General features: G+C 42.5%; 114 protein-coding genes and 1 riboswitch (1 of these 115 running past the window's edge). Of the genes, 71 read left to right on the top strand and 43 right to left on the bottom strand.

All coding sequences use genetic code 11. The features are described from left to right. Positions 1–1,351, top strand: partial view of a leucyl aminopeptidase gene (locus tag ACIQXU_RS13225; protein WP_402954320.1) — the 3' portion only. Its footprint begins 155 nt before the window's first position; only the last 1,351 of its 1,506 coding nucleotides appear in the window; its start codon lies beyond the left edge, outside the window; it ends in the stop codon at positions 1,349–1,351. A gap of 36 nt (positions 1,352–1,387) precedes the next feature. On the opposite strand, the gene ACIQXU_RS13220 is transcribed toward ACIQXU_RS13225, so the two are convergent. After that, complete coding sequence (locus tag ACIQXU_RS13220) at positions 1,388–1,786, bottom strand: YuzC family spore coat inner layer protein (RefSeq protein ID WP_402871049.1); 399 nt, start codon at positions 1,784–1,786, stop codon at positions 1,388–1,390. A 241-nt stretch (positions 1,787–2,027) separates the two neighbouring features. Between ACIQXU_RS13220 and ACIQXU_RS13215 the strand changes: the two genes are divergently transcribed. From ACIQXU_RS13215 to ACIQXU_RS13195, 5 genes are all read left to right on the top strand, one after another. Next, on the top strand, positions 2,028–2,777 hold the full coding sequence (locus tag ACIQXU_RS13215; RefSeq protein WP_402954312.1) for a GTP cyclohydrolase II: 750 nt from the start codon (positions 2,028–2,030) through the stop codon (positions 2,775–2,777). Between the two features lie 15 nt (positions 2,778–2,792). Further along, positions 2,793–3,887, top strand: coding sequence for a bifunctional diaminohydroxyphosphoribosylaminopyrimidine deaminase/5-amino-6-(5-phosphoribosylamino)uracil reductase RibD (gene ribD / locus ACIQXU_RS13210; protein ID WP_402989990.1), 1,095 nt, complete (start codon positions 2,793–2,795; stop codon positions 3,885–3,887). 21 nt (positions 3,888–3,908) lie between these two features. Then, entirely contained in the window at positions 3,909–5,003 is a 1,095-nt protein-coding gene (locus ACIQXU_RS13205; RefSeq protein WP_402989987.1) for an FAD-dependent monooxygenase, read from the top strand. Between the two features lie 16 nt (positions 5,004–5,019). After that, the gene (locus ACIQXU_RS13200; protein ID WP_402871341.1) at positions 5,020–5,586 is read left to right on the top strand and encodes a 5' nucleotidase, NT5C type; all 567 of its coding nucleotides are present in this window, start codon (positions 5,020–5,022) and stop codon (positions 5,584–5,586) included. A gap of 162 nt (positions 5,587–5,748) precedes the next feature. After that, positions 5,749–6,141 (top strand): hotdog fold thioesterase, encoded by a 393-nt coding sequence (locus ACIQXU_RS13195; protein ID WP_402871057.1) that lies wholly within the window; start codon positions 5,749–5,751, stop codon positions 6,139–6,141. 52 nt (positions 6,142–6,193) lie between these two features. Here ACIQXU_RS13195 and mnhG read toward each other — a convergent pair whose 3' ends face one another. The 7 genes from mnhG to ACIQXU_RS13160 are packed head-to-tail and all read right to left on the bottom strand — an operon-like array spanning position 6,194 to position 11,916. After that, on the bottom strand, positions 6,194–6,532 hold the full coding sequence (mnhG, locus tag ACIQXU_RS13190) for a monovalent cation/H(+) antiporter subunit G (protein ID WP_402954303.1): 339 nt from the start codon (positions 6,530–6,532) through the stop codon (positions 6,194–6,196). Next, positions 6,516–6,752: a Na(+)/H(+) antiporter subunit F1 gene (locus ACIQXU_RS13185; protein ID WP_402871344.1), complete on the bottom strand. Its 237-nt coding sequence runs from the start codon at positions 6,750–6,752 to the stop codon at positions 6,516–6,518. Before ACIQXU_RS13185 ends, mnhG begins: the two co-directional genes overlap by 17 nt. 47 nt (positions 6,753–6,799) lie before the next feature. Continuing rightward, complete coding sequence (locus ACIQXU_RS13180; protein ID WP_402871061.1) at positions 6,800–7,276, bottom strand: Na+/H+ antiporter subunit E; 477 nt, start codon at positions 7,274–7,276, stop codon at positions 6,800–6,802. 6 nt (positions 7,277–7,282) lie between these two features. After that, the gene (locus tag ACIQXU_RS13175) at positions 7,283–8,764 is read right to left on the bottom strand and encodes a Na+/H+ antiporter subunit D (RefSeq protein ID WP_402989984.1); all 1,482 of its coding nucleotides are present in this window, start codon (positions 8,762–8,764) and stop codon (positions 7,283–7,285) included. Then, entirely contained in the window at positions 8,757–9,098 is a 342-nt protein-coding gene (locus ACIQXU_RS13170; protein ID WP_402871066.1) for a Na(+)/H(+) antiporter subunit C, read from the bottom strand. Before ACIQXU_RS13170 ends, ACIQXU_RS13175 begins: the two co-directional genes overlap by 8 nt. Continuing rightward, positions 9,098–9,520 carry a Na(+)/H(+) antiporter subunit B gene (locus ACIQXU_RS13165; RefSeq protein ID WP_402871069.1) on the bottom strand — a complete coding sequence of 141 codons (423 nt, stop codon included), beginning with the start codon at positions 9,518–9,520 and terminating at the stop codon, positions 9,098–9,100. Before ACIQXU_RS13165 ends, ACIQXU_RS13170 begins: the two co-directional genes overlap by 1 nt. Next, positions 9,517–11,916, bottom strand: coding sequence for a Na+/H+ antiporter subunit A (locus ACIQXU_RS13160; RefSeq protein WP_402989981.1), 2,400 nt, complete (start codon positions 11,914–11,916; stop codon positions 9,517–9,519). Before ACIQXU_RS13160 ends, ACIQXU_RS13165 begins: the two co-directional genes overlap by 4 nt. A 316-nt stretch (positions 11,917–12,232) precedes the next feature. Here ACIQXU_RS13160 and ACIQXU_RS13155 point away from each other — a divergent pair, with 316 nt between their 5' ends. Continuing rightward, the gene (locus ACIQXU_RS13155) at positions 12,233–12,805 is read left to right on the top strand and encodes a DUF5366 family protein (protein ID WP_402871073.1); all 573 of its coding nucleotides are present in this window, start codon (positions 12,233–12,235) and stop codon (positions 12,803–12,805) included. Positions 12,806–12,882: 77 nt separating this feature from the next. On the opposite strand, the gene ACIQXU_RS13150 is transcribed toward ACIQXU_RS13155, so the two are convergent. Together ACIQXU_RS13150 and ACIQXU_RS13145 are read right to left on the bottom strand one after the other, a co-directional pair. Beyond that, entirely contained in the window at positions 12,883–13,140 is a 258-nt protein-coding gene (locus ACIQXU_RS13150) for a SunI/YnzG family protein (protein WP_402989979.1), read from the bottom strand. Positions 13,141–13,174: 34 nt separating this feature from the next. Beyond that, on the bottom strand, positions 13,175–15,037 hold the full coding sequence (locus ACIQXU_RS13145) for a transglycosylase domain-containing protein (protein WP_402989976.1): 1,863 nt from the start codon (positions 15,035–15,037) through the stop codon (positions 13,175–13,177). Positions 15,038–15,326: 289 nt separating this feature from the next. Between ACIQXU_RS13145 and kapD the strand changes: the two genes are divergently transcribed. Beyond that, on the top strand, positions 15,327–15,950 hold the full coding sequence (gene kapD / locus ACIQXU_RS13140) for a 3'-5' exonuclease KapD (RefSeq protein ID WP_402871079.1): 624 nt from the start codon (positions 15,327–15,329) through the stop codon (positions 15,948–15,950). Positions 15,951–15,990: 40 nt separating this feature from the next. On the opposite strand, the gene kapB is transcribed toward kapD, so the two are convergent. Continuing rightward, the gene (gene kapB, locus ACIQXU_RS13135) at positions 15,991–16,377 is read right to left on the bottom strand and encodes a kinase-associated lipoprotein KapB (protein ID WP_402871080.1); all 387 of its coding nucleotides are present in this window, start codon (positions 16,375–16,377) and stop codon (positions 15,991–15,993) included. A 179-nt stretch (positions 16,378–16,556) separates the two neighbouring features. On the opposite strand from kapB, the gene ACIQXU_RS13130 reads away from it, so the two are divergent. The 4 genes from ACIQXU_RS13130 (at position 16,557) to ACIQXU_RS13115 (ending at position 18,743) form a co-directional block, all read left to right on the top strand. Further along, entirely contained in the window at positions 16,557–17,147 is a 591-nt protein-coding gene (locus tag ACIQXU_RS13130; RefSeq protein WP_402989971.1) for a peptidylprolyl isomerase, read from the top strand. A gap of 131 nt (positions 17,148–17,278) precedes the next feature. Continuing rightward, positions 17,279–17,503, top strand: a complete 225-nt coding sequence (locus ACIQXU_RS13125; RefSeq protein WP_402871085.1) for a hypothetical protein — start codon at positions 17,279–17,281, stop codon at positions 17,501–17,503. 133 nt (positions 17,504–17,636) lie between these two features. Further along, complete coding sequence (locus ACIQXU_RS13120; protein WP_402989966.1) at positions 17,637–18,113, top strand: GNAT family N-acetyltransferase; 477 nt, start codon at positions 17,637–17,639, stop codon at positions 18,111–18,113. Positions 18,114–18,128: 15 nt separating this feature from the next. Further along, the gene (locus ACIQXU_RS13115) at positions 18,129–18,743 is read left to right on the top strand and encodes a PH domain-containing protein (RefSeq protein WP_402989964.1); all 615 of its coding nucleotides are present in this window, start codon (positions 18,129–18,131) and stop codon (positions 18,741–18,743) included. A 50-nt stretch (positions 18,744–18,793) separates the two neighbouring features. On the opposite strand, the gene ACIQXU_RS13110 is transcribed toward ACIQXU_RS13115, so the two are convergent. Then, positions 18,794–19,651, bottom strand: coding sequence for a manganese catalase family protein (locus ACIQXU_RS13110; RefSeq protein WP_402989963.1), 858 nt, complete (start codon positions 19,649–19,651; stop codon positions 18,794–18,796). A gap of 143 nt (positions 19,652–19,794) precedes the next feature. Between ACIQXU_RS13110 and ACIQXU_RS13105 the strand changes: the two genes are divergently transcribed. Further along, entirely contained in the window at positions 19,795–20,547 is a 753-nt protein-coding gene (locus ACIQXU_RS13105; protein WP_402989960.1) for a TraR/DksA C4-type zinc finger protein, read from the top strand. A 44-nt stretch (positions 20,548–20,591) separates the two neighbouring features. On the opposite strand, the gene ACIQXU_RS13100 is transcribed toward ACIQXU_RS13105, so the two are convergent. Then, positions 20,592–21,797: a MalY/PatB family protein gene (locus tag ACIQXU_RS13100; RefSeq protein WP_402989958.1), complete on the bottom strand. Its 1,206-nt coding sequence runs from the start codon at positions 21,795–21,797 to the stop codon at positions 20,592–20,594. Positions 21,798–21,882: 85 nt separating this feature from the next. Between ACIQXU_RS13100 and ACIQXU_RS13095 the strand changes: the two genes are divergently transcribed. Continuing rightward, the gene (locus tag ACIQXU_RS13095) at positions 21,883–22,143 is read left to right on the top strand and encodes a DUF1871 family protein (RefSeq protein WP_402954276.1); all 261 of its coding nucleotides are present in this window, start codon (positions 21,883–21,885) and stop codon (positions 22,141–22,143) included. A gap of 50 nt (positions 22,144–22,193) precedes the next feature. Here ACIQXU_RS13095 and ACIQXU_RS13090 read toward each other — a convergent pair whose 3' ends face one another. Next, entirely contained in the window at positions 22,194–23,024 is an 831-nt protein-coding gene (locus ACIQXU_RS13090) for an alpha/beta fold hydrolase (protein WP_402989955.1), read from the bottom strand. Between the two features lie 319 nt (positions 23,025–23,343). On the opposite strand from ACIQXU_RS13090, the gene ACIQXU_RS13085 reads away from it, so the two are divergent. Together ACIQXU_RS13085 and ACIQXU_RS13080 are read left to right on the top strand one after the other, a co-directional pair. Beyond that, complete coding sequence (locus ACIQXU_RS13085) at positions 23,344–23,844, top strand: Lrp/AsnC family transcriptional regulator (protein ID WP_402871106.1); 501 nt, start codon at positions 23,344–23,346, stop codon at positions 23,842–23,844. Beyond that, complete coding sequence (locus ACIQXU_RS13080) at positions 23,841–25,013, top strand: aminotransferase (protein ID WP_402989952.1); 1,173 nt, start codon at positions 23,841–23,843, stop codon at positions 25,011–25,013. The genes ACIQXU_RS13085 and ACIQXU_RS13080 overlap by 4 nt, the downstream gene beginning before the upstream one ends. Before the next feature lie 160 nt (positions 25,014–25,173). Here the strand turns inward: ACIQXU_RS13080 and ACIQXU_RS13075 are convergent, their stop codons facing one another. Further along, positions 25,174–25,533, bottom strand: a complete 360-nt coding sequence (locus ACIQXU_RS13075) for a helix-turn-helix domain-containing protein (RefSeq protein ID WP_402954270.1) — start codon at positions 25,531–25,533, stop codon at positions 25,174–25,176. Between the two features lie 143 nt (positions 25,534–25,676). Next, positions 25,677–27,026, bottom strand: a complete 1,350-nt coding sequence (locus ACIQXU_RS13070; RefSeq protein WP_402989949.1) for a sodium-dependent transporter — start codon at positions 27,024–27,026, stop codon at positions 25,677–25,679. A gap of 332 nt (positions 27,027–27,358) precedes the next feature. On the opposite strand from ACIQXU_RS13070, the gene yugI reads away from it, so the two are divergent. After that, complete coding sequence (gene yugI / locus ACIQXU_RS13065; protein ID WP_402871118.1) at positions 27,359–27,763, top strand: S1 domain-containing post-transcriptional regulator GSP13; 405 nt, start codon at positions 27,359–27,361, stop codon at positions 27,761–27,763. A 118-nt stretch (positions 27,764–27,881) separates the two neighbouring features. Here the strand turns inward: yugI and ACIQXU_RS13060 are convergent, their stop codons facing one another. Further along, positions 27,882–28,115, bottom strand: a complete 234-nt coding sequence (locus ACIQXU_RS13060; protein WP_402871121.1) for a DUF378 domain-containing protein — start codon at positions 28,113–28,115, stop codon at positions 27,882–27,884. A gap of 200 nt (positions 28,116–28,315) precedes the next feature. On the opposite strand from ACIQXU_RS13060, the gene ACIQXU_RS13055 reads away from it, so the two are divergent. From ACIQXU_RS13055 to ACIQXU_RS13040, 4 genes are all read left to right on the top strand, one after another. Continuing rightward, a complete protein-coding gene (locus ACIQXU_RS13055; protein ID WP_402954264.1) occupies positions 28,316–29,479 on the top strand; it encodes an iron-containing alcohol dehydrogenase in 1,164 nt (387 codons plus the stop codon). A 127-nt stretch (positions 29,480–29,606) separates the two neighbouring features. Beyond that, positions 29,607–30,953, top strand: coding sequence for a glucose-6-phosphate isomerase (locus tag ACIQXU_RS13050; RefSeq protein ID WP_402989946.1), 1,347 nt, complete (start codon positions 29,607–29,609; stop codon positions 30,951–30,953). 126 nt (positions 30,954–31,079) lie between these two features. After that, complete coding sequence (locus ACIQXU_RS13045) at positions 31,080–31,277, top strand: hypothetical protein (RefSeq protein WP_402989943.1); 198 nt, start codon at positions 31,080–31,082, stop codon at positions 31,275–31,277. Between the two features lie 60 nt (positions 31,278–31,337). After that, a complete protein-coding gene (locus ACIQXU_RS13040; protein ID WP_402871129.1) occupies positions 31,338–31,742 on the top strand; it encodes a YugN-like family protein in 405 nt (134 codons plus the stop codon). Here the strand turns inward: ACIQXU_RS13040 and ACIQXU_RS13035 are convergent. After that, complete coding sequence (locus ACIQXU_RS13035) at positions 31,739–32,734, bottom strand: potassium channel family protein (RefSeq protein ID WP_402954255.1); 996 nt, start codon at positions 32,732–32,734, stop codon at positions 31,739–31,741. The genes ACIQXU_RS13040 and ACIQXU_RS13035 overlap by 4 nt on opposite strands. A 239-nt stretch (positions 32,735–32,973) precedes the next feature. Next, positions 32,974–34,260: a glycoside hydrolase family 18 protein gene (locus tag ACIQXU_RS13030; protein ID WP_402989940.1), complete on the bottom strand. Its 1,287-nt coding sequence runs from the start codon at positions 34,258–34,260 to the stop codon at positions 32,974–32,976. A gap of 167 nt (positions 34,261–34,427) precedes the next feature. Between ACIQXU_RS13030 and ACIQXU_RS13025 the strand changes: the two genes are divergently transcribed. Beyond that, complete coding sequence (locus tag ACIQXU_RS13025) at positions 34,428–34,631, top strand: alpha/beta-type small acid-soluble spore protein (RefSeq protein WP_402871137.1); 204 nt, start codon at positions 34,428–34,430, stop codon at positions 34,629–34,631. A 57-nt stretch (positions 34,632–34,688) separates the two neighbouring features. Here the strand turns inward: ACIQXU_RS13025 and ACIQXU_RS13020 are convergent, their stop codons facing one another. After that, positions 34,689–35,429 (bottom strand): glycerophosphodiester phosphodiesterase, encoded by a 741-nt coding sequence (locus tag ACIQXU_RS13020; RefSeq protein ID WP_402989937.1) that lies wholly within the window; start codon positions 35,427–35,429, stop codon positions 34,689–34,691. A 155-nt stretch (positions 35,430–35,584) separates the two neighbouring features. On the opposite strand from ACIQXU_RS13020, the gene ACIQXU_RS13015 reads away from it, so the two are divergent. From ACIQXU_RS13015 to ACIQXU_RS12995, 5 genes are all read left to right on the top strand, one after another. Continuing rightward, positions 35,585–36,412 carry an undecaprenyl-diphosphate phosphatase gene (locus tag ACIQXU_RS13015; protein WP_402871142.1) on the top strand — a complete coding sequence of 276 codons (828 nt, stop codon included), beginning with the start codon at positions 35,585–35,587 and terminating at the stop codon, positions 36,410–36,412. Positions 36,413–36,942: 530 nt separating this feature from the next. Beyond that, a complete protein-coding gene (locus ACIQXU_RS13010; RefSeq protein ID WP_402871145.1) occupies positions 36,943–38,262 on the top strand; it encodes an APC family permease in 1,320 nt (439 codons plus the stop codon). A 143-nt stretch (positions 38,263–38,405) separates the two neighbouring features. Beyond that, entirely contained in the window at positions 38,406–39,590 is a 1,185-nt protein-coding gene (locus ACIQXU_RS13005; protein ID WP_402989934.1) for an MFS transporter, read from the top strand. 110 nt (positions 39,591–39,700) lie between these two features. Next, positions 39,701–40,030 (top strand): hypothetical protein, encoded by a 330-nt coding sequence (locus tag ACIQXU_RS13000; protein ID WP_402871149.1) that lies wholly within the window; start codon positions 39,701–39,703, stop codon positions 40,028–40,030. Between the two features lie 185 nt (positions 40,031–40,215). Further along, positions 40,216–41,469: a methyl-accepting chemotaxis protein gene (locus ACIQXU_RS12995; protein ID WP_402989931.1), complete on the top strand. Its 1,254-nt coding sequence runs from the start codon at positions 40,216–40,218 to the stop codon at positions 41,467–41,469. A gap of 43 nt (positions 41,470–41,512) precedes the next feature. Here the strand turns inward: ACIQXU_RS12995 and ACIQXU_RS12990 are convergent, their stop codons facing one another. Further along, on the bottom strand, positions 41,513–41,662 hold the full coding sequence (locus ACIQXU_RS12990) for a hypothetical protein (protein ID WP_402871155.1): 150 nt from the start codon (positions 41,660–41,662) through the stop codon (positions 41,513–41,515). Between the two features lie 168 nt (positions 41,663–41,830). Between ACIQXU_RS12990 and ACIQXU_RS12985 the strand changes: the two genes are divergently transcribed. The 3 genes from ACIQXU_RS12985 to ACIQXU_RS12975 all read left to right on the top strand — a co-directional run bounded on the left by ACIQXU_RS12985 (position 41,831) and on the right by ACIQXU_RS12975 (position 45,908). Then, positions 41,831–42,697: an STAS domain-containing protein gene (locus tag ACIQXU_RS12985; RefSeq protein WP_402871157.1), complete on the top strand. Its 867-nt coding sequence runs from the start codon at positions 41,831–41,833 to the stop codon at positions 42,695–42,697. Positions 42,698–42,895: 198 nt separating this feature from the next. Then, entirely contained in the window at positions 42,896–43,333 is a 438-nt protein-coding gene (locus tag ACIQXU_RS12980; RefSeq protein ID WP_402989929.1) for a hypothetical protein, read from the top strand. 202 nt (positions 43,334–43,535) lie between these two features. Then, on the top strand, positions 43,536–45,908 hold the full coding sequence (locus tag ACIQXU_RS12975; RefSeq protein WP_402989926.1) for a penicillin acylase family protein: 2,373 nt from the start codon (positions 43,536–43,538) through the stop codon (positions 45,906–45,908). Positions 45,909–46,024: 116 nt separating this feature from the next. Here the strand turns inward: ACIQXU_RS12975 and ACIQXU_RS12970 are convergent, their stop codons facing one another. Beyond that, positions 46,025–46,243: a hypothetical protein gene (locus ACIQXU_RS12970; protein ID WP_402871166.1), complete on the bottom strand. Its 219-nt coding sequence runs from the start codon at positions 46,241–46,243 to the stop codon at positions 46,025–46,027. Beyond that, positions 46,236–46,856 carry a sigma-70 family RNA polymerase sigma factor gene (locus ACIQXU_RS12965; protein ID WP_402871169.1) on the bottom strand — a complete coding sequence of 207 codons (621 nt, stop codon included), beginning with the start codon at positions 46,854–46,856 and terminating at the stop codon, positions 46,236–46,238. The genes ACIQXU_RS12970 and ACIQXU_RS12965 overlap by 8 nt, the downstream gene beginning before the upstream one ends. A 157-nt stretch (positions 46,857–47,013) precedes the next feature. Here ACIQXU_RS12965 and ACIQXU_RS12960 point away from each other — a divergent pair, with 157 nt between their 5' ends. From ACIQXU_RS12960 to ACIQXU_RS12940, 5 genes are all read left to right on the top strand, one after another. Continuing rightward, positions 47,014–47,175: a YvrJ family protein gene (locus ACIQXU_RS12960; RefSeq protein WP_402871171.1), complete on the top strand. Its 162-nt coding sequence runs from the start codon at positions 47,014–47,016 to the stop codon at positions 47,173–47,175. 398 nt (positions 47,176–47,573) lie between these two features. Next, entirely contained in the window at positions 47,574–48,422 is an 849-nt protein-coding gene (locus tag ACIQXU_RS12955; protein ID WP_402989923.1) for a GNAT family N-acetyltransferase, read from the top strand. Positions 48,423–48,471: 49 nt separating this feature from the next. Then, positions 48,472–48,930 (top strand): DinB family protein, encoded by a 459-nt coding sequence (locus ACIQXU_RS12950; RefSeq protein WP_402990077.1) that lies wholly within the window; start codon positions 48,472–48,474, stop codon positions 48,928–48,930. Positions 48,931–49,302: 372 nt separating this feature from the next. After that, positions 49,303–50,847, top strand: coding sequence for a BCCT family transporter (locus ACIQXU_RS12945; protein ID WP_402989918.1), 1,545 nt, complete (start codon positions 49,303–49,305; stop codon positions 50,845–50,847). A 222-nt stretch (positions 50,848–51,069) separates the two neighbouring features. Then, complete coding sequence (locus ACIQXU_RS12940) at positions 51,070–54,867, top strand: bifunctional 2',3'-cyclic-nucleotide 2'-phosphodiesterase/3'-nucleotidase (protein ID WP_402989913.1); 3,798 nt, start codon at positions 51,070–51,072, stop codon at positions 54,865–54,867. 129 nt (positions 54,868–54,996) lie between these two features. Here the strand turns inward: ACIQXU_RS12940 and ACIQXU_RS12935 are convergent, their stop codons facing one another. Beyond that, positions 54,997–55,455, bottom strand: a complete 459-nt coding sequence (locus ACIQXU_RS12935) for a TspO/MBR family protein (RefSeq protein ID WP_402989910.1) — start codon at positions 55,453–55,455, stop codon at positions 54,997–54,999. A gap of 156 nt (positions 55,456–55,611) precedes the next feature. Here ACIQXU_RS12935 and ACIQXU_RS12930 point away from each other — a divergent pair, with 156 nt between their 5' ends. Next, positions 55,612–56,127, top strand: a complete 516-nt coding sequence (locus ACIQXU_RS12930; protein WP_402989907.1) for a GNAT family N-acetyltransferase — start codon at positions 55,612–55,614, stop codon at positions 56,125–56,127. A 104-nt stretch (positions 56,128–56,231) separates the two neighbouring features. Here ACIQXU_RS12930 and ACIQXU_RS12925 read toward each other — a convergent pair whose 3' ends face one another. The 3 genes from ACIQXU_RS12925 to ACIQXU_RS12915 all read right to left on the bottom strand — a co-directional run bounded on the left by ACIQXU_RS12925 (position 56,232) and on the right by ACIQXU_RS12915 (position 59,598). Then, a complete protein-coding gene (locus tag ACIQXU_RS12925; protein WP_402871185.1) occupies positions 56,232–57,599 on the bottom strand; it encodes an amino acid permease in 1,368 nt (455 codons plus the stop codon). Between the two features lie 303 nt (positions 57,600–57,902). Continuing rightward, positions 57,903–59,048 carry an endonuclease gene (locus ACIQXU_RS12920; RefSeq protein WP_402989904.1) on the bottom strand — a complete coding sequence of 382 codons (1,146 nt, stop codon included), beginning with the start codon at positions 59,046–59,048 and terminating at the stop codon, positions 57,903–57,905. A gap of 217 nt (positions 59,049–59,265) precedes the next feature. Further along, positions 59,266–59,598: a phage holin family protein gene (locus tag ACIQXU_RS12915; RefSeq protein WP_402871190.1), complete on the bottom strand. Its 333-nt coding sequence runs from the start codon at positions 59,596–59,598 to the stop codon at positions 59,266–59,268. 528 nt (positions 59,599–60,126) lie between these two features. Between ACIQXU_RS12915 and katA the strand changes: the two genes are divergently transcribed. Together katA and purT are read left to right on the top strand one after the other, a co-directional pair. Continuing rightward, positions 60,127–61,581 carry a catalase KatA gene (katA, locus tag ACIQXU_RS12910; protein WP_402871193.1) on the top strand — a complete coding sequence of 485 codons (1,455 nt, stop codon included), beginning with the start codon at positions 60,127–60,129 and terminating at the stop codon, positions 61,579–61,581. Between the two features lie 820 nt (positions 61,582–62,401). Further along, on the top strand, positions 62,402–63,559 hold the full coding sequence (gene purT / locus ACIQXU_RS12905) for a phosphoribosylglycinamide formyltransferase 2 (protein ID WP_402989901.1): 1,158 nt from the start codon (positions 62,402–62,404) through the stop codon (positions 63,557–63,559). A gap of 82 nt (positions 63,560–63,641) precedes the next feature. On the opposite strand, the gene ACIQXU_RS12900 is transcribed toward purT, so the two are convergent. Then, positions 63,642–64,973 (bottom strand): CitMHS family transporter, encoded by a 1,332-nt coding sequence (locus tag ACIQXU_RS12900; RefSeq protein WP_402989898.1) that lies wholly within the window; start codon positions 64,971–64,973, stop codon positions 63,642–63,644. 403 nt (positions 64,974–65,376) lie between these two features. Between ACIQXU_RS12900 and ACIQXU_RS12895 the strand changes: the two genes are divergently transcribed. The 11 genes from ACIQXU_RS12895 to ACIQXU_RS12845 all read left to right on the top strand — a co-directional run bounded on the left by ACIQXU_RS12895 (position 65,377) and on the right by ACIQXU_RS12845 (position 76,422). After that, positions 65,377–66,234, top strand: coding sequence for a LysR family transcriptional regulator (locus ACIQXU_RS12895; protein WP_402871202.1), 858 nt, complete (start codon positions 65,377–65,379; stop codon positions 66,232–66,234). Positions 66,235–66,392: 158 nt separating this feature from the next. Further along, positions 66,393–67,901 (top strand): FAD-dependent tricarballylate dehydrogenase TcuA, encoded by a 1,509-nt coding sequence (tcuA, locus tag ACIQXU_RS12890; RefSeq protein WP_402871205.1) that lies wholly within the window; start codon positions 66,393–66,395, stop codon positions 67,899–67,901. Between the two features lie 96 nt (positions 67,902–67,997). Then, positions 67,998–68,768, top strand: coding sequence for a class I SAM-dependent methyltransferase (locus ACIQXU_RS12885; protein WP_402989896.1), 771 nt, complete (start codon positions 67,998–68,000; stop codon positions 68,766–68,768). Between the two features lie 66 nt (positions 68,769–68,834). After that, on the top strand, positions 68,835–69,962 hold the full coding sequence (locus tag ACIQXU_RS12880) for an AbrB family transcriptional regulator (RefSeq protein ID WP_402989894.1): 1,128 nt from the start codon (positions 68,835–68,837) through the stop codon (positions 69,960–69,962). Between the two features lie 327 nt (positions 69,963–70,289). Beyond that, entirely contained in the window at positions 70,290–71,666 is a 1,377-nt protein-coding gene (locus ACIQXU_RS12875) for an alkaline phosphatase (protein WP_402989891.1), read from the top strand. Between the two features lie 18 nt (positions 71,667–71,684). Beyond that, entirely contained in the window at positions 71,685–72,332 is a 648-nt protein-coding gene (locus tag ACIQXU_RS12870; RefSeq protein WP_402954204.1) for a DUF4352 domain-containing protein, read from the top strand. A 107-nt stretch (positions 72,333–72,439) separates the two neighbouring features. After that, positions 72,440–72,592, top strand: a complete 153-nt coding sequence (locus ACIQXU_RS12865; protein WP_402871217.1) for a YpzG family protein — start codon at positions 72,440–72,442, stop codon at positions 72,590–72,592. Between the two features lie 279 nt (positions 72,593–72,871). Beyond that, complete coding sequence (locus ACIQXU_RS12860) at positions 72,872–73,246, top strand: nucleotide excision repair endonuclease (RefSeq protein WP_402871219.1); 375 nt, start codon at positions 72,872–72,874, stop codon at positions 73,244–73,246. Positions 73,247–73,437: 191 nt separating this feature from the next. Continuing rightward, positions 73,438–74,685, top strand: a complete 1,248-nt coding sequence (locus ACIQXU_RS12855) for a flavin-dependent oxidoreductase (RefSeq protein ID WP_402989890.1) — start codon at positions 73,438–73,440, stop codon at positions 74,683–74,685. An 11-nt stretch (positions 74,686–74,696) separates the two neighbouring features. After that, complete coding sequence (locus ACIQXU_RS12850) at positions 74,697–74,993, top strand: Dabb family protein (RefSeq protein ID WP_402989887.1); 297 nt, start codon at positions 74,697–74,699, stop codon at positions 74,991–74,993. Positions 74,994–75,075: 82 nt separating this feature from the next. Then, entirely contained in the window at positions 75,076–76,422 is a 1,347-nt protein-coding gene (locus ACIQXU_RS12845; RefSeq protein WP_402989884.1) for an MFS transporter, read from the top strand. Positions 76,423–76,579: 157 nt separating this feature from the next. Here the strand turns inward: ACIQXU_RS12845 and ACIQXU_RS12840 are convergent, their stop codons facing one another. Then, positions 76,580–77,839 carry an amidohydrolase family protein gene (locus ACIQXU_RS12840; protein ID WP_402989881.1) on the bottom strand — a complete coding sequence of 420 codons (1,260 nt, stop codon included), beginning with the start codon at positions 77,837–77,839 and terminating at the stop codon, positions 76,580–76,582. A gap of 214 nt (positions 77,840–78,053) precedes the next feature. Between ACIQXU_RS12840 and ACIQXU_RS12835 the strand changes: the two genes are divergently transcribed. From ACIQXU_RS12835 to ACIQXU_RS12815, 5 genes are all read left to right on the top strand, one after another. Beyond that, entirely contained in the window at positions 78,054–79,745 is a 1,692-nt protein-coding gene (locus tag ACIQXU_RS12835; protein ID WP_402989878.1) for a methyl-accepting chemotaxis protein, read from the top strand. Positions 79,746–79,968: 223 nt separating this feature from the next. Beyond that, positions 79,969–80,118 (top strand): 50S ribosomal protein L33, encoded by a 150-nt coding sequence (rpmG, locus tag ACIQXU_RS12830; RefSeq protein WP_402871234.1) that lies wholly within the window; start codon positions 79,969–79,971, stop codon positions 80,116–80,118. A 45-nt stretch (positions 80,119–80,163) separates the two neighbouring features. Further along, the gene (gene rpsN / locus ACIQXU_RS12825) at positions 80,164–80,433 is read left to right on the top strand and encodes a 30S ribosomal protein S14 (protein WP_402989875.1); all 270 of its coding nucleotides are present in this window, start codon (positions 80,164–80,166) and stop codon (positions 80,431–80,433) included. A gap of 423 nt (positions 80,434–80,856) precedes the next feature. Then, positions 80,857–81,210: a hypothetical protein gene (locus tag ACIQXU_RS12820; RefSeq protein WP_402871239.1), complete on the top strand. Its 354-nt coding sequence runs from the start codon at positions 80,857–80,859 to the stop codon at positions 81,208–81,210. A gap of 119 nt (positions 81,211–81,329) precedes the next feature. Next, positions 81,330–82,016, top strand: coding sequence for a hypothetical protein (locus ACIQXU_RS12815; RefSeq protein WP_402989872.1), 687 nt, complete (start codon positions 81,330–81,332; stop codon positions 82,014–82,016). A gap of 62 nt (positions 82,017–82,078) precedes the next feature. On the opposite strand, the gene ACIQXU_RS12810 is transcribed toward ACIQXU_RS12815, so the two are convergent. Beyond that, positions 82,079–82,459: a VOC family protein gene (locus ACIQXU_RS12810; protein WP_402955105.1), complete on the bottom strand. Its 381-nt coding sequence runs from the start codon at positions 82,457–82,459 to the stop codon at positions 82,079–82,081. 252 nt (positions 82,460–82,711) lie between these two features. Here ACIQXU_RS12810 and ACIQXU_RS12805 point away from each other — a divergent pair, with 252 nt between their 5' ends. Beyond that, the gene (locus ACIQXU_RS12805) at positions 82,712–82,981 is read left to right on the top strand and encodes a DUF1292 domain-containing protein (RefSeq protein WP_402871248.1); all 270 of its coding nucleotides are present in this window, start codon (positions 82,712–82,714) and stop codon (positions 82,979–82,981) included. Between the two features lie 289 nt (positions 82,982–83,270). Further along, the gene (locus ACIQXU_RS12800) at positions 83,271–84,737 is read left to right on the top strand and encodes a PAS domain-containing sensor histidine kinase (protein ID WP_402871251.1); all 1,467 of its coding nucleotides are present in this window, start codon (positions 83,271–83,273) and stop codon (positions 84,735–84,737) included. Between the two features lie 32 nt (positions 84,738–84,769). Here the strand turns inward: ACIQXU_RS12800 and ACIQXU_RS12795 are convergent, their stop codons facing one another. Further along, a complete protein-coding gene (locus tag ACIQXU_RS12795) occupies positions 84,770–85,762 on the bottom strand; it encodes an NADPH:quinone oxidoreductase family protein (protein WP_402871253.1) in 993 nt (330 codons plus the stop codon). Positions 85,763–85,922: 160 nt separating this feature from the next. On the opposite strand from ACIQXU_RS12795, the gene ACIQXU_RS12790 reads away from it, so the two are divergent. After that, positions 85,923–86,363 (top strand): peptidylprolyl isomerase, encoded by a 441-nt coding sequence (locus ACIQXU_RS12790; protein WP_251540275.1) that lies wholly within the window; start codon positions 85,923–85,925, stop codon positions 86,361–86,363. Positions 86,364–86,405: 42 nt separating this feature from the next. Here ACIQXU_RS12790 and ACIQXU_RS12785 read toward each other — a convergent pair whose 3' ends face one another. The 8 genes from ACIQXU_RS12785 to ACIQXU_RS12750 all read right to left on the bottom strand — a co-directional run bounded on the left by ACIQXU_RS12785 (position 86,406) and on the right by ACIQXU_RS12750 (position 94,298). Continuing rightward, the gene (locus ACIQXU_RS12785) at positions 86,406–86,618 is read right to left on the bottom strand and encodes a hypothetical protein (RefSeq protein ID WP_402990074.1); all 213 of its coding nucleotides are present in this window, start codon (positions 86,616–86,618) and stop codon (positions 86,406–86,408) included. Between the two features lie 9 nt (positions 86,619–86,627). Further along, the gene (locus tag ACIQXU_RS12780) at positions 86,628–87,833 is read right to left on the bottom strand and encodes a Ger(x)C family spore germination protein (RefSeq protein ID WP_402954188.1); all 1,206 of its coding nucleotides are present in this window, start codon (positions 87,831–87,833) and stop codon (positions 86,628–86,630) included. Continuing rightward, positions 87,830–89,335: a spore germination protein gene (locus ACIQXU_RS12775; RefSeq protein WP_402989869.1), complete on the bottom strand. Its 1,506-nt coding sequence runs from the start codon at positions 89,333–89,335 to the stop codon at positions 87,830–87,832. Before ACIQXU_RS12775 ends, ACIQXU_RS12780 begins: the two co-directional genes overlap by 4 nt. Before the next feature lie 25 nt (positions 89,336–89,360). Further along, entirely contained in the window at positions 89,361–90,491 is a 1,131-nt protein-coding gene (locus ACIQXU_RS12770) for a GerAB/ArcD/ProY family transporter (RefSeq protein WP_402954184.1), read from the bottom strand. Positions 90,492–90,604: 113 nt separating this feature from the next. After that, positions 90,605–91,546, bottom strand: a complete 942-nt coding sequence (locus ACIQXU_RS12765; RefSeq protein WP_402954182.1) for an oxidoreductase — start codon at positions 91,544–91,546, stop codon at positions 90,605–90,607. A 124-nt stretch (positions 91,547–91,670) separates the two neighbouring features. Next, positions 91,671–92,036, bottom strand: coding sequence for a hypothetical protein (locus tag ACIQXU_RS12760; RefSeq protein WP_402989866.1), 366 nt, complete (start codon positions 92,034–92,036; stop codon positions 91,671–91,673). Between the two features lie 102 nt (positions 92,037–92,138). Then, the gene (locus ACIQXU_RS12755; protein ID WP_402989863.1) at positions 92,139–93,779 is read right to left on the bottom strand and encodes a zinc ribbon domain-containing protein; all 1,641 of its coding nucleotides are present in this window, start codon (positions 93,777–93,779) and stop codon (positions 92,139–92,141) included. Between the two features lie 27 nt (positions 93,780–93,806). Then, positions 93,807–94,298 (bottom strand): zinc ribbon domain-containing protein, encoded by a 492-nt coding sequence (locus ACIQXU_RS12750; RefSeq protein WP_402989860.1) that lies wholly within the window; start codon positions 94,296–94,298, stop codon positions 93,807–93,809. Positions 94,299–94,488: 190 nt separating this feature from the next. Between ACIQXU_RS12750 and ACIQXU_RS12745 the strand changes: the two genes are divergently transcribed. The 4 genes from ACIQXU_RS12745 to ACIQXU_RS12730 all read left to right on the top strand — a co-directional run bounded on the left by ACIQXU_RS12745 (position 94,489) and on the right by ACIQXU_RS12730 (position 100,054). After that, positions 94,489–95,865, top strand: a complete 1,377-nt coding sequence (locus ACIQXU_RS12745) for a zinc ribbon domain-containing protein (RefSeq protein ID WP_402989857.1) — start codon at positions 94,489–94,491, stop codon at positions 95,863–95,865. After that, positions 95,862–97,187, top strand: a complete 1,326-nt coding sequence (gene nagZ / locus ACIQXU_RS12740; RefSeq protein WP_402989854.1) for a beta-N-acetylhexosaminidase — start codon at positions 95,862–95,864, stop codon at positions 97,185–97,187. Before ACIQXU_RS12745 ends, nagZ begins: the two co-directional genes overlap by 4 nt. Before the next feature lie 164 nt (positions 97,188–97,351). Further along, complete coding sequence (locus ACIQXU_RS12735; protein ID WP_402989851.1) at positions 97,352–99,781, top strand: bifunctional diguanylate cyclase/phosphodiesterase; 2,430 nt, start codon at positions 97,352–97,354, stop codon at positions 99,779–99,781. Between the two features lie 84 nt (positions 99,782–99,865). Then, on the top strand, positions 99,866–100,054 hold the full coding sequence (locus ACIQXU_RS12730; protein WP_402871278.1) for a hypothetical protein: 189 nt from the start codon (positions 99,866–99,868) through the stop codon (positions 100,052–100,054). A gap of 139 nt (positions 100,055–100,193) precedes the next feature. Here the strand turns inward: ACIQXU_RS12730 and ACIQXU_RS12725 are convergent, their stop codons facing one another. Continuing rightward, positions 100,194–100,592 (bottom strand): SET domain-containing protein, encoded by a 399-nt coding sequence (locus tag ACIQXU_RS12725; protein ID WP_402871281.1) that lies wholly within the window; start codon positions 100,590–100,592, stop codon positions 100,194–100,196. 352 nt (positions 100,593–100,944) lie between these two features. On the opposite strand from ACIQXU_RS12725, the gene ACIQXU_RS12720 reads away from it, so the two are divergent. The 3 genes from ACIQXU_RS12720 to ACIQXU_RS12710 all read left to right on the top strand — a co-directional run bounded on the left by ACIQXU_RS12720 (position 100,945) and on the right by ACIQXU_RS12710 (position 104,443). Further along, on the top strand, positions 100,945–102,435 hold the full coding sequence (locus ACIQXU_RS12720; protein ID WP_402989848.1) for an amino acid permease: 1,491 nt from the start codon (positions 100,945–100,947) through the stop codon (positions 102,433–102,435). Between the two features lie 203 nt (positions 102,436–102,638). Further along, on the top strand, positions 102,639–103,745 hold the full coding sequence (locus ACIQXU_RS12715; RefSeq protein ID WP_402989846.1) for a CaiB/BaiF CoA transferase family protein: 1,107 nt from the start codon (positions 102,639–102,641) through the stop codon (positions 103,743–103,745). 173 nt (positions 103,746–103,918) lie between these two features. Continuing rightward, positions 103,919–104,443 (top strand): hypothetical protein, encoded by a 525-nt coding sequence (locus tag ACIQXU_RS12710; protein ID WP_402876034.1) that lies wholly within the window; start codon positions 103,919–103,921, stop codon positions 104,441–104,443. Positions 104,444–104,479: 36 nt separating this feature from the next. On the opposite strand, the gene ACIQXU_RS12705 is transcribed toward ACIQXU_RS12710, so the two are convergent. Continuing rightward, positions 104,480–105,583, bottom strand: a complete 1,104-nt coding sequence (locus ACIQXU_RS12705) for a 5-methyltetrahydropteroyltriglutamate--homocysteine S-methyltransferase (RefSeq protein WP_402989843.1) — start codon at positions 105,581–105,583, stop codon at positions 104,480–104,482. An 84-nt stretch (positions 105,584–105,667) separates the two neighbouring features. Then, positions 105,668–105,767: riboswitch (SAM riboswitch) on the bottom strand. A 216-nt stretch (positions 105,768–105,983) separates the two neighbouring features. Here ACIQXU_RS12705 and ACIQXU_RS12700 point away from each other — a divergent pair. Beyond that, a complete protein-coding gene (locus ACIQXU_RS12700; RefSeq protein WP_402876037.1) occupies positions 105,984–107,021 on the top strand; it encodes a PTS sugar transporter subunit IIC in 1,038 nt (345 codons plus the stop codon). A gap of 283 nt (positions 107,022–107,304) precedes the next feature. On the opposite strand, the gene ACIQXU_RS12695 is transcribed toward ACIQXU_RS12700, so the two are convergent. After that, entirely contained in the window at positions 107,305–108,342 is a 1,038-nt protein-coding gene (locus tag ACIQXU_RS12695; RefSeq protein ID WP_402876039.1) for an outer membrane protein assembly factor BamD, read from the bottom strand. Positions 108,343–108,607: 265 nt separating this feature from the next. Here ACIQXU_RS12695 and ACIQXU_RS12690 point away from each other — a divergent pair, with 265 nt between their 5' ends. The 6 genes from ACIQXU_RS12690 (at position 108,608) to ACIQXU_RS12665 (ending at position 115,152) form a co-directional block, all read left to right on the top strand. Next, positions 108,608–109,345: an SH3 domain-containing protein gene (locus tag ACIQXU_RS12690; RefSeq protein WP_402876041.1), complete on the top strand. Its 738-nt coding sequence runs from the start codon at positions 108,608–108,610 to the stop codon at positions 109,343–109,345. A gap of 180 nt (positions 109,346–109,525) precedes the next feature. Further along, entirely contained in the window at positions 109,526–109,972 is a 447-nt protein-coding gene (locus ACIQXU_RS12685) for a hypothetical protein (RefSeq protein ID WP_402876043.1), read from the top strand. A gap of 189 nt (positions 109,973–110,161) precedes the next feature. Then, complete coding sequence (locus tag ACIQXU_RS12680) at positions 110,162–110,707, top strand: glycerol-3-phosphate responsive antiterminator (RefSeq protein ID WP_402876044.1); 546 nt, start codon at positions 110,162–110,164, stop codon at positions 110,705–110,707. A 207-nt stretch (positions 110,708–110,914) separates the two neighbouring features. Then, on the top strand, positions 110,915–111,739 hold the full coding sequence (locus ACIQXU_RS12675; protein WP_402876046.1) for an MIP/aquaporin family protein: 825 nt from the start codon (positions 110,915–110,917) through the stop codon (positions 111,737–111,739). A 25-nt stretch (positions 111,740–111,764) separates the two neighbouring features. Then, positions 111,765–113,261, top strand: coding sequence for a glycerol kinase GlpK (gene glpK, locus ACIQXU_RS12670; RefSeq protein ID WP_402989840.1), 1,497 nt, complete (start codon positions 111,765–111,767; stop codon positions 113,259–113,261). Positions 113,262–113,499: 238 nt separating this feature from the next. Further along, the gene (locus ACIQXU_RS12665; RefSeq protein ID WP_402989837.1) at positions 113,500–115,152 is read left to right on the top strand and encodes a glycerol-3-phosphate dehydrogenase/oxidase; all 1,653 of its coding nucleotides are present in this window, start codon (positions 113,500–113,502) and stop codon (positions 115,150–115,152) included. On the opposite strand, the gene ACIQXU_RS12660 is transcribed toward ACIQXU_RS12665, so the two are convergent. Continuing rightward, positions 115,136–115,343, bottom strand: a 208-nt coding sequence (locus tag ACIQXU_RS12660) for a hypothetical protein (RefSeq protein WP_402989834.1), incomplete at its 5' end; no start/stop codon positions are given. The two genes, ACIQXU_RS12665 and ACIQXU_RS12660, sit on opposite strands and share 17 nt — an antisense overlap.

Raw genomic sequence — 115,343 nt, 5'->3', positions numbered from 1 at the left:
CTCTTCCAAGAAGAAGTCCATCACTAAAATACATACTTTAGGAAAATTAGGCGTAAAGAGGCTGATTTTTGTCGGTCTAGGGAAAGAAAAAGAACTATCTTTTGAGACTTTAAGGGAAGCTTTAGGGAAGGCCCGCAAAGTGGTGGCTGAATCAAGGCTTACCACAATCAGCATCGCTTTGGACACCTTCACGACTGAACAGTTGGACGCACTGGATGCGGCGCATGCATTCTCCGAGGCATTTGAGCTGGCAGGCTATAAATTTGCCGGGTATAAACAGAAATCGAACCAGATAGAAAAAAGTTTGGAAGCCATCACGGTTTATAGTGAGTGCCAAACGGATGAAGTGGGAGCGGCCCTACATGTCGGCCGTGTGTTTGGGAAAGCGACGAATTCAGCGAGGACGCTAGTTAATACACCTGGGAACTTACTGACTTCCACGGATTTAGCGAACTATTCCATGGAATTGGGGGACCGGTATGGATTCGAGGTTGAAATCCTCGAGAAGGAAGACATGCTCAAGCTTGGAATGGGTGCTCTTCTAGCGGTCAATCAAGGATCGGTCGAACCACCGAAAATGATCGTCCTCAAATATCAGGGAAAAGAAGAATGGACGGATGTAATCGGGTTGGTCGGAAAAGGAATTACCTTTGATACAGGAGGTTACTCATTAAAAACGAAGGCTGGAATCGTTGGAATGAAAACGGATATGGGCGGTGCAGCGGCCGTCTTGGGTGCGATGGAAATCATCGGGGAATTGGGCCCGGATCAAAATGTCGTTGCCGTCATTCCTTCTACCGATAACATGATCAGTGGAAATGCATTTAAACCGGATGATGTGATTACCGCCATGAGTGGTAAAACCATCGAGGTGCTGAATACGGATGCCGAGGGACGGCTTGTATTGGCGGATGCCGTGACATATGCGAAACACCATGGTGCGGAATACCTTGTCGATGTTGCCACCTTAACGGGTGGTGTTATAACGGCCTTGGGCAATGATATGACAGGTGCCATGACCAATAACGTGGAATTCTATGAACAAGTTCAAAAGGCCTCTGAGGAAGCCGGTGAGCCAATGTGGCGCCTGCCGATTACCGAAAAGGATAAAGAGCGTGTGCGTAATAGTAAGATTGCGGATTTGAATAATTCGCCGGGAGGAGCCGGGCATGCCATCATGGGTGGTGCCTTTGTCGGTGAATTTGCCGAATCGACCCCATGGGTCCATCTCGATATTGCGGGAACATCCACGACAGCGAGCGCAAATGAACTGGGTACGGCCGGGGCGACTGGAGTCATGACCCGTACCCTTGCCCTTCTTGTGGAAACATTCAATCCGGGCAAGAACTAGGATCGATGCCGAAGCCGGAAAGAGGCTTCGGTTTTTTCATATGTTGCTCCACTTCAAACTGATGATGACATGGCAATTTATCTCTCCTTTTTTCGGATAAAAATCAAAACGGATGCCATCGGGATTGTACTTGATATCTGGTTCGTTTTTAATACCTGTCTTTTTGATCATGTCGGTGACGGCAGCCGTTTTCGATTCTTGGGCGGCGGACATGAGCCGTGTCGAAAATGGTTTGGACGAGGCAATCATATCCACTACTTTTTTTGCATCATCCATTAACGATTGCGAAGATTTAGCCGATTGAATCAAGAGGTCGGGGTTTCCGGCGGAGAAAGGGCGAAGCAGCGGATCTACCTGATTGCGATAAGGCATTCCCCAATCACGGTTTCTCTGGAAAAAATCTTGGTCGAAAAAAAAATAAGGGATATCAGCCAAAGGTTTGCCTCCCTTTCCTATGTCTTTCCATAGACAGGTTTATTATATAGGTTAAAATATGAGTGGATGTAGAAGATTATGATAGTGTTTTAGAAAGCCGTTTTTCTTACTTGGAAAATAGAAAGAAGTGTACACTATTATTTGTAAAAATCCTCGCTTGGTAGTATACTTAAAATACTTGCTTACCTTAAGTAAGTAGCGAGACCGTACTATATAAAACTAAAAAATAGGTGATTTTACTATGAAAATAACAAAGCAAATAAAAGACCTTTTAATAGATAAAATGAACATCCTGAAAACACCGGGTAAAGATGATCTATGCCTGGTCGGTCCCGTGAATCTCCCTGTTAAGCAAGGTGACTTTTCGGCTGTCTTCCAATGGTACACCTGGCTTCAGCTTGATGGCGAGGATAATGTTGAAGAAGCAGTGCTCGAATCGCTTTCGACTGCCAACTTGGCTTTTGGCCAGCAATCTTCGGTATTGGTGTATGGTGATTTTGAGAAAGCGGAGGATGCACTCGTCCGTATGCACAGCATCTGCCATACGGGGGATATATTCGGCAGTCAACGTTGTGATTGCGGATACCAGCTTCACCAATCGATGAGGATGATTGCCGACGCCGGAACCGGCGCCATTTTTTACCTTGCGGATCATGAGGGAAGAGGTATTGGCTTATTTACAAAATCATTGGCTTACTTGCTTCAGCAAGAAGGATTTGACACCGTTGAAGCGAACCATGCTTTGGGATTCGAAGATGATACAAGATCTTATGAAGGAGCGATCACGGTGTTGAAAGCTCTGCGTCATAAACCCGTAACGCTGATTACGAATAATCCTAAAAAGCTGGCAGCGCTTAAGGAGCATGGCTTGACGGCGAAGAATCATATCCCGCTTTGGGGTGGTTTGACTGAAACGAATAGTTTCTATCTGGATACAAAAATCAAGAAATCCGGGCATATCCCACTAGAGGATCCCACTGTAATTGTGTGAAGGGGAGCTGTGATGATGAATAATGATCAATATTACATGAAACTGGCTTTGGACCTAGCGGGCAGTGCTAAAGGGAAGACGAACCCGAACCCCATCGTCGGGGCTGTTATTGTGAAAGACGGCGTGATTGCCGGAACAGGGATTCACCGCAAAGCCGGTGAACCGCATGCCGAGGTCCATGCATTCAAAATGGCGGGAGAGTATGCCAAAGGTGGAACTTTATATGTGACGCTTGAACCTTGTTCCCATTATGGGAAAACACCACCATGTGCGAACTTGGTGAAGGAATCGGGAATTAAACGGGTCGTAGTGGCCATGGAAGATCCCAACCCGGAAGTTGCAGGGAGAGGAATCGCGCTTCTTAAAGAGGCAGGCATTGAAGTGGAAGTGGGCATTTTGGAAAAAGAAGCACGAAGGCTGAATGAACGCTTTATCCATAATATGACGACAGGGCGGCCTTTTGTCCTGTCCAAATTTGCGATGACGCTCGATGGGAAGCTGGCGACCCACACTGGACATTCGAAATGGATTACAGGGGAAGAATCCCGTCACTCGGTCCACTTGCTACGTAATGAGGTCGATGCAATTTTAGTCGGCATCGGAACGGTCCTGGCCGATAATCCATCCTTGACGACCCGGCTTCCTGAAGGCGGGGGAAAAAATCCGGTCCGCATCATTTTGGATAGTGAACTCCGCGTACCTCTAGATTCCCATGTCTTACAGGTAGAAGAAGCGAGAACGGTCATTGTCACGCATGAAAATGCCTCGTTGGAAAAAATCGCCTCCCTAAGCGAAAGAGGAGTCGAATTCATCATGGTCCCCAAAACAGAAGCAGGGTTGGATTTGGAGATCCTGATGGCCGAACTATATAAAAAGGGGATAACGGATGTCTTGCTTGAAGGCGGAAGCGAGGTAAATGCTTCATTCTTAAGGGCAGGACTCATCGATAAATATCTAATCTATGTAGCTCCTAAACTATTGGGTGGAAGAAACTCACTTACTCCTTTTTCAGGGGACGATGTAGATCAAATGGATGAAGCCTTGGATGTTTCCATCTCTCATGTTGATACGTTTGGGGAAGACATCCGCATAACGGCTTATCCAAAATAAAATAGACAACAGGTGAGAAGCATGATGGGTAAAACGGATGTTTGCATTGTTGGTTCAGGACCTGGAGGGGCGCTTTTAGCCTATTTATTGGCCAAACAGAACATTTCGGTCATCCTCCTTGAGCGAAATCAGGCAGTCGCACAGGAATTTCGAGGGGAATTCTTAAACGATGAAGGGGAGAGCATCCTTAAAAAGCTTGGCTTATTTGCGAAAGTGGAGAATCTGGGCCTGCTTAGAATGGAACAGATTGAATATTGGCAGGAGGGGCGACTGGTAAAAGAGATTTATCCGGACGCCCATCAAGATAATCTGGGCATTCATGTTCCGCAGAAGCATCTGTTGAAGGTGATCTTGGATGAAGCTGAAAAGTTAGATTCCTTCCACTTGATGCTGAACACGAGGGTGACAGATCTCGTCCAGGACAAAGAGGGGCGGTTCTGTGGAGTGAAAGCCGTTAAGGATGGGAGTGAATTCACCATTCAAAGCCGATTGATTGTCGGGGCGGATGGAAGGTTTTCAACGGTCCGGAAAAAAGCGAAAATCCCGGTTGAGGTCAAGAACCACGGCTATGATTTACTCTGGGCTAAAATACCGGCCCCTTACGGATGGAAGCCATCGATCAAGAATGCATTGGTCAATGGTTCCCAGTTGGCACTCTTCACTCAGGCGGGGGGTTTCATCCAAATCGGATGGAATATAGAACATGGTTCGTTCCCTCAGCTTCGGAAACAGCCTTTTGAACCTTTTATTGAAAAGTTGATCATGAATTTCCCAGAGTTACGGAGTGTGGTCCGTGAAAATATCCAATCCTGGCAGGACTTCATTTTATTGGACGTTCATAGTTGCTCATGTGAAACGTGGACCAAAGATGGTGTTCTGCTAGTGGGGGACGCGGCCCATACCATGACCCCCACTGGTGCTTTCGGACTCAATTGTGCCCTTGGGGACGCTGAGCTAGTGGCCCAACAAATTTATGAACACATCCTTCTGGGAGATAGCGGATTAACGGGACTCAAAAGGGCGGAGCCAAAAAGAAGAGCTTATATTGAAAAGCTACAGGCCTTGCAGGTGGACATGGAGAAATCTTTTGAATCCTTGTTTACCGCGTATGTTTAAATGGAGAGTGAAGAAGATGAGATTCGGTTTTGATATAGATGATACTTTGATTAATTTAAGGGAATATGCATTCCAGTTATATAATGAAAAGCTCAATAAAAATGTAGAGTTAACAAAATTCAAAGCCTTGAAAACCTTGGAGATTCATGAATTGTTCGAGATGAGTAAAGAAGAAGGCGGAAAAATGTGGAATAGCCTTGCCGAAGAAATCTATTATTCCTCGTGCCCGGCGTTTGAGGGGGCAGTGGAAGCATTACAGACCCTTGAAAACGAAGGACATGAAATCTTTTATATTACGGCAAGAAAAGCCGAGCATGGTGAACGGACGAAACAATGGATGATCGAGAATGGATTCCCTGTAAAGGACGACCATTTTTATTGCGGCATGAAAGACCATGAAAAAATTGAAACGATCAAGAAATTGGAGCTGGACTATTATTTCGATGATAAACCGGCCGTTTTGGAAACGTTGGTGGGCATTCAAACGAAGGTATATGCCATCGATAATTCCTATAACCGTGAGATAGAGTCCATCCCAAGACTGACAAACTGGTCGGAGCTGAAGCAGGTTATATCCAAGTAAGACAAGCATGTATATGAGATGGAGGATGACTGGAAGGTACCCGGATCATCCTCTTTTTTCATCAATAATGAATGGTTATTCATTTATATCTGTTATAACTCACCCAGACAAGGTAGAATGGTTTTAATGATAGAATTCTAAAATGAAAGGGATGGGTCTAAGATGGATATCAATGTGGAAGGTTCGTTGATTGGCGCACTTGGGATAGAAATGAAGGAATTGAGTAATGGGAAAGTCATTGCGACCATGCCCGTCGATGAACGGACAAAACAGCCATTTGGTCTATTGCATGGAGGTGCATCGGTCGCCCTGGCCGAGTCGGTTGCGAGCATCGGTGGTTTCCAGCTGGTCGACGGCACGAAACAAGCGGTCGTCGGGCTTGAAATCAACGCAAATCATGTAAGGGGTGTACGTTCGGGCCTTGTCACTGCAGAAGGGAACATCCTTCATCATGGGAGAACAACCATGATATGGGATGTGAAGATCCGGGATGAAGAAGGAAACCTGGTCTGCGTTTCCAGATGTACGCTGGCAGTCATCGACCTGCCAAAGTGAGAGTGAACAAAAAGGAGCTGCCGTTGGGTAAAACGGCAGCTCCTTTTTTGCTTCATCGGCTTTTCTTCAAATCATCCTGGACACTTTGATCCCACATTTTAACGCCAGAATGGTAGGCGGAGCGGTTGATCAAATGTCCGGCTACTGGACTGGTCATGAAGATGAAGATGATGGCTAGTACGACACGGAAATCGAAATGACTGTGCTTGTAATAAAAGTATAAGAGTGTCCCAATCAGGATGAACATGATCCCGAGGGTGGAACTTTTGGATACGGCATGATTTCGTGTATAAACATCAGGCAACCGGATAATGCCGAAGGCGGATACCAAGAATAGAAAGACACCGATCAAAATAAAGCCTGCAGAAAGAATTTCAGCGATTTCGGTCATTTTCGATGATCTCCCCTTTCTCAAGGAACTTGGCGAAAGCGACCGTTCCGATAAATGACAGGATGCCGAGCAACAGGATGGCTTCTAAATAAGCATTCGTATCCATGACGATGGATGCGAGCGCCACGAGAGCGATGAGGTTGATGCCCATCGCATCCAGGGCAATGACCCGGTCAGGAACAGAAGGTCCTTTAATTAACCGGTATAGAAACCCGAGCATGGATAGTGAGACACCGAGCAAAGCGATTTTAAGTAAAAGATCGAACATTATTTGCTCACCTCCATGATTGCTTTTTCAAATGTGTATTTAATGCTGTCGACGGCTTCTTCTTTATCAGCGATATCCATCGCGTGGATATAAAGGATGCGATTGTCTTCCGAAACCTCCACAACCAGGGTGCCTGGGGTCAGCGTGATTAAATTGGATAGGACGGTAATCTCCCAATCCTTCGTAAGCACGGTCTCGTATGCGAAGATACCCGGTTTCATATCGAGCCTTGGCTTAAGTATGACCTTAAGTACGCTAATATTGGATAACAGGAGCTCCCTGGCGAAAATGAAGAACAGCCGGATGACTGCATACACTCGGTTAAGATAAAAACGGCTGGTGAAAAAATGACGGAAGATAAACAGGATGCCAAGTCCTAAAACATAGCCAATGATGAAGGTGCTTCCGTTGAATTCATTTTTCAAAAACATCCAGATGATAGCCAGGAATACATTCAGTAAAATTTGAAAGGACATCAGGCATTACTCCTTTAAAACCGCATCGATATAAATATCGGGATTCATTAATGTGTCAACGGCTTGTGAAATATAGGGGTAAACCGCTTCTGTTCCCACTCCGTATAAGACGGAAATGGCGACAAGCAGGACCGCAGGGACAAGCATTGTGTTGACCGTTGCCTTACCTAGGGTATACGCGACTTTCGGGGTTCCCCAAAAACCGTGTATGAAAATTTTCATCACAGAATATAGGACCATCAAACTTGATAGCAAGACCATCGCCAAGCCAATATAGGCTCCTTTATCGGCTGCCCCTTGAAGAATCATCAGCTTGCCGGCAAATCCGCTGAATGGAGGGATTCCGGCCAGTGATATGGCTGCGATGAAGAAGGTCCAGGCAAGGCCAGGATATTGCTTGATCAATCCGCCCATATTCCGTAAATCATCAGAGCCACTGATCTTAATCATGATGCCCACCAATAAAAACAGTGCGGCTTTGATTAACATGTCATGAATGATGTATAAGATCGATCCGGATAAGGCTGGTTCATTCATCAACGAAATTCCGAAGATGATGACGCCGACGGCAATGATGATATTATAAATGATGATCTTTTTAACATCCCAATTGGCGATTGCACCGATGACTCCCATGATGATGGTTAAAATCGCCAGGACTTGGAGAAACATATGGGTGAAATCTTGGTCATGATGAAACATGAGTGTATAGGTCCTGAAAATGGAATAGACCCCGACTTTGGTCAGCAAGGCTCCAAATAAGGCCATCACGGGGATAGGCGGTGCATAGTAAGAACCCGGAAGCCACTGGAATAGCGGAAAAATGGCTCCCTTCAAGCCAAAGACGATCAAGAAGCCGATCGCGATGACCGATAGGATGGCAGGTTGTCCTGCCTCTGCTATCCGCTGACTCAGGTGTGCCATATTCAACGTGCCGAGCACCGAATACAGATAAGCGACCATGATGACGAAAAAGGAGGAAGAAAGAACATTGACGATGATGTACTTCAATGATTCCCTCAGCTGAATTTTCGTTCCTCCCAAGACAAGGAGTACGTAGGAGGCCATCAGCATGACTTCAAAAAAGACGAATAGGTTGAACAGGTCACCGGTAAGGAATGCCCCATTCACGCCAATCAGTAAAAATTGAAAGACAGGATAGTAATAATGGGCCTCACGTTCTTTCCCTATGGAGTAAAACGAGTAAACCAGTATCGCCAATCCAATGATATTCGTGGTCAGAACGAGTAAGGAGGCAAGCATGTCAGCGACAATCACAATACCGAAAGGCGCATCCCAGCTGCCGACTCCCAGTGTCAAGATCCCTTCATTATGAACGGAAAGGACCAAATAGATAGCAATCCCGATTCCGATGAGGGATGAAATGAAAGAAATCCCTCGTTGAAGCTTGATTTTTTTTGAAAAGAAAATAAGGATGATGCCTGTAAAAAGCGGTAATAAAACAGGCAAGAATGGTAGATTAATCATTTGTGTCGGTACCTCTCATTTCTTCCATATCGTCCGTCCCCAGTTCCTGGTAGGTCCGGTAGGCAAGTACTAATAAAAAGGAAGTGACACCGAAGCTGATGACGATCGCCGTTAAGATGAGAGCTTGTGGAAGCGGGTCAACATAAGACGTCGCCACATCCCCAAGCAATGGGACGGAACCTCCTTTTAAACCACCCATCGTTAAAATCAAAAGATGGGCCCCATGACTAAGCAACCCTGTACCGATGATGATCCGCAAAATGCTCTTGGATAGCATCAAGTAGGTTGCACACATAAATAGAATTCCTATGACAATGGCCATTAAAAGTTCCATTATTCACTCTCCCCTATCGTTTGAATAATGGTCATCGTTACACCAACAACCACGAGGTAAACGCCTAAATCAAAAAGTACCGCTGTATGAAGCGAGATGTGACCAAGGATGGGAAAATCGATATAACGGTACACATGAGTCATGAGCGGAACCCCGAACAGGAGCGAACCGGCTACAGTCAGGGCAGAGATGAATAAACCTGCACCTATCATCAGTTTATAGTCAATCGGCAAGATCTCCGCGACGGTTTTAATGTCATAGGCGAGTAAAAGAAGGACAATCGCCGCTGATGTCATCAATCCGCCGACAAACCCGCCCCCCGGTGAGTAGTGGCCGCCTAAAAAGATGGAAACGGAAAAAAGTAGGATAACAAAGGCCGCAACCTTTGTCACCGTTTGAAGAATCAAGTCATTTTGTTTCATGATTTATCTTTCCTCCCAGTCAGTCGCAATTTAATCATCGCGAAGATCCCGAGTGCTGCGATGGAAAGAACACTTATTTCAAACATCGTATCAAGTCCGCGGAAGTCAACGAGAATGACATTGACCACGTTTTTTCCTCCTGCTTCCTTATACGCATTTTCAAGGTAATAACTTGAAATGGAAGCAAATAGCTTATTGCTATGCGCTGATAAAGCAATCAATGTGACGATCACGCCAACGCCAATTGAAATCAAGGCATTATTCAACCTGAATGTCATCCGCTCTTCCTTCCTGCTTGCAAGTAATGGTAAATGGAAGAAACAGAGCAGGAAAAGCGCGACGGAGATGGTTTCAATGACAAGTTGCGTCAATGCCAAATCCGGTGCTCTAAGCAAGACGAAAAATAGGGAAATGGTATAGCCGACCGCCCCTAAGAGGATGATCGATGTTAAACGGGATTTCGCAAATAGAATGGCAATCGATCCAATCACGATGATAGCCGCCAAAACGACTTCATAGACGCCGAATGGAGCAAAGTTTCCTGTATCGAGTACAAAGGCATCTTTCCAGTAAAGGGAAAAGCCTAAGGAAAGGATGAAGAAAAGGAAAATCGAGAGCAGATAGTTTCGAATCGACCCTGTCATGAGAAACTTCATGATGGTAGATGCCGAGCGTTCCATCCCCTTTAATCCATGATCATAAAGGGAGTTCAATGAAAAACGGTCTGGCACTATCCGATAGATGCCGTTCCATTTGGATAACGTTTTGTATAAAATGATCCCTACCACAATGATTCCGATCGTCATCCATACTTCCGGATGGAAACCATGCCAGAATGCGATATGAACATGATAATCCGGGTCTGCCAAGCTTGGCTGTATACTCGCCACAGCCGGCTCGATGATTGACGAAGATAGTAGATTAGGGAAAATCCCGAATACAAGGACCAAAGACGCAAGGATAATCGGTGAAATCAACATGCCAATCGGTGCTTCATGCGGTTTCTTATCCAAATGTCGAAGTTTCCCTGTAAAAGGCTTAAGAACGACAATCATGCTGTAAATGAAAGTGAAAACACTAGCAACCCAAGCCACTACCGGGAATAACACGCCCCATGTCTCCATATTGAATATATCCAGTTCCAATACATTCACCATGGCAGCCAGGAACATTTCCTTACTTAAGAACCCATTGAACGGAGGAAGCCCGGCCATGGAAAAGGCACCGATGATGGCCACCGTAAAGGTGATGGGCATCAGCTGCATCAAGCCACCAAGCTTGCGGATGTCCCTTGTACCAGTTTCGTGGTCAATAATACCTGCCACCATGAATAGACTTCCTTTGAAGGTTGCATGGTTAATCAAGTGGAAGACGGCGGCCACTGTTGCGGCCAGGTATATATTGTCTCCCAGCGTGTCATAGTGAAGGGCAGCGGCTCCGATTCCCAATAGAGACATGATCAAACCAAGCTGACTGACGGTGGAAAAGGCAAGAATCCCCTTTAAGTCCGTTTGTTTCACAGCTGAGAATGAACCCCAGAATAAGGTGACCAACCCGGCAATCGAAACGAGCCAGAACCAGACACCGGATTCCGCAAACACCGGGCTTAGACGGGCAACCAGATAAATGCCAGCCTTGACCATTGTCGCGGAATGGAGATAGGCACTGACTGGTGTCGGTGCTTCCATGGCATCAGGTAGCCAGATGTGAAATGGGAACTGTGCCGATTTAGTGAAGGCACCCAGTAAAATGAGTAGAAGAGCAGGGATGAAAAGCGGATGATCCAACAGTTCGCTGCTTTGAGCTATCAGTTCCCTTATGCTGTAGGTGTTTCCCATGATGGAAAGGAGCACGATTCCCCCAAGCATGCTTAATCCGCCAAAGACGGTGATCAGCAGGGATTTTTGAGCTCCATAACGTGAGCGTTCCCTTTCGTTCCAATACCCAATGAGTAAAAAGGATGACAAACTTGTAAATTCCCAAAATGAATAGAGAACGATTAAATTGTCGGAAAGGACCACACCAAGCATGGCGCCCATGAATAGTAAGAGAAAGACATAAAACTGGTTCAGTTTTTCTTTTTCTTTTGATAGATAAAAGATGGAATACAAAATAACGAGTGAACCAATCCCCGTTATGAGCAGAGCGAACAAAAGACCTAGTCCGTCTACATAAAAGTCAATATGTATTCCTAGTGAAGGAATCCAAGTAGCCCGTTCAGTTATGGTCTCCCCTTGTTTGGTTGAAGAAATGAACCGGGAAAAATAGCTAAATAGAAGAACGGGTAAAATCAGTACAAACCAGCCAGTATGTATTCGACGTAAATACTTGTATAAAAACGGTATTAAGATGGCCAAAAGAAATGGTGATAATACCGCCCAATGAAGCAAAGACATAAACTCCCCCCTTATAAACGAAGTCATCGCCTTATTATGCATTTTTTTACACAATCCTAGACGGTAAAGTATCTTCGTTGAATGTGTTTTTTTTATATGTGTTACGTGTCATTCCTAAAAGTATAACCCAATTTTTGAGGGTTTGCATGACATAAGGAGCGAGGAATACTGATTGATATCGAGTTTTATATATAGGTAGAAAAGGAGCGTGAAACGGCTCAAAAAATATTTTCAGAGGGGTGCAAAGAGAGGAATATATGTAAAAATCCATTGTGAAATCCTTTTATATCTTGCATAATAATAGGATAAAAGATACATGGATGGAGAAAAAATGAAAAACACGTATTTACTTAGTTATTTCCCAATCATTGCGATACTACTGTTTAGTCTGTCCTTTGCGATTTATGGGGAAATGCAGGTGCTTATCTTATTCGGGAATTTAGGAATCTATCAAGGGATGTTGGAGTTCTTTTCCGAGACAGGAATTAAGCTTGCCTTGATGATTGTGTTGTTGTTGGTCATGTTCATGGTGTTTGCAGCGCTGAAGTTAATCTCGGACACGGTCATTGAGCTTTCCCTTCTATTCTTTTCCAAAGATTCGGATGGGAAAGCATTGACGAGCATCAGGATGGGGTCGGTCATTTATGTGATCGGCGGAGCTTGTTCATTGTTCAGCGTCCAATTCCTCCCGGGGCTCATTTCCATCTTCCTTATCACGAATGTCGTGGCCCTGATTTACTTTGTGTTTAAGTTAAGCTCCAGTGTGAATGTATCTGGGCTGGTCGGACTCATCTTCTTTCCCATCTTCGTATGGACCGCGTTAGTCGCCATCGTCGCTTATTCAGGGTTGAAGTTGTATAACAGCGTGATTGCCAGCCTACCGATATAGCGAATACTCATCCATATACGGAGAAAAGAGCTGCCGGGAACATCCGGCAGCTCTTTTCTCATCGTGTACTTGGTTCCTTATATGAGTGCGTTGATCTTGTTTTGTATGGAAGTGGCATTCGTTGTGAACAAGATATACGTATCAGATACAGTATGAAGCACGATACGATCCGTTGTAGCATATGGCGTGCCAATTCTGATCGCACGTTTATCTTCACCCGCATATGTATCATCTTGAGTCACCTTTATGATTTCGGAAATGGGTATTTCTATTGTGGATAGTTGCCATTTAATGAGTAAATGATCCTGTGATTTTTCAATTGCGATTCCTAGCATCATAATCCCTCCGTCGTCTTATCATGACTTGCTTTTACCATTCAGCGGCTTGGCTGATTGCCTTCCATATCTCTATCTGGGGCTGTCGCGAATAGACGGCTTGCAGGTTGGCTGGCTTATCTTTCCCAACCCAGACGCCGGTTGTATAGTTTCCTGTCAGGCCGACGAACCAAATGTCTTTGGCATCATTGGTTGTGCCTGTTTTCCCCCCGATATATTCAGACGGGAAATAGGCTGAGCGTGCCGTCCCATTCATGGTGACTTCGTGAAGAAGCTGCCTCATTTTGCTGACGGTTTCTTTATTCCACACCTTTTTCGATTGATTTTTCCATTTATAAAGAACGTTTCCTTCTTGGTCCGTGACCTTCGTGATTGCCCGTGCAGGCTGGTAGCGGCCATCATTGAATGATGTAAAGGCATTGGTCATTTCGAGAGGGCTCATCCCGTATTCAAATCCGCCGATGGCCGAACTGATGTGGTGATCTTGGATGGACACCTTTTTGAATTGAAAGGCATTAAGATAGCTGAAGCTCTTTTCTATGCCGGTCTTTTCAAAAAGCCTGATGGCCGGCGTATTATAGGATTGTGCAAAAGCATTCCTTATCGTGACCATGCCGTAGCTCGCCCCATTGTAATTTTGTGGACAGTAGCTGTTGCTACAATAGTTTGCGCCGCTAACAAGCTGATCGATTTCCGCTCCCGTTTCTTCTATATAAGGTGCATAATCCAGAAGAGGCTTTATGGTCGAACCAGGTTGCCTATAACTTTGGTATGCCCGGTTGAAAGAATTTTTTTTATAATCCTTTCCCCCAATCAAAGAGACAAGCTGGTGCGTATGATGCTGTATAACCACTGACGCACCTTCGATATCATTAAATCCGATTTTCGATTGCATGGCCGACTTGGCCTGGGTCTGTAAATTGATATCGAGTGCCGTGTGAATGGTCACGCCAGATTTCAGAAGCTTTGTGACCTGTTCATTCAGTTTGGCTTCCGCTTGATTGCGTGTGACTTCATCCGAGCTTTTCAATGGTTTTGTCAGACCTTCCGCCGAAGCGACCAGGTTTTTCAACTCTTGATGGACATATGTCACATAATCAGGGTATAAATCGATGTTGGTGGACAAGTCCAACCTGATTTCCTTTTTAATGAGTTTATCGAATTCCTTCTGCTCAAGTTTACCTTGGACAACCATTTGTTTTAGTATCCGCTCCTGACGCTTTTTCGTGTTATCAAAGTGTTTAAGAGGGTTATAGAGTTCGGGATTATTAGGAATGGCTGCAAGAAAGGCCACTTCGGCCTTTGATAGATCCTTGATCGATCGGCTGAAGTAGAGTTGGGAAGCCGCCTCGATTCCGTAAGCCCCGTTGTTGAAGTAAATGGCATTCATATAGAGCTCGATGATTTCGGACTTGGACCGTTTCCGTTCTAGCTGGTAGGCGTAAAAGAGTTCACTTAGCTTTCGGTTATACGTCTTGTCATGGGTAAGGAAAACATTCCTGGCCAATTGCTGGGTGATGGTACTCCCGCCTTGTTTGATTGCACTCTTCTGTGAATTGACAAGCAAGGCCCTACTGATTGCGGTTATATCAATTCCCCTATGCTCATAAAATTTCTGATCTTCCGTGACAATGAACAGGTCTTCTAGAAACACGGGGATATCGTCAAGCTTCAAATAGATCCGGTTTTCTCCATTGGAAATTTCACTAATCACTTTCCCATTTGCGGCCGTCATGTAACTGGTCTGAGCCAGATCAATCTGATCGAAGGGGATGCGTTCATCCAAGACATGATGGGGAGTTTCAGCTAAAGACCACTCCTGATAGGAAAGAAAGATGAAGATGGATAAGACAGGAACTAAGAAGAAAATCGTGATATAGCCAAGGTACACGCGCATAGTTCAACTTCCTAACTAATATATTTTTAGTAACTTAATGGAAAAGATGTGGGTAAAAAAGAGTGGTCCTTTCGCTTCGTTTCATCCATCATAATCCAATTAAGGAAGATGATAAAGGGTTTCTTCTGAAGTTGCTTAACGCAATGGGGAAAAACTGGCTGGGTAAATGGCTCTGGCTTAATGAAAATCAAATAAAAACTTATTTCAATCTTCTGTTATAATATTCTTACGGAAAAAATAACCATATTTAGTCGGTGGAAAGATGTCATGAATAAGGAGGGTTCGGAAAATGGATGGACAACAGCAGTATGTATTCATTGATTTTGAATTTACAATGCCCGAAGGAAAGGCAAATCCAGTTGGTTTCTACCCGGAAATCATTGAGGTCGGTTTAATCGCAGTCGTAAACGATACAGTCCAAGAACAGTTTTCTTCCTACGTTAATCCGTCAAGGTTTCCAGAATTGACGAATCGATGCAAGAAATTCCTGAATATCACCCAAAACCAGGTGGATCGTGGAATTTCATTTGAAGAATTGGTTTCCTTTTTAGCAAAATTGGATGAGAAGCATCCAACGACCATCGTCACCTGGGGTAACATGGATATGAAGGTGCTTCGTCAGAACTGTCAAAAAGCAGGTCTGAATTTCCCTTTCACGGGGAAACAGAGCGATCTTTGCCTGGAATACAAGCGTTTCTTCGGAGATCAAAATCAAACCGGATTATGGAAAGCCGTACAGGCCTATGGAAAAGAGGGGACAGGTAAGCATCATAGGGCCCTTGATGATGCCATTACCACGTATAATATCTTTAAACTGGTGGAGAAAGACAAGAGTTATATGAAAAATCATGAACCGACGACAATCGGTGACCGTATCGATTTATCCAAAGTATTGAATCATTTAGCGTTATAAAAGCCAAATCAATTTCTATTGATTTGGCTTTTATTATATGTTATTTAAAATAATCCGCTGCTAGGTCTTCAAGCAGCTCCAAACTTTTGTTGTTCCATTCTGTTTGGCTTTCGGTTAAAGTGCGGGCCATCTTCTCAACAGATACCCGTAAGGATTCCTTATAATCTGGAATGTCCCCATCGTATACCCTCACCATATTCATCGGGACATTGGTTTGTTCCCGGAATGCCAGGGCACGTCGTTGATGAAACATGGATACTTCCGTTTGCTTCGGATTATGAAGGTCTCCCTGCATAGGATGTTTCATGACTGCCAATACTTTTACAAGATATGCAGAAGGACGGATATCGGTGATTTCCCCGATATATTTCCCTGTTTTATAAATGGCGGTTACCTTATCGCCAACCTTGAATTCATGCTCGGACATTCCTTCATCCACCTTTCTTGTTCACTCCCTACATGATACATAAGTACGATGATTTTATACAATGAATTTGTTTACTGTATCAAAGATGCATTTTTTTCCGAAGTCGTGTAAAGTGTAGAAATGAAGGTTAAAGAATGGAGTATGAGCCATTTATTTAAAAACGAAAGAGGTAATGAACCATGACAACATTTCCACAATTAACAACCGAAATAGCGGAAAATGAAAAAGCGGTGATCATGCAGACGACGCTTGGTGATATTAAAATCAAGCTGTTTCCCAAGCATGCTCCTAAAACAGTAGAAAACTTCTTAACACATGCCGAGAATGGATATTACGATGGAATCATCTTCCACCGTGTCATAAAGGATTTCATGCTACAAGGCGGAGATCCGACAGGTACAGGAATGGGTGGGGAAAGCATCTGGGGCACGAATTTTGAAGATGAATTCTCCATGGAACTGTTCAATCTGCGCGGAGCCCTTTCCATGGCGAATGCGGGTCCAGGAACGAACGGAAGCCAATTCTTCATCGTTCAGGCACAGCATGTAGACAGCAGAATGGGTGAACAAATGAAGCAAGCCGGATATCCGGAAGAAATCATCAGTGCGTATATGGAAAATGGCGGAACACCATGGTTAGACCACAAACATTCCGTTTTTGGCCAAGTTATCGAGGGCATGGATGTTGTCGATACGATCGCCAATGTAGAGACGGTTGCGGGAGACAAGCCAGCTGTGGATGTAGTCATTAAAGGCATTACGATTTTATAAACGAAGGTACGTGAAGCGGGGGGCATAGGGCCTCTCGCTTTTTAGTTTCTAGGGGAGGAACTTGACTAGTGGATTGATTCAATAATTGTTATAATGAGGAAAAAGATCATTTTTCAGGAAGGATGAAATAGATGGACGTTCTATACTCCGCACTATTAGGTATGTTTCTTTATTTTCCGGAAGACAAAAGTGAATATATTCCCGCAGGCATTACCTGTGTCATCTTTTTGATTGCAGCTGGGTTTACGATGAGGGCCATCATCAGATACTCGAAGAAAGAAGAATTGAAGACGAAGAAGTTCGAGGAGGAAGTGACGAAAAGAAACCGGCATCTACAAGATGATTCCCTTTCTTGAATGGCCATTGTGCTCCTGACTACCTTGTTTTAGCAAAACAGGAAAACATGGAACAAATAAACTAGTTCCCATTTTGGCATAAGCATTTTATACTATAAGCTATAGAGAGAGAGTTTTGGGGGCGGAAAGTGTTATGCAAATCATAGCGAAGAGAATGATTGCGACAGATACGGTCAAGAGCTTCTTCATGGAACATTGGGAGACGACTCAAGTCGTCTTTTCAATCGGCATGTTCCATTATGCGGAACTCGATGGATTTGCGGTAATGGATGGGGATGAGAAAATCATGGGGATGGTCACGTATAAAGTGCTGAATCAACAATGTGAAATCATTTCCCTGAACAGTGAGCATGAGAATCAGGGCGTGGGCTCATCCTTACTTTATGTGATTGAGAATATCGCCAAGGAAAAGAATTGCCACTCCATTAAAGCCATTACCACGAATGATAATTTACAGGCTTTGAAGTTCTTTCAAAAACGTGGATATGTCATTTCCGAGATTGTGAGGAATGCCGTGGAAGAATCAAGAAAGACAAAACCGGAAATCCCGTTTTACAGCTCCGATGGCATTCCAATACGGGATGAAATCATTCTCGAAAAACTAGTTTAAATAGGAGGAATGGATATGTTTAAGAAAATGGCAGCAGATGCTCTGGGTCTCAGTGATATAGGAAGTGTGATTAAGCCTGCTGATTATGATAAGGTCGATGCTGATGATTACATCATGCATGAAGATGACGAGAAAATTTATTTCCTGATTAAATCGAAAACGGATGAATATTGCTTCACGAACCAAGCGTTCATCCATCTCGACGGAACAAGTGCCATCAGCAAGAAACGGATGCTGACCAGATATAGCTATAGCCAGTATGAGTTTTCGCATGTGACATTAGAAACCGCTGGTACCGTCGATTTAGATGCTGAGATTAAATTCTCGATCGGTGCTAAAACCTTCTCGATTGACGTGCATAAGAAATTCATCGAGGAATTGAAGGATCTATTTAAATCACTCGTTAAAATTTCGGAAATTTGCCATGAGAATGCCTATGCCCTTCAATTTGCGCAACAAAGCGTAAACTTGGCCTCATCGACATTGAATCAAGTCCGTACAGATGGCAGCCAAATGGTGTCCAGCTTCAAGGATATCAATGCCGTTGCGTTTGACTGGTTGATGGATAGCCGCAAGAAGTACCATGTGAAAGATTTCGGGTATGTGTTCGAAAAATATATCAATAATTAATATCCATAATCCATACAAAAGCGGACACAGCGATGTGTCCGCTTTTTCGTTTAGTTATTGAGGTCATTCAAACCTGGAGCATGTTCACTAGGCATGTCCGGCATCTCTGGAACTGGAAATCCTTTAGGTGGTTCCATGACAGAAAGATTGCCGCCATTACGGCTTGGTGTCTCCCCTTGGAATACTTCGCCGATCCGGGTTTGGTCAAGCCTGAAGTTGAATTGGGCATTATGGTAGCCCAAATCTACATATTTCCGGCATTCCGGATATTTATTCAGGTCATAATTTGGGACAGGGAAGATTTTACCCCAATCCACTCCCAGTGTTTCTAAAGCCTTTGCAAACGCATTTTGATGGGCGTTGTCACGTACCATGAGGAACGCAATGGTTTCACGCAAGGTTTTATTGGAGCTCATTTCATAAATTCTCGATTTTTGAAGGACCCCCGTCGATTCAAGCATCACATTGTTTAAAAGGTTGGCAATTAAGTTTCCATGATCGTATACCCATGACCCATTCCAAGGGTTGCCTCCTGCATCTACGGGAAGGGAAGCTTTGGCACCGATGATAAAATGATGAGGGTTCGCACCAGACTGGATCACTTCCTCAAGCGGGGCACCATTTGGACCTGAATTTCCCGGCAGGTTCCCACCTGCTTCATTAAGTAACTGATTGATTGTGGTCTGAACAAGCTCCACATGGCTCAGTTCCTCAAGGAACACCCCTCGGATTAAATCCCGATATTTTTTTTCCTTGCCGCGGAAGTTGGCGCTTTGAAACGAAAACTGCATCAATGTACGCATTTCTCCGAATTGGCCACCGAGCGCTTCTTGAAGAACTTTTGCAGCATTGGGATCGGGTTTGTCCGGTACGATCATATTAATTAGATCCTCTTTATAAAAATACAATGAGATAGCCTCCTTTAAGATTTGGTATCATTAGTTAGTTTTTGCAGGATTGTTCAATTTATTCTCGAGGGAAAAAATACCTTTATGGAATGCGCCAAAGAGAGAAATACTAGGGAAAGGTTGATTATGAAAGGGTGTTGCATATGCTATCCAATCAGCAACTAAATAGCTTCCAACAGCAACTTCAGCAAACGAAGCACCGGTTGGGAGAGCAATTAGAGGAATCTTACGCACTTGGCTTAAGAAAGAACGTACGAAATTGGACAGGGGAACTATCCGTGTATGATAACCATCCGGCGGATCAAGGAACGGAATTATTCGAACGTGAAAAAGATTTGGCACTTGGGGAGCATTATCGTGATGAAATCAGGGATATCGATCGAGCGCTTAAGGCCATTGATGAAGGGAATTATGGAAAATGCGAGGTTTGTTCGAAGGAGATTCCGCTTGAAAGGCTGAATATTGTTCCGACCACGACTTTTTGTGTGGAGCATAGCCCATCTCAAGAGACTTCCCATAATCGTCCGGTCGAAGAGGAGGTGCTTGGTCCAAGCTTCGCCACATATGATTGCGATGGGACGAGCTCTGTCGGATATGATGCGGAAGATAGCTGGCAAGACGTAGCTAGATATGGTACATCGGAGACGCCTTCCGACTTTGCCTATCCACCAAGTGATTATGAGGATACGTATATCGATTCGTCTGAAAATGTAGGATTCGTCGAGAACTATGAGAATATAGCCGGTGTGGATCTATATGGGGAAAACTTAACGGTTTATCATAACGTCCAATACCAGGAAATAGAAGATGACTTAATAGAAGAGGATACTCAGACTCCCTTTGGAGATTTGCCGCGTTATGAAAAAGATCCGTATGTCGAGGAAGAAAACCAATAGCCAAAAGCAAAGAACCAGGCAATTCGCCTGGTTCTTTGTCTGTTTTATGAAAAAGCCAGTTTGAGACGAGTTAATCCATCTTGCAGCAGGCTGCGTGAACAGCCGATATTCATCCGGACAAATCCTTCTCCGCCTGCACCATATTTTGTTCCAGGCTCTAAGGCGATTTTTCCTTTATGGATCAGTCGTTCTTGTATTTCCTTATCGGAAAGACCGAGTTCGCGACAGTCAATCCATAGGAGGTAAGAGGCATCAGGATGCATGACGCGAAGGGAAGGAATTTCAGTAGAAATGAACGCCTCGGCCACTTTAACATTTTCTTCAATATACTCAATCAAATCGGTGAGCCAACTAAGCCCATCCCGGTAGGCGGCTTCCATGGCCGTTAAGGCAAAAATATTCAAACCGTGAAAGGCCTGTCTTGTTTGGGCATTCTGCAGTTTGACCTGGAGCTCTTTATTGCTGGTAATCAAGAACGAGGCCTGGAGACCAGCGATATTGAACGTTTTGCTTGGTGCCATTAACGTGACCGTGATATCGGCTAACTTGTCCGCCAATGAAGCGATAGGATGATGCATGGCTGTTGAGTGAAAGAGGTCTGCGTGGATCTCATCGCTGACAATGGTGACATGATGGGCCAAGCAAAGCTCCCCGATGCGCAATAACTCCTCCTTTGTCCAAATGCGACCGCCAGGATTATGGGGACTGCAAAGGAGGAATAGCTTAACGCCGGTCTTCAACTTTTCCTCAAAATCTTCAAAGTCGATGGCAAATCCGTTAGCTTCCAAGAGAAGGGGACTATTGACCACTTCCCGTCCATTGTTTTTAATCATGTCGAAGAAAGGGGTATAGACAGGAGATTGCACCAGAATCTTATCCCCAGGTTCCGTAAAGGCCTGAATGGTTGAACCGATGGCTGAAACGACGCCAGAACTGAATGTGATCATGTCTTTTGTGATGGACCATTGATGGCGGTCTTTCACCCATTTTTGAATCTCGCCGTACACCGACTCTGAAGGGACGGTATATCCGAAGACCGGATGATTCGCTCGTTCGATTAATGCTTTTTGAATAGGTTCAGGAGAAGGGAAATCCATATCGGCCACCCACATAGGCAGGACGTCTTCCCTGCCATACAATGATGTAAGGGCCATTTTGTCCCACTTAACAGAACCGGTATGTTCCCTACTGATGTGTTCATCAAAAATAGATCTGTTCAATATATTCACCGCCAAATCATTTTTTTTCATGCCCTGTTAACGTCTTAACGAAAAGATACTTGTTATGATACTATGATAACATGTTCTTTCCGAAATTATGGAGCAGGTGATTATAATGGATACACAACAAATGAATATAGCGTTTGTGGCTACTTTGCAAGAATGGGATCCGTATGGGATTGGCGGGGAACTATATGAACCGGAGATTGCCGACACGGTCGTGGCCTTACGCGATATAGATGACCTTCAGGAACTGGCGGAAAAAATCAAGTCCATCTACGAATTTGCATTTGATGAACCCGTCCAGTTGGAACGGTGTCTACAGGTTGCACAAAAACTGCTGATCATCAAAAATGATGCCAGCTGCTCGATTTAAAGAAAAGGGATGACTCCGAATTCGGGTCATCCCTCTTTATATGGTTTCGTCTATTCTTCTAAAAACTCCTTGATTAACTGATACACTTCTTCGGGTTTCTCCTCCGGAAGTAAATGGCCCGTGTTTTCCATGACAATGAGCTTGGAATTGGGGAGGTCTTCATGTAGTCTTCTTCCAATGTCGAGCGGAACCACTCGATCATACCGCCCCCAAACAAGCAGGCAGGGCGTATCGATTGAATGAAGTTGTTCGGATGATAAATCGCTTTCCTTATCACGTAACATCCTTCCTAAGGCACGAAATATATCATGCTTCTTCATGAAAGGATCGAGATAGCCCTGGCGCATTTCATCATCGATCATCGTCTGATTATGGACGACATTCCTTAGATTCTTTTCGATGCCGGACCTTTGGAGATATCCCTTTACCCCAAATGAAAAGAAAGGGAAGTAGCTGAGCATCTTCATCTTTCTCGGGAAGCTTGGCTCGTACCCGGATCCGGCAAGAAGGACGGCGCGCTCGACCAGGCCAGGATAAGCTTTGATGAGTTGCAAGGAAACCTGTCCACCCATGGAATGCGCAATGATGCTGAACTTCTTGATGTTCTTTTCTTCCAAAAGCTGTACGACGGAACCTGCGATGTTCCGGAAAGAGTATGTATAGCGATTAGTTTTCCCACTTTGACCGAATGGAGGCAAGTCTATCGAGATGACATTATAGTCTTTCGTTAAATGGGGTATCAGTTTCCGGAAGCTAAAGCTTGATGATAAAAACCCATGGATTAATACCAGGGTGGGGAAAGAGTCATGAACATGAATGTGTTCATAATACATATCGATATCCCCGATCTGCTCAATGTCTTTCTTTACGTAACTTTCCATATTCGTGTTCTCCTCTACCATTCCTAAGCAAAATAAGAAGCTACTGCTGTTGCTTATCTTCCTTAGTTTTAAATAATTTCCTCTTTATCCTGTTACATAACAATACCAGAAATTATCCCCATTAAAAAATACAATTACTATAACAGATATTACGTGAACTTTGGTATAATAGTGTAAGTTTATCCTGACAGAATAGAACTTATTAATTTAATCGTGTCATACATGCCTTTAAACAAGGCTTTAAAAGGAAATTGATCGGGCTTTCTGCCAGCCAAACCATCATGTCTACATTTATGAATTCTAATAGGGAGGTTTTCCAATGCATTTGAATGAAGGGGAATTGGAAGTCTTAAGAATCATTGAAAATAACAGCCGGATCGATCAGAAGGATTTGGCTAAAATGACCGAGTTATCTGAAGCGGACATTGAAGCAACGTTGAAGAAATTGGAAGATATGCGTGTGATTGTACGTTACTTGACCGTGATTAACTGGGCAAAAGTAGATGAATATCACGGTGTGACAGCCATGATCGATGTTAAAGTAACCCCAAAACGCGGAGTTGGTTTCGATGAAGTCGCCAAACGTATATATCGATTCAAAGAAGTGGAGTCCGTTTATTTGATGTCCGGTGCGTATGACCTTTCCGTCATCGTGGAAGGTCGTTCAATGAATGAAGTGGCAAGGTTTGTATCGGAAAAACTTTCGACGCTCGATTCTGTCATTTCCACGACAACTCACTTTATTATGAAGAAATATAAGCATGATGGGACAATTTTTGAACAAACAGAAGAAGACAGAAGGATAGTGGTATCACCATGATTAAAACGAGTTTCGTGTCAAAAACGGTTTCAGAGCTAAAACCATCGGGTATCCGTCGATTTTTCGACTTGGCTGCCAATCTAGAAGGAGTCGTTTCACTTGGAGTGGGAGAACCGGACTTCGTTACATCCTGGGCAGTCCGGGAAGCGGCAATCAACTCATTGGAAGAAGGATACACCTCTTATACAGCTAATGCCGGCTTGATGGAATTGAGGCAGGAAATCAGTGGATATATGAAAAAGCAGTTTGAGGTTTCGTATGATCCCGAGAATCAAATCATTGTTACGGTGGGTGCAAGTCAGGCCCTCGACATTGCCCTTAGGACAATCTTGAATCATGGTGAGGAAGTCATCGTCGTCGAACCTTGTTTCGTTGCCTATGCACCATTGGTAACGATGGCAGGAGGGGTGCCGGTCACTGTCCAAACTTCCAGGGAGCATGACTTTAAGTTAATGCCGGAGCAACTCGAAGCGGTCATCACACCAAGGACGAAGGCAATCTTGATTTGTTCGCCGAATAACCCGACTGGAACTCAGTTAGAGAAATCGGAGTTGGCAGCACTTGCTGAAATCATCAAAAAGCATGATTTATTAGTCCTTTCCGATGAGATTTATGCGGAGCTTGCATATGATGAGAAATATACGTCATTTGCCGCCATCGACGGCATGCTTGAGCGTACGATTGTCATCAACGGGTTCTCTAAAGCGTTTGCGATGACTGGATGGCGTCTTGGATTTGTATGTGCGCCTCCGGAAATTTCCGCAGCGATGCTCAAAGTCCATCAATACGCGATGATGTGCGCTCCGACCATGGCACAGTTTGCAGCATTGGAAGCTTTGAAGAATGGAATGCAAGATGTGGAAGATATGCGCCGCAGCTACAGAGGAAGACGCAACTATATCGTAAAGTCATTTAACGAAATCGGTCTGGACTGCCATAATCCAGGCGGAGCTTTTTATGCCTTCCCATCCATTGAGAAAACGGGCATGACTTCCATGGAGTTCGCAGAAAAACTGCTGACTGAAGAACTTGTGGCCGTGGTACCGGGAGATGTTTTCGGGGAAAGTGGTGAGGGGCATATCCGTTGTTCTTATGCTTCTTCCATGGAACAGCTTCAGGAAGCCATTAAAAGAATGGATCGGTTCATGCAGAAATATAGCAAGTACTAAAACCCCATACGCAAAAAAATAGGGATTCGCCGTAATATACGGCGAATCCCTATCCATAGGGGGAATTAGAAAAAAGAGTTAATCTTAATGGATTAACATAGAAAGTGTTAATCATAGTATATCCAGTTTATAGAAAATAATACGCCTGATATGGATATTTTTACAATTTAGTTTGTGTGTTATATAAATGATGCATGATATTTAAAATTTGTTCTTCACTGAAATCTTTCGCGGTACGGAGGATGAGCTTAGCCTGTTTGAGTCCAATTTCCTGAATGAGTTCTTCCATTTCTTCATCCAAACCTGAAGCATTCGCAACGGGGCCATTTTGGATTAGCTCCGAGGCAGGGATATCAAGAACGGTGGAAAGCCGTAAAATGGTCTGGGTATCAGGCGTGACTTCCCCTGATTCATACATTTCAATTTTTTTGGTGCCCATACGTAGTTTCAAAGCCAGTTCTTGTTGAGTGAGATTATGATCTTCCCGGTATTGCCGAATATTCTTTGCGATATTTGACATGTCAATCACTCCTTTTTCAGGAAATAGTAGTAATAAGGTCATTTTACCATATTTTAACTTGTTCGCAGTGGGAATGATATGGATATTTTGTGAAAAGAAAACGCCGTATCGATTACCGATGCGGCGTTTTGAATGAAGAAACATTACTTGTCAAATAGACCGATTGAACTCAAAAAGACGACGAGTATCGCTACCGGAACGATATAGCGAATGAGAAAGTACCAAAGTTTAAAGAAAGAGAATCCTGGGCTTGCCCCCATTTCGAACTCATTCTGAACTTGGAGCCTTTTCATCTGATAGCCAATGAAAAGAGAAATGAATAAGGCTCCGATAGGCAAGGCGATGTTGCTTGTCACATAATCAGCGAGGTCGAAGAAGGTCAAGTTGAAAATCTTCACATCAGAGAGTACGCCAAATGATAATGCGCTTGGAATCCCGATCACGAAAACAACAAGGCCGGCTATCCATGAAGATTTCCGGCGCTTCCGAGCATCGCCCTTTATCATGGATGCTACGATGATTTCCAGAATGGAGAACGCTGAAGTAAGCGTAGCGAATAATAATAATACGAAGAAAATCGCCATGAAAATGCCACCGAAGGTAATTTCATTAAAGACCGCAGGCAACACGACGAAGACGAGTCCTGGTCCACTTGAAGGATCGAAACCAAGGGCAAATACGGCCGGGAAAATGACCAAGCCCGCCAATAAGGAAATGAAAATATTCAACCCGACTACGGATAATGCCGATTTTGTAATATCATCATTCTTACTTAAGTACGAAGCATAGGTGACCATCACGGAAATACCTACACTCAATGCAAAGAAGGATTGTCCTAGCGCTAATAAAATCGTCTGCTCCGTCAAGGAGGAGAAATCCGGTTTCAAAAAGAAACGGACACCTTCCATCGCACCTTCAAGTGTCATGGAACGAACGAGAAGGACAAGAAAAAGGACGAACAGGGAAGGCATCATGTACTTATTGGCCTTTTCAATCCCTTTGGATACGCCACCTTGAACGACCCAAATCGTCAAGACCATGAAAAGAAGCTGCGCAATGACCGTTTCATAAGGACTGCTGATAACGGTATTGAAAAGGCCACTGTATTCCGATTGGGTTAAATTTGATAGGGACCCGGTAAAGCTTCTCCATAAATAGGAAAGGATCCAGCCACCAACAACACTATAGAAGGAAAGTAAAATGATGGATGCTAGAACTCCGCCATATCCTAGTAACACCCAGGGTTTACCTGGTGAAATGTGCTTGTAGGCCCGAATGGCATCTTTTTGTGCATTCCGGCCGATGGTGAATTCGGCGATGAGTAAGGGTGTGCCGATCATGAGGGTGAAAATCACGAAAAAAAGGAAAAAAGCGCCGCCTCCATTTGTCCCTGTCATATATGGAAACTTCCAGATGGCACCCAAACCAATAGCGGACCCAGCCGCTGCTAGAATGAATCCGATTTTGGAAGACCATTGCTCTTGTTTTGCCATGGTGAAAAACTCCTTTAGAGGTATAGAAATACGTGAATGTAGAGATAAACATTTTCTCATCTTACTACGATTAATCTCAATTTGGTAGTTTTTTGTTATGCTAATTTTTTGAAAAATTAATGATCGAAAAAATGGGGACAAAGAATTAAATGAAAACTTTTAGGATAAGTTATAAATAATAGCCATATATCGAAATGGATACTCAATTACAAAATTTTTACGTTTTAGCGGAAAAAGTATGGTATACTTAACTTTGATTATTTCCAGCTCTGTGATATAATTTTGTATTGCGTGAAAAGCCGAAAAAATATATATAAAATAGGAGTGTTACCATGTCTGAAAAATTCGAAATTGGTGCAGTAGTTACTGGTAAGGTAACTGGTATTCAACCTTACGGTGCATTTGTTGCTTTAGATGATTCAACTCAAGGATTAGTTCATATTTCTGAAATCACTCACGGGTTCGTAAAAGATATTAACGAACATTTAAAAGTGGGCGATGAAGTGAAAGTTAAAGTACTTTCAATCGATTCAAAAGCTGGAAAAATCGGCTTATCAATCCGCGCAACAGAAGAAGCTCCTGAGCGTACTGAAGCTCCTAAGAAAGCTCCAAAAAAACGCCAAGCATCTGTTAAAGCAACATCACACATCGAGTCTACTGAAGGATTCAACTCTTTAAAAGATAAACTTCAAGCGTGGATCGATCAATCTGAACGCGAAGACTTAATCAAAAAATAATTTTTTTAACCGGATGGTCTTAGGACCATCCGGTTTTTTTATTATTCTTCAATAATTGATAAAGCCGGGACATGTTTCATGGACCGGCTTTATTTTATACGTATTTTCTTTTAGCGATTCATTGAGTTGGTTTTGTTTCAGTTTCACGAGACGTTTGGGGACTTGGCTTGAAGAGAAGACCAAGATTGATAAGCCCGGCGATTCCCACTAAGCCATAAACGATGCGAGCCAAAGCAGCATCTTGTCCGCCGAATATCGCTGCGACTAGATCGAACTGAAAAAATCCAATTAGTCCCCAGTTGATGGCTCCGATGATTGTTAAAACAAGGGCCGTTTTTTGTAATCCACTCATTGTATAGCCTCCTTTTTTATAAGCATCTTTCTTTACTTATCATGCTTTTTGAAGATAATTATATACACCCCAGAAAAAACTTCTAAACGGATATTTTGTATTTATATGGAATGTTCGTCATAATGAAGGGATAAAATATCCATTGCTGCAGTGGCATGGGGCCGCTGAAAAAAAGGCAATGCAAAAGGAGATTATATATATTGGAAAATTACACGTATAAGAATCCTACTAAGATCATCTTTGGTAGAAACCAATTGAAAAGCATAAAAGAGGAAATTCCTGCCTACGGAAAGAAAGTGTTGCTCGTCTACGGTGGCGGAAGCATCAAGAAAAACGGGCTGTATGATAAAGTGATGGAGGAATTGAAAGAAATCCAGGTGGAAGTATATGAACTAGCAGGAGTTGAACCAAACCCAAGGATCACGACTGTCCGTAAAGGTGTGGAGTTGTGTAAGGAACATCAAATCGACTTCGTGCTAGCGGTAGGTGGCGGAAGTGTTATCGATGCAACAAAAGGCATCGTTGCGGGTGCGAAGTATGAAGGAGACGCTTGGGATCTTGTCACCAAAAAGGCTCCCGTCAAAGAAGCCCTTCCTTTTGGGACAATCCTTACGATTGCTGCAACCGGTTCTGAAGCGAATTCGGGTTCGGTCATTACGAATTGGGAAACGAAAGAGAAATACGGATGGGGAAGTCCTTTGTTATTTCCTAAATTCTCGGTCCTTGATCCTGAAAATACTTTTTCACTTCCAAAAAATCAAACCGTCTATGGCATGGTCGATATGATGTCACATGTTTTCGAAACGTATTTCCATCAAGAAACGCATGCTCCGCTTCAGGACCGCTTTTGTGAATCACTTCTGGTGACGGTCATGGAAACGGCTCCAAAGTTATTGGAAGATCTCGAGGATTATGAAAACCGTGCTACGATTTTGTATGCGGGCAATGTGGCGTTAAATGGTTCACTGGGAGTAGGATATCTTGGCGATTGGGCCACTCATAATATTGAACATGCCGTCTCTGCGGTCTATGATATTCCCCATGCGGGAGGCCTGGCAATATTATTCCCTAATTGGATGAAACATGTGCTCCATGAAAATGTCGAGCGGTTCAAACAAGTTGCCGTCCGTGTCTTTCAGGTCGACCCAGAGGGCAAATCCAGTGAAGAGGTTGCGCTTGAGGGGATTGAACGCCTTCAGTCATTCTGGAGCAGCTTAGGGGCCCCATCGCGTCTTGCAGATTACGATATCGACGATTCACAACTTGAAGTCATTGCCGATAAAGCGATGAGCAATGGAGAATTTGGTCGGTTTAAAGTATTGAATCGCGAAGATGTCCTTGCGATTCTACGTGCTTCATTATAAGAACCTTACGATAGGCTCCCACTATTCGATAGTGGGAGTTTTTTCTAAAAGACTTAGCGATTTCTTGATTCTGCTAAATACATCAGATAAAGTAAAAGGGTAACCAAAGAATAAAGGAGGAATTGGCATGTCCCATCTACATTTCGATTATTCAAAAGCTCTACCGTTTTTCGGAAAGCACGAAATGACCTATTTACAGGATGCTGTAAAAGTGGCACATCATTCTCTACACGAACAGACCGGTGCGGGCAATGAATTTCTGGGCTGGGTTGATTTACCGAAGGATTATGATAAAGAAGAGTTCTCCAGGATCAAGAAAGCTGCCGCCAAAATAAAAGAAGATTCGGACGTCCTGTTGGTCATCGGAATCGGTGGTTCGTATTTAGGAGCACGTGCAGCCATCGAAATGCTGCAACATAGTTTCTATAACCTTTTGCCTTCTGATAAGAGAAACACTCCGCAAATCATATTCGTTGGTAACAACATAAGTTCTACATATATGCAAGATGTCATGGACGTATTGGTCGACAAGGACTTTTCAATCAATGTGATTTCCAAATCGGGCACAACGACGGAGCCTGCCCTTGCGTTCCGGATTTTCCGTAAGCTTCTCGAGCAAAAGTATGGTCCAGAAGCAGCGAAAGGCCGTATCTTCGCGACTACCGATAAAGAAAAGGGCGCATTAAAGACAGTGGCCACGGAAGAGGGATTTGAAACGTTCGTCATTCCGGATGATGTCGGTGGAAGGTATTCTGTACTTACTGCAGTGGGCTTGCTTCCGATTGCTGTAAGTGGTGCGGATATAGATCAAGTGATGGAAGGGGCGGAGAGCGCTAGAGCGGACTTCAGTTCATCGGAGCTTTCCGAGAACCAGGCTTATCAATACGCGGCCGTCCGTAACGTCCTTTATAATAAGGGGAAAACCATTGAAATGTTGATCAACTATGAACCTGGTCTGCAATATTTCTCAGAGTGGTGGAAGCAGTTGTTCGGCGAAAGTGAAGGGAAGGACCAGAAAGGGATTTTCCCGGCAGCCGCCAACTTCTCTACGGACCTGCATTCGATGGGGCAGTATGTACAGGAAGGGCGACGCGACCTTTTCGAAACGGTCATCAAAGTGGAAGAGGCACGTCATGAAATCTCGATTGAAGCAGCAGAAAATGATTTAGATGGTTTGAATTATCTGGCTGGTGAAACCGTACAATTCGTCAATAACAAGGCATTTGAAGGTACCTTATTGGCTCATACGGATGGCGGTGTTCCTAACCTGATTGTTTCCGTACCAAAACTGGATGCCTTCACATTCGGCTACCTTGTTTATTTCTTCGAGAAGGCTTGCGCGATGAGCGGCTATCTGTTGGGGGTCAATCCGTTTGATCAGCCTGGGGTCGAAGCCTACAAGGTGAATATGTTTGCCCTGCTAGGAAAACCAGGGTATGAAGAGAAAAAGGCGGAACTCGAACAGCGTTTATAAAATAAAGTGAAGAAGGCATCATGCTGGACTAGATTGTCCACGCATGATGCCTTTTTTTATCGGATTAAGAAAAAGTTAAGGTTGATAATGCTATGTAATCCGATACCTAGAAAAGAGGGAATGTGCATGCAACTATCTTCGACAACGAATAGTTACGCTGGAACGATAAGTACCCCTTCAACTACGGGCAATCAAAACGCTATGAAAGATCTGGAAAAACAGAAAACAGAGCAGCAGGCAGATATCCAGGAAGCTTATCAATCAGAAGGTACAGCCGAAGCCAATTTGCTTTTTACCCAATCGAAAGAGGATAGTGATCAATAGGGGTTATTTTAAGACTTTTGGGTAAGCTAATTATTAAAATTAGCAAAAGAGGTTTTTAACATGATTGAAATATCTTCTAAGTTGGAAGGGAAAACCTTTGGATTATTCGATTTGGAAACGAAGCTTAAACCAGAAGGGTATATGATTGGTGGTGGTTGGGATTATGACCACGGCACCTTCGATTTTAAAATGGACGACAAAGATGGCTATCAGTTTTTGCGTGTTCCCTTCAAAGCTGTGGATGGGTCACTTGATACGGACGGGGCCATGGTTGAAATCATGACGCCGTATTTATTATCTCATAAGTATGAAGATGGCATCGACCGCGAGGGAAATATCGGGAATCTCTCCGCTTCATTTAATCAATTTGCCGAGCCGGAAGACCCCGATGCTGAATTTCCTCAGGAATATATTGCGTATGGGAAATCTCTCGTTCGGGACCTTGAAAAAATCTTATTGGATTAACGATCGATGATGAGCAAGATATCATTTTGATGGATGATTGCATCTGCAGGAGGCTTGATACGTGTCTCGCCTCCTGAAATGATGCCAACCAAGAGAATATCCTTATCTAATAATGTAATCCCCAATTGTTTGAATGTTTGCCCGTTCCAATCGAATTGGACGGGCATCTGTTCAATCTTTAAACCATTTTCGGTGGCCGAATTTTCTTCTTCCCGCTTTTCCATTCCTCTCCATAAACATTCCTGCATATAATCACTCGCAAACTTATTCGTTTCGATAATGGCATCTGCTCCCGCACGTAATGCATTTTCCTTCTGTTCCTGCGTTAAAATTTCAACAAGACAATATACATGAGGGTTCAGTCCTTTTATAGCCAGTAAAGCCAACACGGTGAACATGTCGGTCTGCAGTTCGTTTTGTTGGAGATCGGCAGTGATGAGGACCCGTGCCGCCTGTTTAATATTGGCCTGTTGCAAAACGGAATCCAAACTGGCTTTCCCTTGGACAAAATGTATATTCGTCCGTGGCAAAGGGTGCTTGGTCAATGTGTCGTCAATCAAGACAATATATTGGTTATGCATGCGTTCATGAATGTTCTTGATGATTCGTTTTGAACGTCCATTCCAGCCGATGATAATAAAGTGACCGGTGCCGCTAAACTCCTTTCTTCCGGAAAGGAATTGTTGGTCGCTTGAGATGGACATTTTGGCGATGTAGGCAAAATAAGAAGTGATGAGCCCGACACCCGATAAGATGAGAAGCATCCCGAGGATTCTCCCAAACTTCGTAAGTGGGGTGAAATCCCCATATCCAACGGTCGATATCGTGACGATTGCCCACCAAATTCCCTCGAATATGGAAGGGAAATTATCAGGCTCGACTAGATGAATCAGCCAACCGAATACAAGTAAAAATAGGATGATGGTCAAAAATAGTTTGAGTAAACGTGGAGACCTTTTAAAAGTGTTGCTGAACGGATTGATTCGGATCATGTTATCCCCCCTACGACAGTCCTTTTAGTATGGACAAAATGGACTGAACTCATAAGGATTTAACGGATATATATAGAAGTTCTAGTAAGAACATGAGATCAAATACATGATAAAAACCTTCCGTGACCTGACGGAAGGTTTTTATCATGTGGAGTCACGTATCCAGAAAAGGACTTCATGCTCAATACTTGATGATATGCGAGGACCACATGGTTTATGCAAAAAAATATGAAAATCCCTCAGACCCGTCGTCGGACATTGAAGTTCTCACTGATGAGCAACCAGTTTTGCGGGAAGGCAAGGCCTAGCTTCCAGTAACTCATTCCTCTAAGGTTCAATTCTTTGATCAAATCGAACTTTGCTTGAATGGACCGGGCATCTTCAAACCAGACCTCATGCTCCTTCCCATCTGCATCCGTGTAATTGAAATGGGGCGCCTGCGCTTTCTCATCGTATTCTATGGATACATTGTTCGCGGCAGCAATCTGGATGGCCTGCTGAGGGCTGATCGCTTTGGCGATGGAGCCCTGGACAAAAGGCAATGTCCAATCATATCCGTATAGGTTCTGGCCCATCAGAATCTTATTGGCCGGCATTTCGGTGATGGCATATTCCAGTACGTCCCGAACCGGTCCTATCGGGGATACCGCCTGTGCTGGACCGCCGCTGTATCCCCATTCGTACGTCATGATGATCACGAAGTCGACAATTTCACCATGTGCCTTATAGTCATGTGCCTCATACCAGCCACCTTTTTGCTCTGCACTGGTTTTCGGTGCAAGTGCCGTCGAGATGAACCAACCTTCTTTTTTGAAACGATCCCTTGCTTTACGTAAGAATTGGTTATAGGCATTTTTATCGGACGGGCGGAGAAACTCAAAGTCAAAGTGAATATCCCTGAATCCATATTTCTTGGCTGTGGTCACAATGTTGTTTAGGAACTTATTCTGCACGGAGGTGTTCGTCAGGATGATCCGACCAAGTTCATCACTGAATTGATCGTTTTCCTGATTGGTGATGACCATCATGAGGACATTCTTGTTTTCTTTTGCAATGGTGGGAAAGTTATTGAGCAACGGTTCCTTTAAGGTGCCATCTCGCAGTGCCTGAAAGCTGAATGGCGCTAAGTATGTCAAATAAGGCGCGGCTTCCTGAGCAGCTGTTTCAAGGGCAGGAGCGACTGTTGTACCACGGGGCTCGACATAGCCGTTGAATTCAGCAGTCCGTTTTTTTCGGGCAGGAATATATAGGCGGTACCCCACGGATAAGGAGTCCTGATCGGAAATGCCATTGATCCTCGCTAATTCTTGATAGGGTACATCCACTTTTTGAGCAATCGAAAATAAAGTGTCACCAGGCTGGACAAAATAATAGCTGCCGACGATTGGAATGACAATGGCCTGCCCGATGACAAGATTATTTGGGTTAGGAATTTTATTTGATTCAACGAGCCGGTCAACGCTCACGCTATATGTTTGGGCGATGCCAAATAACGTTTGGCCAGGCCTAACCACATGAATTTGCACGTCTTTTCCCCCTTACTGAAAGTTTCCTAACAGTTTATGAGCATAGGAAGAAATTCATGATAGCGAGCGAAGAAGTTATCTTCATAAAGTTACGATTATTCAATAAATTGGAAAACATAATTGGAGGGGGAGATGTAAATAAATATATATAAGGAGGTGAGAAACACATGGCAAACAACAATAGCAGCAATCAACTAGTAGTAGCTGGTGCAGAACAAGCTCTAGAGCAAATGAAGTATGAAATTGCTTCTGAATTCGGTGTAAACCTTGGTGCAGACACAACATCACGTGCTAATGGATCAGTTGGTGGAGAAATTACAAAACGTTTAGTGCAAATGGCTGAACAACAATTAGGCGGATCGACTCGTTAATAACTGAATAAACATGGATTGAAAGAGGAGGGGAATGTTCCCCTTCTCTTTCACATTTTATTTAGCTGACATGCCTTTCAGAGTCGTGATGGCTTTCTCAGGAAAATCGGTCATGATGACATCGACTCCCCATTTGACTAGCCGCTCGATATCTTCTGGTTTATTGGCCACCCAAGGGCGGACTTTGTATCCAAGTTTCTTCGCAGTGGCATGAATGGATGGGGTCAGGCTATTTTTGTCAGGATGAAAGCCAGCTTCTTTTTTCTCGGCTAAAATTTCCTCGACGTTTGCTGGCAGTCCCTCGAATAATAAAGCCCGCTCCAGTTCCGGGGCCAGCGTCTTTACGTTTTCAATCGATTGATGATTGAAAGAAGAAAGAATCACTCGATTTTCCATGTGATGCTGCCGGATTACATCCACAACTTTTTTTTCGATGCCTTCGTAAGAGAGCTTATCTGTTTTAAGCTCAATATTCATCCACAATGTATGTTCCTTCGCCCATTGGAAAATTTCACCTAAGAATGGAATCTTCTCACCATGGAATTCCTCGGAAAATTTGCTTCCCGCATCCGCTGATTTTAACTCTTCTGCGGAGAAATCCTTTACATACCCGGAAAGAGTGGTCGTCCGGTCAAGTGTTTCATCATGGATGATTACCAATTCCCCATCCGAACTGAGGTGGACATCGAACTCGATGCCATCCGCCCCGACTCGTAGGGCTTCTTTGAATGCAATCATCGTATTTTCAGGATGCGTTCCTTTGGATCCACGGTGGGCATAGATTTGGGTGTTTTTCACATGCATCACTCCTTTTTCTGAAAAAAAGAACCTTGAATCTATGATACATGTATCTCTTCTTTCTTTCAGCAATGATTAATAGACAATATTTTAAACAACGAGTAAAATACAATGGTATTTCCATTTACAAGCGGAGAAATAATGAGGTGAAAACAATGAATATATGGGAAATTTTTGTGGCCGTTATCCTTGGCCTTGTGGAAGGCCTGACGGAGTTTGCACCAGTATCTTCTACGGGGCATATGATCATAGTGGATGATCTATGGCTGAAATCTACCGAAATATTTGGTAGTGAAGTAGCGAATGCATTCAAGGTCGTCATTCAGCTGGGATCGATACTGGCTGTTGTTGTGCTCTTTTGGGGGCGGTTCATGGACTTGCTCGGATTACGAAAGATGAAGAACCCCTCTGCAGTGGCAGGGAAAAAGTTGAATTTGCTTCAAATCATCGTAGGGTTGCTGCCTGCGGCCGTATTAGGTTTATTGTTCGAAGATTATATTGATGACCATTTATTCACTGTAAAGACGGTAATCGTCGGATTATTCCTCGGTGCTTTGCTGATGATTGCAGCGGATAGGTTCCGACCGAAATTGACAGCCGAAACGGTTGATCAAATTACTTATAAACAAGCCTTAGGTGTCGGGTTGATACAATGTCTAGCCCTTTGGCCAGGCTTCTCCCGTTCGGGTTCCACCATATCAGGCGGCGTACTGCTGGGGATGAGTTACCGTGCAGCTTCCGATTTCACGTTTATCATGGCTGTGCCTATCATGGCAGGAGCCAGTTTGCTGAAAATCGTAAAATACTGGGAGTACTTTACGCCTGACGTGTTACCATTCTTTATCGCAGGGTTTATCAGTGCCTTCATATTTGCGTTATTCTGCATACGTTTCTTCCTATTATTGATTAATAAAGTGAAGTTGACGCCATTTGCTATTTATCGTATGGTCTTAGCCATTATCCTGTTATTTATTGTTTGGTAAGAAGCAGGGTTTAACAAAATGAAAAGAAAAAGGCAGAAATGTTGCGACATCAACATTTCTGCCTTTTTTCGTATAAAGGATAGAGCTTCATTAAAAGAGTGAGGCTTAGCGAGCACAAAAGAATGTTAATGTTATATTCATATTGGATTAAATCTCTATATAAGGATAAAGATATGAATCTGATAGACCTTACGTGCATCATTCGATTCACATTGTGACGATAAATGAAATAAAATGAAATAATGAAGGTGGAATCACCAAATACGAATGATTACACTTTTTAATAACTATATAATTCGTTTTAAATCCTTTTAAAACATAATAAATTCAATTAAATAAAAAATAATTCGGATTTTAAGAAGAAAAAGGAAAACATTAATTTATTATGAAAACGGATACAATATAGAGGTAACAACATCTAAAATAGTAAATTGACTATTTAGATTATTCGATAAACTATTCTTGTATATTTTTCGTGGTATAATTTTTCTGAGAAAATAGAAGGTGTGTACACGGAAGGAGGACATTATGTGAATGATCAATTGAAAAAAACGATTGGCTTTTGGGTTGGAACATCTATAGTAGTGGGTACAGTCATAGGCTCTGGTATTTTCATGAAGCCGGGAGTGGTACTTGAGTTAAGTGGTAATTCAACGATGTCCTTATTGGCTTGGCTGATTGGTGGCTTGATTACGCTGGCAAGTGGATTGACAATCGCCGAAGTGAGTACACGAATTCCTAAAACGGGCGGTTTATATGCGTATTTAGAAGAAGTGTATGGAAAGTTGTGGGGCTTTCTTTGCGGTTGGGTTCAAACGCTAGTTTATGGACCTGCAGTAATGGGCGCACTTTGTTTATACTTTGGTGCGTTGGTGGCCGGTTTATTTAATATATCCATGGATTATACAATGGGTATTGGAATAATCACGATTGTCTTTTTGACGGCCATGAACTTGTTGGGGACGAAATATGGCGGGTTGATTCAAACCGTTTCAACGGTTGCCAAATTGATTCCAATCGTCTTCATAGCTGTGTTCGGTATGGCTCAAGGTGAGATGCCCGTTTTCAACATGGATGTTGAAACGACGGTGAAGGTGAGTATGGCAGGGGCCATTCTTGCAACACTTTGGGCGTATGATGGCTGGATCAATGTCGGCTTTATGGCTGGTGAGATGAAGAATCCACAGAAGACATTACCTCGGGCCATCATCACGGGGATAGTCGTGGTCATGGTTGCCTATTTAGCTGTAAACCTGGCCATGCTACACGTTCTGGGTCCTGATGGAATCATTGCGAATGGAACGAATTCCGCTAATGTTGCAGCCACCGTTCTTTTTGGTGAGCTAGGCGGAAAATTAATTGCAATCGGAATCTTGATTTCAATCTTCGGTTGCCTGAACGGCAAGCTTCTAACCTTCCCAAGGATTACACTTGCGATGGCTGAGGATAAGATGGTTCCTGGTCATAAACAGATAAGAAAGATATCACCTAGATTCAGGACACCTGTCAATGCCACAATTCTACAAGTGGTCATTGCGATCATCATGATGATTGTGACAGATCCGGATAAGCTATCGAATATGGCGATATTCTCTGTCTTTTCTTTTTATGGGCTAGCCTTCTTTGCAGTCTTCATTCTACGTAAAAAAGATCCGGATGCAAAAACGTATAAAGTGCCGCTTTATCCGTTCATCCCTATCCTGGCAATTATCGGTGCGGTATACATAGTGCTTAGCACATTAATCGATACACCGATGGATGCCCTCTACTCCATAATTATTTTGATAATCGGCTTACCTGTATATTGGCTGATGGTCAAGAGTGAGCGGAAGGATAGACAAGTTCATTAACGATTTTCCATCCCTTCACGGTATCTGTGAAGGGACTTTTTTATGCCTGGCAATCCAATGGGCCTGCTCCTTATTCGTAAAATAGACAATTGAGTCCAGACGTATTAACATAAGAAATAAGGAATTGAAAGGTCTGAGCAGAATTGAATTATATTGAACCTGCGGGTAAATCATTTCGGAAAACGATTTTGGCTTTATTTCTTGGAAGCTTTGTAACATTTGCAGATCTATATAGTACGCAACCGGTCATACCGGTTTTTGCGAAGCAGTTTGGGGTTTCTCCACCAATGGCAAGTCTTACGTTGTCTTTTGCAACCGGGACGCTCTCCATATGCCTATTGCTGGTTTCTTTTTTTTCGGAAAGCATTGATCGAAAGAAGATAATGGGTGTAGCCCTGACCATGTCTGCTTTGCTGTCGATCAGTGTCAGTTTCGTCCAGAATGACATCTACCTGTTGATTGCTATCCGGGCGGTTCAAGGGGCAGTCCTTGCAGGGTTCCCGGCAATCGCCATGGCTTATATCAATGAAGAATTCCATCCGAAAAGCCTGGGGTATGTGATGGGCATCTACGTTAGTGGGTCGTCAATTGGAGGGCTGGCAGGGAGATTGATTGTCGGGGTGTTGACGGATCACTACTCATGGAATGTAGCGATTGGAAGTCTTGGCGTTTTAAGCTTACTTATCAGCTTGTTCTTTTGGTGGATGCTGCCTTCCTCTCAGCATGTCACGCACACGAACATGTCTGTGAAGAGAATGATAGAATCCTTACGACATAACATGAAGAATCCACAATTATTATGGCTATTTGGCATGGCTTTCTTATTAATGGGTTCCTTTGTCACCGTTTATAACTTCGTGGGGATTCCCTTGATGGAACCGCCTTATCAATTATCACAAACACTGATCGGTTTCATTTTCCTTATCTATCTCGTCGGGACCTTCAGCTCGACTTGGATGGGGAAGCTCGCTGACCGCTATAGCCGGGGACGCGTGTTACTAACCGGGATTCTGATCATGCTAGCAGGGGCCCTCCTGACCTTGGCAGTTCCTCTATCGATGAAAATATTGGGATTGGCTCTTTTCACCTTTGGTTTTTTTGGGGCCCATTCGATTGCGAGTGGCTGGGTCGGAAGGTTGGCGGATAAAAACGAGAAGGCCCAAGCGTCGGCTCTGTACCTTTTCTTCTATTATGGAGGATCCAGTATAGTGGGGGCCACGGGCGGTATATTCTTAATCCGGTTCGGCTGGGGAGGAGTCATTTCCGTTGTATCCATCTTGATCATTTTGGCGGCCATTTGTATATGGATGGTGAAAAAGGTAAAATAAAAGAGGAAAACAAAGTCTCTTTTCTATCATATTTACTAGGTTTCTGAATATAATCTATTGAAAAAGGATAGTAAGTAATAGATTGATAAAAAGAAGGGGTAATAGATAGAGTGAAACGAAAAACAGTAATCCTAGGTGGTTTAATAGCCGTTTTAATCATATTATTGGTTGTATATTTAACAGGTCCAGGCCGGTTGGACAAAGTGGTGATCGTCGAGAAGTACTACCCTCATTTTTCCGATGGCAAGGCGATTGGCTTTAAGACGAATGAAGTCATTAACGTGAGCAAAACAGAAGAGGGTTCGAATTGCGCAATGAAATTCGATAACGGAAAGATATTGGAAATAGATTGTGACCGGTATTTATCCTATAAAGTAGATGAAACGGTCTATATCTCTTCGGACGGTGATGAAGTCAAGACTATCCAAAGGAAAAGATAGCGCCGTTCTTAAATAAGTGAATAGTAGAATAGAAAGCTGATTTTGTCCTTGCTAAACAAAATCGGCTTTTTTTATTTGTGATAAATAAGTACTATTTAAGGATAAATGTGGAAAATATAATAGGAAAATAGTATGATAATTCTGTGAACATTTTAAAAAATTTAAAATCATAGGAGTGGATACTAATGAGACTAATTCAATATATCATTCGGACGAGCTTGGTTGTGGTACCAGGTACCTTCATGATTGGGCTGTTCGTTTGTCTCGCAAATGGTATTTCGGGAATGCCCATGCTATGGAATCTGGTCTTCATTACAATTTGCGGTGTGGTTGTCGGAATTATTTCCTCCGTGATCAACCATCGAAGGTTCATTCGTCCGATTGGATTGATTAATCGTTATCTAGAGAAAATTGCGGACGGTGACCTTAAACAAAGGATAAGTGAAGATCAGTTAGGTTTTTTGAAAACGATTGCACTTCATATCAATCACACTGTGGAATCTTGGAGCGACGTATTGAAAAAGGTTCAGGATGCATCGAAGAATATGAACGCCTATTCCAATGAATTGGCGGAAGGAGCGCATCAGACAAGCAGCGCGACGGAAGAAATCTCCTGCTCGATAGAAGATGTCGCACAAGGAGCCAGAAACCAGGCAAAGGGAGTGAACGAGACTACTGAGGTGATTTATCAGATGTCATCCAGCCTTTCAAGGGTAACAATCGGGGCGGAGAAGGTATCTGGCTCCATCCATAAGTCCTTGGAGAAAGCGAATGCAGGAAAAAACTCAATCGAACAGGCGGGCCAACAAATGGAGTCCATTTATTCGAATGTGAATGAATTGGCAAGGGTCGTCAATGGATTGGGGGAACGTTCCGTCGAGATAGGGAAAATAGTTGAAGTGATTACAGGGATAGCTGCTCAGACGAATCTATTGGCCTTGAATGCTTCCATAGAGGCGGCACGGGCTGGTGATCAAGGAAAAGGGTTTGCCGTGGTGGCCAATGAAGTGAGGAACCTTGCAGAGCAATCAAGCCATGCAACTCAGCAAATCAGTGAAATCATCAACCATATCCAAAAAGAAACAAAGCAGGTGGCCGAGCAAATGGGGTCTGTCAATCGCGAGGTAAGCGAAGGAATCAACGTGATGACCGGAGCTGGAGATACATTTATAGAAATTCACCACTCCATAAACGATCTTTCTGATCAAGTGGGGCAAGTGGGGGAGACGATTGAAAAAATGGAAGCGGGAACGAGGATGGCTGTACAGTCGATGGAGATGATATCCACTGCAGCGGCGGGTTCAGAGGCGGCGACACTAAATGTCTTGACGGCTACGGGGGAACAATCCGCCGCAATAGAAGAAATCAGCGCCTTTGCTGAACACTTGCGGAAATTAGCCGGAGAAATGGATGGCATCATCCATACTTTCAAAATTTAAGCCTCATCGGAAATGAAGACCCAGACCTTTTTGGTCTGGGTTTTCATTTGCCTTTTTCATCTCTATTTTCTTTTTTGTCTTTTTTATTACGACGAAGTACATCTAAGATTCTCCGGCTATTATTTTTACTATTGATCAGTTCAACTAAGTCACTCATATTTTCTGCTTCAAAGTCTTGTTGTTCTTTTTTCATTAGGAATCCCTCCTCCAAGTTATCGTAATACCCTTATTTTAATAAAATGAAACTTCCTTTATCTTATTGGTAATATAAGGTTTTTATATCGCTTTTAAATAAAAATTTGCTAAAATTAAAAAAAGGCTTGATATTTAAATCAAGAGCTGAATGGAGGCTGTTGCCGTTTTGGAGGAAGAATTGGTATTGATTGGAGAAAAAATCGAAAAATTCAAATATATATTGGTCCAACATCTCGAACTTTTCGAAGAAGATTCGCCATATGATTTGGAAACCAGCAAGGTGATTCGGGCACAAATCATTCAAATCCATGCTGATGCCTTGATCCATGGTAAAGCCCAGGCGATGGAAAGCATGAGTGAAATCGGGATGAGAGTTGGGAATCGAATTGTGGAGATGGGCGTTTCGTTAGATAAAATCATTGGGGAGATTCAGCTGGCGCGTAACCTTTTCTGGAGCTTCATTGAAGAGGAAGTCAGCAATCGACACTATTCTATCGAAGTCTTGTTGAAAGCTAGTTCAATCATTGATGCCGTATTGGACGAGTTCCTCTATTGCATGAGTGTGAGTTTTGTGAATTATTATAAGAAAATTGCCAAATCGGCAAACGAGTCTTTAAAGAAAGTAAAAGAAAATCAAGAAGTCATGGAGGAGTTGGCGACGCCAATCGTCCAAACCATGTTAAGCGATGTGTTGCTCGTACCGTTAATCGGACGTATCGACGAATGGCGAATGGGGTCCTTGCAGTCGACGGTCCTGCAAAAGTGTAACGATTCCCATGCTGAAGTAATGATTTTGGATTTCTCCGGCATCACTTATACGCAGGATGATAACATGTTTTCCCTGCTCGACCAGTTGGTTGGCGCGTTAGCATTGATGGGTACAGAAACGATGTTTGTCGGGTTTACACCGGCCGTAGTCAGGCAAATTATCAAGCTTGATTTCTCCCACCAGGTTAAATCATTCTTATCATTCGCCCAAGCCATGGAGTATATCGTTAAACAAAGAGGAATTACAATCCAGTATTCGAATTGAAGGAATCCTTATGAATGAGGTTCCTTTTTTTATAGCATGTAGAGGGATGATGTTTTTGACCAAAAGTGACCGGTATTTCTTTACTTTGAAGAATCATGATAAGATCAAAAGAAAAGCATAAGAAACGGGGTGCCTGCTATCTTCAATCATATATATGGAAAACATGACTTACATAGACGAAAGGTTGATGAATGAATAGTGGCTTTCAAACAAAAAAACACCCTCGATCCACAAGTAAAATGGTTCAGTGTGGGGATCATGACGGATAACGGCCTCGAATATGAAGCGTATGAGGCGCTATCAAAGCGTATCCTTGATTCAGTCGATAATGTAGGGGCCATATCGGACCTAGTCAGGGTCGAATGGGATAAAGCAAAATTGATTACCTTAAACGAACGATTCAATCATCCGGTTCTTTCGGATCCTTGCTTTATCATTAATGAAGTGATTCCGGAAGATATTGAAAGGGAAAAGAGACTTTTGCAGGAAAAACATAAGTGGAAAAGATACTTGAATCTAATTTCCCGATATGACTACCTCGAAGCGGAGACGAAAGCCGTCCATGATTTTGATAAGTCCCTTTTGTATACGGATGAAGTGGAGAAAGTGATTGAATATCTTAACCTTAACGCCTAAATGAAACGCATCGGTTCATCGATGCGTTTCATTTGCGTTCAAAAGGAATTTTTCCTTAATCGTACATAGGAAAAAGGAGAGGCATATATCCAATCCTTTCAGAATAAGTAGAAAAATATTGAAGGATTGGTAGGGAAGTCGGATATGAAAGCGAATACTTTAAAGTAGAAAGAGAGAGTTATTAGAAAAGGGAGATGAAACAATGGAAGCAGTCCTACCTCAGTCAAAGCCAAAACCAAAAAGAAAATGGAAAAGACGTGTCCTTTGGGTTTTTGTATCGCTGCTCTTGCTTATAGTGATAGCCGTGATTGCGGCAAATGTATTCTTATCCAGGTCGCTTCCTGAAACGAAGGGGGATTTATTATTGCCCGGTCTTTTGAAACCGGTTACAGTGATACGTGATTCGAGTGGGGTTCCACATATTACGGCTGATAATGAACATGATCTGTATTTGGCTCAAGGGTATATTCAGGCGCAGGACCGTTTGTTTCAGATGGACCTAAGCAGGCGTCAGGCATCCGGGGAATTAAGTGAAGTGATTGGTGAGAAGACCGTGAAAAATGATAAATACTTTCGAACGCTTGGGTTAAGGCGGGCTGCCGAATCTTCTTACGCTGGCTACTCAAGTGAGGGGAAAGCAGCATTGGATGTATTCGCTGAAGGTGTGAATCTCTATATCGACGAATTGAAGGATAATGGAAAATGGCCGGTCGAGTTCACTTTGCTTGGCTATGAGCCGAAACCCTGGACACCTGTGGATTCATTGACGATTGGGAAGTATATGGCGTTCGATCTAGGCGGGAACTGGGAAGATCAGGCATTCAGACAGTACTTACTCCAAACGTTCCCAAAGGAAAAGGCCTATGACTTATTCCCGGATTATCCAAAGGATGCACCTTATATCATCGGCAAGGAAGAGCTGGACATTGAGAAGAGCTTTGCTGGTGCCGTCATACCCTACGAATTCAATGGCAGTAATAACTGGGTGGTCTCCGGTGAAAAGACGGATACGGGAAAGCCGCTTTTAGCCGACGATCCCCATCTTGGACTCGCCACTCCCTCGGTTTGGTACCAAATGCATCTGAAGGCACCGACCGTCAATGTGAGTGGGGTCATTTTTGCAGGAATTCCTGGCATCATATTGGGTCATAACGAAAACGTTGCCTGGGGTGTGACGAATACGGGTCCGGATGTTCAGGATCTGTATATTGAGAAGAGGAACCCAAAGAGCGAGAATGAATTTGCTTATAAGGAGAAATGGGAAAAGGCCAAAATAATCGATGAACCGATCAAGGTGAAAGACGGTAAGACGATTGATTACCAGGTGACCATTACACGTCATGGCCCGGTCGTTTCTGAATTCGCCGGTAAAAGTGGGAAAGATACGGTCCTGGCATTAAGGTGGACGGCACTAGATCCGTCAGCAGAACTGGAAGCGGTTTTGAATATGAATAAGGCAAAGAATTGGAATGAATTCGAAAAGGCGCTTTTGAAATTCGAAACGCCTGCACAGAATTTCGTTTTCGCCTCCAACGATGGGACGATAGCGTATAAGGCGAACGGGAAGATTCCAATCCGTAAAAAAGGCGATAGCATGTTGCCGGTGCCAGGGTGGACGGATGAATATGAATGGAAAAGTTATATTCCTTTCGATGAACTGCCAAAAACGATCAATCCAAAAGAGGGATTCATCTCGACCGCGAATAACAAGGTCATTTCAGATGATTATCCGTACCACATCAGTAATAACTGGGCACAGCCCTATCGTCAGATGAGGATTCAGGAGTTCTTGGAAGCGAATAAGAAACTGACTGCAGGGGATATGCAAAGTCTGCAGATGGATCAGGTGAATTTGCAGGCGAGAGAATTTGTCCCGCAATTTTTAACGATCTTAAACGGGCCATCTGGAAAGCAGGAACAAAAGGCATTAGAAATTCTACAAAAATGGAATCAAATAGATTCTGCAGATGCCGCTGCACCGATGATCTTCAATGTGTGGATGAAAAAAATCGGGGATGTCCTGTTGACGGATGAAATTCCAGAGGAAACCCTTAAGCTTTTTAATGGAAGGAAATCGGCGATTGATGAATTGCTGCGGGAGGCCCTGAGCGGAAAGCCAGGTCCATGGATCGAGGAAGCAGGAGGACTTGAGCAGGTATTGGCGAAGTCATTACAGGAGACATTGAAAGAATTGGAGAAAACGCAAGGAGGCGACCTAACCGATTGGGAGTGGGGAGAGTACCACCAAGTCCGCTTCGATCATCCGCTTTCAAGCGTTTCCCCATTGAACTATTTGTTTAACGGAGAAGGAGGGATTCCCGTTGGCGGAAGCAGTGTCACTGTCCAGGCCGCTGCATTTCTTGACGACGGTACCGTCAATCATGGCGGCTCCTGGAGGTTTGTCATGGATCTTTCCGATATGAATCAAGCTTATCACCTCGTCGGTCCTGGGCAATCCGGACATGTCAAAAGTAAATGGTATCATGACCAGCTCGAAGATTGGGCGGAAGGGACGTATCACAAAACCAGGCTAGATAAACCAAAAGGCGATACGCTGACATTGAAGCCTGAATAGGAGAAGGGACCTCACTTTCTAAAAAGTGAGGTCCTTTTTGTCCTTGAAAAAGGCTTGGACGGAAAGCCACATAAAAAAAGAGCCCCAAGCCCAGCAAGAGCTGAACTTGGCACTCCTTACCGTTTCTGTTTGTTCAAGAATTCTGTCAGGAATTCCTCGAAGTTGGGAGCTTCGATGGCTGCAATTTTTTCATAGGATTCTATGATTTTGAGCTTTATCTCTTGTTCCAGGTCTTTTCTGTCCTGATGGTGTGTATTCTTTAAGGACTTTTTTATTTTGGGGTCTAAAGAATCAATCATTTCCATCAATTCTTTCTTTGATAGTTTGTTATCCACAGTACCTGTTCTCCTTCCTAACATAAATCTCATTCAAATAGTGTTTTCGTAGTTTTTCGAGTCCCTGTTTGCGAATGCTCGAAATATTCTGGGGTGATTCTTTGAAATAAGCTGCGATTTCTTTGTTGGTTAGGCCGTAGGAATAGACCATCGTAAGTACCCTATTTTGTTTGGGCGTTAGTTTTTGCAGCGCATTCACCAGTTGTTCATCACTAATGTGGGAAGAAAGGTCGCCGGTTTCCCCCATCTTTTCAAGTTGAACATCTACATTTCCGATTCGGTCGATGATACCGCCGCTATCCGAGGTCATGTCGAGATCCATTCGATAGCGTTCCCGTTGCTTTCGCGCCCTTTTATCATAATCAACTGAGAAAAAGTAAATTAAAGAGCATAAGTATTTGTACACCTTGGCCCTGTAATAGAAAATTTGGAATGTCTCGTTGAGATGACAAAGATTGTTGGTAGAAGGGGATTCAAGCGTATCCGTGAAAATCTTCAAATGTTCAGGATTTTGTAAAAAAACCTGGATGATGGGTTGATCAAAGAATGAAGCATATCTCTGATGTAACACATCAAGTGAATAAGAAAAGAAATGGGCCGTTAACTTGTTCATTTATTATCCCTCCTTAAGTTCTAAAGTGATGGACAAGGGGAATAAATCAATTATATACGAACATTTGTTCTTTTTACTATAAACCGATAGTGCTAGATTGATTTTGCTCGGACATTATTCACTTTACTTAATAGATACAAGAAAAGGGGTGAAGAGGATGATGATTGAGGATGCTACTGTGTGGGTATCATTAGTTAGCGATTTTGGCTATCCATTCGTCGTTTCAATGTTTTTGCTCTTCCGCTTCGGAAAAAAACTAAACGAACTAACTGTAGAAGTAGAAAACCTAAAGAAAACTGGCCATAAAAAGAGAAGTTGACATAAGGGTAACGAGGGACTAGGTTGAAAAATGGATTTTGGATCCTATATTCAATCGGATCCAAAATCTGATTGAACATGAGGTGACGAAGCCTATTTCCTTCTATTCATATTTTGCCCGAATAGGATATTATGTTCCCCTAGCTTGGAATATAACACAAAAAATGGAAAAAAATAATCCTCAAATAGAATCATTTTATTGATATAATGCATCGGTCCTTAGAATTAGTGGAAATCCCCCTCCCATACGTTTTTAGTTTTATAGAGTAAAGTGAAAATACTTTTGAAAAAACAACATTTTTATAAGATATGAAAAAAAATGCAGCAATCCATTTGAGGATGCTGTATTTTTTATTGAATAGGAATAAAATGGAATGAAGGATGGGGGGGCGAACTATTTTGAATAAAAAACAACTAAGGGACCTTGAATGCTTACAACAAGAAAGTGAACAAGGAGATTTTACATTGAAGCTGAATTGGGATACACTCCGGAGCCGGAATGGCATCATGCAAAATGATTTTCTTCATTACGAAAAAGGACAGCTTGTCGGGTTTGTGGGGTTATATGACTTCGGAAGTAAATTGGAGATGTGTGGCATGGTTCACCCGGAGTTCCGGAGGAGGAGGATTTTCACTAAGCTGGTGAATGAAGCATTGGATGCTGCGTTGGGAAGGGAGGCCAGAGAGATCATCCTGAACACTCCAGGACCATCACAATCGGGGAAGGAGTTTTTGAAACGGCTTCCTTGTGAATTTTCTTTCTCGGAGTACCAAATGAAATGGACGCCTACCGAACTGTCAGACTATGAAGATATTGTCATTCGCCCTTCACGAGAAATGGATGCAGAAACGGAGATTCAGTTGGACATTCAGTGTTTTCAATTTCTGGAGAAGGAAGCGAGGGAATATTATCAGCGCATTCAGTTTGAACATACATTGAAGACCTTGATGATCGAGGCAGATGGGAAGACCGTCGGCAAGATCCGTGTCGATCATAGTGAAGGGGAAGCGTGGATTTACGGGTTTTCTATTTTTCCGGAATACCAGGGGAAAGGCATTGGCAAAAAGGTGTTGAAAAAGATAGTGGCAAAACAGCATGGTCTGGGCTATGAAATCTTTTTGGAAGTGGAAGCGACGAACGCCCATGCCCTCAGGCTCTATGAATCATGTGGGTTCAAGACGATACAGCGGCAGGATTATTATCGGTATAAGGAAGAGAACAGGGAGGCTCGATCCGCTCATCTATGAGTTCTCTAAATAGGAGGCGTTCGAGCTTTTAGGTAAAGGAGATGATGGTCTGCTTACACTTTTTAGCTATAACTGGCAAGTAAGAAGTGAGTGGTTTCATTGGTGTCACGAACTCCATTCTGATGAACTACTAAGGAAGAGAAACGGGGGGATGGGCCAAATATTGAAGACGCTCGCCCATGTCATCGATGTCGAAAATAGTTGGATCAGGGCCATGCAGGGAAAGCCGGATCTCGAGATAGATTTGGATTCCTTTCATACAGTTGAAGCGATTCAGGACTTATCCGCAAGGTATCATCCGGAAGTGAAAGAGTTCTTGGAGACGTGGTCACCTGCCATGGAGTTTGAATGTATAGAGGCACCATGGATGGAAGGGAGTTATGAAAAGGGCAAGGTATTAAGGCACCTGATTGCCCACGAAATCCATCATATCGGTCAGCTGTCGATTTGGTCGAGGGAGATGGGCATCCAACCGGTCTCCGCCAGTTTGATTGACCGTCATTTATAAGGATAAAGGGGGAACTGGTGAATGTACCCACATTTCCAGTTCCTTTTTTGTATGGCCAAATTTTATGATTATCATGTGAAAAATGGGGTATATAGAAATTTAGACTGATATGTTTTCAAAAAGCCGGTTAGAAATGGTAGCTATATTAAAGAATTGATTTTGTTAAAGGGACGTAGAAGATTTTTGGATTCCAGCATTCCGTGATTTAAAGAAAATGAAATAAGCAGCACAGGTTAGCGTTTATTCATGAATAGGCAAGCTCCTTTTTTATCTTCTTGTTTTTATCTAATTCAATTCTTTCCCCTCGAATGACCATTCGTATAACATAACCCATTTCAATAAAAAACCATGCACCTTAGAAAGGAAGAATCGATGCGTTTAAAATTAAACAGCGTTTTTTGGATTTCTGCTATGATTGTATCGTTAGTTGTCATTATAGGAGCGATGGTTCCTAACACTTTTGCGAAAGGGGCCAATGCCGCTCTAGCATTTACTACATCTTCTTTTGGCTGGCTATTTTTGGCCGCTGTCTTCTTATTTGTCGTTTTCCTGATTTATCTCGTTTTTAGCAAATACGGAAAAATTCGTTTGGGCGGGGATGATGAACGTCCGGAATTCCCTATGTTCACATGGATTGGCATGTTATTTTCCTGTGGGTTTGGCATTGCTTTAGTATTCTACGGGATAGGAGAACCGATGACCCACTTCTTTACGCCACCATACAAAGACGTCGAACCATTAACGACAGAAAGCGCCCGATTGGCAATGGGGTATTCCTTCTTTCATTATGGCGTCAGTCAATGGTCCATATTCGCAATCGTGGGACTTGCCATGGCTTATTTTCAGTTCCGGAAAAAGGAAAACGGTCTGGTTTCAACCACGCTTTCTCCTGTAATCGGGAAGGGACGGCATGTGAAACCAACAAAAAAAATCATTGATATCCTTGCCATCACCGCAACGATCATGGGTGTTGCCACTTCATTGGGATTAGGCATCATGCAGATAGATGGTGGTTTGCGATTCGCCTATAATGTGCCGGATGCAAACTGGATCAAGATTATCATCGTAATCGCGATGACAGCCCTTTTTTTAACCTCTGCCATCACGGGTTTGAACAAAGGGATGAAATGGTTAAGTAACTATAACTTATTTGCAGTATTCGTGATCATGCTGTTCATCTTCATTACAGGGCCGACCCAATTTATCCTGGATACTTTCATTGTGGGGATTAGTGATTATATCTCTAATTTCGTACCGTATAGTCTAAGGTTGAATCCATATACGGGAAATCCTTGGGTCTATCAATGGACAATCTTCTACTGGGCTTGGGCGATTGCCTGGTCGCCGTTCGTCGGATCATTCATCGCCCGCGTTTCGAGGGGGCGCACCATCCGTGAATTTATCATAGGTGTGATGGTCGCACCACCAGTCATCGCGTTAGTCTGGATTGCCATATTTGGTGGTACAGCCCTTCATATGGACTTGTTTGAAGGGACGCAAATTGCAACAGCTGTGAATAATGATATAACGAGTGCCCTTTTTACCATGCTTAAAGGACTTCCCTTCACAGGTGTCGTCACGGTTTTCGTCTTGATTTTAATCCTGACTTTCCTTGTGACATCAGTCGATTCAGCCGTTTTTATCTTAAGCTCGATGTCGACGAATGGTAGCTTGAACCCTCCAGTGCTCGTCAGAGTGATTTGGGGCGTCCTGATGGGGGCAATTGCCTTGGTCCTTCTCTTATCGAGTGGATTGACCGGATTACAGTCTGCATCAGTCGTTTCGGCCTTGCCATTCACGATCATACTGATACTCATCATGGCTGCCTTTTATAAAACGCTGCGTAAGGACTTTAGAAAGGCGCCTAAACCTGCAACAGTGAAAAAAACACCGTTAAGGGAAGAGGAAAGCACATGATAATCAAATAGATTAGTAGGCCGGTTCATATAATGAGCCGGTCTTTTTTTGCGAGTATATAAGAAAAATAAAATGGTATATTCTCCCTTGTTGTCAATAAATAAATGATGCAAAAGAAGTATTTTATCAAAAAATGTAAGATCATAATAAAATGTGTAAAAATTCTGATAAGAATATGTTATATTATTCTAGAATTTGATAAAATCTGAGAGGTTGTGAAGTATGTCGTTCAAGTCCAAAATGCTAGTCCCTATCCTTGCTGTAAGTTTAATTACAGCACCATTTGCCCTTCCGGTGGATGCATCCGCTAAAGGAGAGGCAAAAGCGAAACCGTTTGCCATATCCGCTCCTTCGGTAAGTTACACAAATGGGGCAAAAGCCACTGTGACCGTTACGCCCAAAAAGGGCAATAAGGGGAAGGAAGCCGTTGTCTTTCAATTAATGAATGGGACAAAGGTCGTTTCGCAATCAGCAGTAGAGACGGACATCAAGACAGCACAAAAGTTTTCTGCTCACTTCAACACGTACAAGTCAGGATATTGGATCAAGGTATCCGTCGTTTCCAACTATAATGGAAAAACGAGTAATTTCGGAACAAGCTTGGCCACTTCGGTTTCCGACGCGCCATTTGAACTGAGAATCATGGAAACGACAGACATACACACCAATCTAGTAAGTTATGATTATTACAAAAATGCCGTATCGGATTCAGTAGGGTTTTCCCGCACGGCAACCTTGATCAAACAGGCAAGAAAAGAAGTGAAAAATAGTGTCTTAGTAGATAATGGGGACCTCATTCAAGGCACGCCGCTTGGTACATACAAAGCGAATATAGCCCCGCTTAAAAAGGGAGAAGTGCACCCTGTCTATAAAGCGATGAATCTACTAGACTATGATGTGGCTACATTCGGTAACCACGAATTCAACTATGGCTTATCTTATTTGGATGAAGCCATCAATGATGCGAAATTCCCCTATGTAAATGCAAACGTTTATAAAATAGACAAAGACAAAAATCCAAATAACGATAAAAATAAATACACGCCTTACAAGATCGTAACGAAGAAAGTGAAAGATATAAATGGTAATGAAAAGTCCGTGAAAATCGGCTATATCGGATTTGCCCCTCCACAAATCATGGATTGGGATAAAACAAATCTTGAAGGGAAAGTCGTAACAAAGGAAATCATTGCGACAGCCAAAAAATATGTCCCTGAAATGAAGAAAAAGGGTGCAGATGTCATCGTGGCGCTTACGCATTCCGGTTTTAGCGGCGACGCCAAAAATACCGAGGATGTTATCTATTCATTAAGTAAAGTGGCCAATATCGATGCCATCACGTTCTCACATACTCATAAAGTCTTCCCGGCCCAAGATGAGGCATCATTGGACAACCTGTTCAAAGACAGTCAAGGCAAAGTCCTTGCGGGCGTTGATAATAAAAAGGGAACGATCAATGGGGTACCAGCCGTCCAAGCAGGATATGGTGGAAGTAATCTTGGCATCATCGACCTTGATATTCAGAATATCAAGGGAAAATGGAAAGTCATCAACTCAGATTCTTCAACCCGGGCAATCAATGACAAAGTAACCGGTAAGAAAGCGGCGGAAGATGCGGCTGTTGTGAAGGCGGTCAAAAAAGACCACGAGGCAACGGTTAAGTATGTTAACACGCCAATCGGTAAAACAACAGCGCCAATCCACAGTTATTTTGCCCTTGTGCAGGATGATCCTTCTGTACAGGTCGTAACAAGTGCACAAAAGTGGTATGTTGAAAATTACCTTAAGAACAATCGTCCTGAATATAAGGACTTACCAATCCTTTCTGTAGGGGCACCATTCAAGGCTGGCCGCAATGGAGTCGAGGAATACACCGATATAAAAACGGGTGATTTGACAATCCGCAGCGCTGGCGACCTATATTTGTACGATAATACATTAAAAGCCATCAAAATCAAGGGGTCTGTGGTCAAAGAATGGCTTGAAATGTCCGCAGGGAAATTCAATACAATCGATCCTGCGAAAACAGAGGAACAGAAATTACTGAATGAAAAGTTTGCAGTCTATAACTTTGACGTGATTGATGGCGTGACGTATCAAGTCGATGTCACGAAAGCTCCCCGTTATGATGAAAAAGGCGAAAAGCTTTCAGACTCAAGCAGGATCACCAACTTGAAATACGAGGGTAAAGCCGTTGATCCAAATCAAGAATTCATCGTCATAACGAATAATTACCGTGCTTCGGGCGGAGGGAATTTCCCAGGCGTCAAAGGCAGTGAATACATTGTCGATTCCGCTGATGAAAACCGTCAGATCTTGATGGATTACATTACACAAGAGAAGGAAATCAATCCGACCGCAGACAATAACTGGTCGATTGCTCCGATTTCCGACAAGGTGAATGTTACATTCACTTCATCGCCAAAAGGTGCAGAATATTTAAATGAAGACAGTGCTATTTCATATACAGGCAAAACGGATGATAAAGGATTTGGTATCTACAAATTCAATCTAGCCAATAACAACATTCAAGTACAATTGTTGGGCATCAATGATTTTCACGGTCAAATGGATACTACCTCTGAGTTTGGCGGAGTCAAACAAGGACGTGCCGATTACTTAGCGGCCCACTTAAAAAAGCGTGAGGCAGAGAATCCGGAAAATACCCTGTTAATCTCAGCTGGGGATGCCGTTGGTGCGAGCGCTCCTGTTTCCTCTCTATTACAGGACAAACCAACTCTTCAGTTTCTGAATAATATGGGGTTTGATGTAGGAACGGTCGGAAACCATGAGTTCGATAAAGGAATCGAAACGCTGATGGCCCAAATTAATGGCGGAAAGTCACCCACTTCGGATGTTGTCTTCGATAAGTTGAACTTCCCGTATGTGGTGGCAAATGTCGTGTATAAAGACACAAAAAAACCAATATTAGATCCTTATGTCATTAAAGAGGTCGGCGGTGTGGAAATCGGATTTATTGGTGTCGTCACGAATACGACACCTCAAAAGGTAAGCCCTGCCGGTATCAAGAATGTAGAATTCATTGAGCAGGCCCCAGCCGTCAATAAAGCGGTCGATGAGTTAAAGGAAAAAGGCGTCAAATCGATTGTCGTTGTCTCGCATGATCCAGGCACTGAGAAAGATGGGGTCATTACAGGAGAAGTGGCGGAACTGGCAAAAGATATCGATGATGAAGTCGATGTCATTTTAGCTGGAGACAATCATGCCAAGAATAATAGTACGGTCGATGGAAAGTTAATCGTTCAAGCGTATTCTTACGGAACGGCTTTTGAAGACATTGACTTGGAAATTGATCCGAAAACAAAGGACATTGTCAAAAAATCAGCTGAGATCGTGACAGTCACACAAGACGGAATCACACCAGATGCTGAAACGACGAAGTTCATAAACTCATATTTGGATCAGTTCCCAGAACTGAAAGCGCCACTAGGAACGACGGATGAAAAGATTTTAAGAGCGAACGCCTATACCCAGGAAACGGGTCTTGGAAATTTAATCGCGGATTCAATGAAAGCCGATCTACAATCTGATTTCGCTTTCATGAATCCAGGTGGAATTCGTGCCGATATTCCACAAGGTGAAGTAACATATGCCGACTTGGCAAAAATCCAGCCATTCGGAAACGTACTGGTCAAACTTGAATTAACAGGTGCGGAAGTGAAAACATTGCTGCAACAGCAGTGGGTCGTTGAAGGCAATCCGAAAACTTTGCAAATCTCCGGATTGAGCTATACCGCTGATTTCAGTAAGCCAGTGGCAGAGCGCGTCACGGAAATGAAGAAAGCGGATGGCACCCCAATCGACGAGTCAAAAACGTACACCGTGACTGTCAATGACTTCATGGCAAGCGGCGGCGATAACTATACCGTGTTAAAAGATAAAGAGCGCGTATTCGGCCATGCCGATTTAGAGGCTTTCGTTGAATATGTGAAAAACACTTTTAAAGGTGGAAAAATCACGGCGGTTACGGAAGGTAGAATCACGAACATCAATAACTAAAATGAGTTTTATCGGTTCATTCAGGAAGGATATCAGTCCATTTGGCAGATATATCGGTCAAACTGGATATTTTATCGGTCCAATTCAAAAAGCGAGCATTCCGAAACATGGAATGCTCTTTTTTCTCCATCAGTTATTTCTGAACATAGAGTAGTTAAGGCCCAAAGCGAAGGTCACCCAGCCGATATAAGGAACCATGGCGAGGCCAGCCGTACGGTCGATGCTGTAAAACTCGAAGGCCGTCAAAGTAATCAAGGTCAATAGGGAAGCCATTTCGATGAAAGCCGTTCCACGCAAGCCCCATTTGAAGAATAGGAAAGACCATAAAAAGTTCAGTCCGAGCTGGGTATCATAGAGGAGTTCCGGTGATTTTGTGTTTTTTTCCTTCACGGATACACGATACTTCGCGATTCCCATGACGGTATATAGGCCTGTCCAAGCGACGGGGAAAACCCATGAAGGGGGAGCAAAGGAAGGTTTCTTGAGGTCATTGTAAATCTCTTTGGAGTTTCTTGTGGCAATTGCCCCGACAATGGACCCTCCGACAACAGGAATCAACACGCTTTTTGCTAATTTTCGATAATTCATAATGCCATCCACCATCTTTCTACATAATTTGGTCGTTGTTATACCATTACCTCTAATGGTCTAAATAAAACATTTTAATGGGTTATTAAGTGTAACTTTATTCCATTTTTTATTATCATGGGGAAAGTAAGAGTAAAACGAATGGAAGGTGAAAAAATGAATGATAGACATCTAACGTCTAATAAAGGACCAGGTTTTCAAAACAATACTCCGTTTACTATTACTAGGGCTACTATGGAAGACATTGATCATATAGTTGGTTTGCGATTAGCGCTTTTAATGGAATTAGGTGAGGTACAGTCTCCAAAAGAGGAGCAGCTTATGGAAAGATCAACAAGAGAGTATTTACAAAAAGCACTTCCAGACAACGAATTTATATCCTATATGGCAGAAGAGAATGGGAAAGCAGTAAGCATCAGTGGAATGGTTTTATTCAAAAGACCACCGTATTTAGAAAATCTAAAAGGGATTGAAGCCTATATTCTTAATATGTATACGGTCCCAGAGCATCGTGGAAACGGGTTGGCGGGGCGTTTACTCGAGCATTGTATAGATAACAGTAAAACAAGGGGCGTTAAACGGATTTGGTTGCATACATCCGAAAACGGGAAACATCTATACAAGAAAATGGGTTTCAGTGAGAAAGGCAGTGAAATGGAGTTATTTCTTTAATGTCGCTGTCATGTTTCCCCTAGGTGGACTAGCAAAGGTTGAAAAGAAGGGAAAATAGCTAAAGAAAGGGTGCACGTGTTCAATGGGCACCCTTTCTTCGCTATTTATTTTTTTCGCTTATGCAATCCTGTTATGTAGTACAACACGACAAGCAGGATAATCCAGATCGGACCAACGATTAAAGCGATTCTCGTATCAGGAGAAAACCCGAGAACGACCATGACAAATACTAGAAAGGCAAGGGCGAAATAAGAAGTGAGCGGGAAAAACGGCATTTTGAATGTTAAGTTTTGTTTTTCCTGTCCACTCATTTTCTTTCGGGAACTGATGTGTGTGATAAGGATGGTGCCCCATGTCCATAGTGCTCCAAATGTCGCCACACTAGTCACATAAGTAAATACTTTGTCAGCTTTCATATAATTCAGGTAGACGCCAAAAAGGAGAACGACGGCCGATACGATAATGGCTGTGCCAGGCACGCCATTCTTTGTGACACGACCGAAACTTTTTGGTGATTCGCCTTGCTGTGCCAGGTTAAACAGCATTCGACCCGTACTGAAGATTCCGCTATTGCAAGAAGAGAGAGCTGCTGTCAGTACGACGAACTGGATGATGCCTGCCGCCCCTGGGATGCCGATTCTATCGAACATCATAACGAACGGGCTGTTTTCCCCTGTCATTTGATCCCATGGAGTAATTGAAAGAATGACAGTAAGAGCCAAAACATAAAACAGTAAAATTCGATAAAACACGGTATTGATTGCCCGTTTAAGTGATTTCTCAGGGTTCTTTACTTCCCCAGCCGTCACTCCAAGCATCTCGATGCCTAAATAGGCGAACATCACCATTTGGAATGAAAGAACAACGCCCGAGATACCATTAGGGAAGAAGCCTCCATGTGAGAATAGATTACTGAATCCGACTGCATCCCCAGCGTTACCGATACCAAAGAAAATCATGCCAAATCCTAAAACGATCATTAAGATAATCGTGACAATTTTAATTAGGGCAAACCAAAACTCTAATTCACCATAAGCTTTAACGGCAAGGAAATTAACGGTTGTCATAATCACAAGTGCGCCTAATGCCCAAGCCCATTGTGCAGTGTCTGGATACCAGAACTGCATGTAAATGCCGACAGCCGTAATTTCGGCCATGCACGTTGCAATCCAAAGGAACCAGTAATTCCAGCCTGTAATGTATCCGGCGAGAGGACCGATAAAATCGCTTGCATAGCGGCTGAAGGAACCGGCAACGGGGTTTTTAATGGCCATTTCCCCTAAAGCCCGCATGATGAGATAAATAATAAAGCCGCCAATGGCATAAGCCAAAATAATTGCGGGACCGGCTAATTTAATGGCCGATGCAGAGCCAAGAAACAACCCGACCCCAATGGCAGCGCCAAGAGACATTAATGCGATGTGTCTTTCTTCCAATCCTCTATGTAATTGAGAATCTTTGGAGTTTTGCATAATTTTCCTCTTTTCTTGTGTAGGAATATGGGTTTTTAACGCATTCTACTATTTTATCACTAGTAGAGTTGAGGAGCATAATATGTATTGTCTTTTCTCAAAATATTACAATTAAATAATATATACTAATAGTTTATTTGTAAAGAAAAAAATGAAAACGCTTACCAAATAAGGGAATTTTTAAGAGAATATATGAAGTTTGTAAGGTAATTGTTATTTAGCGAAAGTTAATTAACTAATTTTTCTTACTACTTGATGTCTGTATGAAACCGGCTGCCCTTAGGAAATGGGCAGCCGGTTTCATTACTCCCAGATGGAAGCAGCCCATTCGGGATGATCGATGAAAGGATTTCGATTATGTTGGTAGTCGTTATAAATGATTTCATTTCGATTTCGTTCAAATGCATCGACTGGATCTTGTTCATGCCAATCAAGCAACACGTCCAGTTTCCCATGATATGGAGCTGAGCCGTTGTTGACTAGGTTATTCAATTCCAAATCGACTTCACCGTTCTCTCTTTCATAGCGCACTGCCATATAGAAGAGCATCCGCGCCACATCTCCTTTCACCTTATCCCGTGGTTCCCATGAATCGGAGTCGTAATAGTTCCCTTTGGCTTCGGAATGTTCGGATCCCCCATTATCAAAGTCGAGATTATTGCGCGTACTATTGACGGACGCATCGGTCGGCCGCAAGTGATGTAAATCGGTGCCAGCACCCATGGATGTCCCGAATCCGCCATGGGATTTTGCCCAGACATGCTCACGGTTCCAGTCATTCACGCCTGCACCATTGGTGGTCTTTGCCTGTGAACGCCCTGTATATAGAAGAATGACATGATTGGAGTTGTTTGGATCTTCATCGGTTTCTCGCAAGGCTTCCCACACATTTGCGTAGGAAATTTTCGTATGGTCATCAATGATTTCATGGAGGGCATCTTTTAGAGCACGCCCGGTTTTTCCGGTAGCTGAGTCATAATATGATCCGGCATTCGGAGTTCCTGATTCTGGAGTGTTCCCGTTTTTCACCATGACTGAGGGGTCCTTCAAGCCAGAATGAGAAAAGTAGGAAGTCAGTGTTCCGGTTATGGCGACTTTTTGACCTTTTAAATCAGGATTCGATTGCAATCCGAATTCAGAACGGAAGGAGGAGGGAATTTGGACAAAAAGCATATTCGATACGTTTGTTTCCGAGGAACTATCAGCAATTGCCAGCGCATAATCACTTGGATAGTTGCTGAACTCGACGCTAGTGGCTGAAGTGGGCTGGCCGATTACAAAGCCACTGACAGTACGAATGGAACTATTTTGGTTTACGAAAGCCTGAGAGACGGAGTAAGGAGAAGATGGGCTTCCATCCCCGGTTGCGGCTAAGGATGAAGCTGGAATAAGGAAAGCGAGCACGAGCATGAGGGACAGAAGAATTCTTGGTTTACGATTGGTGTACATGTCATTCCTCCATAAGTCGATTCATACCTGTTTTTAGCGTATGTATGGTTAAACTTATGCAAAGGTGGTTCCATTCCCTTTTTGTTTTTCGAAAATGAGTGAATACTGCTAGTGATGATTTGCAAAAATTAGGGAAATAGCCCAGGAAATATCGAACGGTGTTATGGAAAAAGTCACGAGATAAAAAAATCGTCAGCATGTCGACTGACGAGTGTTCCTACTCTTTTTTGACTAGTAAACTTTGACTGATGGTTAGTAAAAACGAACCGATGAGCGCGCCCCAAAAAGAATGAATGACAAAACCACTGACCACATACGACGTAATCAGAAAAGTGAAAGCGTTGATGATGAAGGAAAACAATCCGAATGTCAGGATCGTGATTGGTAAAGTGATGAGCTGTAGAATGGGTTTAACTAACATGTTCATAATCGATAATATGAAGATAGCCAGCAAAGCTGTGCCATAAGATTTTATCGTGATGGAGTCGAGAAGCCAGTCTATGAAAAGTAATATCAGCCCATTGGCAAGAAAACGCATGATTATATTCATGGAAACCTCCTAAAACACTATATGCATTCCTTATTATACTAAAACCTCATGCAAATCAGGGGGGAATTTGCTGAATTGGCACAAAAAATCTTCTATATTTAGAGGCATCTTTCGACTGTTTGGCGAATGGGTACACGTGAAAGTAAAATTCACAGAATTTTCACTGATTAAACAGGCTGATTTCCTATAAAATGAGAGAAAGCGAAGCATCATAATTGATAACACTTCCAATTTAACCCTCTAGTATTCTCGATTACTATTATATTTTTCTTATAATTGATAAAAAAGAAAGAATAAAGAGAATGTGCTACCGCTGGAGTTATACCAATATATAGATAGTGAATACCTGAATAAATGCATAATACCTCATTTTTTCTACATAGTTTATACTTTACTAGCATTTAGAAAAGAAATTATGCTTATTGAATCTTATTATTATATTAAAATTATTATAAATAAGTATTGATTTTTTTCTAAGAAACTATATTATTATATGTATATTAAAACTAATGAAGAGGTGGTTCATTTATGTCGAATAAGAAAAACCTGACAACTAGCTGGGGTGCCCCGGTTGGCGATAACCAAAATTCAATTACTGCTGGGTCACGTGGACCAGTGCTTATACAAGATGTTCACTTATTAGAAAAACTGGCACATTTCAATCGTGAACGTGTTCCTGAACGTGTCGTCCATGCTAAAGGCGGTGGCGCATTTGGTACTTTTACCGTTACGAATGATTTGTCCAAATATACGAAAGCCAAAGTATTCAATGGTGTAGGGAAAGAAACGGAGATGTTCATCCGTTTTTCAACGGTAGCTGGGGAACTTGGTTCTGCCGATACATTACGTGATCCAAGGGGCTTCGCGGTCAAATTCTACACAGAAGAAGGAAACTACGATATCGTTGGGAACAATACACCTGTATTTTTCATCCGTGATGCAATCAAATTCCCTGATTTCATCCACACACAAAAAAGAGATCCTAGAACACACTTGAAAAATCCGACTGCCGTATGGGATTTCTGGTCTCATTCACCAGAATCACTTCATCAAGTAACTACGCTGATGTCCGACCGTGGGATTCCAGCAACATGGCGCCATATGCATGGATTCGGAAGCCATACATTCAAGTGGGTGAATGAAGAAGGACAAGCTGTTTGGGTGAAATACCACTTTAAAACAGAGCAAGGCATCAAAAACCTTGATGTGAACCTTGCTGCTAAACTTGCAGGTGAAAACCCTGATTACCATACGGAAGATCTATTCAACGCGATTGAAAAAGGTGATTTCCCGGCTTGGAAATTATGCGTACAAATCATGCCTTTGGAAGACGCGGACACATACCGCTTTGACCCATTCGATGTGACTAAGGTCTGGTCGCAAAAAGATTATCCATTAATCGAACTTGGCCGCGTGGAATTGAACAGAAATCCTGAAAACTATTTTGCTGAAGTAGAGCAAGCAACATTCTCCCCAGGAACATTCGTACCTGGAATTGAAGCTTCTCCAGATAAAATGCTTCAAGGCCGTTTATTTGCTTATGGCGATGCCCATCGTTATCGTGTAGGTGCTAACCATAACCAACTTCCGGTTAACCGTCCGAAAGTCGAAGCAAACACATATCAACGCGATGGCTTCATGCGTGCCGATGATAATGGGAAAGGTTCCGTTTATTACGAACCAAATAGCTTTGGGGGACCAGCTGAATCAAACGAAAACAAACTTGCGCCGTTTGAAGTGTCTGGACAAGCTGCTCAGGTTGCCTATAATCATCATGATCACTACACTCAAGCAGGAGATCTATATCGCCTGTTGAGCGACGAAGAAAAAACACGTCTTGTAGAAAATGTCGTGGGTGCAATGAAACCAGTAGAATTAGAAGAAATTAAACTTCGTCAAATCGGACACTTCTACAAAGCCGATCCAGAATACGGAACACGTATTGCTGAAGGACTTGGATTAGCTGTACCGCAAGAAGTCTAAGAATAGAATCAACATCTAAACAGGCATCCATTAGTGCAATGGATGCCTGTTTTTTCGTATTAAGCGAAGGTCCTACCTAGTTGGAGATGTCGGTATACAGTTCATGTCAATCACAGCACATGCATCATCTACAGTCTCAGCTTGTGTTTTTAAATGGTCTGCTATTGGATTTTTGAAAGTCTTGACCATCCTGGATGAGATGGGGAAGGAACTAGAATGTTAGGTACAAACGAAAAAGCTCTTCTCTGATTTTTCAGTGGAAGAGCTTTTAATCTTATAAACTATTAGACTGAAACGATGAGGGCTGCTGCAAAGACGAGGGAATTTTAGACAACCCTTGTCCATGACTATGTATGGTGCATACATCTTGCAAGTAACTGTTAAGAATCTTTAACAGCCCTTATCCAAGGAGTGCTAATAGTTGTGCGTTAAAAGCGTTTTCCTCCTTTTAACGCTAGTATTGGCCCCGCCTACGCCGAATACTTTGACGGCCACGCATGCCATCCAACCTACTTACATTATAATGGAAAGCGCTTACATTTTCAAAAAGTATCGTAGTACAAATTTCGACATGTATAAGATATCACTCCTCCATTCTGTAAAGAACGGTGCTGATTTCACTGAGCGTACTTGGCATTCCGTCCTCCAATCAAATGGTATCTTCCTTTGTTTATAAAGATATATGATTAAAAAACAAAATATTTTATATGAAATCAAGGATTTTAGAGGAAAATTAAAATAAAAAGCGAACAAAATATGTTTTTATTAGTATATAGTTCGTATATAATGGTTTTGAACACATGGAGGGGAGAAGTGGAATATGTATAGAACAAAAAAGGTTTTATTATTGGGCTCAGGAGAATTAGGCAAGGAAGTCATCCTAGAAGCTCAGCGGCTTGGTATTGATACCGTTGCAGTCGACCGGTATGAACATGCACCTGCCATGCAAGTGGCCCATCGAAGTTATGTGATTGATATGTTGGATGAGAAGCAGCTTAGGGAAGTCGTTGAAAAAGAACAACCTGATTTAATCGTGCCGGAAATTGAGGCCATCGCCACTTCCGAATTGCTTAAATTGGAGGAAGAAGGGTTCGCGGTTATCCCAACGGCAAGAGCGGCTAAATTGACGATGGACCGTGAAGGAATTAGAAGGTTGGCCTCTGAAACGCTAAAGTTACCAACGGCAGCTTATCGATTTGCCAATACATATGAAGAATTTGTTTCATCTGCTACAGAAATCGGTTTTCCTAATGTCGTGAAACCGCTAATGAGTTCTTCTGGTAAAGGGCAAAGCGTTTGTCGTTCAAAAGATGATTTGGAAGCCTGCTGGAAAATAGCGATGGAAGGTGGCCGGGTCCAAAATGGAAGAGTGATCATTGAAGAGTTCATTCGCTTTGATTCGGAAATTACGTTGCTAACTGTCCGTGCCGTTAACGGAACGATGTTTTGTGCACCAATCGGTCATGTCCAGGAGGGCGGGGACTATATAGAATCTTGGCAGCCACATGCTATGACGGAAGGACAAATCATCGAAGCAAAAAGGATTGCCAAGAAGATTACAGATGAACTTGGTGGATATGGATTATTTGGAGTGGAGTTATTCCTTTCAGGGGATAAGGTCTATTTCAGTGAAGTCTCCCCACGTCCGCATGATACAGGATTAGTAACATTGGTCACCCAAAACCTATCGGAGTTTGCCCTTCATGCCCGTGCGATTCTAGGATTCCCGATCCCTGAAATCACACTGATCACCCCAGGAGCAAGCCGTCCCTTGAAAGCACCGGTTGAGTTATCAGAATATTCTATAGTCGGGGTAGATAAAGCCTTGGCTCAACCGAATACGCAGGTGCGCGTTTTCGGAAAACCGGTCACGAAGGTTGGCAGAAGGGTTGCTGTTGCATTATCCACAGCTGATTCTGTCGAAACGGCGAGGGAAGCCGCAACCCGTGCACTGAGTTACATGAAGGTTGAAAAATAAAACACAAAAGCACTCCAGGAATGGAGTGCTTTTGCTTAAGGATTATTATTGGTAGATGGATGTAATAGTTAAAAAATGTGTATCACATGAAGGATATGGCCCCAGTCAATATCGCCAATCCAGTGAGAATCAGGGATGAAAGAATGGCCCATTTTAAAGCAAAACGTTGATGGTCACCTATATCTTTCCCAATCATGCCGACTAATAAGATGGTCGAAGCGACTAATGGACTCATTAAGTGAACGGGTTGGCCCAATATGGAAGCCCGGGCAATTTCAATAGGGGCAATCCCATACGCGGAGGCCGCTTCAGCAAGGATGGGCAAGACTCCAAAATAATAGGCGTCGTTTGATAATACAAAAGTAAAAGGCATACTGGTAAACGCTACGATTAAAGGGAAGAAGGCGCCTAAAGATTCCGGAATGATGGAAACCAAGGTGTTGGCCATTGCGTCCACCATTTTTGTTCCGGATAAAATTCCAGCAAAAACGCCAGCTGCAAAAACAAGGATGACCACGATTAGAGCGTTACCTGAGTGAGCTAGCATCCGTTCTTTTTGCTTCTCTAAGTCTGGGTAATTTATCAGCAGGGCAAGGATGAAGCCAATCAGAAACAATACGGGAGCAGGCAATAGGTTGAGTATGAGAGTAGTCATGATGGATAGGACGATCAAGAGATTTACCCACAATAACTTAGGCCTTTTTATATCGCTTTCTTCTTTAATGAGAGTGTCCTCTATAGTAGCGGCAGTCTCAGATTGAGCGATAGAATCCTCTTCTGCGTAAGGGAAAGGGATACTTCCAAGCCGTTTGCGTTCTTTTTTTCCGAGTAAAAAAGCAATGAAGGTCACCCATAAAGCTCCCCCGATCATTGTTGGTATGAGGGGAACGAAGAATTCTGAAGCATCAAGACCCAAAACAGCTATGACCCGTGTAGCGGGGCCTCCCCATGGTGTCATGCCACTCATTACACTTAAGGAGAGCATAGCGATAGTGGCCATTATCAAAGGATTCATGCCAATTCGTTTATAAAGAGGAAGCATGGCTGAAACCACGATCATATATGTGGTTGTGCCATCCCCATCTAATGCTACCATGAGGGATAGAATGGCTGTCCCTATCGCAATTTTGACAGGGTCCCGTTTAACGATCTGTAATATTTTTGCGATAAGCGGGTCGAATAACCCAGCATCAATCATCACTCCAAAAAACAATATAGCGAATAATAATAAAGCGGCTGAAGGTGCAACGAGCTTTATCCCTTCAAGCATCATGGGACCGATATCAGAAGCAAAGCCACCAATTATAGCGAAAATGATAGGTATAAGTGTTAAAGCCACAATCGGTGACATCTTTTTGGTCATAATCAAATATGTAAAGATAGTAACCATGGAAACTCCTAATATAGTTAGCAATGGACGGTTCCCCTCCTTTTGAATACGCTTACAATAAAGACTTTTATTGATTGATTATTCAGAAAATTAATTTTAAAAATTCCTATTTGCATCACCTCAATGTTGTTATTGGTTATCTTTGTTAAATAGTAATACAGGAAAGTTAATAAGTTAAATATATATTTTTTTCGATTTGTCATTAAAAAAGTTTATAACATATGTACTTCATCACAATCTTAAGGGGAATGTCAGGGGTTCTTTTTTGGTACCTAAAGGAGGAAGTAAAGCTAAAGCATACTAAACTATTTAGGCTTGGAAGAAGTCGAAAGAGAGGAAAGGGTATTCGATAAACTCATAAATTCAATGTATACTTTCTTTAATATCTTATAAATACAAATTATAACATTAGAAAAGGCGGGTTCGAATGGATGAAAAGGATTGGATTTTCTTAAACATACTTCATGAGGAGAAAAGCATTACACGCACGGCAGAACGACTATATATATCGCAGCCAGCTTTAAGCTATCGATTAAAGAATATAGAAGCAGAGTTTGGCGTAGCTTTATTTTTCAAGACGAAGAAAGGAATCGATTTTACCTCTGAGGGCGACTATATAGTCAAGTACGCCGAGGAAATGCAAAGGAAATTGCAACAAACGAAAGACCATGTGATGAATATGAATGATGGAATCAATGGAACGTTGCGTTTAGGTGTTTCCAGTAATTTTGCAAGATATAAGTTGCCTGAAATCTTGAAAAGATTTTCGAAGCAATATCCAGATATACAATTTAATTTAAATACGGGATGGAGTACTGAAATCATGAGCCTCCTGGACTCGTCAAAGGTACATGTGGGGATCGTGAGGAATAACTATCAATGGAAGGGAGAAAAGTCCCTATTATCCCAAGAGAGGTTATATCTGATTTCGAAAAGAGAGATTACGATAGAGGAGCTGCCGAGCTTGCCGTTCATTAATTATCATACCGACAACTCGTTGAAAAATTTAATCAGTGATTGGTGGCATGATCAATTTTCGTCTCCACCTCGTATCACCATGGAAGTAGATAAGCTGGAGACATGCAAGGAAATGGTCAAAAATGAATTAGGGGTGGCAATAATCCCGGAGATGTCTCTACAGCCCAATGATTTTCTACATAAGTTATGCTTAAAAGATAAACAGGGAACACCTTTGCAACGGAACACGTGGTTAATGTATGATGCCAATTTTTTAAATCTTTCGGTAGTAAAAGCTTTTGTGGATTTCCTTGTTAAGGAAAGATAATAAAGCGGGCTTAGGGATATGGAATGACTCCATCCTAAGTCTTTTTTTTGTTTGGTTATAAATATTTTTTATCGACTTAAGCTAAATTTATATATTTCATTTATTTTTTGAAGTGTATTAAGCTTAGCTCAAGTAAAAAATTGTTAGGAGGAAGATATATGGTTCAATCTAATTTCGATATAATAGTAGTAGGAGCGGGAAATGCCGCTTTATGTGCAGCTATAGCAGCTAGAGAAAAAGGCGCAAGCGTACTAGTACTCGAGCGAGGACCGAAGCAAAAGAGAGGTGGAAATTCATTCTTTACGGATGGAGCCATTCGCACTGCTTATAATGGTCTGGATGATATCAGAAAAATCATTCCTTCTATCACTGACGAGGAAGCCGAGAAAATTCATGTGCCCGTTTATAGTGAAACAGAATACTATGATGATCTCATGAGGGTTACGAAAGGACAGAGTGATCCTCAATTGGCGAAGCAATTGGTTACTCAATCCTATAAAACCATTCAATGGATGCAGGGCCATGGCATTGAATTTGAACTTAATTATGAAAATCAATCTTTTGAAAAAGACGGCAAACGGATATTTTGGGGTGGTCTTCCGTTAAAAACCAATGATAAAGGTGTAGGGCTGATTAGAAAACTGAATGAACGTGTGATAGAACTTGGCATAGAGGTTTGGTACGAGACGCGCGCTACCGAGCTGAAGCTCGAGAATAATCAGATCAAGTCAATCGTTGTACAGCAAGAAGGCAAGGAGCTAACGATCAATACGACAAGCATCGTTTTAGCGTGTGGAGGATTTGAAGCAGATAAAAAGCTACGGAGCGAATTTATCGGTGAGGAATGGAATGCGGCTATTGTGAGAGGAACGGAATATAATACTGGAGACGGGTTAACTATGGCTTTGGCGGTAGGAGCACAGAAATATGGGCAATGGTCCGGCTGCCATTCAATTGGGACGGATTATAATGCTCCAAAAGTCGGTGATTTTACGAAACCAGGAGACATCTTCAAAAAACATTCTTATCCTTTAAGCATCATGCTTAATAAAGATGGAAACAGGTTTGTCGATGAGGGTGCGGATTTCCGAAACTATACATATGCCAAGTATGGAAGGGAAATCTTGAAACAGCCTGATCATGTAGCCTATCAGATTTATGATTCTCAGGTGCGACCGTATCTGCGTAAAGAGTATGACCTTGAAGAGGCTACCATTTATCAGGCGGATACGCTCGAAGAACTTGCTAATTTGCTGCCGGTTAATCAAGCACAATTCTTGAAAACGATTGAGGAGTATAACCATTCTGTACAAGAAGGAAATTATAATCCTACGGAAAAAGACGGTAAAGGAACGGATGGAATTACCCCACCAAAATCAAATTGGGCACTTCGCATTGAACAAGGTCCATTTTATGCTTTCCCGGTAACATGTGGAATCACTTTTTCGTTTGGTGGAATACATGTCAACACGGTAGGCGAGGTATTGAATGAAGAGGAAGCACCTATTGCGGGATTGTTCGCTGCGGGTGAAATGGTCGGAGGGATCTTCTACGAAAACTATCCAGGCGGATCTGGGTTAATGTCAGGTTCTGTATATGGTAAACTTGCAGGAACATCTGCCGCTTCGTATGCCTTGGAAAACCGAAGAGACACGGTTACTCAGTAAAGAATAATGGATGAAGATAAGGAAGCCGACTTTTTCTATATTAGAAAATTCGGTTTTCTTTATTTGGAAAGGAAGCGAGAAGAAGGAGGTTTTAAGATGGGTGAAAAAGATCAAGTACTTTCCCAATTTGGAAAAAACGCTGCCAACTATGTGACGAGCAAAACGCATGCGAGTGGAGAAGATCTGGATTTACTTATAAAGATCGTGGAAAAGAACAGAAAGGATAACCTTTTGGACATCGCAACGGGAGGCGGTCATGTGGTCAAAGCTTTAGCTCCACTATTTAAACAAGTGACCGCTCTTGACTTGACCCCTGAAATGTTAGAGAAAGCAGAGAAATTCATCACCTCAAATGGCATTGGAAATGTATCGTTTGTTCAAGGAGATGCCGAGCAGCTCCCTTTTTCGGATCAATCATTTGGGACGGTTACATGTCGGATTGCACCCCACCATTTCCCGAACATAAACCGATTTGTAATGGAGTCAAACCGGGTCTTAGAAAGAAATGGCCTTTTCCTCCTAATAGATAACGTTGCAGCTGAAAAGGATGAATACGATCACTTTTATAACTATATAGAAAAGAAAAGGGACCCTAGCCATTACAGGGCCTATAAAAAAACTGAATGGATTTCACTTATTGAAAACACAGGCTTTATTATTGAAGGTTTTACGACATTCAAAAAAAAGTTCGAATTTAAGAAGTGGTGTGAAATGATGCAGCTTCCTGAAAAGGATCAAAATGAATTGATGGCCTATATGATTGCGGCTGAAAAGGAAACAACCGATTTTCTTTCAATCGAGGTTGTTGAAAACCAAGTTCTCTCTTTCCAAGGGCAGGCGATGTTATTAGTGGCAAGGAAAGAGTGAACAGGTATATTCGTTTCTTTGAGATTTGTACGAAAAGATGAAAAATAAAAGTGGGAAGGTCATCGAATGGAGCGATTAGTAGATACAATGAAAGGCATTTGGCTAGTGATACTATGCGGCCTAGGAGGGGCTTTTCTGGCGTCAATGGGATTATCCATCGGATGGATGATCGGATCCCTGTTGATGTCCGCCCTGCTTTCTTTTTGGAAGCCAGCTTTCTTGAAGTTACCTGATAGTCAATCGAATAGCATGCAAATCTGGTTAAGAACAGGACAATGCCTGCTCGGCATTGAATTGGGCTTACAACTCAACCTTTCCGTGTTGAGAATATTCATGGAAAATAGCATCACGATCATCATCGTCTTGGCTTTATCGTTGTTGTTTTCTTTAGGCTCCGGTTTTCTTTTGTACAAGTTATGTAAAATGGATATGCTGACGAGTTTCTTTTCTACGGCACCGGGAGGTCTTTCAGCTATGCCAGGAATGGCTCAGGAAGCAGGGGCCAATACCGGAGTTGTGACGATCATACAAACCATCCGGATTTTTTTGGTTGTCATGATTGTACCTTTCTTTGTACTTGGAGCTAATCCGTTAGCCTCAACTCCGGCTCGTTTTTTCGGTGGGGTGGAAAGTTTTAATAAAGTTGAAATAGGATGGACGCTTGTGCTGGCTCTCGCTGCCTGGGGTGGTTTCCATGTCGGGAAAATCCTCAAGTTACCTGCGCCGTGGCTAGTAGGCAGTATGTTGACGGTTGCATTTTTTCAAGCTTCCGGTTCACTCATTGCCGGGGTGGATTTGATTGCCTGGTGGCCAGATAGCATCATGATTGTTTCACAAATTATGATTGGGGCAAGTGTGGGATCCAAGTTCAATAGGGGAATGTTCGTAGGAATGAAAAAAATTCTGGTCGTCTCTTCATTAAGTACCGTTGCTTTTATATTCATGATGATCCTTTGTGCATATATCGATTCCAGAATGACTGGAATGTCCTTTATGACTACTTCATTGGCCTTTGCACCTGGAGGAGTTGCGGAAATGACCGCCACTTCAGTAGCCCTCGAATCCGACCCGATGTTTGTCGTTGCTGTTCAGGTACTCAGGGTGTTGATGGTGTATGTGACATTGCCGCCATTATTTAAATTACTGAATCAACGAGCGATGCAAAAAAATGGACATCCCGATTTATCAGCATAGTGTTTACGCTATCAATAATTATGTTTTGACTGATGACGCCCAGCCCAACTCGAAGGGGAAGAATAATCCAGCATGGACTGCCTCTTCTGTGGCGGTCTTTTTTTAGTGTGTGCTTTCTTTCATGAACTGGAAGACTTCTTTTGAAGTGGCGGAATTTGTCTTTGTTGTAGCAGTCCCCTGAACCTATTCATTCTCTACCTATTTTCCTTTTCTTTACTATTCATTTACATAAAACCCCCATATATTTACACTCCCTTCACAGTAGGTTCATCTTCCTGCGGTATATTTTAACTGAATCATCCATTAAATCAGTAGGAGGTCGTTTTCTTGAAACGTTCATTCAGTAAAAAGATTTTGCCTGTTGCCATCATTTCCACACTAGCTCTTGGAAGTCTTACATGGTCGGTCACAAACAACGATGTCCTGGCAAAAGGAAAGCCTAAGAAAGAACCGGAGATTAGAAACGTCATTTTCATGATAGGGGATGGAATGGGTGTCTCTTATACATCCGCCTATCGGTATTTAAAAGATAGACCTTCTACGACGGTGGCTGAAAGGACGGCATTCGATCCATACTTGGTGGGTCAGCAGATGACATACCCAGAAGATCCGACACAAAATATCACGGATTCCGCTTCTGCAGCAACCGCGATGTCAGCCGGGGTGAAAACGTATAACGCAGCAATCGCAGTCGATAACGATAAGACAGAAGTGAAAACGGTATTGGAAGCGGCTAAGGAAAGCGGGAAATCAACCGGTCTTGTCGCCACATCGGAAATTACCCACGCCACCCCAGCATCATTCGGTGCCCATGACGAAAACCGGAAAAACATGAATGGAATTGCTGATGATTATTACCGGGACCTAATAGAGGGTCAACATAAAATCGATGTCCTCTTGGGGGGAGGCCAATCGAATTTTGTCCGGCCTGATGTCGATTTGACAAAAGCGTTCAAAAAAGATGGATATAGTTATGCTACCGATAAAAAGCAGCTCTTAAAGGATAAAAATAAACAGGTGCTTGGGTTGTTCGCTTCAGGAGGTTTGCCTAAAATGATTGACCGCACCAATGAAACGCCTTCTTTGGAAGAGATGACGGACTCGGCGATTCAACGCCTGAATAAAGATAAAGATGGATTCTTCTTGATGGTGGAAGGAAGTCAAATTGATTGGGCTGGCCATGATAACGACATTGTCGGGGCGATGAGTGAAATGGAGGATTTTGAAAAAGCCTACAAGGCAGCCATCGAGTTCGCGAAAAAAGATAAACATACCTTAGTTGTCGCTACGGCTGACCATTCCACGGGAGGGTTCTCAATCGGAGCGAAGGGAGTCTATAATTGGTCCGGTGAGCCGATTAAGGCTGCCAAACGGACACCTGACTTCATGGCGGATGCCATCGTAAAGGGTGAGGATGTTGAAAAAACTTTGAAAAGGTATATTGATCAAAAGAAAGTGAGACTTACAAACGAGGAAATCCAATCCGTCAAGGATGCCACAACAAGTAAACATGTTACGACGATTGATAATGCAATCGAAGCCATTTTTGATAACAGGTCCAATACGGCTTGGACTACCGGGGGACATACGGGGGAAGATGTGCCCGTCTATGCATTCGGGCCCTACAAGGACCGTTTTGCCGGACAGGTCGATAACACGGATCATGCCACGATCATCTTCGACTTATTAAATAAAGGAAAATAAAACGCTGGGAGGGATTCGGTGAACAAACTACTTTTTGGTGCCTTTTTATTAACCACATTTGGTGCACTTAATACGCAGCCAGCTTTTGATGAAAAACCAAACGTAATAGAAAAGACAGAGGAAAAGGAAGAACCATTGGTGAAGAAGGATGTCTATGTTCCTAACCCCCAGCTACCGGATGATCGTGATTTGAAACAGGTTGGCCAACAGGTTTCCGATGCACGAGGCGAATTGACAGTAAAAGAGTATAAGCCGATAAATGAAACCGTGAAGGTCGGGCCAATCACGGTAGAAATGAAGGATATCAAGGTGATGCATGTGGTTCCGGATTATAGCATGATTGACTTCTTTCATGGTTACACCCATGAACACGCATTCGATATCGTGAAAATGAATGTGAAAGTCCATAATCCTACCAATGCGGACGCCAAGATTTCCCCGGTCGCTTTTCTTGAGACGGACGGGGGAGAACATTTGACTTGGAAAGATGATATTTACCTGGAGAACTTGAATGGGGATATAAAAGCGAAGGGCTCAAAGCAAGGGAATATCGGGTTCATCCTCAAAAAGGAAGATGTGAGGAGGATTTCGGTTCTGACCAGTGATGCCGTAAATGGTGAAGGGAAAGTGCTTTCGAAAGGGAAAAAGGTAGAATTTTCTTTTTAAGAAGTAATGTATGTTTACTCGTCCCCAATCCATACTAAAACTGTGATAGGAACCTCCTATTGCTTTGAAAAGAAATATCCCAATCTTTTACGATGAGGTGATACAACATGAGTTATAAAGATCAATTAGATCCACATTCTCAAAAGTTTCACCATAATTGGACAAGACCTAAGCGTTCGAAGTCTCAAGTAAATGGCCATACGGAAGTATCGCAAACGAACATTATACTAAGAAGCAATGCGAAGGCCCACAGGTGGTAACGGATATTTCTGATCATGGAGAAGGAGACTCGTAACGGGTCTTCTTCTTTTCCTTCCTTAAAAAAATACAAGGGTCCATTGCCTTTTACTGAACCGCTATGTTCATGCCATGGCTTTTCCGCCAAAATTATGATACCATCTACTTTTAAGGACATGGTAGAGCAAGTGTTGGAAAGAGCTTGAACAAGCCCATTATATTCCACTAGAACATAGTGTGATTTATCAATATGACTATTTCCAGCACTCACATACATATACAAATAGAGGACGTGACTTTTGATGATTAATATTAAAATCCCAGCAGCGGATATCAGCATTAAACAAAGAAAACAAGTGATTGAGGGCGATGAAGCCATCATCCCGGAAATCTTCGGATTCATTGATTTCCATTTGATTCCCCGTGATAAGGGCGGCATCATCATGTTTTATAATGAGAAGGACGAGTTGATCTTTGTCGGAAAGGCACGTAAATTAAGACAAAGAGTCAAAAAGCATTTCGAGGATAATGTTTCACCGATTAAAGAACATCGTAATGAAGTGAAAAAAATTGAGGTTATCATCGTAGAAGATGCGATGGAACGTGAAATCTATGAAACGTACATCATCAATACACTTCATGCTAAATACAACATTGATAAAGTATTTTATAAATAATAGGAGAGCTGATTGCATGCGCAATCAGCTTTTTTATGCGTAGAAGCAGATTTACAGGTAAGACTTCCTTATGATCCTATGAAATTTTATTGCATAATCCCAGAATTTATATTGCTAAACTGGAGTTTTGTGACATAATTAGAATAATTAAAATATTTGAATAACTTATCAGGTCATTTGGAGGGGTTTCTGTGTCAAAAGTGAATACGGCAATTATTGCTGGTGGGGGCATCGGCGGGCTTGTTACTGCCCTTAAACTTCACCGCGTTGGTGTATCAGTGCAAGTTTTTGAAAGTGTACAAACGATAAAAGCATTGGGAGTGGGCATCAATCTTCTTCCACATGCTGTACGGGTCCTTACGGAGCTTGGATTAGGGGAAGAACTTCAGAAGATTGGACTGCCTACGGCCGAGTTGAGTTTTTTCAATAAATACGGTCAACAAATTTGGCAGGAACCGAGGGGGTTGAATGCAGGATATCGGTGGCCACAATATTCCATCCATCGTGGAAGTCTGCTGATGCTGCTACTAAAAGCGGTCAAGGAAGAGTTGGGGGAAGACTCGGTCATAACCGGTCACCATCTATCTTCATTCCAACTGTTCGATGATTGCGTGGAAGCTCAATTTGTGAATAAAAAAACAGGGGAAAATCTAGGGGCATATAAAGCAGACATCATGATTGCAGCAGATGGCATCCATTCCACAGTTCGAAAATTCTATTATCCGAATGAAGGTGACCCTAAATTCAGCGGCCGGATTTTATGGCGTGGCATCACAGAATCGTCATCTTTTTTAACCGAGAAGACAATGATCATGGCTGGCTATCAAGACCAGAAATTCGTTGCTTATCCTGTCGATCCTTTGGCAGAGAGTGGTCGTTCGCTTATGAACTGGATTGCGGAGTTGACGATTGAAGGGGATGCGCCTTCCCGAAGTGATTGGAATCGGAAAGTAGAGAAGGAAGTCTTTGCACCAGCTTTCGCCGATTGGGATTTTGGATGGTTGAATGTACCTAAATTAATAGAGGAAACGGAGTCCGTTTTCGAATTCCCAATGGTCGATCGCGATCCTCTTCCACGCTGGTCCTTTGGCAGAACCACGTTGCTTGGTGATGCCGCACATCCGATGTACCCAATTGGTTCCAATGGAGCTTCCCAGGCGATACTGGATGCGGCTGCGTTAGGGGAAGCCATTTTAAGTGGAGTACATGCAGAAGCGGCTTTATGTGCTTATGAAGAATCACGTCTTGAGAAGACGGCGGCCATCGTGCTGGCCAATCGTCAGAATGGACCGGAAGAGGTCATGCAGATTGTCGAGGACCGGGCTCCAGGGGGATTCGATCATTTACATGATGTCATATCACAACAGGAACTAGAGGATATTGCCAATAAATATAAACAAATTGCCGGTTTTGACCGTCATGTTTTAAATAGCAGATAAGGGTGAGCAGAATGGTTGAACATATTGTTTTGGTTAAGTTAAGTGAAGATGTAACAGATGATCAAGTGGATGAATTGATTTCTAGGACTCTGGCTCTAAAAGATGTTATACCAGGTTTACTGGATATCCAGCAAGGAAGGAATTTTGCGGGGCGCAATCAAGGGTACGAGATAGGCATGACTGCCAGATTTGAGGACAGGACGACATTTGAAGCATACTTGCCGCATCCATCGCATCAAGCGATTCTTGCCTATTTAGAAGAGATTGGACTTGAAGATTTAATTGTGGTCGACTTTGATACTAATTGATTAAAGGTGCGTGTCATACGCATCTGTCTGTTCTTTTGCTTTTGTGCTTCAACGTACTAAATAAAGGGGAGAAGGTGTAGGATTGAGGACAGTCCATGCTGGTGAAACGATAGATAAAAGTCGTTTTAACCTGTTTCATTTACTATTAATTTTTTGGGGTTTTTTCATTATCCTGGTCGACGGTTATGATGTGGTCATCTATGGTTCAATCGTTCCTTCATTGATTGAGGAGTGGTCCATATCATCGGTGACAGCGGGAGCAATCGGCAGTTATACGGTAATGGGTACGGTTGTCGGAGCGGTCTTTTTTGGCTACTTGGCCGATAAGGTCGGACGTAAGAAAATCATCTTATTTTGTACGGCTCTCTTCAGTCTTTTTACTGCTTTATCCGGTGTGGCTGGTGGACCAGTCTTGTTCACCGTTTTTCGTGTCATTTCAGGAATCGGACTGGGAGGCGTGATGCCGAACGTGATTGCCCTGACAACGGAGTACGCACCGAAAAAGATTCGGAGTGCGATGATTTCCTTTGTATTCTGTGGGTATTCGGTCGGAGCGATTGCAGCCGCCCTAGCCAGCCGTGCCATACTCCCGGAATTTGGATGGAGGCCGATTTTCTGGATTGCGGGTTTGCCGCTATTGATCCTACCCTTTATAGCTAAAGCGATTCCAGAGTCGGCGGTCTTCCTATTGGAAAAAGGGAAAAACGAGGAAGTAAAGCAGATTCTTAAGAAAGTCAATCCAGAGTTAAGTTTGAATGGGGAGACAAGACTCGAAAGAACGGAAGCACCTGAACAAGGTTCAACCATTGTGAAATTATTTGAGAAAAAACGAGGGTTCAGTACAATCATGTTTTGGATTTCCTGTTTCAGCTGCTTTGTCCTGATATATTCGATGAACACGTGGCTGCCGAAATTGATGATCCAGGCAGGGTATAGTTTAAGTTCTAGTTTGCTATTTGTTGCGATGATGAATGTCGGTGCGATCGTCGGAACGATTGCGTTCGGTCCGCTTACGGATAAACTAGGTTTCAAAAAAGTCATGATTCCCCTGTATGTATGTGGAGCCATTGCCCTTGCAAGCATCGGTCTTACACAAAATGCGGTGCTTGCCTATATATTGATTGGTTTCATCGGTGCATCGTCGGTCGGGGTGCAGAATATAAGCAACGCGATGGTATCACAATATTACCCACCTTCCATGCGCTCCAGTGGCGTGGGGGCATCGATGGCGTTCGGTCGCCTAGGTGGGATTTTTGCACCAACTTTTGTAGGCATCCTCTTAACGATGAACCTGCCAGCTCAAATGAACTTTTCCTTGATTGCAATCGCTGCGGTAGTAGGAGCGATCGCCATTGCTTTCGTTCAGGAAAAACATGCACATTACGGCATGGCCGGAGAAGGTCAACCCGAGGAGAAGCGGGCCGTTTAAATCATGAGACAAGGGGCTGTCTAATAAGTCCTTATTCCATTGAATTTCGCAAAAACAAAGAGGCAGAAATGTTGTTAAATCAACGTTTCTGCCTTTTACTATTTATTCAATTACGGGGTAATTACACCTTTTGGGACAGCCCCTGTGTCATTGAAACCTATTCAACAACCTGATGATAGACTTTCGTCAGGATTTTTTTATATGCCCGGTTCATTTCTTCCTCATCCACGTGTGTAAGGGTGCGATTGAACATGATCCATTCCCCGTTGACCATTACATGATGAATGGACGGTTCGCTCGTTTCAAGTAAAAGATTATGCACAGTCGTGGAAAACTCGTCTGTATCGACCTCTGGAATAAGGGGGTTCTTTTTTATGAAGACAAGATCTGCATGAAATCCATCCTTGATTCTTCCACTCATGTTCTGATGATAGGCGGACGCGCCATTTTGCGTTGCCATTTGCCAGATGTTCTCCGCTGTGAACGGATGTGTCGGGGACATCGTTTTGAGTAGATAATAGGCGATTTTCATATTTTCCCATAAATCGGTACTGGCATAATCAGTTCCCATGCAAACATTCAGCCCTTTTTCAAGCATGCTGGATACGGGGGCTATACCTGCTCCAGTGCTTAGGTTCGAGACGGGACAATGGACGACAGAGGAACCTGCCTCAGCTAGTAAATCGATATCTATTTCATTCAAGTGAACGCCATGGAAAAAAATCGTCTTGTTATCGAGTAGCCCTTGCTCTTTATATAACTCGATGGATGACTTTCCGTATTGAGAATAAATCAGGTCCCTTCTCCATTGGTTTTCCATCCCATGCGTGGTATAGAGGGAATCAAAGTCCTTTTTACTAGAAACACAGAGAGCAAGGGTTTCATCCGTGATATCCTCTTCTTCTAGCAAATGCGTACCAAAGTTGACCTGCCCACTTTGCAGATCGTGATATTCCGGAATCTTCTCATAGGTATCGACAAAACCTTTCATTCCAATGCGGTTGATGGTTTCGGCAATCGCATCCGGCCAATTACTTGGCTCTGATTCACTGACGAACGTGATTCCCTTCTTCACCATATCTGCGTAAGCCTTCATACAAATCGTTTCATATTCCCTTCTGGTCAGTGCATCGATTTTCTCAAAATATCCGGATTGAAGGTGTCCTTGTTTGCTGTCATTACACCACTCTTCAATTTTCATATCCCTTTGAAGTCCTTGGGCAGTTAATGAATAACCATGAAAATGAGCATTGTATAATCCAGGTATTAGTATATATCCTTCACAATCCATTTCTTCGACAGAAGCATTCCCTTCAGAGAGAGAAGGATTTGTGACGATTTTCCCTTCATGTATTAACAGATTTCCCCTTGAAATGGCATACTCTTCATTCAAATATGTTGCGTTTCTTAATAACATGCATTCCCCTGCCCTCTTAAATGATAGTGTTTAACAAATAATATTTATTTTACCACCATGTTCCATTTAATTTTTCCTTTTCTTGACCGATAAAAGAAAAGGAAACTATTACTCCTTGGGAACATATTTACCGTCCACTTTAATTGTGGGCTTTTTATATGAAAAGGGATAGATAAGCGTGACCATTACAAAAGAAATAGAGGGGTAAAAAAGAATGAAATTATCCATAAAGAATAAGTTACTACTAAGCTTTTTTCTTGTCTCCATCATTTTTGGAGTTTCAGCTTTCATTTCTTATCACAGTATGAAAGATATGAACAAGAAGTATGATTATATTCTTGATAATATCTCCGAGGTTCAATCAATCACTCAAAGTATCCAGACGGATGCAGCACGTCAGGTAACGTATTTAAGAGGATATCTATTATATGAAACACCTGATATGAAAGAGAAGATGTATGAATCGAATGAAAACATCAATGAATTAATAAAAGAAGCGAGAGATTTGTCGCACTCAGATAAAATGACCAAAGAGCTCGATGGAATCAAAGCATCAAATGACGAATGGATTGAGGAGAGTCGTAAATCTGTAGAAGCGGTACGAGCCGATCCTGAAAAAGCCAAGTCCCTAGCCCGGGATAATGTGGTTCCCATCAGTACCAAAATGGTTGAGCAAACGAATTCATTCTATACATGGATCAAAGACGACATCATGGTGCAAAAGGTGAAAGAGGTTCAGGATAAATCAAAGTCGGCAACTAAGAAGATTATCATTCTAAGCCTGATAGCTTTCGTGCTTGCGATGGCTGATGGATTATTGATTTCAAACGTTATTTCCAAACCAATCGAGAAGTTGAGTAAAATGGCTAACCGGGTCGCTGAAGGAGATTTGAATATAGAAAAAATCGAGGTAAGAACCCGCGATGAGATTTATGTGTTAAATCAATCTTTTGAAAAGATGACCCAAAATCTGCATCATACGATTACGGCCATCTCCTCCAATACGAATAAAGTTACATCATCGGCTGAGCAATTAAGTGTCAGTTCTGAACAATCGAAATTGGCAGCAGAAACAATCGCTCTTTCGATACAGGAAATCTCCGGGGCTTCTGAAAGTTCAACAAGGCAACTGGAAATTAGTCTCGGTTCACTGAATGAAGTGAGCCAGGGTGTGGAACGGATTACCGAAAGTACGGCTAGCATGTCAGAGCTTTCAAAAGAAACCGAGAAACAGGCAGAAGAGGGCAGCCACTATGTCGAGGAGAACTTGAAGCAAATGAGATTCATCCATGAATCGGTTAACCAATCGAATCAGGTTATCGATTCTTTATCGGAACGTTCTAATCAAATCGGGAATATTATCGATGTAATCACGGGCATTGCTGGACAGACGAATCTATTGGCATTAAATGCAGCAATCGAAGCGGCAAGGGCGGGCGAACATGGTAAGGGATTCGCCGTGGTGGCCGATGAAGTGAAGAAACTAGCTGAACAATCCCAGAACTCTACTAAATTGATCACGGATTTAATCATGGGAATGCAAGACGACACAAGGAATTCTGTTACGATCATGAAAGACGTGATGGATAATGCGGAACAGGGCGTGAAGGTTTCAGTGGAAACATCGAATAAATTCGCCCAGATCCTTCAAAGTACGAGAGACATTACTCCGAAAATCGAGGAAATCACGGCTTCTATTCAACAAATTTCAGTCAGTGTAGATGAAGTATCGGAAACGTCGAATAAATTAACGGCACACGCACAGGAAAATGCGGCCAATTCAGAAGAAGTGGCGGCTTCAACGGAAGAACAACTGGCATCGATGGAAGAAATCAATTCATCCGTGCATTCATTGACCTCTATGGCAGATGAGCTAAAGCAAGTGGTTCGTAAATTCCAGATTTAAAGATGTATTTTTAGAAAAAAGCAGGCTTCCTGACATGGTCGGGGAGCCTGCTTTTTCTTTATGTAGATATTTGATGTTGAGTAGGGAACCAAGGGGAAATCGAAAAAGCTTACGAAAAAACTTGCAAATAGTAATCATTACGTTTTATTATATAAAGGTAAACATCATAAATCGTAATCATGACGATTAAGGATATTTATAAAACATTTAGGAGGGAACAAACATGAGAGTAAACATTACCTTGGCATGTACAGAGACGGGAGATCGGAATTATATAACGACGAAAAATAAGCGAAACCATCCTGATCGAATCGAATTGAAAAAGTACTGCCCGCGCTTAAAGAAACACACACTTCACCGTGAAACAAAGTAATCCGGGTACAATATAATCATTTTTATAGAAGGGGAGATAACTAAGGTGGCAAAAAAGTCAATGATAGCAAAGGCAAAAAAACAGCTGGAAACAGTAGAGAAGTATGCAGAGGTTCGACAGGAACTTAAAGTGAAAGGAGATTATGCAGCATTGGCCAAGCTCCCAAGGGATGCTTCGCCAACACGTATTCACAATCGGTGTGGAGTTACGGGAAGACCACGTGGATATATGCGGAAGTTCAACATGTCCAGGATCGTTTTCCGTGATCTTGCACATATTGGGCAAATCGCGGGCATCAAAAAGGCAAGCTGGTAATCTAAGATAGAATGAAAAAGGTGATCACTGTGCATTTACAGCCGGAATCACCTTCTTCTAGCATTTGATATTCTCCTATTCAAACCCCCGATAATTCTGTTGAAGTCCCATTCTTAACGTGGAAATCTCTTGGTTGATTCAAGTAGGTTTCATCATTTCTATTTTCCTAGTACATACTTAATTAGTTATTCATCTTTATCTACGACCGTAATAAAATCTGCCCTCAATACTTGAAAGTGGACATATGATTTAGGGTTAAAATCCAAAACCTTTATCATTCTTCGAAAATTTTACCGGGTTAATCTAAAAAATAAAATAGTTTTACAGGATATATGTACTAGATTAAGAGAATGTCATTATTGTATTCCCTTTTCATCCGATACTTCATATAATTGAAGAATCTTACCGGAAGAAGGATGGAATATGCATATTTTTTGGACGATTTATTTAGGGATTTTAGGAACGGTGGCGATTGCTTTTTTGCTTAAAGGCCTTCGTACCCCCTCTTTAATAGTGGATTTCATCATTTCAGTTATTACGTGGATCGGACTATTTGGATTTGTGACGAATACAGCCATACTCACGCCTCTTATATGGAAATTCGTGTTTGTAGGTGGTTTGCTGTGGGATGTACTTTTCAGTTATATCGGAAAGCATGATGATGGAGAAGCAGCAATGGAAGATATATCAGGACGTGCGAAAAGTATCCTCATCGGAGTCACATTACTCATTACACTCGGACCGTTATATTATGGGTTATATCAATATGCATTCTAAAGGAAAGGGCCAATAGGGTCTTTTTTTGATTAGTTCCCTGTATTTTTTTAGTATGGTATGTTATTAAATGACAATAAGTAGTAATATTGAACTACTAAATGGATATGGGGGCTAATAATATGGGTTTTCTCAAAAGTGCCGGTGAAGGTGCGGGATGGTTAGTTGGCGGTGTGACTGGAGGCATTATTAAGGGAGTTGGAGAATTAACGGGATCTAAGTTCATCCAAGAGGTTGGCGATGGTGTTAAGAATTCAACGGAGTTCACAGGTAAGCAACTAGGGAATGTTGCTGAGGGAGTTTGGAATCTTGGAAGTGGACTAGTATCGAAAGATGATGGGAAGGTGGATCAAGGGTTCAAGGATTTAGGGGACGGTGTTGGGAATACAGCGAAAGCAGTGGGACAAGGTATTAAGGCGACGGTGGGGAATGTTGGAGATGTAGCCGGAGGACTTAGGGATGGAGACGAAACACGTTGGAAAGAAGGATTACGCAATGTTGGGAAAACAGTCGCCGTTGGTGCGTTGGGGGTATCCATTTTGGATATGGCGGACGTTATTGATGTAAATGGGAATGAAGGCGGATTGGATGGTTCGGATCTTGCACTAGAAAATGGGTCAGATGGATCATATATAATAGAAGAAAATCATCAAGAACATGGTGTGGAACCTCATTGGCGGACATTGGAGAATGGAGAGAGAATTTGGATTGATGGTGATGGGGACAGCAGTATCAATCAATCCGTGGAAGAAGGCGGAGGTTGGAACCAGAGCAATCCTGATTACCGGATACCTGTAGACGAAGCTTGATAACTATTTATTTTATTGGACTCATTAAAAAAAGCAGAAGCTGATCGCTCTGCTTTTTGTGTTCATCTCTGGAAGAACTCGATCCATTCCTTCTCTGGTCCGTATATGTAGAAATAGCGATAGCCGTTTGGCAAGGTGACGATTTCTTCATCAATCAGTTCGACATTCTCAAGGCTTTGGATCCGCGCGTATTCTTCTTCGATATCATCCACGGTAATGGCAAAGTGGTGAATCGTTGCTTCTGATGGCAACGTGTCACTATATCCTTGGATCAATTCAATTTCGGTTTCATCTGAACCGTCATACCCAAGAAAGGCAAGCTGAATGATACCATTCGTATGGGGTACACGCGCTTTCAATTTCAAATCCAACACTTCTTGATAAAAGGATATGGATGTTTCTAGATCTCTTACAACGATGCCGATATGATCGACTTTCTTCATAGTCAAAGGGGATTCCTCCTTCTTGTTGTTATTAAGCAATATTAGTATATATGATTAGGTATAAAATTACAGTAATATAAACAAAATAGTCTGAATGATTTAAATTCTAGCGATTTCCCCCACTTTACTGGATTTTTTATTGAAAAGGAAAAGAATTGCCCTTTTTTAAAGCAAAAATTTGTTTCTGTATGGAATAGTAGATATACTATGGAAACAAACCCATTTTAAATGGACTTGAGAGGAGAGATTATGATGGGAAGTATTCGCGAAGGTGAAGTGTTTACCCTTACTGACGACAGTGATCAAGAGCACGAGGTTGAAGTTCTGGGAACATTGGATGTTGAAGGAACGGAATATGTAGCTGTAGGTTTGCTAGAAGACATTGAAGAAGACACAGAGGAAGATATCGATATTTTCTTTTTCAGAGTTGAAGGCGAAGGAGAGTTAAATGATATCGAAACGGACGAGGAGTTCGAAAAGGTATCATCTGCTTTCGAAGCGGCTTTTGATCCACAAGATTGATGACTAGAAAAGACGGCACATCTACGTGTCGTCTTTTCTTATGTATATCGTGTTAAATTATTGTGCGTATACCATGATAGTGGTTACATGCTTCTATGAACCAATAGTTGGAGAATATAAATATAATACATTTAAAGGGAAGAGCTAAATCTGCATGACTGATTTAGCTTCTTTTTATTGGGTTTTCACTACATTGATAGTGAAAACTACTATAAAATACTGGTAAATGATTTACTGTTACTGTAAAATTGAGTAAGTGAATTTTCGGAATTGGAAAGGAATAAATCTGTTGAAAAAGCTAATTAATGATAGACAAGGGCAAGTGGAAGAAAAAGTAGATGATATCACAAAGCAGCTTCAATCTTTCATGGAACAAAGTGCGGATGCCATTTCCATCGTTGATCTAGATGGTAAAACCCTACAAGTTAATGCTGCCTTTGAGGAGTTTTTTGGCTGGATGAATGACGAGGTATTTGGTAAGCCTTTTCCGATCATCCCCGATTTCCTGAAGGAATCTGTTGACGAGTTGCATAATAGGGTCAAGTCGGGGGAACAAGAGAAGGGCTTCGAAACGGTCAGACAAAGAAAAGATGGCCAGCTAATTGATGTGAGCATCACCCTTTTTACGATCAGGAATAACGAAGATGAACCGACGGCATTGGCGTTCGTATACAGGGACATTACGAATCAAAAGTTGGCTGAAATAGCGTTGAGGGAGAGCGAAGAACGGTATCGCAACCTGATCGAGGTGTCACCTGAAGCAATCTTTGTGCATCGTAATGGAATCATTGAGTATATGAATCCCGAAGGTGCCAGAATGCTGGGCTTGTCTGTGGAAGAAATTATGGGGAAGTCCGTTTTTCAGTTCGTGCATCCCGATTCTCAAGACACGGTCGGCAAGCGAATAGAAGTGATGAGAGATGAGGGGAAGACGGTCGAGTTACTGGAGCAAAAGTTCAGGCGCTTTAATGGTGAAGTATTTTATGGTGAAACCATCGCCCTTCCGATTATTTATAAGGGACGACCGGCCATCCAGGTTTTCTGTAGAGATATTACCGAACGTAAGAAGACAGAAGAATTATTATGCAAGACGAATATGCTTTCTGCGGTCGGTCAGATGGCGGCGGGCATTGCCCATGAGATAAGGAATCCACTAACTGCCATCAAGGGATTTTTGCAATTAATGGGTGAAACGCCTGACAAGCAGGAATACCTTGACCTGTCAGTGAAGGAAGTGGACAAGATCGAACGGTTGGCTAAAGAGTTTTTATGTCTTGCCAATCCCCAATTGCAAACATGTGAACATACCCGGATACCTGCCATTTTAGATAGTGTCATAACGTTGGCCAAGCTTCAGGCGAATCTGAACGATGTCGAAATAACGATGGAAACTAAAGTCGACGATTCAACAGTATTTGGTGAACCTAATCTATTAAAGCAAGTGTTTACTAATGTAGTGAATAATGCGATTGAAGCCATGGAAAATGGCGGGAAACTTCATATCCAGTTGGATGAATATGATCCAGGGAACCTGGTCATCCGCTTCATTGATTCGGGTAGTGGGATGACAGAGGAACGAATGAAGCATTTAGGTGAGCCTTTTTATAGCACAACGGAAAAAGGGACCGGCCTGGGGCTAATGGTGAGTACAAAAATCATTCATGAGCATCAAGGGCAAATTAAATTTAGTAGCGAGGTCGGCAAAGGAACCACCGTCGATATCATCCTCCCTATTCAAAGGCACATTAAAAGGTGACGAGAGCCAGAGCTAACGTCACCTTTTGTTTTTTATAATTTGACGATTGTCCGTCCCCTTGCTTGACCTTTCAGTAAGGTAGGCAGGACATCGGGAAGTTCCTGCAAGGAAATTTCCTGTTGAATGAGCTGTTCTACATGATCCAACTTAAAGTCGGTTGCTAGGCGTTTCCAAACTTTCAGCCTCGTATCCATAGGGCAATTCACTGAATCGATGCCAAGCAAGCTGACGCCTCTCAAAATGAATGGGAAGACAGTCGAAGGCAGGTTTGTCCCTCCGGTTAATCCACTGACCGCCACCGATCCACCATATTTAACTTGGCTCAGGACAGAGGCCAATGTTTCTCCACCGACCGGGTCAACGGCACCAATCCATTTTTGCTTGCCAAGTGGACGAAGCGTGCCATCATAGACATCTTCACGGGATAAAATCTTCGTAGCACCCAGTTCCTTTATGTACGCGTGTTCTGATTTTTTCCCGGTGCTCGCTTCTACCGAATAGCCGAGCTTGGAAAGAATCGAGACGGCAAAACTGCCGACGCCTCCAGTGGCTCCTGTGACGAGAACATTTCCGTCCTCTTGCTTGAGTCCATTTTCTTCTAGACGCATGATGGAAAGTGCAGCGGTGAAACCGGCAGTTCCGATAACCATGGCTTCTTTCAATGTTAGGCCTTCAGGGAGCGGGACAACCCACTCTGCTGGAATACGGGCGAACTCACTGTAGCCCCCGAAGTGTGAAACGCCAATCTCGTAGGAGGTGGCAATCACTTCGTCTCCTTCTTTGAAACGGGAATCCTTAGATGAAACGACAACACCTGCCAAATCGATGCCAGGGACAATCGGATAGCGGCCAACGATGTTTCCGTTAGGGATCGTCGCTAGGCTGTCTTTATAGTTCACGCCAGAATAATGCACGCGGATGAGCACTTCACCTTCTGGAAGATCGCTGAGTGAAAGTTGCTGAATGGTTAAGGAAAAGTCATCTTCTTGTTTGTTTACGAATAAGGCATCAAATTGTTGGGTCATTGTTTTTTCCTCCTTTTTTAGTGAATATTCCCTATTATAAGAGAAGAAACGCACGCTGTATAATAATTGAATCTGAAAACACAGCGCTTTCTTTTCTTTCTCTTGCTAAAAATGGTACTATTAAGACTGATTCAGTTCATTTTAAAGGAGATGTTTTATAATGGCTAAAAAAGGATACATATTGATGGAAAACGGAGAGAAAATCGAATTTGATCTTTTCCCTAATGAAGCACCAAACACAGTGGCTAACTTTGAGAACCTGGCAAACACAGGCTTTTACAATGGTGTAGTCTTTCACCGTGTCATCCCTGGCTTCGTAAGCCAAGGTGGGGATCCAACAGGTACAGGTGCAGGCGGAAGCGGCACACAAATCAAATGTGAAACAGCTGGAAACCCACACAAGCATGAAGCAGGCAGCTTGTCCATGGCGCATGCCGGAAAAGATACGGGCTCAAGCCAATTCTTTATCGTTCATGAACCACAACCGCATCTAAACGGTGTTCATACTGTATTCGGTAAAGTAACATCAGGTCTAGAAACGGCTAAAGCAATGAAAAATGGCGACAAAATGGAGAAAGTAGAAGTTTTTGACGCTGAATAATAAATGAAGAAAGAGGGGGCGGCCTAGGCTCCCTCTTTTTCGTTATAATAGCTTTTTTAGTGGACCAAACAGGATGTTGAATATTTGTGTAGGTCCCGGCATTTCCGGAAAGAGTATGAGAAGGATTGCCAGAACCCATCCGATGGCCAGTAAAAGGACCACCGTTTTTTCTCTTTTATGGGAGCGGTCGATTTTAGGATAGTTGAAAAGAAAAAGGAGGAAGAGTAAGACAGTCACTCCCAATATAACGGCCATTTTCAAATCCTACTCACCTCTCTTTATCGTTCCTAATGTTTTCGTCATCAAACCTGGTTCTTGTACTTTCAAATGGATATCCATGTTTATTGTGACTTGTGGGAAGACATACTTCCAATGGTCTTTTACCTTTTCCCACTCTTCTGGATACTTTTGATGAAAGGATTCAGCAATACCGAAGGCATCCGTCCCCATGCCATCCCTCACCTCGGTAATGGCAGCCTCTATATCTCGTTCCATTTCATGCTGTAAATAGGTCTCAATCTGCTTCGAGCTAGATTCCTCCATGATATCCAGATTGCTGCCGTTTTGAACCAGTAAACCGTCTACGTTCACATCAACCGTTACACTCCACTTTCCGTTTTCAATCTTGGGAATCAGCTTTGTCGATTGCCGAAGTGGGTGCACCGAGATTTTCCTTCCGTCAGGGGTCGATGTGGTTATCGCTCCCAATTTATTTTGATTCCGGATCCATAGCAAACCTTGCGTGACATCTTCTTTAATCGATCCTACCATTTTATCCTCTTTGAAAATAGCGACACCAGAAAACGTGGTAATGGTCTCTGTTGCCTTTTCTGGTTGATCAGGCTTGGATATTTCAAGAAGGGGGAGTATGCCGCCCTTGGAATCACTGATGGTCATCAGCTGGAAATCCTTTACTGTGATCGGTTTTTTTATATACAATTCCGATGATTTTTGTAAAACATCCCCCATATAACTTTCTAGAGCGGGGACCAATTCGAGTATCTCGGAAGCCGGCCCCTTGCTGATAAATAAGTCGCCACGTGCCCGGGGTTGAGGATGGCGATTGATGAAATCAATCTGATCATTCAAATGACCTTTAAGGGCAAATTTTTCTCCGAAAATAAAGGCATCACAGTGGCCCCAGAAAATCTGGCGAGAAAATAACTTTTGCAGGTTCACCATGGCATCCGCCATATTTTCCCCTGTTGCGGATTTAACGAGGACAAGGCTTTCGACTCCACCCGTCCCAGGACCGGCTCCTTGCTGTTGACTGCTGGCGGCCCGGGGAATGAAAACCTGGATGGTAACTTTCACTTTATCTTCTTCTGTAATATCTATCCCCGCTGCCATGACCAAGGCCATATTGGAAAGTTCTTTACTACCCCAACAGCCAGATAGGGTACAAGTGAAAAAGCAAAGCATGGTCACTGTAATGGCTTTTTTGATTGGCTTGGAAAGAATGGTATTCATGCTTTGGAGTCCTTTCCTCTCATCCTAAGGTTTTTCTGATTGGGGTGGTTGTCTTCATTAAAAAATCTCCTCCGCTTCTGTAAAGATTGCCAAGGTGCCCGGAATAGTGCGTCTTGCCATGAACCATTCTTCAAAGGTGGTAGGTAAGGTACCCCAATGGAGGTCAACTTGCATAGATGAATGACGATAGTGATGATCCCAAGCATCAGCCCGAATAATCCCAGTGTCCCGGCAAGGAGGATAATGGGGAAGCGTAATAATCGTAAGGCGATACCCTGCGAATAGCGAGGCACTAAAAAGGAGGCGATCCCTGTAAGAGAAACGACGATGACCATCGGAGCGGAAACGATTCCGGCTTGAACCGCGGCCTGTCCGATAACTAGCCCCCCGACGATGCTGACGGCTGCACCGATTTGTTTAGGAAGCCGGAGTCCTGCTTCCCTTAGAGCCTCGAAGGTGACCTCCATCAGGATTGCTTCCACGAATGCCGGAAATGGTATGGCTTCCCGTGATGAGGCAATGGTAATTAACAGGGTGGTCGGAATCATTTCCTGGTGAAAAGTCAGGATGGCGACATACAAGGACGGGAGGGTAACCGAGAAAAAAATAAATAGGTAGCGTAATAGTCGTACAGAAGAACCGATTAAAAAGCCAAAATAATAATCTTCCGGTGACTGGATAAAAGAATAGAAACTGACCGGGGCGATTAAAACGAAGGGTGTCCCATCGACTAGGATGACGATACGTCCTTCCAGCAAATTGGCAGCCACAACATCGGGTCTTTCCGTTGTTAGCAATTGTGGAAAAGGCGAATATGGATTGTCCTTGATGGATCCCTCGATATATCCTGTTTCCAGAACACCATCCAATTCAATCTCGTTGATCCTGGTTTTCAATGTCTCCAATACTTGTTTATCAGCCTTACCCTCTATATAGGCAATGACAACCTCCGTTTTTGTATAACTCCCCACTTTTACTGATTCCATTTTAAGCGTGGGGGAGCTGATTTTTCTGCGAATGAGAGATGTGTTGGTTTGTATGGATTCGATGAATCCTTCGCGGGGACCACGAACCACACTTTCAGCTTCGGGGTCCTCAATCGGGCGCTTATCAACTTTCACAAGGCCCAGTGCCAGGGCATAATCCATTTTTTGTACCAAGAGAATCGAGTAGCCGGTAGAAAGATAGGTGATGCAATCGGCAAACGTACGAATTTCTTTTGTATCAAGAACTTGAAGCCTTTCTTTCACGGCTTCATGGATGTCAGAAAATGAGAGGGACTCTTCCATCAGCGTATTCATCACATTATTTTCAATTTGTTTCGTATCAGATAGTCCTTCCATATAAAGGATGGCGGCATCCGTATGTCCCCCAATGCAAAAGGTCCGAAAAACCACATCGTAACAATTGGAATAAGTCGCTTGTAAATAGGAAAGGTTTTTGGGAAGATCCTTAAATAGCGGCAAGTCCTGCTTTATTTTCTCTTGTTCGGATTGGTTCATGACATGGCCTACCCCTTTCTACAGGCTAGTTTTTAGTTAGGGATGAAGAGCCATTCGGCACTTCTTTCTTCTGGTATAAACGTCTTTTCAATTTAGCTATTACTAATAGCAGGACCGGGAGCAGTGTCAACATGAAGGGAAGCAAAAAAGGAAAGACGGTTCTAGTGAACTCGGTCTGACCCTGTAAGTTGTAAAACTCCCAAAAACCAAATAATGTAACCAGGAATCCTAACGGTAGGATAAGCGGTTTATAGCTAGGAAGATTCAGGCACTGAGCTGTACCCACAACTAGGATATAGAAGAACACCGTGAGCTTAATGTATGCCCCAAGCATCCATCCTGGTATGATCGCCGCTTCAAGGTGCTCAAAGAAATTCATGAAACTGATGTAGCGAATCGCCTTGAATACGGGAAATGTGTAGTAGCTCGTGAGATCACCGAAAAGGAACAAGGCAGTTAGATTCAAGCAAATAAGGCTCAGCATAATGGCGATGATGGAGATGATGATCCATTTCATCCCCTGCTTTCGATCCCTAAGGAATGGTAGAAGTACCGCAATGATAAAGACTTCACTGAACCAAGCCTGTGGAACGGCGGCGCCTAATAGTGGCGGCTTTAGACCATTTTCCAATATCGGATAAATCCTGGTCGTATCGTAGTCCTGAAAAAGAATCAACATAATGAATGGAATCGGGATGATGAATATGGGAATGAAAAGAGATGAAGCACGTCCCAGCACCGATACACCGCCAGAAACGGCGAAGGCAGACACCAAGACCAGGCTACCCATGATGACGACCCTTGGCGTTTCCGGCAAAAATGTAATGATGATGAAATCGGCATACTCCCTTAAAATGAAGCCCGACATGTAAAGGAAAAAGAAAACATACAAACAAGTCAGGGCCTTTGAAGGAAACTTGCCTATAATATGCCGGCTGTATTCGAATATCGTTTCATTCGGGTACATCTTATGTAATTGGTATAGGATATAAGCTGTGAAAAAACCATTCAATGAGCCAATGATCGGAGATATCCACATATCTCGCCCCGCATATGAATGGGATATGTTTGGCACGGTCAAAATGGCTGTAGCAAAGATGGTTGGGTAAATAATCAGTGCCAATTGATAGGAAGTAATTTTTCCGTTTTCAAGCATGCTTGTCCCTCATTAATTTTTTTTATAGTATCTCTCTTAAAAGGGAAATTACGCATCTTTCATGAAAAAGGACGAAAAAAAAGAACAGCTGGTTCCTGTTCTATAGAGAATCATCATGATCGGTTTATATTCGCAAAAGTGAAGGGATACTGAACACCTGTCATGGATTCTGAAGTCTCCCATAACCTTTCTGAAGTGTCTTTTTCATATAGAGAATCGATGATGGGATCTTTTTTAGGGAAGCCCTTTCTTCCCTTTTTTCCATCCGGGCCAATATATTCCCCACCTCTTAAGGTAGGTTCCGTTGCTGCATAAAGCGTGGGAAGGGCACCCATATTGGCGGGCTGGGTGAAGGTCTTGGACAGATAGTGGACAAACTTATTCAGGGGCTTGCCAGATCCGCGTGACATGAGGTTGGTATGGGAAAGTCCAGGGTGGCAGGCGACACTGATCGAGTTTGCTTGGTGCTGTTCGAACTTGTTTTGCAATTCCCGGGAAAAGAGAAGGTTGGCAAGTTTGCTTTGGGCATAATACCTCATTGGTTTATATTGATCCTTCCCATCCAAGTGATCGAAGTTTATGGTCCCGTTATTGGCGGCTAAACTGCTTAATGTGACGACCCGTGATTTTGGCGTCGAAAGGATTTTGGGAAGCAATAGGCCGGTCAAGGCAAAATGCCCAAGGTGATTGCTTCCGAATTGTAGCTCGAACCCATCCTTCGTTTGACTATAAGGGGGAATCATGACCCCTGCATTGTTGATTAGAATGGATAAGGAATCGTAGTTCTCCAAGAATGAATCACTAAACTGATGAATGCTCCTCAAATCACTTAAATCGAGTGGCATCACGGAGACATTTGCCTTAGGATGGGCAGACGTGATTCGATCCACCGCCTTTTCCCCTTTCGAAGCATTCCGGACAGCAAGAATGACTTCTGCTCCTTTCCCCGCTAATACAAAAGCCGTTTCAAAACCAAGGCCGCTATTCGCCCCTGTAATCACAACTGTTTTCCCCTTTACATCTGCCATTTGGTCGCCATTCCACTTTTCATTCATACCAACGACTCCTTTCCTGCTCATTCTCTCTCTATCATATACCCATATTATTCCTATATGTCTCGTTTTAAGAGGGATAAAAAGTAAAAAGTGGCCCTTTTTTATAAAGGGCCACTCAAGATGTTCAATCTGGCAAGAGGGTATTAGGAATCTTAATGGGACTGGACAGTTTAGAATGATCACGATAGGAACGATAGGAGATGATATCGTGATTTTTGATGTGGACGTCCAACTGAAGGATGTGGGCATTTTTCATTTCCAAATGGTAGGTCGCTCCTTCTTTCTTTAGAGAATAAAAGGTATAGGTCTTCCCTAAAAGCTTCTTGTCGTTTCGATTCGTCTCCGGTTGGTTTTGAATATAAAGAGCGAGCTCCATAATTGTGATGGAGGTTCCTCCCGTAAGTTCTATTATCTTTTCCTTCATATAATCTACAGCATGACTCAGAGAGGCCTGTGCCCTACCAGCAAGTTTTTTTACCTTATCATCCATGAAGTCTTCTCCTTTTTATTGGGTCATACATGTAGTATGGGGCACATAGCTTAGGCTTTATACAAAAAACCTCTGTCCCTTGAGGGAACAGAGGAAGAGTGATTATTTTAGAGAACCGGGAAAGAACTTGTTCAAATAGCTACCGGCAAATCCAGCAATATAGGAAAGAATAAAGCTACCGATAAAGACCTGGACAACACTGACGCCGAGGGAGAAGGTAATGGCATTTTCTCCATCCCCCATATCAAATAGACCATTCAGCGAAATTGCCGAGAAAGATGCTATTGCGCTAACGAATAGACTATATACAAGGCTTAGTACAGCCAGTGATACGAATGAAGACTGTTTGGACTTAGCCATAGAATAACCGGCAAATATCAGCAATAAGATAGGAAGGATCATCGCTAGCTTCAAGTAAAGGTCGATGTTCGTAAAACTGAAAAATAAATCTAGATATGAAAGATCTCCTCCTTCCATAACGTCACCATCCGTGCTAAAGCCGGAGAATACGGAGAAACTAATTTCTCCACTTTCTCCGTCCCCTTCTCCTTTTAGGGAGAGTGGGGTGAAATGGAGCATACTATAAACGATGGAAGATAATTGCACACCTAGATAGCAGGCTGCCAAGGTGGTCTTTTCTAAAATTTGTTGACTAACACCAGGTACATCAAGGACCGAGAGCATTTCTTTTGCATCATTCATTTTACTGATAAGGATGGCGACCATTACAATGGTAAGTGTAACGAAACCACGGATAAATGCAGAAAACCCTTGGTGGACGGCATTCCCATAAGGAATCAATGATTCAAGTTGCTTGGTTATTTGGCGGTAGTTAATACTAAATAACATCCCCAGCATGCTAAAGACGATTCCAAACAATAAACCTTTAAAGAAGGTTTGGAAGAATGGATAAGCAGTTGTTATGGCTAGATTCAAGCTTTCTCCGCTTTCAGAGTGCTTGATTTTATAATCAAAACCACTGAATAGAGATAAGAACGTCAACAAAAGGCTGTAAATCAATGCTATTCCAACGGCTCCTGAAAGGAAAGATTGTATAGAGATATCAGTATGTTTCTTTCTGTATACAATGCCACTTACGAATAAGCATAATAAGGGAATGATAATGAATAAAACATATGTGAAGGAAAGGCTCAATTCGCCGGACCCTTTATAATCTTCATATGAGTTATTGCTTTCCATATCTAACGTATAACTTGGTGAAAGTGTATGAGACATCATGACCGTATCTGAGAATCCGAATATAGCTCCAGGTTCTTTGAATTTGAAGCCAGACTCATCCGCCATGTTTTCGGCAGCTTCCTCTGGGGTGAACCCAAACGATTCTTCAAATATGTCCTCATAAAAATTAGTATTTGTCGTATACACTAAAAGATTTAAAAGAAGCATGAGAATAAAAGCTGCAATGGCAGGTATAAGGGCTTTTCGTAATGTATCTTTAGATAATAGAGAAGTAAACGAGAAGGTCCTTGAATTTAATATTCGTGGTGTTACTTTCTCGTTCATGGAAATCTTTGTTGTGCCGAATTTAAGTAGGGAGTTTCCGCAAGATATGCAGTAATTATCAATCTTGTTAGTTCCTTCTCCACATTCGGGACAAAAGTTCGTTTCATTATTTACTAATTGTAACTGTTGCAGAGATGATGAATTTCCTAGTGCAGTCCCATCATGTGAGCAATAGTTGCTATAGTCCGGATTAGATTCTCCGCATGTTGTACAGAACATAGCTATCCTCGTCTCCTTTCATTTCATTCATGATGTCTTTAAACCGCAACAGTTGCAGAAGACAGCATGTAATGGGATTTGTTCTTCACATGAAGGACAGGAAGATGTTTCTATTTGAGTATCCAATTTTGGTAACTCCACTTTGGCTCCGCAGCCTCCACAAAATTTATCTTCACTGGTGACCGGAGACCCACATGAACTACAGGCATGCTCTGTTTGACTTTGAGAGTTCAATTCAGTAATAGACTGTTGTGCCTTGTATATGACGTGGTCAAATTCCATTAAAGATGTCATTTTTTTTGTCAGTTCTTCAGTGGGATGGATCTCGTTGCTACGTAATTTTTTATATAATTCCTCCCCTAACTGTAAAAGTATTTCGTTCCGTTTCATACCGGTTTCTTGTATGCTCCTTTTGTACTGGTTAATCGTTTGGGCGTTTTGAAGCTTTTGTTTGTTCGTTTGTAAGCTATCCTGAATCTTATTGAGTCCACTTCCTAGCTTATCTTGCAATTCATTCAAATTTACCACTCCTTCATATTTTCCTAAGCTATCAAATAATTCAAAAGTTATATGTATAATTAGATAGTGATAGGTCTAAATTCATAAGATTTGTTGCGTTGTCATGTTACATAATATAGTATTATTGAGATAATATGAATCGATTTTTATAATTTAGCATATATTTTAAGTAAAAAAAGGGGAGAAAACATTGCATTGTAATAATTGTGGGGAAAAAATAAGTGGGAATAAGGCCTTTTGTACTAAGTGCGGAACGACTATAGAAAATCAGAATCCTATTGCTGAAACACGGATAAAAAGTCCTAGAACGGGTTCTTTTTTTAAGTCGAAAAGTTCTAAGGTTCTCTCCATTTCTGTAATCCTATTGCTAATGGTTGGATTTGCTGGTTATATAACAGTACAGAGTATGTATAAACCGGCTAAAGTAGTTAAACAATTTGAAGATGCCATTAAAAGTAACAATACTAAGGACGTAGCGAAGATTTTGAATGGTGGACAGGATGTGATGAAGGTAGAAGAAGCGGATGCGAAGATGCTTATTCAATATTTCGATGAAAATCCTGATCTTCTAGCCGAAACCAAGTCAAATCTGAAAAAAACGGCTCAATACTTGGAAAATGATAATGTAATAGGTTCTAAAGGTGAAGGTTTTTTAACCTTGCAAAAGGTTAAGAAAAAATGGGGAATCATTAAGCAATATGGTGTTAGCTTTCAGCCAGTTTACATAAAGGTCTCAACAAATCAGCCACATGCCTCCGTTTCCATTAATGAGAAAGGCGTGGGGGAACTGAAAGAGGGAGAAGAGCGGACATTCGGGCCATTCTTACCGGTTGAGCATGAGGTTAAAGGCTCCTATAAAGGGGAATATACAACGGTAACTGATAAGGTTAAAATTGATTCATTAGAGGAAGACAGCCATAAGATTCCCGTTGGTTTGGATTTGACGGGAGATGATGTGTATCTAACCTCTAATTATGATGAAGCGACCGTTTTCGTAAATGGAACGAGCACGGGCAAAACCGTCGAGGATCTAGAATCATTCGGTCCGGTGTCTTTAGATGGGAAGATGAAGATTCATGCGGAAGTAAAAGTGCAAGGAAAGACCTTGAAAAGCGAAGAGGTCTCGGTTAAAAATGCTTCAATAGATTTATGGGTGGATGATACGGAAATCGCGGAAGCTGAAGAACGAGCTTACCAAGCAGCTGCTGCAAAAGAAACGGAAGAGGAAGATATAATAGCGGTAGTCAATGAACATTATGAAGAGATTACAAACGGAGATTATGAATCAGCTTATGATTTATTCAGTACCGGCAGAAAAGGGAAAAATAAATTCAGCAGCTGGGAAGAAGGAATGAAGGATAACATGAGTGATGAAGTGACGTATGTAGAAGTTGAATCAATGAATGATAACAAGGCCACTGTCTCATTTGAAATGGTCTCTGAAGATTGGAAAGATGGAGAGACACTTGTCCAAACATGGAAGGGCAAATGGCATCTGGTGAAGGAATCTTCTGATTGGAAACTTTCAGACCCTGAAATTAAATTAGTGGATAAGATAGTCCAATGAAGAAAAGGTATACATACATTGGACTCCTCTTCATTGCGCTTCTCTCATTTTTAACGGTCGTACTCATCCAGTTGAATATGGATACGAGTCTTCCAAGTGAAAAGACAGAGAACCATGATACCAAGGAAGCCAATCAAAAAGAGGAAACAACCGTACAAGAGAATAAGATAAATAAAGAGGGTACAAGCGAAAAGGAAATTAACGCATTGACCGATACCGATGAAAAAGTGGAGAAAATGCTAGAAAAGATGACGCTCGAAGAAAAAGTCGGGCAGCTCATGATGATCGGCTTTTCTGGTACGGAAAAGAGCACCGAGGTTCAGGAGTTCATCGAAGAAAAGCATATAGGCGGCATCATTTACTTTGACCGTAATATGAGTTCTCCTAAACAAGTGGCCGAGTTATCCAACTCCCTGCAGGAATCTGCAGAAGGTAGCCGATTCTCCCTTCCACTCATGGTTGCCATCGATCAAGAAGGGGGGGCCATTACCCGGATGAGGGAACAAGTTTCCCCTATCCCTTCGCAACAGAAGTTAGGGGAAAAGGCCACTGCGGATGAAGTATATCAGGTGGCTAAATTGAATGGTAGAGAGCTGGAGTCGATGGGAATCAACCTTAACTTTGCCCCTGTTTTGGATTTATCGAAGAAAGATAGCCGTTCATTTGGAACGGACCCCAAAAAAGTCCATCAATATGGGGGAAAAGTGATTCAAGGGTTGAATGAAGCATCCGTTACAGGAGCCCTGAAGCACTTCCCGGGGAATGGCCGTAGCGAGATTGATCCACATGTCGAGACCTCTTCCGTGGAAGCAAACCAGCTTGACCTGGAAAACTCGGATATCTATCCGTTTAAAGAGATCATCAAGGAAGTGGATAATGACAAGTTTTTCATGATGGTGACGCATATAAAATATCCGGCTTATGATAAAGAAAAACCTGCCAGCCTATCCAAGGTCATTATCGAAGACCTGCTACGAGAGAAGCTTGGCTACAAAGGAATCGTCATCACGGATGATATGGAAATGGGAGCCGTGAAAAATTACTTTTCCTTTAAGGACATGGGCAAAGAAGCGATTCTAGCAGGCGTGGACATCGTCTTGGTCTGTCACGAACATCCCCACCAATTAGAGGTGTATAACGGGATAATCGATGCCGTTAAAAAAGGGGAAATCCCGATGGAACGAATCGATGAATCAACAAAGCGCGTCCTGACTTACAAACTGAACAACATTCAACAAACGACCGTTGACCCAGAACAAGCTGCAAAAGTAGTGAAAAGTCCTGAAAGCGTGAATTATATCAATGGTCTGGGCCTTGAATGAATTGGCAAGAAGTAGAACCCGAACGGTGTCGTTCGGGTTCTTTTTCGTCTTTTGAAGGAACTGGCTTGGTAAATATGTATATTTAATGGATGTGGAGATTGAAATTGCTGAAATGTGTCCGATATATGACTAGAAACGGGAATTTTTGATGAGGGAGAAAAAAATTGCACATACATGGAAGCTATAACATAGGGCTTGTCATTTTGTCCTTCATAATTGTGACCTTGGCTTCGTATTCGGCTTTGGATCTTGTGGGAAGAATCATCCATTCAAAACAGAAAGCCAAGAAATATTGGCTGGTAGGTGGAGCGATTACGATGGGTCTAGGCATATGGTCGATGCATTTTATCGGGATGCTGGCTTTACAGGTCCATGAAACAATTACGTATGATTATCTTAAGGTCCTGATATCGGTTGGGATCGCCATTTTTGCTTCAGGGATGTCCTTGTTCTTTGTCAGTCGTGAAACGATGAATTGGAAACAGCTATTGATTGGAGGTGCCTCATTGAGTACAGCCATCCTTACGATGCATTACACGGGAATGGCTTCGATGCGTATGGCGGCGTCCATTCAGTACGATCCGCTATTGGTGATCTGTTCCGTACTGATTGCTTGTTCCGCTTCAGTCGCGGCTTTAAAGATCAATTTTCGCTATAAACACCAAAAGGCTACCCGGCTAGTTGAAAAAATCATCAGTGCAAATATCATCGGGATAGCGGTTGCAGGCACGCACTATACGGGAATGGCGGCTGCCACGTATCACAGCAATCACACGGTTTCCCCAACCAGTTCAGCTCTTCCTGTTGGAACGCTCTTTCTGGCACTCGGAATCGGAAGTGCCATGCTTTTCATTCAGATAGTTGTCCTCTTTTTCATTAGCCTTGATAAGAAACTCACCCTACAGAACAAGGAGCTGCTACTAACCCAGCAAAAGTACGATTCCCTTGTTACTTATAATCCGGATATCATTTTCAGGATGAATAAGGAAGGGAAGTTGGAAACAATCAACCCGGCGGTTTTCAGGATTTTAGGTTATACACCAGAGGAAATTCAAAGATTGTCGATTGAAAGTCTTGTATCTGAAGAGGAATGGCAGGAAAGTAAAAATTACTATATGGATACGTTAAAAGGGACCCTTCGCTCTTATGAAATTATGGCCATCCATAAAAATAAGAGCAAGGTCACTTTTAATGTCTTGACCGTTCCGGTATATGTCGATAATGAAATCGAAGGTGTATACGGAATTGCCAAGGACATCACCGAGCAGAAAGCGGCCTTGGCCAAAGTCAATTATATGGCCTATCATGATGAACTTACAGGGTTGCCAAACCGAAGATCCTTTAAGGAAAAAGCAAATATCTTCATTGAGCAAAATGTGGAAGGCATGTCTGCTTTGCTCCTGATGGATATTGATCGATTCAAGACTATTAACGATACCTTGGGGCATGGGCAAGGGGATTGGTTTATAAAAGAAATTGCCAAACGGTTTGACGATTGCCTGGAACCAGGAGAACTCCTAGCTAGAATCGGGGTGGATGAATTTGCGGTATTCCTGCCGCAGATATCCGGGCTTGAACAAGTGGAAATCGCCGCCCAAAGGTTACTGGAATCTTTGGTAGAACCAATCAAGCTCAATAACCATGACATCTACACAACCACATGTATTGGGATATCGGCTTACCCGCAGGATGGGGGGGACATCGAAGAACTTTTGAAAAGAGCGGATCTGGCGATGTTCTTAGGAAAAGGAACGGGAGACTCATCGTATAAGTTCTTTAAAGAGTCCATGGAAAGTAGATTGGATAAAATCCTGATTGAAGAAGAAATGAGGACGGGGATTCATAAAGATAATGAATTTCTATTATACTTTCAACCAAAGATCGATACACAGACTGAGAAAATATCAGGTGTAGAAGCTTTGGTCCGTTGGAACCATCCAAGGCTGGGATTCGTCTCACCAGCTGAGTTCATTCCATTGGCTGAGGAAACGGGGCTGATCATCCAACTTGGTGAAAAGATACTCGACTTGGCATGTGCCCAACTCCATGCCTGGCATAAAGAAGGATTCGATTCCATTCATATCGCCGTCAACATATCGACGCGGCAATTCATGCAGGAGAATTTCATCGAAAAGTTGAGATGCATGGTGGACAAATGGAATATAGATGGCAGGAATCTGGAGTTGGAAATAACCGAAAGTACGGCGATGAACAATGTGAACAGGGCCATCTTTACCTTTGAAAGGTTAAGGGAACTGGGCGTGAAGATCGCCATAGACGACTTCGGCACCGGATATAGTTCCTTTGCTTACTTAAAGGATTACCCCATCAATACATTGAAAATCGACCAATCGTTTATCAGGAACTTGGCAACCGGTGGACCGGATGAAGCAATTGTGGCGTCCATCATTGGGCTGGCCAAAAACATGCAGCTGAATATCGTGGCAGAAGGCGTTGAATATCAAACGCAATTCGACTTTTTAAAAGAAATGGAGTGTAACCAGGTACAGGGTTACATGTTCAGTAAACCGTTGCCAGCACACGAATTAGAAGACAAGTTTCTACGCAATCTATATGCGTTTCCGGTCTCCTGAAGGATGGATGTTTGGGTCTCCTTGTTTAAAGAAGTGGTTATAGGGAAATACTATACTATACTAAAATATAAGGAGGAAACTCAGATGCCATCAAACAAAATGATTGGAACCGTCGTATTGGGAGCAGCTGCTTACTTAATGCGCAATAAAGAAACGCGTGAGAAAACAATAAGCCAGATCAAATCAATCGCTAATCCTGAAATGATTGATAAGGTAAAGAGCCAACTCCAATCCTTCACTAAATCAAAATCAAGTAATTCAACAATCAATTAAGGTAGCATGAAAAAAAGCTCCATCAAGGGATAGCATATCCTTGATGGAGCTTTTTTGGTTTCCCGAATTACGTAAAAAGCACCTGCCTTTAAAAAACTGGAGAAAGTTTTTTAAACGGCAGGCGCTTTTATGTCATCAATTACTCAGCTTCTTCACCATTGTCTTCTTTATTGAACCATAACGGATCTTCGTTATCGACCTCACCATTATAATTGATGGTAATCTCTTCTCCCGCCTTAATATCGGTATAAGCGAAGAAATCGAATGTATGATGATCAAAGTTTATGTCATATGTGGCATTGGGCGTATAAGAGTGGTTAAACAGCATGCCATATCCTAAAAGCAAGCATGTATGGTTGATGCCATACTCGAACGCATAATCCGCTAGCAATGTTTTCTCGATATGAACATGCTCTTCATTTGGATAAGCGATAACCGGTGCTTCATGCAACAGCTCACCTTTTTTAATATCACGTTTTGCGAAAACGCCTCTATTGAACTCTCCATCACTGAGTGTGGAATTTTTAACTTCGATCATATTCGTCACCTACTTGTTCTTTTCTTTTATAGTCCAGATTGTATAAGCTTGACAGCAATTAGGAAGAAAAGCAACTAATTTAGGGAAATTAATCGTTATCCTCTTGAAGAATCCCCAATAAGTGCAAAATATCGTGGCACAAAAACGCAAAGAAATATGGCGTAAGTGCAAAGGAATTTGTCTATATCGCGGTTTTATTGGGTGAAGATGTAGGATTTTGCTGACAAGTGAAAAGTGGCATGAAAATTGCTGAAAGAAAAAGAATAATTAATCCATTCAGAACTTTCAAGTAGTATAATTTCTAAAGTGGGAATTTTCTGAACTGCGTGCAAAAGCAAAAGGGGATGTACATATGATAGTAAAACGCGAAGAGGAAGTCTTTGAGTATCCAGTCGAAACACCGAAAAAAGAACAGGCGTTAAACAGAGGGTTGAAATCTCGTCACTTAACGATGATTTCCATTGGAGGAGCCATCGGAACAGGATTGTTTCTTAGCAGTGGGGCTGCCATACATACAGCGGGACCAGGCGGTGCTCTACTTGCTTACGCATTGGTCGGGGCCATGGTGTACTTTGTCATGACAAGCTTAGGGGAACTAGCTGCCTTTATGCCAACCAGTGGATCATTTAGTACATATGGAACGAAATTTGTCGATCCTGCCTTTGGATTTGCCTTGGGTTGGACATATTGGTTCAACTGGTCCATGACTATAGCGGCCGAGTTAGCCGCATCGACCATCATCATGAAATTCTGGTTTCCGGATAGTCCATCACTATTGTGGAGTTTCTCATTTTTAGTGCTTATTTTTCTATTGAACTATCTTTCTGTCAAAGGCTATGGTGAAGGGGAATATTGGTTTTCTTTCATTAAAGTGACGGCCATCATCATTTTTATCATTGTCGGCTTACTCATGATTGTAGGCATTATGGGAGGGGAAGCGGTAGGCTTTAAAAATTTCACAGTGGACGATGCTCCTTTTCCAGGTGGGTTCATGGGGGTATTCATCGTTTTCATAGCAGCAGGTTTTTCTTTTCAGGGGACGGAAATCGTTGGTGTTGCAGCTGGGGAAAGTGAAAACCCAGCTAAAAATATACCGAAGGCCATTAAAAGCGTCTTCTGGAGGATTCTCCTTTTTTACATATTGGCGATTTTTGTGATAGGGCTGCTTATCCCTTATACGAATTCAAGTTTACAAGGCGAGAATGTTATGGTCAGCCCATTTACGCTCATATTTGAGAAAGCGGGAGTAGCCTTTGCGGCTTCCCTGATGAACGCCGTGATTTTAACTGCGGTATTATCTGCGGGGAATTCAAGCTTATATGCCTCTACCCGTATGTTATATTCGATGGCTAAAGCCGGGCAAGCACCCCGGATTTTTGCCAAACTGAATAAACGAGGGGTCCCAGTGGCGGGTATGATCTTAACATGTGCCATCGGAATGCTTGCCTTTTTGGCTTCCATATTCGGTGATGGCACCGTATATCTATGGTTAATGAACGCGATCGGGATAACGGGATTTATCTTCTGGCTGGGCATTTCCATAAGCCATTATCGCTTCCGTAAGGCATATGTGTTACAAGGGCATTCATTGGATAAGCTGCCGTACAAGGCTTTATGGTTTCCAATCGGGACGATATTTGCCATTACAATTGGAATGGTCGTCATCTTGGCTCAAAATATCCAAGCGTTCTTTTCGGACCATATCGATTGGGGAAGTGTGGTGGCGGCATACTTAGGAATCCCTCTTTTTCTCGCCCTCTGGTTTGGGTATAAATTGATTAAGAAAACGAGATTCGTTAAGCTCGAAGAAGTGGAAATTAATTTTGATGAAAAGTATGACTGAAAACAAACTTCCGGACCATGTTCATATGGTTCCGGTTTTTTTATTATTTTAAATTGAACATGTACCAATGTTAGTCGCATTGAATTGGATGTGAATGTTGTTTTGCAGGAAACGAAAGGGTGGAAGAAGAATGAGTATAAAAGATAGAAATCCCAACTGAGGAAGAATGCATCCATTTGGTAGAAAAGGAAGGTGCATGAACGATGACACTACTGACCAATCTGAAAGTGCTAGACTTTTCGACACTTTTGCCAGGGCCATTCGCTACGCTCATGCTTGCAGACTTAGGAGCGGAAGTGTTGAAGGTGGAACGGCCGGCCAAGGCTGATACATGGGGAGTCGATCAATATTTGAACCGTTCAAAAAAATCGGTTGCCCTTGATTTGAAACGGCAGGAGTCGATTGATGCCGTAAAGAATCTAGTGAAGGAATATGATATTGTCCTTGAACAGTTCCGGCCGGGTGTCATGGATCGGTTGGGGCTAGGATATGAAGAATTAAAACAAATCAATCCAAAGTTGATTTACTGTTCGCTTACTGGCTTTGGTCAGACTGGTCCCTACAAGAATCGTCCAGGTCATGATATCAACTATATTTCGATAGCGGGGTTGTCCGGTTACTCAGGTACGCAAAAAGGAGGACCTGCAAAAAATGGAACACAAATAGCCGACCTTGCAGGAGGCTCCATGCATGCTGTCATCGGGATTTTGTCGGCAGTCATCTACCGGGAGCGGACGGGTGAAGGTCAGTTCATCGATATTAGCATGACCGATTGCAGCTTTGCTTTGAATGCGATATCTGCCCCCCTACATTTACAGGGTGGATTGGAGCTTGAACCGGAAAAGTTGGTATTGAATGGCGGAACATTTTATGATTTTTATGAAACGAAAGACGGCCGTTACTTCTCGGTTGGAAGCTTGGAGCCATCATTCCGTGAAGTGTTATGTGAAGCAATCGGACAGCCTGAACTGTTCGAGTTAAGCATGAAGCAAGATGCGGAAAGTAGCATCCAATTCAAAAGGATCATCAAGCATGCATTTCTTGAAAAGACATTTGAAGAATGGCAGGGCATATTCGAAGAGTTCGAGGCTTGTGTCGAACCGGTGCTGACTTTTTCTGAAGCGACCAATCACCCGCAACTGCAAGCACGTGGCATGATAGTCGAAGTGCCTGATGGAGAAGGAAATATGCAGAGGCAGATGGCTTGTCCCATCAAAACATCGGTCTTCACTCCAGAGTATAAACATGTTGGGATGAAGCCGGGACAAAGTAATGATGAGGTCTTTGGCACTCTTGAATTGGAGCGATAGCAACGGATGGACCGGCAGATGATCTGCCGGTTTTTTTGTGGGTTAAAGGGGGAGTCCCTTAAGACATGTGAATATTTACTAGTTATAACGTATCCACACCGGGTAAGAGAGTATCATCCTTCGAATAAGGACTTGTCTGTATACACCAAGCTCAAATAAGGGGGATGATTGGCATGTTCGGTTTGTCTGATATCACTAAATTTCTCTTTTCCTTTTTTCTGATTTTACCGGTTGTCACGCTCATTCATTTAGGTGGGCATCTATTCTTTGTCACGCTATTTGGCGGTACGGAGAAAAAAATCAAGATCGGATGTGGAGATAAGATTTTCTCCTTTTGCAATATAGAAGTGAGAAAATACTACTTTTGGAATGGGCATTGTGAGTTCAAGGGATTAAAATATGATAATAAGTTCACGAATAGTTTGATTTATCTAGGGGGAGCCCTCTTTAACCTAATTAGCATGTTGTTGATATATAGTTTGGTTTATCAGGGGATCTTGGAGAAATCGGTCCTCTGGTATCAATTCATATATTTCTCTTTCTATATTATGTTCTTTTCCTTATTTCCGATGTATTTTTCCGATGGGTCGCCAAGTGATGGAAAGGCGGCAGAATTGACATTGAAGAACCAGCTCGATGATAAGGTGACAGATGATGTAGTAGGGAAGAAAGAGGATGAGGACGATCGATGTTGTTGAATAAAGGGACGAGCATAGGCTCGTCCCTTTTTGTTCTTATCCCCAGACTTCTTTGGCGACATCCACAACGAACTTTAACTTTTCCCATTGCTGATCTTCCGTTAGCTTGTTGCCAAGATGTGTGGAAGCGAATCCGCATTGAGGGCTTAAGCACAAGTGTTCATGTGGCACGAATTGTCCCGCTTCTTTAATACGTGATTTAACGGTTTCTTTATCTTCAAGTTCGCCATTCTTCGAAGTAACCACACCAAGAACGACTTGTGCGCCGTCATTTGGAATGTGTTCTAATGGTTTAAAATCCCCTGAACGATGATCATCGTATTCCAAGAAAAATCCATCTACATTTTCCTTGGCCAATAGAGTTGGGGCGATACGGGCATAGCTGCCTTCAAAAGCCCAAGTCGATTGGTAATTTCCACGACAAAGGTGAGTCGTGACAACCAAATCCTCTGGTTTTCCCTCCAACGTCCCATTAATCACGCGCAATGCTAAATCGATTAATTGTTCCCTTGTATAATTCCCCTCTTTGAACTGGAAGTCCGGAGCGGAAAGCCTGGCTATGTATACATCATCTAATTGTAAATAACGTACACCGGCATCGTAAAAGGCTTGTAAAGCATCTTGATAGGCTTTGATAATATCTTTTGCATAGTCTTCGATGTCAGGATAGATTTCTTCATTATGGACCCCTACCGCAAATAATTGATTGGGGCTAGGGATGGTTTGTTTCGCCACAGCCCGTCCGTCCACGATTTCATTAAACTCAATAAAGTCTTTAATAAAGGGGTGATCTGGGTTGAAAGAAATTTTTCCTGTATTCCGAACGTTATAACGTTCTGTTTCAATTCCATCAAAGGTGAGGCCTTTTTCCGTGACATACCCTTCGATTCCATTTAAATGTTCCAAGAAGTCAAAGTGCCACCAGGTGCGTCTGAATTCCCCATCAGTCACTGCCTCTAAACCGATTTCTATTTGCTTATCGACGATACGCTTGATTTCCTTCGTTTCAACGTCGCGTAATTGTTCTGCGGTAATGATTCCTTCTTTCCGTTGCTTTCTTGCCAGATGTATACTTTCTGGTCTTAATAGACTTCCTACGTGGTCGGCTTTGAATGGAGCTTTCGTTAAAGTGATAGACATGGTAGATTCCTACTTTCCTTATTAAAATATAAAAACCTCTTCTTTAAAAAAAGAAGAGGTATAATCAGCAATGCTTATATTCTCTTCTTATCTTCAAGTTGAACACTTCTGGAATTAGCACAGTACAGTAAAGTCTGTTGCTGAGGTATCAAAGGGCCAGTCCCTCCACCTCTCTGGATAAGAAAATGAACTATTCAATTAATTACGACTATACAGGTAGTATTAGTAAAGGTCAATAGAAAACAGATAATTTAGAATATAAGCGTTATTAGAAAGTGAGTTTCTCTTAGTTTAAATACTTTTATACACTTTCGCGGTGAAGTATTAAAAAAATCCTTTGACTATTGTCAGAATATTTCTTATAATTGTGTACATTACAGCGAGATAGGGGATTATTCAGATGAGAGATTTTTTTAATAAATTATTAACGGGGATGAGCATAGGGATTGTCGTTTCATTAATTCCGAATGCTTTGTTAGGGGAAATACTTAAACTATTGATTCCACATTTTCCCGTGTTACAGCATATATTCGATATCACCGTTTTCGTGATGAGCTTGTTACCTGTCATGATTGGGGTGATGGTCGGGATTTCGTTCAAGCTATCATCCATTCAAACGGCCAGTATCGGGATCGCGGCCATGGTCGGAAGTGGCGCCATCCAGAAAACGGCTGATGGTTTGTTTGCCCTTAATGGGATTGGCGTTGTAATCAATACTGGAATTACCGCGGCATTGACCGTATTGTTCCTGCAACTAATTGGCGATAGATTAAAGGCGTATGCGATTCTTTTGATGCCGACTTTAAGTATCTTGGTACCAGGAATGATTGGATACTTAATTCTGCCATACGTAAAATCCGCTACGGGACTATTAGGAGTCGGCATCGCTAACGTGACGTCATTGCAGCCCATTTTGATGGGAGCCATTATTTCCGTTATATTCTGTCTCATTATCTTATCTCCCATTTCAACGGTTGGGGTGGCGACGGTCATTATGCTCTCAGGTATAGGATCTGGTGCGGCCAACCTAGGAATCGTGGCAGCTGGTGTGGGCCTAGCCATTGCAAGCTACAAAGCGAATTCATTAGGGACGGCTTTAGCCCATGTGTTGGGTTCCCCTAAGATTCAAATGAGGAATTTCTTCATGAAACCGAAAATTGCGTTTCCCATGTTAATCACGTCCGCTATTCTTGGTGCGTTGGCAGGTTTGTTAAACATACAAGGGACCCCGTATAGTGCTGGATTTGGTTTATCGGGATTGGTCGGTCCCTTGAACTACATGAAACTGGCGGAAGGCGGATGGATTTTCAGTAACATATCCATCATGGTCATCATTTTCTTCATTCTTCCGATTGTGTTGAACCTTGTACTAATCTACGTTTTCTCAAAGAAATTAAAATGGATTAAAGCAGACGACTATACCTTGCATTTTGAATAAAAGGAAACCAAATAAAAGAAGCAGTCAGGCGTTTAGCTCTGGCTGCTTCTTTTGATGAGGAGGCTAATTCAAGGGTACTTCAACTTTTAAATCTAGAATCTGCGGTATCTGATGATGGCCAGGATTCATTTCATCCACTTTACTCAGGATAAATACACGTCTAAACGATTCCACTTACCTTCTTTATAGAGGCAAGCTGGACATCGCACCGGTTGAAGAAGAAAATAGAAAGAGCCATAAACCGAAGCGTATCTCGACGGTTCATGGCATCGGTCTCATCCCGTTAGGAGTTGGTCGAAGGGATGAAGGTTTCTGCGATATGAGATGTGATTGGACCGTACTTCTCCTGTTCGCTAGCGGGATAGGTAATGATAAAGGTAGTGCCCACTTGATCATTAAAGTAGTACCTCTTATAGATAATTTTCCTATTTTCTTCGTAGGAAATGACATACCAATCGTCTGTAAGTCGCTGATAGGCGATTTCTTCTGTGATACTTTTCAAATCATCTTCATAATACATTTCAATCGTTTCTTCATCGTTGATTATATTCGTATGGCTAGCAAAGGCGGTAATTTCAAATTCCTCATTATAGAACCTGGCTCCATCACCATTGGTTGGTGGGGTGTCCATATTTAAGCCTTTGGGATAGTACATGGAAAACCCATAACGGCCATTTTGATATAGTTGGTACGCAGTTTTTTGACCGTCGGCTTTTTCTACGGTTTTCTTATCTTCAGTTTTCTTTACTTTCTTTTCTTCTGGTTGCGTTTCTTCCTGGTCTTTCAGGGCAAGATCGACTTGTTCCGTAAGTTTAGTCAACTCAGATTGATAGCTTGATAGTAAGTTATCCGACTCGAAGCTTTTTTCTAAAAGTTGTAATTTCTTTTGTGCTAAGCTGTAACTTTCTTTTTCGATAAGTTCCTTCACAATCTTCAACGTGTCTTCAAACGAAGAAGTTGTTTCCTGATCAGCAAGGATTTGTTCTTTTAGTTTTTTAGCTTCGGTCTGCAACGTGTTCAACGTGCTTTTATTCGTAATGACGGCATTTAGAGATTCAAGGGAAGTATCAAATTCTTTTTCTTCATATGCAGTGACTGCCGTATCCATATAATTTGCCTGATCTAGATAAGCGGAGGCATCCTCATCCCTTTTTTTCTCCTTTAAGGCCAATTCGAATTGGATGGCTGCCTGATGGTAATCCCGTTTTCCTAGATATTCAATCCCCTTGTCCAAAGCATCCTGGTACCCATCATTTGAACATGAAGCAAGGACGCATAAGCAGAGGAGGCTAACGGTTAGTGAAAGTCCTTTTTTTATCATGTAATCTCCTATTCTATCGGTTGACATTTTAGCGTGAATTCATTTTACCAGAGTTTGAATGCTGTAGGGGGGTTTGTAAGACGAATACAGAATTTATATTATTTTGTTTGAGGGGTCATTCATTCATCTGTCTTTATTAAATAGATAAAGAAATAGATATTCATTGTTTTTATTTTACTTATAAACCTTATTTTTCAATTATTTATGATAAAATACCTATATTATATCTAGGTATTTAGGTAAGAGACCAGGGGGAGAATAAAGTATGAATGTAAGCAAATTATTCAAAATAATGATGACTATTCTTTTCATTAGTAGCCTAGCAATTCCGTTCACCGCGACAGCCGATGCGGCGAGTACATCAAGTGCCACTGTGACAGCAAGCAACTTGAATGTCAGGGAGAAGGCTTCCGATAAGGCGAAAAAAGTGGGCTCGTTGAAAAAAGGAACCAAAGTAACGGTCTATTCCAAAACAAAATCAGGATGGTCCGAAATCCGTTATAATAAGAAAAAAGCCTATGTATCCACGGAATTTCTAAAGTTCAAGAAAAAAGTGGCGAGTTATAAAATGGATACGTCCAAAGTGTATGTCTATAAAAGTAATGGAAAAAAATATACCTACTCTAGCACAGGGGCAAAGTACAATAAGGTTTGGACAATCTGGAACGTAAAGGGAGCCGGGGAGAGCTGGACGGATATTGAAAAAGAAACGAGTGAGGGTTATTATATTGGCTGGCCCGAATCAGAGTATTTTATCGCTTTAGGTTACCCGCTAAAGGTCGGAGCTAAATGGGAAAGCTGGGATGGAAGTAATACGTATATCGCTAAGGTTACATCGATGAGTAAGACCGTCAAAACACCAGCAGGGACCTTCAATAAGGTTGTGGAAGTAAAGGAAAGTGATGGTTCTACTAGATATTACGCGAAAAATGTGGGCCTGATCAAAGCCTTCGTCAATGGTGAAAAAACCAGTGAACTAGTCGAATTGAAGAAGAAAAAATAAGACGTTAACTGCCGCTCATCCCGAGTGGCGTTTTTTTATTTAAAGGTGGTCACCTGTTAGAACAGGGCAGATAATATGGTAAGAGGGAGTGAAGGGGAGGTAATGGGTCGTTCCGCAATTACCCAATCTTGAATAAGATGATTCAACGGAGTTTTTTGCATAGGGCAAGGGAGGGAAACCATGTTTGATAAATTCAAGGATATAATAAATAAGGCTACAACGGAGGGGGTTTCCATCCCCATTACGGCAAAGATGATGGCAAGTTTAATAGAAAAGAAGTCAGGTGAAGAAGACATTGATGTGCATATTTCACCAGAGTATATCGTGCTGCGCGGGACTACAGAGGTGAAGAAAATGATGTTGAAGAAAAAGGTTGCCTTCACCGTCACGTTGAAGCCGGTGCAAATCGAAAAAAGAACGATTCTGTTTCAGCTTGTTGGGATGAAACCGGTTAATGTTAATTTCATCAACCATAAACTGTTTAATAGACCACCCTTCTTTGAATATCATAATCGGATGATCAAAATTGATTTTAACGCTTGGGATATGGTGAAAAAGGTACCGTTCGGGCAGATTAAGTCATTTGAGCTGGTTGAGGGTGCCTTGAATATCAAATTGGCTCTTTGACTATCAAAAAACAACAAAAGGCCTAAATAATGGCTCTTTATTTAGGTTTTTTGTATGCTTAGGGTACATGCATTCTTTTCTAGTGGAATTTGGATAAATGCGAGCGTCCTTATGGAATGATGGTGGGACCTATTGTTTTTACGGCAGGTTCTGATTATGATGGGATTGTTAGCATAGGAGGAGGATATGATGGATCAGAAGATACTGCCTGCTTCGGCAAGCATGAAGGATTTCGAGAGGTTCTTGGAGAGTTCCTATGAGATAGGGGTTTTTCTGGATTTACATATATCACAGCTGAAAAATGTGAGCTTGATGGCCAAGCAACGTAATAAGAAAATGATTTTCCATGTAGATTTGATTCAAGGAATCAAAAGTGATGAGTATGCCACGGAATTCATTTGCCAGGAGGTCCAACCTTATGGCTTGATTTCGACAAAGTCCAGTGTGATTTTAAAAGCGAAGCAAAAGGGCGTTGTCGCGATTCAACGGATTTTTTTAATAGATTCCCATGCGTTGGAGAAAAGTTATAAGTTGGTAAAGAAGACAAAGCCTGATTATATCGAAGTGTTGCCAGGTGCCATGCCCTGGATGATTAAAGAGGTGAAGGAACATTTGCAAACGCCGATTTTGGCCGGAGGGTTGATCCGTAATTCAGATGAGGTCCTGAACGCACTTGAGGCGGGAGCATCGTCGATCACCACTTCCAAAACGGAGTTATGGAATATGTTTAAATAAAAAATATAAAACAATTTTCTATTTTTTGATAAATAGTTTGACAGCGTTTTCATTAACTAGTATATTAATCTAAAATACAAGTTAATAGATGTGACGGAGATAAGGAGATTCACAACGGAAAATTCCCATTTACTTGTGGGTTAGTTCTGCTGTGGGCCTCCTTTTATTGATTTATGGTCATTATTCTAGAGGGGAAGAGGTTTTAATATGACACCATTTTGGGGAGAAGTAGTAGGTACGATGATTTTGGTTCTTTTTGGTGCAGGCATCGGGGCGGGATCTTCATTGAAAGGATCTTATGCCAAAGATGCTGGATGGATTGTCGTGACGATTGCGTGGGGGTTAGCTGTGACAATGGGTGTTTTTGCAGTCGGTTCCATTAGTGGTGCCCATTTAAATCCGGCTGTCACCATAGGTTTTGCACTTATCGGGGAGTTTCCTTGGGGAGACGTTCCAGGATATATCATAGGTCAGTTAATTGGTGGGATTCTAGGTGCAACATTAGTATTCTTGCATTATTTACCGCACTGGAAGGGTACGAACGATCCGGGTGCCAAGCTTGGTGTATTCGCGACTTCACCAGCGATCCCACATACTTTTTCCAATCTATTAAGCGAAATGATTGGTACATTCATCCTTGTTCTTGGTTTACTATTTATAGGGGCCAATGAATTTACGGAAGGGTTAAATCCATTTGCAGTCGGTTTATTGATTGTTGTGATCGGGATGTCCCTAGGTGGGACAACAGGATACGCCATTAACCCTGCCCGTGACTTGGGTCCACGTATTGCACATTTTCTTCTTCCTATTCCAGGTAAAGGAGATTCGAATTGGGGCTATTCATGGATTCCAGTCGTAGGTCCGATAGTAGGTGGGGGACTCGGAGCCATCTTTTATAAAGCATTCTTTTTAGGTGAAATCACGATAGTAAGTTGGTCTGTTTTTGCAGGAAGCCTAGTATTATTGATAGTGGCTTACGTATTTGGAAAAAAACAGTCGCATGAAATAGAGAGTAAGAATATAGCTAGTTAATTTAAAGAGGTTGGGGGAAAATACTATGAAAAAATACATCTTATCTTTGGATCAAGGAACAACAAGCACACGGGCAATATTGTTCAATGAAAAGGGCGAGTTGGTCCATGTAGCCCAAAGGGAGTTTACACAGCATTTCCCGAAACCGGGCTGGGTTGAGCATGATGCCAATGAGATTTGGGGGTCGGTTTTAGCCGTCATTGCGAGCGTCATATCGGAATCCGGCATAAAGCCTGAACAAATTGCCGGGATTGGAATAACGAACCAGCGTGAAACGACAGTCGTATGGGATAAGGAAACCTCAGTCCCTATCTATAATGCCATCGTATGGCAATCCAGACAGACGAGTGCCATCTGCGAAGAGTTGAAGGAAAAAGGTCATAATGACATGTTCCGGAAGAAAACGGGATTATTGATTGATGCTTATTTTTCCGGTACAAAGGTGAAATGGATCCTTGATAATGTGGAAGGTGCACGTCAAAAGGCCGATGAAGGCAAACTACTATTTGGAACGATCGATACGTGGTTGATCTGGAAGCTCTCAGGAGGAAAAGCCCATGTGACGGACTATTCCAATGCTTCAAGAACGTTGATGTATAACATCCATGAACTGAAGTGGGATGAAGAGATTCTGGAAATCCTGGATGTTCCAAAGTCCATGTTACCGGAAGTCAGACCTTCTTCAGAAGTGTATGCGAACACGATCGAATATCATTTCTTCGGGCAATCGATTCCAATTGCCGGTGCAGCAGGTGACCAACAAGCCGCTTTATTCGGCCAAGCTTGCTTTAATCAGGGAATGGCGAAAAATACGTATGGAACAGGATGTTTCATGCTTATGAATACGGGTGAAAAAGCAGTCGATTCCGAACATGGCCTATTGACGACGCTTGCCTGGGGATTGAATGGCAAGGTTGAATATGCACTGGAAGGCAGCATATTCGTAGCCGGTTCTGCAATCCAATGGTTACGTGATGGCATGCGGATGCTGAATAACGCCCAGGATAGTGAGGCGTATGCAAAACGAGTGGACAGCACGGATGGCGTCTATGTGGTGCCAGCCTTCGTAGGACTGGGAACCCCATACTGGGACAGCGATGTACGTGGCTCTGTATTTGGACTAACACGCGGGACAACGAAAGAGCACTTTATACGCGCTACCCTTGAATCCCTTGCCTACCAAGCGAAGGATGTCCTGGATGCGATGGAAGCAGACTCAGGTATTGCGCTGAAGACATTGCGAGTGGATGGCGGGGCAGTGAAGAACGACTTCTTAATGCAATTCCAAAGTGATTTATTAGGGGTACCCGTGGAAAGGCCGACACTGAATGAAACGACAGCGCTGGGTGCCGCATACTTGGCTGGACTAGCGGTTGGCTATTGGAAGGATCAAGAAGAAATCGCCCAGCAGTGGGTAATAGACAAGACTTTCACGCCTTCCATGGAAGAGAAGGAAAGTGAAAAATTATACGAAGGCTGGAAAAAGGCCGTGCACGCGGCAATGGCTTTTAAATTAAAATAAGCAAAGTCTTTTAAATACAGGCAACACTATGATATACTGAAATCAAGTTAATAACTCGGCCGGAGAATAGGAGAGACCACGAATGCGTTATCGAGAAATCGATGATGTGCATTTGTGGTCTCTTTCTCTATATTTATATCCTGATTATGGTTATTGGCTTACTAGAATGGGAAGATAATAGAGTATATGCTGATTATTAGAAGAACCAACAAGATAACACCCCAAGGAGGAGTTAGATATGAGGTTTTCAAATAGATATAGAAAAGAAACAATCGATAAATTAAAAAAAGAGAAATTTGATTTAGTTGTAATAGGTGGAGGAATCACCGGTGCAGGGATAGCATTGGATGCGACCGTACGCGGCATGAAAGTGGCATTAGTTGAAATGCAAGACTTTGCGGCTGGTACATCAAGTCGATCAACCAAGCTTGTCCACGGTGGATTGCGTTACCTTAAGCAGTTGGAAGTGAAGATGGTTGCCGAGGTAGGTAAAGAGAGAGAAATCGTTTTTGAAAATGGACCGCACGTAACGACACCGGAATGGATGCTCCTTCCGATGCATGCAGGTGGGACATTCGGCAAATTCAGCACATCTATCGGTCTCCGTGTCTATGATTTCCTTGCAGGCGTCAAGAGAAGTGAACGGAGAAAAATGCTTACTGCGGATGAAACCTTGAAGAAAGAACCGCTTGTTAAGAAAGACGGGCTTAAAGGCGGAGGGTATTATGTTGAGTACCGTACGGATGATGCGCGTCTGACGATTGAAGTCATGAAGGCGGCCGTCGATAAAGGGGCGACTCCCATCAACTATACGAAGGTAGAAAAATTGGTCTATGAAGATGGTAAAATTGCTGGAGTAAAAGTCCGGGACGTACATTCAGATGAAGAATACGAAATACTTGGAGCAAAAGTGGTCAATGCAGCTGGACCATGGGTCGATTCAATTCGTGAAAAAGATAACTCGAAAAAAGGAAAAACGCTTAAGCTATCCAAGGGTGTTCACATCGTCATTGACCAATCGAAGTTCCCTTTGAAACAGGCCATTTATTTCGATACGCCGGATAAACGGATGGTCTTTGCCATTCCGCGTGCGGGTAAAGCTTATGTGGGAACGACAGATACCTTTTATGAAGGAGATCCGATAGATCCGGGTGTAACGCAAGAAGACCGTGATTATATCTTGAAGGCGATAGCTTTCATGTTCCCTGAAGTGAAGGTTACGGATGCAGATATCGAGTCAACCTGGTCCGGTGTAAGACCATTGATTCTGGAAGAAGGCAAGGACCCTTCTGAAATTTCACGAAAAGATGAAATATGGGTGTCCGATTCAGGTCTTATCACGATTGCCGGTGGGAAATTGACCGGGTACCGCAAAATGGCCAAAACGACCGTAGACCTAGTGGCCAAGAAGTTTTCAGAGGACTTGAACAAATTGTTCGCAGATCATAGTACAAAACGGATCCGCATTTCAGGTGGAGATGTAGGTGGGTCGAACAACTTCCCTGAATACATCAAGAACCATATTCAAATGGGTGTAGATGCAGGGCTCTCTGTTGAAGATTCAAGAAAGATCCTGTCCATGTACGGGTCGAACGCGCCGGTGTTATTTAACATTGCCATCAATGAAAAGGATGGGGGAAGCCGTACAGGTCTACCGCAAGTGTTATTCGTACAATTGCAATATGCACTGGACCATGAAATGGCAGCCACTCCTGTAGATTTCTTCTTCCGTAGAACTGGAACGCTTCTGTTTGATATCGATTTGGTTCAAACTCATAAAGAAGCCGTAACCAACTACATGGCTGAATACTTTGGTTGGAACGAATCAGTTACAAAGAAAAGAACAAGCGAACTGGAACACGCAATACAAGGCGCTACTTCAGTCTTGTGACCTCCATATGAAAGTAGAAGGGGCTGTCTAATAAGTCCCTAAAATAAAACAGGTGGAGAAAAATGAGTTGTTTTTCTCCACCTGTTTTTCTATTTCTATAATAATTTACTGAAAGTAGCTGACGTAACCCAGCTATCTTCAGTAAATTATGTGCCATGGCTACGATGCCAAACTCCGTTTGGACTTTCGCT

It is taken from the genome of Peribacillus sp. NPDC097284 (assembly GCF_044761765.1).
GTDB lineage: Bacteria > Bacillota > Bacilli > Bacillales > DSM-1321 > Peribacillus.
This window is presented reverse-complemented; position numbering and strand designations above follow the sequence as displayed.

What these genes read in the sequence shown, in the direction of transcription:
- ACIQXU_RS13215 (WP_402954312.1), top strand. Translation starts at nt 2,028, where the DNA reads ATGAAAATAACAAAGCAAATAAAAGACCTTTTAATAGATAAAATGAAC.
- ribD (WP_402989990.1), top strand. Translation starts at nt 2,793, where the DNA reads ATGAATAATGATCAATATTACATGAAACTGGCTTTGGACCTAGCGGGC.
- ACIQXU_RS13205 (WP_402989987.1), top strand. Translation starts at nt 3,909, where the DNA reads ATGATGGGTAAAACGGATGTTTGCATTGTTGGTTCAGGACCTGGAGGG.
- ACIQXU_RS13200 (WP_402871341.1), top strand. Translation starts at nt 5,020, where the DNA reads ATGAGATTCGGTTTTGATATAGATGATACTTTGATTAATTTAAGGGAA.
- ACIQXU_RS13195 (WP_402871057.1), top strand. Translation starts at nt 5,749, where the DNA reads ATGGATATCAATGTGGAAGGTTCGTTGATTGGCGCACTTGGGATAGAA.
- mnhG (WP_402954303.1), bottom strand. Translation starts at nt 6,532, where the DNA reads ATGACCGAAATCGCTGAAATTCTTTCTGCAGGCTTTATTTTGATCGGT.
- ACIQXU_RS13185 (WP_402871344.1), bottom strand. Translation starts at nt 6,752, where the DNA reads ATGCTCGGGTTTCTATACCGGTTAATTAAAGGACCTTCTGTTCCTGAC.
- ACIQXU_RS13180 (WP_402871061.1), bottom strand. Translation starts at nt 7,276, where the DNA reads ATGTCCTTTCAAATTTTACTGAATGTATTCCTGGCTATCATCTGGATG.
- ACIQXU_RS13175 (WP_402989984.1), bottom strand. Translation starts at nt 8,764, where the DNA reads ATGATTAATCTACCATTCTTGCCTGTTTTATTACCGCTTTTTACAGGC.
- ACIQXU_RS13170 (WP_402871066.1), bottom strand. Translation starts at nt 9,098, where the DNA reads ATGGAACTTTTAATGGCCATTGTCATAGGAATTCTATTTATGTGTGCA.
- ACIQXU_RS13165 (WP_402871069.1), bottom strand. Translation starts at nt 9,520, where the DNA reads ATGAAACAAAATGACTTGATTCTTCAAACGGTGACAAAGGTTGCGGCC.
- ACIQXU_RS13160 (WP_402989981.1), bottom strand. Translation starts at nt 11,916, where the DNA reads ATGTCTTTGCTTCATTGGGCGGTATTATCACCATTTCTTTTGGCCATC.
- ACIQXU_RS13155 (WP_402871073.1), top strand. Translation starts at nt 12,233, where the DNA reads ATGGATGGAGAAAAAATGAAAAACACGTATTTACTTAGTTATTTCCCA.
- ACIQXU_RS13150 (WP_402989979.1), bottom strand. Translation starts at nt 13,140, where the DNA reads ATGCTAGGAATCGCAATTGAAAAATCACAGGATCATTTACTCATTAAA.
- ACIQXU_RS13145 (WP_402989976.1), bottom strand. Translation starts at nt 15,037, where the DNA reads ATGCGCGTGTACCTTGGCTATATCACGATTTTCTTCTTAGTTCCTGTC.
- kapD (WP_402871079.1), top strand. Translation starts at nt 15,327, where the DNA reads ATGGATGGACAACAGCAGTATGTATTCATTGATTTTGAATTTACAATG.
- kapB (WP_402871080.1), bottom strand. Translation starts at nt 16,377, where the DNA reads ATGTCCGAGCATGAATTCAAGGTTGGCGATAAGGTAACCGCCATTTAT.
- ACIQXU_RS13130 (WP_402989971.1), top strand. Translation starts at nt 16,557, where the DNA reads ATGACAACATTTCCACAATTAACAACCGAAATAGCGGAAAATGAAAAA.
- ACIQXU_RS13125 (WP_402871085.1), top strand. Translation starts at nt 17,279, where the DNA reads ATGGACGTTCTATACTCCGCACTATTAGGTATGTTTCTTTATTTTCCG.
- ACIQXU_RS13120 (WP_402989966.1), top strand. Translation starts at nt 17,637, where the DNA reads ATGCAAATCATAGCGAAGAGAATGATTGCGACAGATACGGTCAAGAGC.
- ACIQXU_RS13115 (WP_402989964.1), top strand. Translation starts at nt 18,129, where the DNA reads ATGTTTAAGAAAATGGCAGCAGATGCTCTGGGTCTCAGTGATATAGGA.
- ACIQXU_RS13105 (WP_402989960.1), top strand. Translation starts at nt 19,795, where the DNA reads ATGCTATCCAATCAGCAACTAAATAGCTTCCAACAGCAACTTCAGCAA.
- ACIQXU_RS13100 (WP_402989958.1), bottom strand. Translation starts at nt 21,797, where the DNA reads ATGAAAAAAAATGATTTGGCGGTGAATATATTGAACAGATCTATTTTT.
- ACIQXU_RS13095 (WP_402954276.1), top strand. Translation starts at nt 21,883, where the DNA reads ATGGATACACAACAAATGAATATAGCGTTTGTGGCTACTTTGCAAGAA.
- ACIQXU_RS13090 (WP_402989955.1), bottom strand. Translation starts at nt 23,024, where the DNA reads ATGGAAAGTTACGTAAAGAAAGACATTGAGCAGATCGGGGATATCGAT.
- ACIQXU_RS13085 (WP_402871106.1), top strand. Translation starts at nt 23,344, where the DNA reads ATGCATTTGAATGAAGGGGAATTGGAAGTCTTAAGAATCATTGAAAAT.
- ACIQXU_RS13080 (WP_402989952.1), top strand. Translation starts at nt 23,841, where the DNA reads ATGATTAAAACGAGTTTCGTGTCAAAAACGGTTTCAGAGCTAAAACCA.
- ACIQXU_RS13075 (WP_402954270.1), bottom strand. Translation starts at nt 25,533, where the DNA reads ATGTCAAATATCGCAAAGAATATTCGGCAATACCGGGAAGATCATAAT.
- ACIQXU_RS13070 (WP_402989949.1), bottom strand. Translation starts at nt 27,026, where the DNA reads ATGGCAAAACAAGAGCAATGGTCTTCCAAAATCGGATTCATTCTAGCA.
- yugI (WP_402871118.1), top strand. Translation starts at nt 27,359, where the DNA reads ATGTCTGAAAAATTCGAAATTGGTGCAGTAGTTACTGGTAAGGTAACT.
- ACIQXU_RS13060 (WP_402871121.1), bottom strand. Translation starts at nt 28,115, where the DNA reads ATGAGTGGATTACAAAAAACGGCCCTTGTTTTAACAATCATCGGAGCC.
- ACIQXU_RS13050 (WP_402989946.1), top strand. Translation starts at nt 29,607, where the DNA reads ATGTCCCATCTACATTTCGATTATTCAAAAGCTCTACCGTTTTTCGGA.
- ACIQXU_RS13045 (WP_402989943.1), top strand. Translation starts at nt 31,080, where the DNA reads ATGCAACTATCTTCGACAACGAATAGTTACGCTGGAACGATAAGTACC.
- ACIQXU_RS13040 (WP_402871129.1), top strand. Translation starts at nt 31,338, where the DNA reads ATGATTGAAATATCTTCTAAGTTGGAAGGGAAAACCTTTGGATTATTC.
- ACIQXU_RS13035 (WP_402954255.1), bottom strand. Translation starts at nt 32,734, where the DNA reads ATGATCCGAATCAATCCGTTCAGCAACACTTTTAAAAGGTCTCCACGT.
- ACIQXU_RS13025 (WP_402871137.1), top strand. Translation starts at nt 34,428, where the DNA reads ATGGCAAACAACAATAGCAGCAATCAACTAGTAGTAGCTGGTGCAGAA.
- ACIQXU_RS13015 (WP_402871142.1), top strand. Translation starts at nt 35,585, where the DNA reads ATGAATATATGGGAAATTTTTGTGGCCGTTATCCTTGGCCTTGTGGAA.
- ACIQXU_RS12995 (WP_402989931.1), top strand. Translation starts at nt 40,216, where the DNA reads ATGAGACTAATTCAATATATCATTCGGACGAGCTTGGTTGTGGTACCA.
- ACIQXU_RS12990 (WP_402871155.1), bottom strand. Translation starts at nt 41,662, where the DNA reads ATGAAAAAAGAACAACAAGACTTTGAAGCAGAAAATATGAGTGACTTA.
- ACIQXU_RS12975 (WP_402989926.1), top strand. Translation starts at nt 43,536, where the DNA reads ATGGAAGCAGTCCTACCTCAGTCAAAGCCAAAACCAAAAAGAAAATGG.
- ACIQXU_RS12965 (WP_402871169.1), bottom strand. Translation starts at nt 46,856, where the DNA reads ATGAACAAGTTAACGGCCCATTTCTTTTCTTATTCACTTGATGTGTTA.
- ACIQXU_RS12960 (WP_402871171.1), top strand. Translation starts at nt 47,014, where the DNA reads ATGATGATTGAGGATGCTACTGTGTGGGTATCATTAGTTAGCGATTTT.
- ACIQXU_RS12945 (WP_402989918.1), top strand. Translation starts at nt 49,303, where the DNA reads ATGCGTTTAAAATTAAACAGCGTTTTTTGGATTTCTGCTATGATTGTA.
- ACIQXU_RS12940 (WP_402989913.1), top strand. Translation starts at nt 51,070, where the DNA reads ATGTCGTTCAAGTCCAAAATGCTAGTCCCTATCCTTGCTGTAAGTTTA.
- ACIQXU_RS12935 (WP_402989910.1), bottom strand. Translation starts at nt 55,455, where the DNA reads ATGAATTATCGAAAATTAGCAAAAAGCGTGTTGATTCCTGTTGTCGGA.
- ACIQXU_RS12930 (WP_402989907.1), top strand. Translation starts at nt 55,612, where the DNA reads ATGAATGATAGACATCTAACGTCTAATAAAGGACCAGGTTTTCAAAAC.
- ACIQXU_RS12925 (WP_402871185.1), bottom strand. Translation starts at nt 57,599, where the DNA reads ATGCAAAACTCCAAAGATTCTCAATTACATAGAGGATTGGAAGAAAGA.
- ACIQXU_RS12920 (WP_402989904.1), bottom strand. Translation starts at nt 59,048, where the DNA reads ATGTACACCAATCGTAAACCAAGAATTCTTCTGTCCCTCATGCTCGTG.
- ACIQXU_RS12915 (WP_402871190.1), bottom strand. Translation starts at nt 59,598, where the DNA reads ATGAATATAATCATGCGTTTTCTTGCCAATGGGCTGATATTACTTTTC.
- katA (WP_402871193.1), top strand. Translation starts at nt 60,127, where the DNA reads ATGTCGAATAAGAAAAACCTGACAACTAGCTGGGGTGCCCCGGTTGGC.
- purT (WP_402989901.1), top strand. Translation starts at nt 62,402, where the DNA reads ATGTATAGAACAAAAAAGGTTTTATTATTGGGCTCAGGAGAATTAGGC.
- ACIQXU_RS12895 (WP_402871202.1), top strand. Translation starts at nt 65,377, where the DNA reads ATGGATGAAAAGGATTGGATTTTCTTAAACATACTTCATGAGGAGAAA.
- tcuA (WP_402871205.1), top strand. Translation starts at nt 66,393, where the DNA reads ATGGTTCAATCTAATTTCGATATAATAGTAGTAGGAGCGGGAAATGCC.
- ACIQXU_RS12885 (WP_402989896.1), top strand. Translation starts at nt 67,998, where the DNA reads ATGGGTGAAAAAGATCAAGTACTTTCCCAATTTGGAAAAAACGCTGCC.
- ACIQXU_RS12880 (WP_402989894.1), top strand. Translation starts at nt 68,835, where the DNA reads ATGGAGCGATTAGTAGATACAATGAAAGGCATTTGGCTAGTGATACTA.
- ACIQXU_RS12865 (WP_402871217.1), top strand. Translation starts at nt 72,440, where the DNA reads ATGAGTTATAAAGATCAATTAGATCCACATTCTCAAAAGTTTCACCAT.
- ACIQXU_RS12860 (WP_402871219.1), top strand. Translation starts at nt 72,872, where the DNA reads ATGATTAATATTAAAATCCCAGCAGCGGATATCAGCATTAAACAAAGA.
- ACIQXU_RS12850 (WP_402989887.1), top strand. Translation starts at nt 74,697, where the DNA reads ATGGTTGAACATATTGTTTTGGTTAAGTTAAGTGAAGATGTAACAGAT.
- ACIQXU_RS12840 (WP_402989881.1), bottom strand. Translation starts at nt 77,839, where the DNA reads ATGTTATTAAGAAACGCAACATATTTGAATGAAGAGTATGCCATTTCA.
- ACIQXU_RS12835 (WP_402989878.1), top strand. Translation starts at nt 78,054, where the DNA reads ATGAAATTATCCATAAAGAATAAGTTACTACTAAGCTTTTTTCTTGTC.
- rpmG (WP_402871234.1), top strand. Translation starts at nt 79,969, where the DNA reads ATGAGAGTAAACATTACCTTGGCATGTACAGAGACGGGAGATCGGAAT.
- ACIQXU_RS12820 (WP_402871239.1), top strand. Translation starts at nt 80,857, where the DNA reads ATGCATATTTTTTGGACGATTTATTTAGGGATTTTAGGAACGGTGGCG.
- ACIQXU_RS12815 (WP_402989872.1), top strand. Translation starts at nt 81,330, where the DNA reads ATGGGTTTTCTCAAAAGTGCCGGTGAAGGTGCGGGATGGTTAGTTGGC.
- ACIQXU_RS12810 (WP_402955105.1), bottom strand. Translation starts at nt 82,459, where the DNA reads ATGAAGAAAGTCGATCATATCGGCATCGTTGTAAGAGATCTAGAAACA.
- ACIQXU_RS12805 (WP_402871248.1), top strand. Translation starts at nt 82,712, where the DNA reads ATGGGAAGTATTCGCGAAGGTGAAGTGTTTACCCTTACTGACGACAGT.
- ACIQXU_RS12795 (WP_402871253.1), bottom strand. Translation starts at nt 85,762, where the DNA reads ATGACCCAACAATTTGATGCCTTATTCGTAAACAAACAAGAAGATGAC.
- ACIQXU_RS12790 (WP_251540275.1), top strand. Translation starts at nt 85,923, where the DNA reads ATGGCTAAAAAAGGATACATATTGATGGAAAACGGAGAGAAAATCGAA.
- ACIQXU_RS12785 (WP_402990074.1), bottom strand. Translation starts at nt 86,618, where the DNA reads ATGGCCGTTATATTGGGAGTGACTGTCTTACTCTTCCTCCTTTTTCTT.
- ACIQXU_RS12780 (WP_402954188.1), bottom strand. Translation starts at nt 87,833, where the DNA reads ATGAATACCATTCTTTCCAAGCCAATCAAAAAAGCCATTACAGTGACC.
- ACIQXU_RS12775 (WP_402989869.1), bottom strand. Translation starts at nt 89,335, where the DNA reads ATGAACCAATCCGAACAAGAGAAAATAAAGCAGGACTTGCCGCTATTT.
- ACIQXU_RS12770 (WP_402954184.1), bottom strand. Translation starts at nt 90,491, where the DNA reads ATGCTTGAAAACGGAAAAATTACTTCCTATCAATTGGCACTGATTATT.
- ACIQXU_RS12765 (WP_402954182.1), bottom strand. Translation starts at nt 91,546, where the DNA reads ATGAATGAAAAGTGGAATGGCGACCAAATGGCAGATGTAAAGGGGAAA.
- ACIQXU_RS12760 (WP_402989866.1), bottom strand. Translation starts at nt 92,036, where the DNA reads ATGGATGATAAGGTAAAAAAACTTGCTGGTAGGGCACAGGCCTCTCTG.
- ACIQXU_RS12755 (WP_402989863.1), bottom strand. Translation starts at nt 93,779, where the DNA reads ATGTTCTGTACAACATGCGGAGAATCTAATCCGGACTATAGCAACTAT.
- nagZ (WP_402989854.1), top strand. Translation starts at nt 95,862, where the DNA reads ATGAAGAAAAGGTATACATACATTGGACTCCTCTTCATTGCGCTTCTC.
- ACIQXU_RS12730 (WP_402871278.1), top strand. Translation starts at nt 99,866, where the DNA reads ATGCCATCAAACAAAATGATTGGAACCGTCGTATTGGGAGCAGCTGCT.
- ACIQXU_RS12725 (WP_402871281.1), bottom strand. Translation starts at nt 100,592, where the DNA reads ATGATCGAAGTTAAAAATTCCACACTCAGTGATGGAGAGTTCAATAGA.
- ACIQXU_RS12720 (WP_402989848.1), top strand. Translation starts at nt 100,945, where the DNA reads ATGATAGTAAAACGCGAAGAGGAAGTCTTTGAGTATCCAGTCGAAACA.
- ACIQXU_RS12715 (WP_402989846.1), top strand. Translation starts at nt 102,639, where the DNA reads ATGACACTACTGACCAATCTGAAAGTGCTAGACTTTTCGACACTTTTG.
- ACIQXU_RS12710 (WP_402876034.1), top strand. Translation starts at nt 103,919, where the DNA reads ATGTTCGGTTTGTCTGATATCACTAAATTTCTCTTTTCCTTTTTTCTG.
- ACIQXU_RS12705 (WP_402989843.1), bottom strand. Translation starts at nt 105,583, where the DNA reads ATGTCTATCACTTTAACGAAAGCTCCATTCAAAGCCGACCACGTAGGA.
- ACIQXU_RS12700 (WP_402876037.1), top strand. Translation starts at nt 105,984, where the DNA reads ATGAGAGATTTTTTTAATAAATTATTAACGGGGATGAGCATAGGGATT.
- ACIQXU_RS12695 (WP_402876039.1), bottom strand. Translation starts at nt 108,342, where the DNA reads ATGATAAAAAAAGGACTTTCACTAACCGTTAGCCTCCTCTGCTTATGC.
- ACIQXU_RS12690 (WP_402876041.1), top strand. Translation starts at nt 108,608, where the DNA reads ATGAATGTAAGCAAATTATTCAAAATAATGATGACTATTCTTTTCATT.
- ACIQXU_RS12685 (WP_402876043.1), top strand. Translation starts at nt 109,526, where the DNA reads ATGTTTGATAAATTCAAGGATATAATAAATAAGGCTACAACGGAGGGG.
- ACIQXU_RS12680 (WP_402876044.1), top strand. Translation starts at nt 110,162, where the DNA reads ATGGATCAGAAGATACTGCCTGCTTCGGCAAGCATGAAGGATTTCGAG.
- ACIQXU_RS12675 (WP_402876046.1), top strand. Translation starts at nt 110,915, where the DNA reads ATGACACCATTTTGGGGAGAAGTAGTAGGTACGATGATTTTGGTTCTT.
- glpK (WP_402989840.1), top strand. Translation starts at nt 111,765, where the DNA reads ATGAAAAAATACATCTTATCTTTGGATCAAGGAACAACAAGCACACGG.
- ACIQXU_RS12665 (WP_402989837.1), top strand. Translation starts at nt 113,500, where the DNA reads ATGAGGTTTTCAAATAGATATAGAAAAGAAACAATCGATAAATTAAAA.